Source organism: Paenibacillus cellulositrophicus, from assembly GCF_009363095.1.
Lineage (GTDB): Bacteria > Bacillota > Bacilli > Paenibacillales > Paenibacillaceae > Paenibacillus_AQ > Paenibacillus_AQ favisporus.
The window spans coordinates 57,672-173,014 of record NZ_CP045295.1; the positions used below are offsets into that span (position 1 = coordinate 57,672).

Consider the following 115,343-nt stretch of genomic DNA (forward strand, 5'->3'; position numbering starts at 1 on the left):
CAAATCCAGTGAAGGATGACCAGAGAGCAGTGGAAACGAACCTGTATTATTTAGCGTCATGAAATTTCCTCCAACTGACATTCTTTTTAACTAACCTAATAATAATTAATTGACAGGTTAATGGAAAGTACCTATCACACTAACCATAACAACTGCACTTTTGTGGTTAGTTCATATCGTGAGGTGGAGTCCATGTCTAATATCATTAAACCCCCGTTTAACAATGAGTCGGCGCTTGCCAAGGTAAAAGCTGCCGAGAACGCCTGGAATACAAGAAATCCGGATCTGGTGGCGATGGCTTATTCTCCCGACTCGGAGTGGAGGAATCGCACCGAGTTTTTTAAGGGAAGGGAGGCCATCCGGGATTTTTTGAAACGAAAGTGGGCGAAAGAACTGGATTACAAGCTGATGAAAGAGCTGTGGTGTTACACAGACAATCGCATTTCGGTGCGTTTCGAGTATGAATGGCGGGACGCTGACACGGGACAGTGGATGAGAACGCATGGGAATGAGCATTGGGAGTTTGATGAAGAAGGGCTGATGCGAAGACGGGATATGAGCGGCAACGATTATCCGATCCAGGAATCGGACCGCAGGTACAGATAATTCTCGTTACAAGCAGCAAGGGCGCCAACCGAGTGGATGGACGCCCTTGCATAAGTATTCATGTCATTTATAAGTTAACGATTCAGCTCAGTAATATGAAGTGAAATCGAGTTTTCGTCAGAGCTTTCCAGTGCTTTTCTGTTCAGCAGCAGGTCTTGCAGGTAGGAAGATATTTTGGAGTCCAGTTCTGTGATAATGAGCGATTTCATGGTTTCAATGTCCTCATGTGCACAAAAGGTGTGGTTCGAAATCAGCCCGTTCGCGTATGCCTTGGTATCGTCTTGGATCACACCGAGCTTTTCTTTATACACTCTCTTGACGTTGGCATCTTCTGATTTAATTTCGTAATAACGCCCGGTTTCCTTCAGGAGCTTCCATTCCTTGACGCAAACGACAAGTTGATCCTTATGCACAATGCCGGACACCTTAAATAAACGGATCGAGTTATTCATGTAGTTAATTACTTCCTTCTTCCTGTATGATCATGATTTCATGCAGCCTCAGAATGGCCGCTATACATATTATCACTCCTTGATATTGGAAGCAAATGCTAATTATTGGCTTGCCATGTCAGGGAATGATTCGAAAAAAGCCGCCAGGCCTTTAGTGGAGGACCTTGCGGCAGGTTGGTATGCAGATGAAAAATATTTTAGACGGATCATGGAATCAACGATCCCTGGTGTAACGTCGGCGAGCTTAACAGCTCCATCCATTTTTTGATGGCTGTGATCAAGATAATGACGCCCAAGATCAGCATAATGATCGAAAGCACACCATTGAGAACGTTATATCCCGAGGCTTGCGGATTCAAGTACACATTGCGTACCATCCAATATCCTGCGTAGTTCACCGTGACGTATAGATACGCAAGCGGAATGATGCACGTCAGAGCGTAGATCGGCTTATCGGCGATTTTTAAAATAACGGTTGCTCCGATAATCAAGCCAATGGAAGCCATGAGCTGATTGGAGACGCCGAACAAGGCCCATACCGAGCTGATATCACCGGAAAAGAGCAAGTATCCCCACATGAAGCAGGCGAGTGCACTCGCAAAAATATTGCCGGGCAGCCAATCGGTCCGCTTCAGCGGCTTATAGAGCTCGCCGAAAAAGTCCTGGATCAGATAACGGGAAACGCGGGTCCCAGAATCGATCGCCGTCAGTATGAACACCGCCTCAAACATGATGACGAACTGGAAGAAAAACGGTGCCAGATGGCTGAACCACGGAATTTTTGTGAAAATATACGACATGCCGACCGCAAGCGTGACCGCTCCGCCGGTACGGCCTTCCAGATCCATTCCGATTTCCTTGCTGAGCTGCGGAAGGTTTTCCACATGCATCCCAAGCGTCTGGAACACGGCCGGGGCGGAATTGATGGCGAAATAGTCAGCTGGGTGCAGCGCTGTAGCGGCGATCAGCGCCATGATGCCGACCACGCATTCGACGAGCATCGCTCCGAAGCCGATAACCTTGATGTCGGTCCATTGATTGATCATTTTCGGCGTCGTTCCGGAGCCGACGAACGCATGAAAACCGGAAATGGCTCCGCAGGCGATCGTAATCGAAATAAAAGGCCAGACAGGACCAGCGATGACTGGCCCTCCGCCGCCGGCGAATTCGGTAAAAGCCGGAAAGCGGATCACCGGGTTAATGATAAACACACCGGCAATAAGGGCGACGAACACGCCGATTTTCATAAAGCTGCTCAGATAGTCCCGGGGAGCGAGCAAAAGCCATACCGGCAGCGCCGCTGCAAAGAAAGCGTAAATCGGCAAAATCACGGCCAGCGTCTTGGCATCCAACGTCAGCCATTGGGCGAAGGCCGTTTCCTGAATATAAGGACCGGCAAATACGCCGATCATAAGCAGAATAAATCCTGCGGTGGTCGCGGTCTTCAGCTTGCCGGTTTTTTTGTAGTACAGGCCGACGCCCATGGCAATAGGAATCGTAATGCCGACGGCAAAGGTACCCCAAGGATTGTTTTCGAGCGCATGGAGCACGACCATGGACAAGCCCGCCATCGTAATAATGATGATGAACAGCATGGCCAGACCCGTGCAAAAGCCGGCGATCGGTCCAAGCTCTTCCTTGGCAACTTCGGACAGCGACTTGCCTTGCTTGCGCATGGACGCGTACAGCACTACCGCGTCATGAACCGCACCGCCGATGACGGCTCCGATCAGCAGCCACAAGAGGCCGGGCAAGTAACCGAACTGGGCGGCCAGGATCGGCCCGACCAGCGGCCCCGCGGCGGCAATCGCGGCGAAGTGATGACCGAAGGTGACCCATTTGTTCGTCGGTACGTAGTCCTTGCCGTCTTCAAGGGTATGGGCCGGCGTAGGCGTGCTGTTGCTGAGCTTCAGCACCTTGGCGGCCATGAACGTCCCGTACAGGCGGTAGGCGATCATGAGAATACAGATGGATGCTATGACGATTGTAACCGCATTCATTTTTGGAGTTCCTCCTTTATTCACACCCAACTTGTAACGGGTGAAGAGATTTTATCCGTACTATACCTGATGAAAACCGATTCAAGGTGTTTTCAGGCCGAAATGTCGGGAGGAAAGGATGAACGGCCAAAAGAAGGCGGTGAATGGCAGACAGATGTATTCCGGGTGAGCCCTCACAAGGATAAGTCAGACATGAAAGGGACTGCCGGCCATCTGCCGCCGGTAAAGGAATGACCTCAGAAAGACGGTAGATTGTTGACCCAAAACTACAATCCGAGCAGCTGCTTCAGTTCCTTGGTGAAGGATCGGCTGACGGGAACCTTGGATTCGTCTTTCATGACGAGAATACAGGCGGAGTTGAACCACGGCTGAATTTCGGTGACCGCGTTCAAGTTCGCCAGGTACGACCGGTGCACCCGGACGACGGAAGTTCCGGCCAGCCGGCGCTCTAGATTGACCAGCGGCTCATTCAGCTTGTACCGGTCGCCTGTTGTGACCAGCTCGCTCTTGCCGTCCTCTGATCCCAGGTAGACGATGTTGTCGATATCAATAAGCAGTATCCGCTCTTCCGCGCTGACCGCCAGCTTGCCTGTACGATCGGGTCCCAGCGGGGGAGAAGGGGCTGCCCTTTTCTCGCGGGCGGAGCGGAGCTTCATGACTTTGTCGACTGTTTTCCGCACCCGCTTTTCCTCGAACGGCTTCAAAATATAGTCCAAGGCGTTGACTTCAAACGCCTGCAGTGCATACTCATCGTAAGCCGTGGCAAAGACGATATCGGGGACTTGCTCCAGAACCGAGAGCTGCTTGGCAAGCTCCAGGCCGTTATCCTCAGCCAGCTGGATGTCAAGAAACACGACGTCCGGCGCCATCTCCGCAATCGATTGCAGCGCCGTCTCCAGCGAATCGGCCTCTCCGACAATATGAACCTGTCTGGTACGCCCGAGCAGATAAGCCAGTTCGTCCCGGGCGAGCGGCTCATCGTCGACAATGTATCCTTTAAGCATGCATTTCCCTCCTGCGTGCAAGATGCAAAGGCAGCGTAATCACGACTCGGGTTCCAGGGGTACGGGCATCGCTTTCGATATGGAACGAGCCCTCGCTGCCGTAGATCTCCGTGATCCGCTTACGGATATTATGCAGCGCCGTGCCTGTACCGTCTTCCGAATGAACGGCCTGCTCACCAAGCCGGTCCAACAGCTCCGGCGAGATTCCTTTGCCGTTATCTGCCGTGACAATCATGACTTCATGGCCTTTCTGGCTCGCGGCAATACATACGCTCCCTTTATGGTGGGGACCGAGTCCATGGAAGGCATGGCGCACGGCATTTTCGACCAAGGGCTGCAGCGTAAACGGCGGTATCTCCAAATTCGCAAGTTCCGGTTCGATATCGAATGTCATCTCAAATTTATCAGGGAAGCGCGCCTTCTCCAACGTCAAGTAGGCTTCCACATGCCTCAGCTCCTGGCTGAGCGGGATCAGGATCTGCCGTGCGCCATGAAGGTTGCTGCGGAAAAAGACTCCGAGCTGAATGAGCAGCTCCCGTGCTTTGTCCGGATCGGTCCGGCACAGCGCTGAAATTGTATTGATCGCGTTAAACAGAAAATGGGGATGCACCTGCGCCTGAAGTGCTTTGACTTCGGCATCCCTCAGCAGCCTGCTCTGCATCTCCGCCTCGGCCAGCTCAAGCTGCGTGGAGAACAAGCGGCCGAGGCCTTCCGCCATTTCCCGCTGAACACGGTCCAGCCGGTCCGGGTTCGTATAATAAAGCTTCAGCGTCCCGACAGTGGCGCTCCGAACCTGCAGCGGAAGCACGATCGCAGCCTGCAGGCTGCAGCCATCATGGAAGCATTGTATGTCTTCCTTCGATGTCGCAACAGACATTCGTCCCTGTTCCAGTACAGACCGGGTAAGCTGTGTCGCCAGGCTGTGGAGCGGGACATGATGGTCCGAGCCGGCACCTACATGCGTAAGCACCTGCTCCCGATCCGTGATCGAGATCGCATCCGCATCAGTGGCCTCCAGAATGACGCTTGCCGCTTCCCGGCACGATGCCGGGTTCAGGCCCTGACGGAAAAAGGGCAGCGTCCGGTCGGCAATATGAAGCACCTGGTTGGTCTGCAGAGCGCGAGTCCGCTCCTCCTCCTGCAGGATAGACTGAATGATCAGCATAAACATCAGGGTGCCAAATCCGTTCATGACGATCATCGGCAGGGCGATGACCGAAACCAACTGAACTGCGGCGTCGAAAGGGCGGGCTACTAGCAAAATAATCCCCATCTGTATGCATTCCATCAGGATTCCGATGGCAACCGCACGCCATGGCGCGCCGGGATCGGACCTCCGGAACCGCCTGCCGATCCAGCCGGTGACCAAACCTGCGAGTATGGTAGATATAGAGCAGGCGGCAGCCGTATATCCGCCAAGCGTCAGCCGATGGAGACCGGCGATCAGCCCGGCCCCAAGTCCGACCAGCGGTCCGCCAAGCAAACCGCCGATGGCCACGCCCATAATCCGCGTATTGGCCAGTGCACTGTCAACCTGCACGCCGGCCTGCCAGATTTCGGAGCCGATGGCACCTCCATGAATTTCTACACCGGTATAGTTACTGATCATGCCGAACACGCCAAAAATGACGATCAGCAGCAGCTTCGCGGGAAGCCGATCCTCATGATGCAGCGTCTGGCGGAACGACGTCATCCTGGACAGCAGAAAGGCGACGATAATCAGGATGCCGACTCTTTCCAGCATAAGAGGCAATAAATAGAACATGTCAGCATCATCCTCCGCAATCGTTCGTTGTTCGTTGATTTACCCGCGGAGCTAGTATAATCGGAAATTGCAGCGTTTTCAATCAGTGCTGTTTCGACAGATTGCCTCAATCATTTAACGGCATGAACGACATAGAGGGACATCAGCGGATGTCGAACCTATGAACATTTTGCGATTACCCAAGAAATAATTTGATCGTTCGGAGCGCGGATTACCCGTTTGGGTAGAGCTTCATTGGGTAGGGCTTCATCATCTCATTTGCCACCGTTTATGCGAAGAAGAACATGAAGCCTAGGCGGCATATGGAGTAGTCAGGGCAACCAGTAAGCGCAACATCTCACCGAACTTAACCGTCTGACCTTAATGGGCTAGCTTAAGTAGAAGCTTACCGGAATATTTCCTAAAGTCGTCCAAGACATTTGTACACCAGAGGCGTTATGTTATTGTGTGTGAACCAGCGACGTCATGAATCCAGCCTGCTTCAGCTGCAGAGAGAACGAATCCCAATACAATAGCGCTAGAACTTCAAGTGATCTTTGGTATACAAGATGATGTTTGTATGCATCATTCCGGAAGCACCATTGGCTGTGTAGATCACCAAGATGCTCAACGTCCACAGCAGCAGGCCCACGGCCTAGCTCGGCCCAGCGTTCGAAGGTCATCAGCAGAAACCCGGTTGTATCGATGATCCACGGTCGGTAAATGACCGGTTTCCAGGGAAATGAACGGTATGGGAGAGAACATCATTCCGCGTACATAGACATGACGAGCGAAGATTATGTAAGATCATACATAGAAGGGCAGCGCCAGTTCATACATTTCCTCCGGAGCCGGGATGGCGATGGATGCAAGAAAGCATCATGAGGAGTGTGTTATTTCCTCCGGAGCCAGGATGGCGACGGATACAAGAAAGCATCAAGTAAGAAGTGTTCCATAAGAATAGTAGGCGCCCGGACCTTGCCGGGGCTCTGCCGAAAACATGTTTCAATACCTCCTCTTTACGTTTCATACAAGTCAAATTATAATTTTGAAAAAGGCGAAGGGAAAGGCGAAAGCTACAAGCTTATTTTTCACCTTTTCATGGCAAAGGAGGGGAATTCATATGGACGTTGTCCATTACTACAATAAACTGAATCAACACTTTGCTTCCGAGCCCCGAGGCTCCTCGATCCAGGTGACGATGCAGGAGCTGGAGGACATATGGGAATGCACCCGGCGAAATGCACAGCTGCTCGTTCAGAAAATGAAGGAACTGGGGCTTATTGATTGGCAGAGCGGTTTGGGTCGGGGCAATACGTCGCGGCTCGTTCTGGTTGCCGATGCACAGGAGCTGCTACTGGACAAAGCCAAAGAACTGGCTTTAAAAGGACATGTCGGCGAGGCGTTCGGGCTGCTGCATGCGCATACGGACCCCCTGGCCGAATCCCAATTTTCCGATTGGCTGGCCGGGCAGTTTGGTGCACAGAAGGCTTCCGACCATAAGGACATTCTCCGTTTCCCGTTTTACCGACCGGTGCTCGATCTCGAGCCGCTGTTCGTCATTCGCCGCACGGAGACCCACCTGATTCGACAGATTTTGAACACGCTGGTGGAGTTCGACACGACCGGTCATGTGATCAAGCCGGGGCTCGCCCATTACTGGGAATCGGATCGCGAGTACTCCGAATGGACCTTTTATTTGCGGAAAGGCGTGCTGTTTCATCACGGGAAGGTGATGACGGCTGAAGACGTTCAATTTACGTTTCAGCGCTTTGGGCAGCTGAATCCGCCGGACTGGTTCATGGCGAATGTGGCAAGGGTTGAGGTCCTCAGCGATATCAGCGTACGTTTTCACCTAAGCGAACCTAACGCCCTTTTTCTGCATCTACTGGCTTCGGAACGCTTCTCCATCGTACCTAAGGACCTGGACCGCATTGCGGCGACCCGGGATATACGGCGGATGCCGGTAGGTACAGGCCCATTTGTCATGAAGGAGAACAGCGACAACGGCATGATCCTCGAAGCGAACGAGCGGTATTTCCAGGGCCGGCCGATGATGGATCGCATCGAGATTTGGGTTTGGCCGAACTATTTGGAGCATCTGAAGCCCGACAGACTTCAGGAACGTGACACGCAGGTGCTCTATTTTGAACCGATAGGTAAGAAGAAAACGGGCACTTTGCTGACCCGGCTCGAAGAGGGCAGTACTTATCTGACTTTTAATCTGTCGAGGGACGGAATACTTCATGACATGAAGCTTCGGGAGGCAATCCATTTAGCTATTAACCGCGAACAGATGGTCAAGGAGCTGGGAGGAAAGAGAGAACAGCCCTCCTCGGGCTTTAATCCGTATGACCATGACGAGGCGTACGGGCGGGGCGGGGAATTGATGCTCGCAAGAGCCTGCCTGGCCGAATCCGCCTACCGTGGAGAAATGCTGACCCTGTACACTTACGAAATGACCAGTAACGAGCTGGATACCGAATGGATCCGTCGGGCCTGCGAAGACATCGGGGTGAAGATGGAAGTCCATGTGATGCCGATCCGTGAGCTCACGAATCCATCCGTCTTTAAACAAGCCGATATGATTTATGCCGGAGAGGTACTCGGTAACGAGCCTTCCGTGTCTTTGATCGAAATGTACCGTTCCCATTACGGATATATCCGCAACCACTTGGACGATGCCGCGAGGGATGGGGTAGACCGGGCGCTGTCCGAGGTTCTGGCAGAACCGGATTACACCGTAAGAAGGATTTTGCTGAGGCGGATTGAAGATCAGTTAAAGAGAGACCATCATCTGTTATTTATGTACCACAGCATCCACATCATCGGACATGATCAATCCTTAGGCGGCATCACCTTGGATACCTGGGGTAAAATCAACTACAAAGATGTGTGGGTCAAGCGCTGAGATTGCAGGTGCATGCAAGGCGTGACAGGCGTCAATGCATGTAGAGAACCCTTTTTTAAAGCTGGCAGGGGCCATTCGTCCCCATACTTCCGTCTGACATACAGTTTTTAGGGTATGTGTTATCGTAAGGCTACCGTTTTCAACCAATTTCATTCGAAAAGGATAGGGATCTCTGATGGATATCGGATTTATGGACTGCATCGCGAACTTTCATACAAATCCGAGCGACAAGGATAACAAGGAAGGAATATTTCAATCCCATTCCCACCTATCCGCCGAGATCACCCTCCTGGTGAGGGGCGAAGGCTTTTATGCTGCAGGGGAACAGAACGTTGAAGTACTTCCCGGGGATCTTCTGTTAATTCCGGCGGATCTGAAGCACAGCTACGTCTGTATCAAAGCTTGGGAAGGTTATTCGTTGCACATCTATGATCAGAACCTTCCCCCTTACTGCCAGTACTTGTTGTCGCATGCGTTTTCGCAGCGTCCGGGTCCGATCCTGAAAGCCTCTTTGACCCCTGGCGCCGCAGAGCGTGCGTTAGCCGCCATGCACCAGATCGAGGAAGAATGCAGGCGGGAAGAGAATAGCGAATATTCCTATGATCTGCTTCGCAATGCTTTGGAGACACTGCTGCTGGCTTATCATACGGGAACTTGCGACCAAGCGACTGAAGCACCCTCGGAGCATCCTGAAGAGCAAATGATTCAGGACGCGCTGAAGGAAATTCACCAGAATTACCATACATCGCTGAAGGTGTCGGATCTGGCGGCGAACCACTATTTGTCGGAAAGCATTTTCCGCAAAAAGTTTACCGACCGCATCGGCATGTCACCTAAACAGTACATTATTTCCCTGCGGATTGACGAAGCCAAGCGGCTGCTGCACACCTCGCGCAAGCCCGTTGAATTTATCGCCTCCGAAGTCGGCTTCAGCTCGTCCAGCCGTTTTCATGACTTATTCGTCAAGCATGTGGGCATGACGCCGATGGAATGGAGGCGCAGCGGGGAAAGTTAATGCTGTGAATAACTCGGAAGGTCCTTGTCCAAAGGGCCTTTTTGCGTTAACAGGGGCTGTGCCAGCCGTTTGCTGGCATCTGGTAAAGAATGAATATAAAAGTTTTCGACCGTCGAAAACGAAACGATTCTATACATTTTCGGGAGAGTATGTAAGCGTTTTTATGAACTTGATTCTGAAATCGTTCGCTATAATAGGGAATACTCCAGGAGCCAATCTTCTGGAGAAGATAACCTAGACGGGAGGAACTGCATGAACCTCTTGAGCGGACGCAAAAGATTATCAGGCCTTTGTTTAAGCATTGTGCTCGGAGCCGTAATGATCGTCTCAGGCTGCGGCACCTCAGCTCCCGGCCTGGTGGACCGGCTCAGCGCCGGCGAAGTGAAAGATATGCAGCAGCCGATTCCGGATGCGCAGATCAAGTACAACAAGGACAAGATTTTCCACGTCTTGGGCGGATGGCCCAAGCCCCCGCTGTACCAAGGCAACCCGTTCGGCTCCGGAGGAACCGGGGATACGAACAACCGCTACATGTTTGAGGGCCTCTTCTTCTTTATCCGGTCAATGAACAATGTGTACAACCGGCTGGCGGAATCCTCCGAGGATACCGAGCAAACGACGACCGTACATCTGCATCAGAACGTAAAGTGGCATGACGGAGCCCCTTTTACCAGTAAAGATGTATGGGCGTACTACCGGCTGAACAACGGGGCCGAAGTGACGAAGTATTTGACTTCGATCGAAACCCCTGATGACTACACCATTGTTTTTCACTGGATGAACCCTGCGCCGTATCCCGAACTCAGAAAGCTGCTCCTCGCCCAGGATCTCCAGGGCCAAATCCCTTACCACATCTACAAGAAATACGTGGATAAGGCCGACGCTTTGCTGAAAGAAGCGAAACCGCTTACAGACAAATCCAAGGACGGACCGTTCAACTTGGATATTACGGATGAGCTCAGCAAAAAAATTGCCCTGAACTGGAATGAATTCACCCGTGCGGGCCCGAAAATTCCGGTCGGCACCGGACCGTATAAGTTTGAAAAAGTGACGACGACCGATATGCTGTTGGATAAGTTTGAAGATTACTGGAGACCCGATGCGGTCCATTTTGACAAGATCTGGATCAAAAACGTACCGGAGCTCTCGGCCCAATACGCTCTCGTCAAAGCAGGCAAGCTCGACTGGTACGACGGCACCCCGCCGAAGGACATCCTCGAATCGCTGCTGAAGCAGAACAAAGATCTGGTTCACTACCGGATGTATGATCCGGCGAGCGTGGGGCTGATGTACAACATCCGCAACAAGCCGTTCGACAACCTCAAATTCCGGCAGGCGCTGACCTATGTGCTGGATAAGAAAAAGCTGCGTGAAATCGGCAACTTTTACGGCCAGGAATACCCGAAAATTTCGATGACGGGCATCATGCCTTCGTCACTCGAAAAAGAAGTCGACAAATCCGTCCTTGATCAGATGACCGATTATACGACGAACCTGGATAAGGCGGCCGAGCTGCTGAAGGAGATCGGCTGGACCAAAGGATCCGATGGTTTATGGCGCGATCCTGACGGTAAGGTGCCTTCCTTCATCATCGGAGCGCCGAACAACTGGGCACCAGGCGTGAACTCGGCGCAAATCGCCGCGGAGCAGTTCACCAAATTCGGTATACCTACGAAGCTGAAGGCGGTGGACAGCACTATCTATTTCTCGAACGCCGACAAGGGACAATACGATATGTCCATGGACTGGGTTGACGTGTCCTGGGGCTTCCAGAATCCGTGGAGCTCGATGCGGGTGCTGTTCTGGCAGGGAACGAAAACGAAGGTCGGCTTCCCGAACGTCAAGAAGAAAGACGCGGACGGCAACGAAGTCGATACCGGCAAACTCGATCTGAAGCTGAAGGGCATTGACGGGAAAGTATACGATATCGACAAGGAGATGAAGCGGTTCCCTTATGTTCAGGACGAACAGGAGCGCCGCAAAATCATCGACAACTTGGCCTGGATCGCCAACGAAAACTGCTGGGGCGTGAACTTCTTCCAGAACGCCACAGGCGCCTGGCTGAATACCAAAACGATGTCCGGGAACTTCCCGATGATGGACCAAATCGTTCAATACAACCGGGATATGCCGCTCGCTACCGATCCGGATGAGCAGCTGGCCATCACCCACCTGAACCACGGCTTCAACTCAACGTACATGCCGGAAGAGTATTGGCCGAGATAATGGCCGCACAAGCCGGATAAACACTTGGAGGTGACAGGAATGAGCCTGAAAGGGGTCTTAAAAAGAATCGGTGTTTCCCTGATCACGGTCTTCCTCGCGATGCTGCTTACGTTTTTCCTGCTGCGGATGACGCCCGGCAGTGCGATCGATACGTGGGCGAGGGACTTTGCCACCCAGCGCGGGATGAGTCTCGAGGAAGCGTACCGTCAGATTACGGCCATGATCAATTATAATCCGAAGGAGCCGATCTTCACCCAGCTGGGACGGTACCTGGGAGGACTGCTGCACGGCAATCTGGGCATGTCCATGATCTATCAGAACGTTTCGGTAAACGAAATTATCGCCAACGCGCTGCCTTGGACGCTGTTTGTGCTCAGCGTGTCGCTCGTTATCAGCTTCTTGATCGGCATTAACCTGGGCGCCATGATGGCGTTCAAGCGCAAGACAGTCCTGGATCCGATCATTTCGATCTATGCGATCCTGACGTCCTCGGTGCCTAATTTTATTGTCGGCATCCTGCTGCTGGTTATTTTCGCCTTTCAATTTGGCTGGTTCCCGGTCAACGGGGCTTATGACCCGATCGTGGAGCCCGGCTTCAACCTTCCGTTTATCCTAAACGTGCTGTATCACGGCGCGCTGCCGATTCTGACTTACGTCATTACGACGATCGGCACATGGGCATTGACGATGAAGGGGAGCGCGGTCAACGTGCTGGGTGAGGATTATATCGTCGCCGCCAGCATCCGCGGGGTCTCCGAACGGACGCTGATGAGCCGTTACGTCAAGCGCAACGCCATGCTGCCGCTGATTACGACGCTGGCCGTCAATTTCGGCTTTATGCTCGGCGGATCGCCGCTGATCGAAAATGTGTTCAGTTATCCCGGTATGGGCTATTACATCGGGCAGGCAACACAGCAGCGCGACTATACTTTGATGCAGGGCTTGCTGCTCGTGACCAGCATCGCGGTCATTCTGGCCAACCTGGCCTCGGACCTCATTTATGCCAAGCTGGATCCGCGCGTCAAGCTGGAGGAGGGCTGACGGATGAGTCAAGGATTTATCGATTTCTGGCAGACGATGTACCGCAACAAGAAAGCGTTCTCAGGTATGATCATCCTGGCGATCTTCATCTTTATGGCCATCTTCGGGCCCATGATGGCCTCGCTGGACATGACCGTCAACTTCGACGGCCGGTATAAGAGCCCGTCCTTCGCCCATTGGCTTGGCACCGACTACGGCGGCAGGGATACATTCCTGCAGCTGGTATACGGTTCCCGGGATGTGCTGTCGATCGGGCTGTTCGCCGCCCTGTTTACGCTGGTGCTCGGATTCGTGATTGGGGCGGTATCCGGCTTTGTCGGAGGCAAAACCGACACGGTGCTGATGTTCATCACCAACCTGTTTCTAACCGTTCCGAGCTTTCCCGTGCTGATGATCGTCGCCGCGCTCGTGCAGATCAAGAATCCGGTCATGTTCTCCTTTATATTGGCGGCATGGTCATGGGCGCCGCTCGCAAGGGCGATCCGGTCCCAGCTGCTGTCGTTGAAAAACCGCGAATTTATTATCGCCTGCCGGATTATGGGCCTGAAAACGCCCTATATCTTATTCAGGGAGATTCTTCCAAACCTGACGCCGTATCTGGCGATCAACTTTATTATGGCGGCCCAAGGGGCCATCGTTGCCAGCGTCGGACTGATGATGCTCGGTCTTGCCCCATATTCCCCGACCAACTGGGGGATGATGATCCAGCTGGCCGTACAGAACACCGGCGGCATTTTCAACCCCAAAGGCTATATCTACCTGATCTCGCCGATCATGTGCCTTGGGCTGTTCCAAATGGCCTGCATCTTTTTCAGCAACGGGCTGGAAGAGGCGCTGAATCCGAGACTGAGATCGTAAAGGCCGGCGATGAAGGAGGAGTAATTGATGGAACCATTGGTGGAAGTGAGGGGGCTGACGATCGAATTCCCGATGCGCGCAGGTCTGCTGCGGGCTGTCAATGAAGCCGATTTTGTCATCCCCAAGGGACAGATCACTGCCCTGGTCGGGGAGAGCGGAAGCGGCAAATCCACGATGGCATCCGCCATCATGCGGGCGATTTCGGTTCCCGGACGCGTTGCCGGCGGATCGATCACGTTTGATGGCCGCGATGTAATGAGCCTGAGTAAAAAAGAACTGCAGACTTATAAATGGGAGCAAGTGTCGATGGTGTTTCAGGCGGCGCAGAACGCGCTTAATCCCGTCGCCCGAATCAAGGATCAGATCATCGAGACGTTTCGGGCCCATTCCAAATCGTATACGGAAAAGCAGATGGTGGATAAAGCGCGGAATCTGCTCGATTATGTCCGGCTTGATCCGGACCGGGTACTGAATTCGTTCCCCCATGAGCTCTCGGGCGGGATGAAGCAGCGGGTCATGATCGCCTTCAGCCTGCTGCTCGATCCGCAGCTCGTCATCCTCGATGAACCGACGACTGCGCTGGACGTAATCACTCAAGCTTATATATTCGATATTTTGAAAAAGATCCACAAAGACATGAATATTACCATGCTGCTCCTAACCCACGATATCGGCGTCGTCGCCAAAGCCGCCGACCGGGTCGGCGTGATGTATGCAGGCAACGTCGTCGAAGCCGGCGACGTCTACGATATGTTCAAGCGGCCGAAGCATCCTTACACCGCGAAGCTCATGAAAGCTGTTCCGAGCTTGTATGAAGACGTGTCGGAACGGAAGGGGATCCCCGGATCTCCGCCGGATTTGCTCAACATGCCGCCGGGATGTCCGTTTCACCCACGCTGCGAATATGCGCACGCGAAATGCAAGGAACAGAATCCGATCAAAGTGTATACGCCCGCCGGGCATGAAGTCGCTTGTCATTTATATCCGAATCCCGAGTCGGTTGCGGAGGTGCGTACGTCATGAATGCCAGAAATATCGAATTTGAGGTAGAGCCCAGACAGCGGCTGCGGGAAGCGGCCAGAACGGAGAGTTCCGAGGTGCTGATGCGGCTCGATAGCGTAAGCATGTACTTTGAGCGGAGCCAGGGCATGTTTGGTCCCCCCCAAAAAGTGGGGGCAGTCGTCGATGTCAGCCTGGATATTCATCCCGGCGAAATCATCGCACTGGTTGGCGAGAGCGGATGCGGAAAAACGACGCTTGGGAGCATCATCACGGGCCTGCAGAAGCCGACTTCAGGCAAGGTGCTGTACAAGGGGCAGGAGGTAACCAAGCTGAGCGGCGAGAAGGCGAACCAATTCCGCGGCGACGTTCAGTTGGTGCAGCAGGATTCCTACGCCGCGCTGAACCCGATGCGGACCATTTACCAGTCGCTGTCAGCCCCCATCCTGCAGCGTAAAATCGTCCGCGGCCGCAAGGCGGCCCGAGCGCGGGTCATCGAGCTGCTGCAGACCGTCGGCCTGACGCCGCCGGAACGCTTCCTCGATAAATACCCGCATCAGCTGTCAGGCGGCCAGCGCCAGCGGATTCTGATGGCCCGCGCCATCTCGCTGAATCCAAAGATCATCGTGGCCGACGAGCCCGTCTCCATGATCGACGTGTCGCTGCGCATCTCGATCCTGAACCTGATGTCAGAGCTGAACCGCAAGCTGGACATCGCCATCATCTATATTACGCACGACCTGGCAACGGCCCGCTACATCGCCGGAAGGGGCCGCATGGCCGTCATGTATCTCGGACGTGTGATGGAGCTTGGCGGGGTCAACGATGTCCTCAGCCATCCGAAGCACCCTTATTTGCAGGCGCTGCTGTCCGCCGTTCCGACGCCCGATCCCGAAATCGCCAAAGCGATGGCGGAGCTGCCACTGCGCAGTCTGGAGATGCCGAACGCGGCCAAACCGCCGACTGGCTGCCGCTTCCATCCGCGGTGCCCGATGGCCACGGACCGCTGTTCCTCGGAAGAGCCCCAGCTCCGCTTAGTAGGCTCGGAACAGACGGCTTGTCATTACGCGGAGGAGGCGCATGAGCTGTGGCAGCGCAAGATGGCTGACATCGGCGCCATCAAAAGCGTGTGATGGGCGACTTCGGAGCACTGTCCAGAATCGTTCTTTCGATGTCACTAGTCCTGCTGCTGCTCTGTTTCGTCTCCCTGACGGCGGTAAAGCCAGGCACCGGGCCGTATGTAGTAGTTGTTCTGTCGGTCTGGATCAATATCATTCTCTCCGGCTGCATCATTCTCGTTTCCGTCTGGCGGAAAATGCGGGATGCCAAGCGGCGCAGGTTGGAAGAGGTGCAGGAGCCTGATGGGAAATGAATTTCGGACTAAAGGACGGACATCCAATGATTAATGGCATGAATTAATTACCGAATCACCCTTAAAAAGCACGATTCCCGCTGTGGGGAGCGTGCTTTTCGGTTTCATAGACACGATGTTAAAGGAAAAAGAGGGTGTTACAATTTTTATTTAATTACATTAACTATATATCTCATTAATAAATATCGATTCCCGCCATGACCCGGCAGAGTATTGCCCCGCATATACAGGTTAATATCAAGTTGAAATCATATGTAACTGATCCTCCAGAAGTACCCGCGCCCAACTTAATTAAATTTATAATTCGTATCGGGTTAACCCCCGTAACTCTTGCCCGTATACTCACGTCGTTAATATAAACACACGTATATTCAAGCCGTAGCGGGAAGGAGCAGACAGTTGGAAAAGGAAAGCAGACAGCTTCTTTTTATACTAATCAGTGCAATGTCTGTTACAACCTTGATCGTACTGTTTATTTTGTGTGCAGGCCATTTTTTGGACCGAAACCTGCGCCCAAGTACGATGCAGGAGGCGAGGGTGCTTCTTCGAAGCGAACTTCGTTTTCCGGATGAAGATCAGATTGGCTCTGTCCAGGTGTATGACGATATATTTATGGAACCGGAGATTCGAATCCGTTACCTGAATGGATTACGCTTGTCCGTTACCCGGCTGCGTGGTCCGTCCCCTTATCCGGTTCTGTCTCACCAGAAAGCCGTTCCATCCACGAAGGAGCTTCGTGATGACCAAACGGAGAAAGCGGTGTATCGTTTCGTGAAGGATGATTTTCTGTATACGCTGCACGGAGACGTCCCGGAGCAGGTTATCTCAGATACGGTCCTGCAGATCTTCAAAAACGAGTGAACAGGGCGGATTGATTATAGGAGCTATGCACCACTCGTGCCGGTTAACAGCGGCCTTTCGGCTGACCTTAGTCCCGTTGGAGGGGGAAAATGGTCCAGTTTTGGTTTACATCCCCATATTCATTGCCCTACCCAAGACGAATATAAGGTATATTGGGGAGGAAGCCGATCTTATAACTTCACAGCTCTTGTCAGGACAGCCCCTCAGAAGCAGGGTGATGCCATGAAGGAGGAGATTGACACGGATACGATCTGGAACATCCGAAACGGAATCAGGGATATCGCCGAAGGGGTGTATCGGTGGGTGCAGGAAACGCTCCGGCGCCTCCCCTGGCTCAAAACCTTATATACGATATGGTGCTGGATATCCCTTTTGTTTTTTATCCTGGGCCTGCTCCTGTACCGGGATTCACGCACGATGCTCGTCCAGTATTTATGGTCTTTTTATGTCATGCTGCAGTTTTGGTTTCTTTGCCGGAGCAAAACATTTACCTGGAAGCAGGCGGCCATGTTTATGCTGCTGGGCATCTTTCTCGTCATCCCGGTTACGGCGCTGACGCTGCTCGCGGCTCACGGCCTGTTTGGCGGGGATACGCGGGACACCTGGTCCCAGGCTGTCCTGACTCCGATCTTCGAGGAAGTGTGGAAGCTGCTGCCGCTCGGGCTGTTTCTGCTCTTTTCACGGCGCGCCTCTTCCATGAGCCTTGCCGATTATACGCTGGCCGGAGCCGGGGCGGGCGTGGGCTTTCAATTGATGGAAGAGCTGACGCGCCGCTGGCTGAACTCCGGCATCATCGGGCGGACGTACGGCTATAGTGTGACGATGCTTGGAGGGGAAACCATCCATTGGGATTTTTGGACGCTGTTCCCCGGCCGGTTTGAAGAAAGCATCTTTCCGACCATCATGTCGGTCAGTCATCCTGTGCACACCGGCATGATAACCTTAGGGCTCGGTTTGGCCGTGCGTTTGCGCAAGCGGCTGAGCGATGCTATCTTCGCCCTGCCCGCACTGCTGCTCGTCTGGTCGATCATCGATCATGCCGCCTATAACGGGCAGGGCTCCTTGCCGGACTGGTTTATGAAAATCAGCGACCTGACGGGGAGCGGATACCGCACGAAAGGCGTGTTCCTCCTGATGCTGGCGATTGGGCTCGTGCTGGATTACGTCTCGTTGAATCGGGTGAAAAGCCGGCTGCCGAGAATGGAAGGCGAAGGATGGATCAACCCGGTGTCAGAGCTGTGGTATATGCTGGAGTCTCTCTTGACCCGCAGGGAACGGCTCGGGAGTGTCATGTCCTGGACCCGGGAACGCAGGGAGCTGGGCTTCTCGCTCCTATACGGCAATCAGGAAGCCGCCGCGCTGCAGGGTGACCTGCAGACGAGGATGCTAAAGCACTTCCGTGCCGCCGCCGGTGTGACCGCGGCCCTTCTGGTGGTCGCCGGGCTGGCGGGCTTCGCCGCTTATTTCCAGGCGCACGTCCATCCCGCCTATCCGGCTTGCTTCTCATGCATGTTCGATTCGCTGCAGAACTGGTGGGACCGCCTCGGTTTTTGGGAAAAAAGCGCCATCGTGCTCGGAGCGTTCGCTTTGTCCTTGATGTTCGTCAGCTTCTGGCCGGCACTCGGTATTGCTTTAACAGCAGCGAGCATACCGGCGAGCGGCCACGAAATCGCCAAGGATATCCGCGATCCGAAAAGACTGCTCACCCCCGAAAATGTGATCTCTACGCTGCTTGCGCTGGCGCTGAGCCGTGTTCCGTTCGGCAGGCTGGCCGAACGCTTCGGTAAGAAGGGCGGCAGCAGGCTGAAGGATTGGCTGGAGAAGCTGCTTAAACGGCGAAAGGAGTCGAAGCCGGAACCCGACCTGCCCAAGAAGCCGCATAAGCCTGATGTGGAGGATCCACCGCCAAAGAAGGAGAAAGATCCTGAGGAGCAGCCGCCGAAGAACGATGGGGACGATTATGTGCATTGGAGCAAAGCGAAGTACCGCGGGGTAGAGCTCCACGATGCCAAGAACGGAGCGCTTGGGGAGTTTGACGGCGTCGATTTGGAGAAGGGCATCTTCTATGAAGCCAAGTCGGCGCAAGGGCTCGACCGCATCCATCCAAAAACGGGCAAGCCGCAGCAGACGCCGCAGCAATTTACAGATAAGCAGTTGTACCAGAAAACGAAGGTGCGGATCAACAACCTGATGCAGAAGGCGGTTGGGACGCGAACAACGCCTGATGGAACGACGGAGATCCCGACGCTGGAGCAAATCAAAGGAATCAGGCATTTCGAGTTTCAGCTGGACGGGGACTCGCCGGCGTTACGGGCAGCCGCGGAGAACAGCTTGAACAAGCTGCGTCAAGAATTCCCGGATTATACATTCAACATTCGATTTGGGGTGAAATAACATGTCAATCAGCGCAATTATTGTGGACCCGGAAGACGAATTTGAACGGTCCTTTATGCTTCCTTTGGCGACGGAATCCTTTTTCCAGAAATATTGGGTGCCGGCGGTGGAAGAGTTGAACTTGCAGTGGGCCGCACTTTTCCAGGACGGTACGGACGTGGAGTCCGAGGACATCCCGGCTGTCTTGGGCGAAGTGTCCCAGCTTAAAGAATGGGCGCGAATCCACATGCATGGGGACGACCTCGACCACATGTTACGCAGACTCGAGCTGCTCGAGACGGAACTGCCGAAAGCGTACAGGCGCGCCGGAGCGGTTGTCTACATCGGTTAACATTGCCGGTTAACATCGGTGAATGAATGAAAGATTGTTTTAATCTCATAAGATTTGAATGCGATCAAGTCCGGGTTACACAGACGCCGGGCTTGATTGCTTTTAACCGCGCTACGTGATGAAAAGGGAAAGGGGAGAGCGTAGTGAGGCAGTCTTATCGAATGGACGAAGGGGCTTTTGTGCATCACTTGAACGAAGCTTACGGACTCGCTGCCCGGAGGCTTATTTTTATCCCTTATGGAGATTCGGCCTATTCTTACCGGGTGGAGGGAGAAAACGGGACGCGATACTATCTGAAACTGTTTGACCATGGCAATGACAGCCACCGCCAAGGCATCCTTCGGTGCAGTCGTTATGTGCCGTTTATGTGGGAAATGCATCAGACCGGTCGATTTGTGGAGTTGTCTTGTCCGTACCGAACCTCAAGCGGCGCTTTTCTGCTACCCCTCTCCGGCTGTACTGCGGTTCTGTTTCAATTTATCGAAGGGGAGACCTGGGCTGAGGCTTACCCGTTTTCCAAGCACAAATTGGAGCGTATTGGACGGCTGGCTGCGCGGATTCGGCAGTTGACTCCCTTTACTGCCACATCCGGCCTTACGAGTGAAACGTATGATGTCTCCTTCTCCGAACATTTGATCCAATGCTTGCAGCAGCTTGAGCATCTTCAGACCGGTGCAAGTCCCGCTAGCCAGCTGCTGCGTGAGCTTGTTATCCCTCAGCAAACGCGCATAACCGAGCTGCTGCACCAGATGACAGAGGTTCGTGAACGTCTCGTGCTTGACCCGGCCCCCTATGTGCTCTGCCACGGTGATCTGTGGGGAGGGAATCTGATGGAGACCGCAGACGGACGGCTTGTCGTCCTGGACTGGGAAGCGGCCATGCTTGCGCCAGCAGAGCTGGATATCGTAGGGTATATCGGGGACGGACTGGATCATTTTCTCACAGGGTATGAGCAGGAACTAAGACAACAGATAGAGCTAAACCCCGATTTGCTGCGTTATTATGCATACCGCCATCATTTGAGGAACCTGACCCATTGGTGCATGAATATTTTGCAGCGCGACCTGGAGCCAGACCAGCTGGATAACGACCTCGAAATGGTCCGGCATCACTGTTTGAACCGACTGGATACCGTAGAGGCTTCGCTGAGGAATGCGGCGGATCGAAATATTTAGAAGCCCGATATGAATTTAATAGCGTAAACAAGCGATATGCACAGCTACAGCCAGAAATTAATAGATTGCCTCCATTGTAAGCGTTGACATGAAGTTCTTTTGAATTTTTTCATACGTATCTCAAACCGTTTGCTTCTTTACAGCAGGCATCCGGAAGGAGTAAGATTCAATTCGTAATCGTGAACTTGTGAACCTGAAACGTAATACTCCTTGATCGCTGAATTCTGAAATCAGGAGCGGGGGAACCAAAGGGAGGAAGTTAAGCCTTCGTCCCAGGGGTGAATCACTTGATGTTCATTTATTGAGTGTAGGGATACTTTCGGTCCCGAATCCGTCAGCTAACCTCGTAAGCGTTATGAAAGAGGGATTTGTCGTGCGCGTAAAGCCACGGGAAGGTCCAGCTTTCCTGCGGCTTTTTTTGTTGTGCCCAAAAAGGGTTGAGCACGTGTCTAACGGGTACATCATGAGCATTTCAACTCTAACAGTGGCGGTGACAAACATTTTATGGCAGCATTGAAAAGACTTCTGATCGGACGGCCGCTGAAGTCTACCGAATTGGGAGAACAAAAACTGAATAAGAAAAAAGCTTTGGCCATTCTATCCTCCGATGCGCTGTCGTCCGTAGCGTATGGGCCGGAGCAAATTTTGCTGGTTCTGGTCACGGTCAGCACGGCGGCGTTCTGGTATTCGATACCGATCGGAATCGGCGTACTGATTTTGCTGGCTGCACTCATTTTATCCTACCGGCAGATCATCTTCGCTTATCCGCATGGCGGCGGCGCTTACGTCGTCTCCAAACAGAATCTGGGAATCTATCCCGGGCTGGTGGCCGGCGGATCGCTGCTGGTAGATTACATTTTGACTGTTGCGGTCAGCGTTTCGGCTGGCACGGACGCGCTGACTTCGGCGTTTCCGGCGCTGCATGAGCATACGGTGGGGATTGCCGTCACCTTCGTTATCCTCATTACGCTGCTGAATTTGCGGGGCGTCACCGAGTCGGCCTCCATCCTTGCTTATCCAGTGTATCTGTTCGCCTTCGCTCTGTTCATTTTGATCGGCGTTGGAATGTACAACATCGTGACCGGTCACGTTTCGCCGCATTTGCATACGCCGCTCGGGACGCCGGTGGCGGGGATCAGCCTGTTCCTGCTCTTAAAAGCTTTTGCCTCGGGCAGCTCCGCCCTGACCGGGGTCGAAGCGATCTCAAACGCCATCCCGAATTTCAAGGATCCGGCCCCAAACAATGCGGCCAAAACCTTGATGGCAATGGGGATTCTGCTGGCTGTACTCTTCTCGGGTATCGTATTTCTTGCTTATTATTTGGGCATATCCCCAAATCCCCAGGAGACGGTCGTATCCCAGATTGCCAATCAGACGTTCGGACGAAATTTTATGTACTTTTTCATCCAGGGCACGACGGCACTGATCTTGATCCTGGCGGCCAATACCGGATATTCGGCGTTTCCGCTGCTGGCGGTCAATTTAGCCAAAGACCGGTTTATTCCCCGGATGTTTACTGTCCGCGGCGACCGATTGGGATATTCGAACGGAATCATCATCCTTGGGCTACTGTCCATCGTGCTGATCGTCGCCTTCCACGGACAGACGGAACATTTGATCCCACTGTACGCGGTAGGGGTATTTATCCCTTTCACGCTCTCGCAAACGGGGATGATCGTCAAGTGGATCCGGGAAAAACCGCAGGGTTGGGTAACGAAGCTCGTCATCAATACGATCGGCGCGTTGATCAGCTTCACGGTGTCGGTGATGTTCTTCGCAACCAAGTTTGCGCAGATCTGGCCGGTACTGATCTTTTTGCCGCTGATCGTGTATCTGTTCCACCGGATCAAGAAGCATTATGAGGCGGTTGGCGAGCAGCTGCGGCTATCGACGTGCGAGCCGGCGGTACCGATTGAAGGCAATGTGATCATTCTCCCTGTCTCGGGCATTACGCATGTCGTGGAACATTCCCTGAATTATGCGCAGTCGCTGGCGGCGGATCAGATCATTGCGGTATATATTCCGTTTGAACGGGAAGAAGAGAACCGGTTTGAGGAAAAATGGCAAAAATGGCGGCCCGACGTGCGCCTTGTGACGCTGCATTCTCCGTACCGGAGCATTATTCATCCGCTAAGCAAATTTATCGATACGGTGCACCGGAAAGCCAGCGAATCCAACTACCAGGTCACGGTGATCATTCCGCAGTTTATTCCAAAGCGGAGCTGGCACAATCTGCTGCACAACCAGACGAGCTTGATGATCCGGACTTATCTTTTATTCCGCAAAGATGTTGTTGTGACGACGGTACCGTATCATTTAAAAAAATAGCGATTCAGATGGTTCAAACCATTCGTAATCAGGCCCCGGCATCTGTGCCGGCGGTCTTTTTTTGCGTAAAAGCAGCGGATATATAGGAAGGGAAAGAGTAATCCCGTGGGAATAATGGCATGAGCGTAATGGCTAAGAGTAAGGGCTTATTTCCTGTAGAGTAGGGGATCTGTATATTTCACGATGTGCAGGGTGTCATAGTATTAACGCAACAAAAATTCATCCATTGCGTCTAATCAACGTATATAGAAAAGCATCAGGGGTGGAAAAGATGAATGGGAAACTAATAACGATATTCGGTGCCGTGCTCGGTTCTGTGCTCATATGGGCAGGAAGCGCAGCTGCGGAAGAACGGTTTACCGATTTGCAGCACTCGAAGTGGGCGGAAGACGGCATCACCTATATGGCCGAACGGGGAACCGTCGCTGGATACGGTAACGGGAAGTTTATACCCGAAAGGCAAGTCACAAGAGCGCAAGCCGTCACTTTCATGGTGCGGGAACTCTATCCGCAGGAGCTGCAGCAAGAAACGGGCGGCGGCATGACCTATACGGATGTGCCTAAGAACCATCCGTTTTATCTTGAAATTGCCATTGCCGCAAAACATGGGCTGACCAGCGGATTTCCTGACAGCACCTTCCATCCGGATGCACCGATGAGCCGTGCCGAAACGGCGGCGTTTCTTACACGGGCCTATTCACTCGTAAAAGGCCAGCAACCCGTAACATTAACGGATACAGCAAAGCATTGGGCGGCAGCGCCTATTCTCATCATGAGCTCCAACGGATTGATCGGCGGATATTCAGATAGCACCTTTCGTCCGGACCGATCTGTGACGCGAGCGGAGTTTGCCGTATTTATGTCACGGGTCATTCGCTTCGAACGTCAAGGAGCCATTCAGACACGGGATTGGGATAAGCTGATGTCCTATATGACGGTCAGCGAGCAGGTCGGCCAAATGCTCATGCCTGACATCAGGCAATGGAACGGGCAAGTGACGACTACGGTCAATGAAGGAGTCAAACGCAGCATCCATGATCAGGATTTGGGCGGACTTATTCTTTTTGATAAAAATATCGTAGACGCTCGGCAGGTCACCACTCTGACGCATGATCTGCAGATGGAGGCAGGCGATATTCCGCTGTTCCTTGGCATCGACCAGGAAGGCGGGGTCGTTAAACGAATCCCCGGAGGTACGAATCTGCCTGGCCAAATGGCGCTCGGCGCAACCGGAGATACAACGCTCGCCGAAGCGGCCGGACGGCTGACCGGGGAGGAGCTAAAGGCGCTCGGGCTTCGTGTCAATTTTGCGCCGGTGCTCGACATTAACAGTAATCCGGATAATCCGATTATCGGAATGCGTTCGTTTAGCTCGGATCCGGATTTGGTGACACGACTGGGTCTCGCAGAGATCCAAGGACTGCGGCAATCGGGAGTCATCGCGGCGGTCAAGCATTTTCCAGGCCATGGCGATACGGTAGTAGACTCCCACTTAGGAATGCCGGTGCTTTCGCATGATCGGGAGCGGCTCGATACCGTCGAGCTCAAACCGTTTCGGGCAGCCATCGATAACGGAGTAGAGATGATCATGACCGCACATATTGCGTTTCCAGCAGTAGACAACGAACACAACACATCACTTAAGGACGGAAGCAGCGTGCCGATTCCTGCCACGTTATCCAAGAAGGTACTGACCGGGCTGCTCCGGGGGGAGCTTGGATATAAAGGCGTCATCATTTCCGATGCCTTCACGATGAATGCAATCGCGGAGCATTTTGGCGAAAATCAAGCGGTGGTGCGTGCCGTTTCCGCAGGTGTGGATATCATTCTCATGCCGCAAGATCCGGCAGCCGCGCACCAAACGCTGGTGAACGCGGTGAAGAGCGGGGCGATACCGATCGAAACCATCCATTCGTCAGTGAAACGGATTTTGGAGCTGAAAGCGAAATACGGTTTGTTTGACCGCAGTGGAAGCCTTACGCAGCAATTGGCCGCGCTTAATGGTGTCATTGGTTCCGAAAAGCATCGGACTGTGGAGCGGGAAATCGCAGAGCGAGCGGTCACCTTGTTAGCCAGTCGTGATGGTGCGCAGCCGGATTCCATTCGTCAAGGCGATCGGGTTGCGATTGTCGCAGCCGATGAGGAGCAAGCGAAGCAGCTCGAGAGACAGCTGAAGCAAGCCGCAAATAACCTATCGCTGAAAACAGTAACAGCCCTAGTCGGTCAAGGAAAAACGAATGAGGCGCTTCAGGCGGTGGATCAGGCGGATTACGTCATCCTGGCTTCATATCAGTTCCGTAACGTGGCCAGTCAATTTGGCTGGGCCGATGATCAAACGTTGATCGATGAGATGAACAAACGTAACAAGCGTTATACGCTGTTATCGCTGGGCAATCCGTATGAGACGATCTACATTCAGAACGTGCGTTCGGGGATCGCAGTTTACGGTAAGCAGGAGCCAAATACAGCCGCCGGGATCAAAGTGCTGCTAGGCCAACTGAAGGCCGGCGGGGTGCTGCCGGTGACAATGAAGTAATTATTATCAAGTTGGTGGTTATTTGGCTTAACCGGGTTTAAGTGGTTGGTTAAGTAAGAGCAACTTAGCAATAATAGCCGCGCATAAGCGCGGTTTTATTGTGCTTTTTTTTAAATAGACGGAAATAAATGATCAGGCTCATTATTACAAGTACGATTTAGATGAAATTACTGTCCATAAGCAGTGCAAATCTATAACTGGGCGATTGTTCGATGACGTAATATATAAATTAATAAGCTAAGCCAACTGACACTAACACTAATGCACAATGAAGATGATAATAAGTATCGCGGAACTTTTTGGAGCTTGGGTATAGAGGATGTGATGGGATAAGCGCCGCATACTGAATAGTGACTGACTAAGATGAATAGATGAATCTTATAAGGCCATCTTTATATTTTATAATTACGTAAAATAATAATTTGACGAATAAATGAATATAAGTTATTCTGTACATAAGGAGGTTTAGCAATAAATGGATAAAAATACGAAGCTGCATTACATGAAACGCGTTGATGATAAATGTGCGGAGCTTCCTTGGTACGTGACCGAATACATCGATAGCCGCAAACGCAAGCTGTCGCACACGACGCTGCTGAATTACTGCCACGATTACCTCATCTTTTTTGATTGGCTTGTGGCTGAGAAACTGGCTGCAGATGATCGTAAAGACATTGAATTGAATGTTCTGGAATCACTGACTGTGCGCGAAGTCGAAAATTTTCTGTCATTTCTGGAGTATCAGCTGGGCAACAACAAATACACGATCAACCGGAAATTGTCGGCGTTAAAGTCGTTGTTTGATTACCTGCAAAACAAGGCTGAAACGTCAGACCTCAATCCGTATATTCAAAGAAATGTGATGGCCAAGATCGACTTTAATTCCATTAAGGAAAGCCAAGAAACTGTGGCGAACCGCATTGAGGGCAAAATTTTACGTGAAGACGATTTTGAGAAGTTCCGGCAGTTTGTGGCACATGATTTCGGTGAACTGAACAAAAGCAACAAACGTATGGTCCGGTTCCACGAATTTAATCGTGAGCGGGATACGGCCATCGTATCGCTGATCCTCGGGTCAGGACTGCGTTTATCCGAGGTAGCGGGAATCAATATTGAGGATTTGGATATGAACAAAGGCCAAGTGCGCGTGCTGCGTAAAGGCAACAAAGAACAATATGTATATTTTAGCCAGCAAGCCTTATTAGACCTGGAAAGCTACTTGAAAATCCGGGAAACACGATATGTACCGGGAAAATCGGAAAATTACTTATTTATAGCAGCACCAATCGGCCGCAAAGGAAAAAGCCGGCGGTTAACACCGAGATCGATTGAAAAGCTTATCGAAAAATACGCTGCTGCGTTTGGTAAACCGGCACTGACGGTGCATTCTTTGAGACATTCCTTCGCAACCCGCTACCACCTGGAGAACAACGACGTACCGAGGCTGAAGAACCAGCTGGGGCATTCATCGATCCAGACGACGATGATCTATACGCATTTAACGGATGAAGAGATGAGAAAAGCCGTTAACAATATGGATAAGTGATGAAGTAGTGTAAACTTTGGCACATTTTCACAAAACTCGTATTTTGTACATATGTATGCTATTTAATCATCCGTGCGGCGCTTCTCACCTTCAAACGGCGTTTCCGGATCTACTTGTCCTCTTCGTCGCATTTGAAAACTTTGAATTAAGCTCAATATAAGATAATCGAAATATTCTGTAAATAATTCTCCATCTTAAATAAGGAGTAGAAATTAAGACCGTCACTTTCAAGATTGTTTCTTCCTTGTTGTTCCCTTTCAATTACACAAAGGACGCTCACAACATTGGCTCCAGCGTTACGCAAATCAGTCGCACTTAAGAGGATCTGTCCTCCAGTTGTAACGACATCCTCGATGATACAAACAGTTTTTCCTTCTACCTCAATGCCTTCTGCAAGCTTGCATGTTCCATATTCTTTTGCTTTTTTTCGAACAAATGCCGCTGGTATACCTGTCTTTAAAGATAGTGCAGTTGCGACTGGAATACCGCCCATTTCAAGCCCTGCCAAAACCTCGGTGCCTGGAGGGATTAACTTAGACAGATGCTCAGCTATTTCGTTGAGTAAGACAGGGTTAGACTCAAACAGGTATTTATCAAAATAGTCGTTTGATTCCTTTCCAGATCTTAATTTAAAGCTTCCTGTTAAGTGTGCTGTTTCGTAAACCTGCTTGGCTAACAATTCTCTTTCCACAACTTCACCAGCCTTAAAAATTTTCTTTATTTTACCACAATTTGATTTTGCATGATTGATTTAAAACTATCTTGCTCGTTAGCGTAATGAAGTTGCCGATCAGCATTGGCAGCTCTTCCTGTTTGTTTATTCAACTATCGTTTTCCGTTAGAGGACTTACCTGAAATAGAACAGGTTTTTTACGAGTATTTAAGTGTAAATATTAACTTTTTGTTGATTCTCTATGTTGAACTGTTAGTTCAATGAAAACAGGGAGCAGATACCACAGTAATCTGCTCCCTGGCTATTTAATCATCCGTGCGCTTCTCACCTTCAATCGGAACGACTCTTCCTTCGACTTCTTCAGATCGAAGCTTGCCAAGCTCCTGACTATTCCCTTGTGCATCGGTCTTGCCGAAAGTATATAAACCGCTCACCCACTGATTTAAGAAATAGACCGAGCTTTTAAACTTCGGTTTCACACCCTATTCACGCTTAGCTACATCATCATACTGCCATTTCTTGATCGCTAATCCTTCTTCATTGACCTCGTAGTACCCATAGTCGTAACCTGCATTATCGATAATAAATCGCAAGGCTTCTCCTTCGGGGAATGTGAAACCATAATGATGATACCCTTCACCACCTTTCAACATTGGCGCATCCCCCGAGATCTCCGGCAGTTTTAACGCGATCTCGCGTGCTTCCGTCAAATCGCCGTGCATCAGCGTCTCGTATTCTTGCTGAGCTGTAGGAGTTCGCACGATGACACGGTTGTCTTTCGCGTTATACTTTACATAGGCGCCTAGCGTCTCGCTGATGAACCGAAGCGGCACATAAGTCAGTCCGTTCTTGTTCACGACTCCGGCGTCAATCGACACGGATTTACCGTTCACGTTCGCTTTCTTCTCCCCTTCCTTCAATTTCACCATAATCTTGTTATCTTTTGTATGAAACATCACAACACGCGTCTTCGGATCATATGCAAACACAATCCACGCCTGATCCGTCAGATAGCCCGCAATTTGATCATGGCATTTCCCTTGACCATCATCGCGTCGTATTGAAGCTCCCCGTTCACGAAGACAGAAGGAGCTGCTGCATAAGCTGATGAACCGTTGAAGAGGACACTGGCAAGCAGAGCGGAGCCAACTATGTATTTGAGCCTTTTATTCCATTGCATTATTTCTCATCCCCTAGATAAAAATAGCATTTCATACTTATGTTGACGGGATTGATAGTGATAAGTTGCAGATATAACGAATTCGTCTTACTCGTTTTACCCGATTCATATTTCCCCACTATCCAGCCCGTTAGCTTAATGAAGCTGCATATCAGCACTGGCAGTTCCTTCCTAGTCGGTTATTCAACTATCGTTTCCCGTTAGCTTAGCCCACTTCTGGTTGACGACGGATTTGTGTTGCCTGCTCAAAACTATAGGCGATGCTGATTAGTGTGGGCTCACTTAAAGCCCTCCCGGAAAAGACAACACCAAATGGCCCCTGCGTCGAATCGCCATCAGCATCAATTGTTCCTTTTGCTGAATAACCGGCGGGCACCGTAATAAGGGGATACCCTAACCGGGCAGCAATGTACATGCCATCAACGTCACCAGGTAACATTAAAGCATCTAAGCCGTGTTGATCGAGTACATAGTCAATCCCTTGCGTTACAGCCGGATGGTTATATTCTTGTCGTTTAAGTTGATATGTTGTCTCGTTTAGCGCATTTTGTTCCGAACGAATCAGATTATCTTGGCCAAACTTCAATGCGGATGCAGCGTGTTTCTGATTATAAGCTATCAGATCTTGAAGAGAATGTACGGGCAGATCCGAGTTCAACTTTGATAAATAGCGATTCAGGCCTGTTTTGAATTCGTAGCAGATAACATCATTGTTCCATGGATGCTGTTCCAAATGGAGGTCCACAGGATCGATAACTGTAGCACCTTGCTCACGCAGAACATTAATGGCGGATTCCATGATGGAAAGTCTTTCTTCATCCAACGACCGATAGTAATGTCTAGGAATCCCAATTCGAGTTTTACACAGAAAGTCTCGGTCTAGATAAGTTGTGTAGTCATGAAAAGTACGATGTGTGCTAGTCCAAGTTGCCTTATCGTTTTCGTCAATCCCGACGATTGCCCCAAGTAGAATCGCTGCATCAGTGACTGTCTTTGAAATCGGTCCTGGCGTATCCTGACTTATAGAGATTGGGATAATTCCGCTGCGACTCGCAAGCCCTACAGTAGGTTTTATTCCGACGAGAAAGTGTTGGCTGGCCGGCCCAATAATCGAACCTGCGGTTTCTGTTCCGATCGCTGCTGCTGTCAGGTTCGCCGCTACGGCTGCAGCCGATCCTGAACTTGATCCGCTGACGAAGATCTTGCCAGGTCCATATGGATTCAACACATATCCTCCTCTGGAACTGTATCCAGCTGGCATACGATTGGACATAAAGTTCGACCACTCGGTCATATTGGCCTTACCTAGAAGAACAGCGCCAGCAGCCCGGAGCTTTGCGGCTACGAACGCATCTTCAGGAGCAAACGACTCAGCCAATGCGATTGAACCAGCGCTCGTATGCATCCGGTCGTACGTATCGATGTTATCCTTTAGCAGGATTGGAATTCCGTGCAGCGGCCCCCTACTACCTGTTGTATTTCGCTCAAGGTCAAGATTCCTTGCTATTTCAAGAGCATCTGGATTGATCTCTAATACGGCATTGATCAGAGGATTATACCTATGAATGTGTTCGATATATGCAAGGACGAGGGCTTCGGATGTACATTCACCCGAAGACATTGCCTTTTGCATGCTCACCAAATCGGCTTCCTGAATCCAATCTTGTAAGTTAATGCTCATATATTAAAATACCCCCGGTACTGGTAAATTTTCGGACAACAGTAATATGGTAACATGCTGCCTTGCCAAGGGTATAGGTAAAGTTTTGATTAGATAAGAATGTATCGGTTGGGCATCGCAGTAGAGCTTGTATTTTCCCGAAGGTTAATGTTGTATCTAAAGTAATCTGCCCGTTAGCTTAATGAATTTGTGTAGTGAAATGTAGTTTGAAGCTTATCTAATCGGTAATCGGATTATGTTCTTGTCCTTTACGGCAATCGGTACAAGTTCTTGTCTTTGGTTCGGGACAAGAACTTGTACCGATAAAACAAAAAAGCCGCTAAAATAGCGACTTTCAATGGGACTATGTTCTTGTCCTTCGACAGCGGCATATTGGCGACCGACACCAGGGTATACCCAACCACCGTCACGAGTTTTTACTAAAAGTATATTTCCTTGCCCATCTTCTACAAATCCACCTGTGGCAACGATATGCGTTGGAAATGGCATATTACGACCTCCTTATGCAGTAATGTTTGTATATTTATTTCCACAGCCTTCTCGCACTACCCTGCCCGTTAGCTTAATGAAATTGCATGGAAACATAGTTAGATACTTATCTAATCGGTAATCGGCTCATGTTCTTGTCCATTACGGCAAGCGGTCCAAGTTCTTGTCCTTGGCTCGGGACAAGAACTTGGACCGATAAAACAAAAAAGCCGCAAAGGGGTAGTCCAAGAGGACTATCGGACAACCCCTGATTAAATAAAAGCAAATAAATAGCTTAAAACGCTCACGCCACTAACGTTCGCTATACAGTCTACAGGTCTTTCTTAATAGTAGAAGTACAATTAGTATCGTTAAGATCTGGATTTTGGGTGATCTTACGATAGTGATCAATTTTATATTCAATGATTTTTTGGACTTCAAACAATCTAGAGATTTCATTTTGAATCTTATGATGGTGATTTTCCAATATAGAGAGTCTTAAAGGTACCGTATCTTTATCAAGACTTGAAAGTTCTCGATAACTTTTCATTTCTTCTAACGTCATCCCTGTTGCCTTCAATCGGGTTAAAAATATGATACTTTGGATCTGTTCTCTACTATAAACCCGATGCCCGTTTCGTTTTCGGTCTGCATAAGGCAGCAGTCCAATTTTCTCATAATATCGAATTGTATCTTCCGTTAAACCTGTTAATTCTGCAGCTTGCTTTATGGAGGTTACAATCTCCGGAATTTCTTGCATAGGATCGTCTCCTTAATTATAGTTACCAAGGAACTTCGCCATTTTCATCAAAGAAACCACCTGTTGGCCCATCTTCCGGAAATGTTGCAAGGCGAACTACAATCCCGGCGGCTTGCTCGACCGAACGATAGCCCGAATGTCGATTTAAATCCGTGGCCGTATAACCAGGATCAGCAGAATTGATTTTTAGTGACGTATTTTTAAATTCTTTGGCAAGCATTACGGTTAAAGCGTTAACAGCCGTTTTGGAGCTACTGTAAGCTAGCAAATTGAAACGTGCGAATTCGGATTCGGGATCACTATTTAATATTAATGAACCGAGGCCGCTTGATAGGTTGACAATTCTACCGCATGGAGACTTTTTTAGTAAGGGAAGCATTGCTCTCGTCACTGCAAACATGCCGAAAAAGTTAGTCTCAAAGGTTTCTTTTAAAACAGACAACTCCAGTTGACTGGGGGAAATGCCTCTTTCCAATGATACTCCAGCGTTATTTATCAAAACGTCCAGCGACCCAAATTCTTCTTCAATATTCTTGAATGCAGCTTCAATTGTATGTTGGTTTGTAACGTCTAACAAAATATGGTGAGCATTTACCCCTTCATTTACTAACCCAGCTGCTGCTTCCTTTCCTTTCTCCTCGTTTCGCGTTCCAAGCAGGATTGTAAACCCCATAGCTCCCAATTGTCTTGCCGTTTCGTATCCAATACCTTTGTTAGCTCCGGTAATCAGAACGGTCTTTACATGATGCATGGTTTAACCTCTTTTCACTATAGAATTGGTTTGACTTTGCTGACATACCTGAGTTTACGACTTGGAGTATACTCCAAGTCAAGAGAAATTATACAGGCCAAATTCATTTTCCGCCTACAATGCGGAACAAACGTTTGATATGCTAATATCAAACGTTTGTTCAGGGGGGCGATTCTTATGGCTAAGAAAGAACCTACATCGCTACTAGAAAAAAGTAAAAGTAAAATCAGTGATTCTAAATTTGGGGAAGCGAATCCCGTTATCTAAAATTACGACGAAGGATGTTCACTGCGAACATCCGAAACGGTTCCCTTCGGCCGCTCTATTTTTTCAATCCCTTAACAATAAGTTGTATTCCAAACTCAAAAGCCATTTCTGCCTCGTTCTCAATCGTATTCATTACATCAGAAGTTAATGTATCCATATCTGCATTGGGTTGAGACTCTTTAACCTTCTCCATTTGGGATGGTGTTAATATTCTCCTTTTTTTTCGTGTTTGTTCTTCCATTACAGATCCCAAAACAAATTGCCCCATGGTAAGCATAGCCATTTGAGCTTCTTTCTGAGAAAAACCTGCTCGTACTAAATATTCAACTTTAAGCTCTAGTTGAGCAAGGTCATTAAAAGTGGGAATTGAGCCGGCATGGAGCATCGCTCCATCCGGATAAGCTAATAAAGCATTTCTAAAGCTGTAAGCATGATCTATGAACCATTTCTCCCAATCTTTCGGATCATGCGGCGTCTGAATGGTATGATATCTGGCGATTATTCTAGAAGCCATCTCACCAAGCAGCGTTGCTTTATCTTTTACATGCCAATAAAGTGATGCTGATTCAACTCCCAATCTCTGAGCCAAACGCCTTGTTGTAATCGCCTCTAATCCACCCTCCTTAAGAAGTTCAAGCGCCTTCTCTATAACATCTTCACGTTTTATCTTTGCCATATTTAGAAGTTCTCCTTTATTCGTACTAAAACCTATCAATGATCAGTATATCATATTGACAAATCTATCAATGATAGATTATCATCAAAACATCCTAAAATCTATCAATGGTAGATTTTTTGTTATTTATATCGAGAGGAGCTCGCATAATGAATTTAAAAACTGCAGAGTACATGCAAATCAATTGGGGTGAGCCCGATGAAATCAAGCTCGAAGCCTCTGGTACCAGGTCAAATTTTCAAGGTCGATATGGAATTAAGAACAAAGCTCCATCTTTCAGCTGATTGCAGTAAAGGAGATGGTTCCACGCATAATGATCCTGTAGACTGACCTACATAAATTTTTACTACATCGTTATCACATTCACTGCAATATACATGAATTCTCAGCTTCTTGACCCGTTGTTATTTTACACATTGATCATTTGGGAGGAAATTTGTAATGAATAGCTCTGACAAACAATCCGCTAAACTTGCCGCTATACCCTTTATATTATGGGGACAAGCCATAATTATTGTTCTTGGTGCATTTACATCTATGTTGTCTTCTACAATGCTTAACACAGCCCTACCCTCAATCGCAGCAAGTCTGAATACTTCAAGTTCCATTGCACAATGGATAGCTACAGGATACTTTTTATCTTTAGCTGCAGGTGTCCCCCTCAGTGCCTGGTTATCCCGTAAACTCGGACCAACCAAACTCTGGCTAATTAGCCTTGTTTTGTTCATGGTTTTTTCAATATTGTGTGCAGTATCAACAGGGATTTATATGCTTATCATCTGTAGAGTTCTGCAGGGTTTATCAGGTGGTTTACTTGTACCTGCTGGGCAAATTGTCACAAGCATAGCAGCAGGTCCGAAGCGTCTTGGTAGAGTGGTGAGCATCGTCGGCATAACCGTTGTAGTTGCTCCAACGTTAGGTACCACCTTAAGCAGTGCAATTCTTAGTAGTTTAAGCTGGCCTTGGCTATTCTGGATCAACATCCCTCTTGGTGTGATAGCGTTCTTTGCTGGTTTGAAGTGGCTTCCAAAAATCGAGGTTTCTGAGGCTGGAAAATTTGATTGGATTGGCTTTTTATTCGTTTTAAGCGGCGTACCCCTGCTCATTTATGGTGTAACCTCCATTGGAAACACCGCAAACGCAGTTCCGATTGGCACTTCTATCATGATAGGAGCCGTTCTTATCACTGGCTTTGTTGTAAGGTCATTAAAACTTGAAAAACCCATATTACAACTAAGACTTTTTGGTAATGGAGTATTTTCAGTAGCTGCTGTCGTTATGTTTTTGGGTGGTGCAATAAACTTCGGAGCACAGCTGCTTCTCCCCCTTTACTTAACTGATGTCCGCCACTTGAGTCTGCTTACTGCAAGTCAACTAATCTTGCCTCAAGTTATAGGCACAGCTGTTGGTTTTCCGCTTGCAGGTCGTTTTACAGACCGATATGGAGCTGGAAGACTTATATTTACAGGCGGTATCATAATGATGATATCCATGCTTTCGCTAATTTTTATTGAAGTAAATGCAGGCACTACATGGGTTGCCCTCATTTTCTTCATCTGGGGGCTAGGTACAGCATTAGCAACTGTTCCAGCTATGACCGCCGGTTTAACCACGGTTGCTCCCGATCAAATACCCGATTCTTCGCCTATCCTAAACATGCTGCAACGAATTGGAGCATCTATAGGCACAGCTGTAATCACCTTGCTATATACTAAGAATTTAACTAGTGGCCTGGACCAAGCCCATACTTTAGTTGTTTTTAAAAATGTCGTTTGGGTGTTATTGGGAAGTATACTAATACTCCTGGTATCATCCTTAATATTGGTACTAAGAGAAAATACCAACTCACGTTAATACTTATAAGATATTACATGTCGTTCAAACTGGTCTTGCTATTTAAATAGAAAGCTTTGAGTGATACAAACCTTGTTAATAGATGAAAACCGTTAATCATAATTACGTAAAGATTAACGGTTATAACCTTTTTTAATGCATCTTATATTCATCACTTTTGTTACTTATTGTGATATGTATGACATAACTAACTCCTCTTTAAAAGCCCGTAATTTGCATATTTCTTAGACCGTCTTAATGGGCCCGCCAATGAATAAAAGTAGCCGATCACGTTATCAGCTGCTTTCATTAGTTTTATATAACTTTATACTTTTAATAATCCGGTACCCTGCCAGGTACCGGATTATTTATTTTTTTTACAAAGCTCTTTTTTAAGTCTCATTAATTTTGTGATTTTTTCGTCCAACCTTTGAGAAATTCCCACAACCTGGTCACTGGCCAGCTTTAAGCCGCTACCCAGTCGGTTAAGTTCCTCGCGCAGCTCTTCAACTTCTTTTTGCAGGACATCCAACTTTCCAATTGAATCAACAACCTGGTTACCATCACTCATGACTCCTCCTCCCTCCTCATAAATGGTTGAAGCCCCATATGCTGGCTTCTTCTAGCTCTTTTGGCGGCCACATGGGAGCGGGCTCCGAAGGGGCCGCAAAGCTTGGGAACAAATGAAGATGGAACGTTCATGGACGGCATGCAACATCTCCTTGGTCAACATCCGATATATCCCGGTAACCCCCGGGCCAAATAATATCTTTCCTGCAGATACCGTCCCAAAAGCAAATGACGGCCCTTGCATTTTGCAACTCGCTGAAATCAAGTAATCTTAGCTCCATTTCGGAATTAGCAAAATACTAGTAAATTCCTAGTGGAAACAAAAGGAACGGTTGAAGTTAAGATCAGCTTCAATCGTTCCTTTTTAACACTAGCAACAAGGCCTGTTAGTTCCTAACATATGCACAGCTCCTAGGTGGCTCTAAGAAAACACTAATCAGCCAGTACTGGATATTCGGCGATCCGAAGTCTAGCGCATCCATATGGAATGAGTTCCAACTGCTCATCCGGCTCCTTGCTTCGCACGGGTCCAACCGGAACGGTCCCCGCAGAGTTCATTTCCATGGTCCACTCAGGGATGCGTCTTCCGTACACTTTCAGACGCACAGGGGCATGTTTTGCCATAAACGGCTGCCGGGTAACCTCGCCCAAATTAACCTGTACCGAGTTGCCGGGATCACGGAGAATCAGGTGCAGGCCATAATTCCAAGGGGTTTCAGGGTAGATTTCCCAGTCATGATAGGGTTCATAAATGCGGTGCCTCTGCCAGCGTTCTTTCACGGGGATCACATACATCAACGGTCCCCTTTGAAGACCAACCGTGCCGTTTGCACGGGTCACCGTGCTAACACTCATCGGTAGTTCAAGCGAAATGGAATCGCCATCATTCCAGCTTCGGTGAATGGCTGCAAAGCCTTGGACCACACTGAATTCTACCGTCTGGCCATTAATCTTGACCACAGGTGACAAGCACCATCCGGGTATTCTTAATTTCACAGGAAATTCTAATGCCTGATCCAAAGAAAGGGCCATCTTAATACTCTCTTTAAAAGGATACTCCGTCGTCACCAGAATCGAAACCTGCTGGCCGTCTGCCACCAAAGCCGTTACCGTGCAGGGCGCATAAGATACCGCTGCCAGGCCGTTATCCTCAGTCGCCATCCATAATCTCGCAGCAAATTTCGGCCATCCTTGATGCATATTAGCCGTGCAGCAGCCAAAATGAGGTTCAATACCAAACAGATTGGCTTCATTATTATTTTCCGTCCAGTTGCGCTTAGCATGCGTACACATAATCTGGTTCGCTTGCTGATCATATTGGTGAACTTTCCAATCTGGACTGATCGCGGCAGGCAGCGCATTAAAAGCGACCTTCTCTAGCACATCGCCAAAGCTCCCGTCACCGGTAATCCGGATCAGATGCTCAAGTGTATACATGTATTCAACGACGGCACAGAGTTCTGTGCCTTGGCTTGGATGGGTTCCCGCAAGCCATTCATCGCCGGAGAACATCCCACTCAATTGACCATGATACGTCATCACGCTTTGAATTCCCTGATAGACGGATTTTAACTCTTCAGGATCTTTCGTCAACAGATAGGCAAGAGCCGGTTCCTTAAACGACATGGCGACATTCACCACATGCACCCTGTGGTCGAAAGCAGTCTGACGGTTCCAGTAAGGGTAATTTCTAAACAAGCCTGACCAATCCATCGTCTGGTTCCGGATTAGCTCCATCAATTCCAGCAAAAAGTTTTCGCCCGTCCGGTTGTACAGCCATTGAATACTGATCAGGTTCTCCCCTCCCCTGGCTTTCGCCCATTCGGAAAGAGGCCGTTTTGGAAGTTCCTGCAGTTGGTACCGGAAATAAGCAGTCATCAAGGTTTCCACTCGCGGATCCCCTGTATATTCCGCATGCTGTATCAGAACTTTAAGCATAATCATGCGGCTCCACCAATCATCAATGGTTTCCGGCCCGAATTGTCCATCTGCTCGAGAGCTGGAAAGAGTCCATTCGATCCAAGGCTGAACTTTCTCAATCAGCTCCTCGTCGCCGAGAAGATAAGCCAGCGGCAGGAGTCCGTCTAGATAATACGGTCCTCTTTCCCAGCTGTCTCCACGACCTCCCAGCCAACCGTTATCCGGACCTACATAGCTCCAGAATTCGTCAAGATGTCCTGTTAGACCGTTCCTTTGAATCTCGAGCTGGTCTTTCAGCCAGCCTGCAGGTTGGATCGAACCAAGCGGTAGCTCCATATAGGGAGTCGTTGCCAGCGGTTCACGGTTTATCACTGTACGCGTCACTGTCCATAGTCACCTCGATTATAAAATGACATTAGGGACAGTCCAAAGTGAATCCTGCCCCTAATGTTTGTCCAAATTCACTTTTGCTTCAATAAATTATCCAGTTCGGGAGCCAAATCATCTGCAGCTTTGGATGCGTCCAATTGCTTCAGGCCGACCAGATCCATCTTCTTCATGATCGTATCTACAACTTCCTGCCAATTGTTTGTAAACGGGATGGCCCGGGAAAATTCAACAGACTGGAACCATACTTCTTTCTCTTCAGGGGACAGTGGATTGAACATATCTTCCTTCCGGGATTCCGCGACGGACTTTAATACAGGCATTCCGCCGACATTCTTGTCCACCAATATATTTTCGGCTTCCTTGGAAATAAAGAATTTAATGGCTTCCGCCGCTTCCTTCACATGCTTTGAGCCTTTATAAACCACATACGTATCCACAAAGTTCGGTGTAAACGCCTTTCCGCTTGCGCCCATGGGAATCGGTGCTACGCCCCATTTGAACTTGTCGATCTTGCTGAATCCTGGCATCATCCACTGCCCTTCAATCAGGATGCCTAGCTTCCCTGACAGAAACAGCTGATCTGGTGGCATTGTTTGGGTCTCGGCAGGTGTCGGGGAGTATCCATCTTTGATCAATCCTTGAAGATAGGAAAGCGCACCCTTGGATTCCGGGCTATTGATCATCGATTTGGACTTGTCCTCATTAAACAGGTCCCCTCCGTTTGTCCATAGATACTGGGTTGCCCGCTCTGGATTAAGATTGACGTAGACGCCGTACTGCTTGCTGGCTCCCTTGCCACTAGAGAGCTTCGATGCAGCGTTCTTCAGATCGTCAAAGGTCCATGCTTTATTCCAATCGGTTGGAGGCTCCGGAATGCCTTCCTTCTCGAACATATCTTTATTGTAGTACATCGCCATAGTGTAAATTCCAGCAGGCACACCGTACATTTTACCGTCCTGTTTATACTGATCAAATGCGGAGCTGTAATAATCCTCCATCTTCAAATCCCCTGTATAAGGTGCCAGGTCTTCAAGCTGCCCCTTGGAGGAGAACATCGGCATATACGCCGCCCCTACCCGGCCGATATCCGGCGGGTTGCCCGCGGCAATTTGGGCAGTCATCTTCTGAATATATTCGTTCCATCCGCCGGGAAGACGTTCAAGTTTAATTTCCGTTTTGGGATGAGATTGGTTAAAGGCATCCACAATGCTTTGCCAAGCCGACATTTCGTCCGTTCCGGCAACGATCGACATCCGGAGAGTGACCTTCTCCTCTTTCCCTGGAGTTCCCTCTTCGCTTGAGGTTGATGATCCGCCAGATGAACAACCAGAGATAAAAAGTGCAACGATGCAGCTGATAAACGTAAGCCTGAATACCATTTTTTTCATAGAAACACTCTCTCCTTTTCTACATAATTTGTGTTACCCTTTCATACCGCTGAGTGTAATTCCTTCAATAAAGTACCGCTGTGCAAAGATATACACGATTAGCACAGGAATCAGGGAAATACACGAAGCTGCCATCAAGAGGGGCCAATCCGTCGAGTAAAGCCCTTGAAAAGAAGCGATGATGAGCGGCAGCGTAAATTTCTTCTGATCATCCAAATAAATCAGCGGCGTAAGGAAGTTGTTCCAGTTACCCATAAGGGTGAAGATCCCGAGTGCAGCCAATGCCGGTTTGCAGTTGGGGAGCACGATTTTCCAATAAATTTGCCATGGATTCAGTCCATCCACCCTCCCGGCATCCTCCAACTCTTTCGGGATAGAGCTCATATACTGGCGCAGTAAAAATACACCAAACGCGTTGCTAAGTACCGGGGGAATGATAAGAGGCCAGTGCGTATTCACCCAGTTAATTTTGCTGAACCACATAAACATCGGAATCAGGGTCACCTGACCTGGAATCATCATGGTTGCCAACATCAGCATAAACAGAAATTTCTGTCCTACAAACTGCATCTTGGCAAATGCGTACCCTGCCATCGAACAGGTCAGCAGCGAACCTGCCGTTACAATAACGGCAATTTTCAAGCTGTTCAGATAAGCGATCCCGATCGGAAGTGTTGTCCAAGCTTGTTTGTAATTATCATAGTGAAGAGGGTTGGGAATGACTTTAGGCGGATATTCGAATACCGCTCCCTCCCCTTTGAGAGATGTCGAGACCATCCATACAAAAGGAGTGACCATAAGGACCGCTCCGAAGATCAGGACCAGATACAGCAGCGGCCTGGCGAGAAACTTATTTTTTCCACTGTTCCATACCGAAACCTCCGCACGTTTTGCCGGCTGTATGTCAGACATCGTAATTCACCCACTTTGAGAATTTGAATTGGATCAGCGTCACGATCAGAATAATAACGAACAGAATGAAGGAAATCGCTGATGCTTCGCCCATCCGGAAAAACTGAAATGCTGTATTGTAAATGTGAAGTACCAATACATTTGTGGCATCCGCAGGACCTCCGCGGGTCATCATATAAGGCTCTGAGAATACCTGCATAGAACCGATCAGAAGCATAATGACAACAAAGAACGTTGTTGGAGAAATCATGGGAATGGTGATTCTCCAGAATCGCTGCCAGCTTCCAGCCCCGTCTATCTTCGCAGCTTCATGAAGCTGTGAGGGCACCCCTTGCAGACCGGCCAAGAAAAGAATCATGTTATAGCCCACACCCTGCCATACCGTCATAATGACAATGGAAGGCAGCGCCCATTTCATATCGGATAACCAGCCTGGTCCTTCAATTCCAAGTGACATCAATACCGAGTTGATGAGCCCGTAGCTCGGATTGTAAAGCCAAGTCCATACGAGAGCAACCGCAACGGAAGAGGTCACGACAGGTATAAAGTAAGCAGCCCGCAGCAGTGTTTTCCCTTTCAAATTTTGGTTTAGCATTAGAGCAAGGACCAACGCACCAATAACTGTCAAAGGAATATTCAGCAATGCAAACACTGAAGTGTTTTTTAATACTTTCCAGAATATCGGATCAGAGACCTGCTTGCTGTAATTGGTGAGGCCAACCCACTCAGGCGTAGATCCAATGTCCCATTTCATAAAACTGATGACAAAAGCGAAGATGACCGGACCAATGACAAACACGAGTAATCCAAGAATCTGCGGGGCGATAAACAGGTACGCCCATGCGTTGTCTCTGACCCATCGCCGTGTCCATGTACTCAAATTTCAACCCCCTTTGTTATTCAAACACTTTGATGTGTCTAGACTCCCATAAATCCATGGTGACGTGGATCCCGGTTTGGAAGCACTTACAGGAGCTATTGTATCAACGAATAACAAAGCGAAAAATAAGGCGATTCTTTGATTATGTTTGGTGATATTACAATATAAGACCGCTGCTTGAAGCAGCGGTCTTACGATTTACTCATTTATCAGCTCGTCGTGTTCAGTAAATATCCCATTGCGATTCCGATACTCTAAAGGTGTCAATCCTTGGCTTCTTCGGAACAGCTGGCTGAAATGTCTCCCATCGGTGTAACCAACTCTCTGCGCCACTTCGTAAATCTTAAGGTTGGCTTCTTTAAGAAATAACTTAGCTCTTTCGATCCGGTAACGACTTAAATAATCGCTAAAAGACACCCCTGTTTCCTGTTTGAATAGCGTGCTTAGATAGCTTGGGTTCACCCCCAACACCTCTGCAATTTCGCCAAGCTTGAGATTTGTGGCATATTTCTCATGAATTATCCTAATGACCCGCTGAATCACATGGTTCATTTGAATATTCAGATAGCTTCGTGTCCGTTCTGCATAATCCTTAACTACCTGTCTAAGTCTCATAATAATTGTTGATATGTTTTCGCTATCTCCATCTACAACATAATTAAGAAGCATGTTCCCGTCATCTAGCCGCTCATTTCCATTCTGAAGTTGTATCAGAAAATGGACTGCATGCTTTTCTAGCTCCCGAATTGTCATTTTACTATAGTGATCTGCAACCTTATCGAAAATACGCAAAGCTTCATCTGGATTCCCCTCTCTAACATGCTGGATAATCGCATATTCCAGATCGATGGGGATAAGCAGCAACGTTGCATCCATGTCCGTTAATTTTTCATAGAAAACAATTTTTTTATCCTTGCTGGCAAAATATGCAGCAAATTTACTCTGTTCGTATGACTTACTGGCCTGTGCAAATTGTATTTTTTGTCCGATCCCTATTCTCCAATTGACAATCCCTGCCGCACAGAGCTCTAGGCCAATTTTGTCGAATAACTGATTTAGCTCAAGAGATGGTGTTCTAATACTTCTCCCACCCAGTAAAATCGTCCACTCCGAAAGACCATCCTGCAATACTAAGAATGGTGAAGCATACTCCATTTGCAATTCATTCCTTAAGATATTTTCGCAAGGTCCACGAAGTGAATTATTATTAGAGTCTAATAGAATACTGGCTACTGTTAACCGGTCACAATCCGAAAACATGGACAAATTAGATATGGATAACTCATCCAGTGTTCCGCCGTAGATCACCTCACGCATATTTCTTTCAAGCAGCTCCCGTTCATAATCTTTGGCCATTCGGAGTGACTCCTCATATTCCTGTTTTACATGACTCGCCTCATCGAGATGAATTTCCGCCTTATTAATAATTTCAATGATATCCGGTGCTCGCATCGGCTTCAGTAAATAATCAAACGCCCCATAACGTATCGCCTTTTGCGCATACTCAAAATCTGGATGGCCTGTAAGGAACACTACCAAAGTATCTAATCCCATTTCTCTAATTTTTCCGAGGAGTGACAACCCATCCATCTCCGGCATGCGGATATCCAATAAAATCAAGTCAGGTTTATGAAGTTTGATTTTCTCCAATGCAGTAACCCCATTCGTAGCCTCTCCAGCCCAAACCCACTCTTTCAGGGTGTTGACCATCATTCTTAGTCCATCCCTCGCCATTCTCTCATCGTCAACAATTAAAATTTTGTATGGCATTGTTAATCTCCTTAGATGTTATTATCATTTAACGGCAATTTGTAAAGCACCTTTGTGCCTTTCCCTTCTACACTCGTAATTGTCAAGCCGTAGGCCTCCCCAAAGGTTAGTCTCAACCGCTCATCCACATTTTGAATTCCGTGTCCATCACGAACATGTCCTGGCTCCATTAACTGGGCCAGTCTCTCTGCAGAAATTCCAACCCCGTTATCCGAAATTTCAATCCGACATTCTCTTTCATAACGATAAATACGAGTACAAATAATCCCTTGCCGAACACTGGGCTCAAGACCGTGAGTAATAGCATTTTCGATCGTAGGTTGCAGCATTAATTTAAGAACCCGGGTATCCTCGAGTGAGTGGTCTATATCATACTCAAATGTTATTCGATCCTGATAGCGGGTTGATTGAATATGAATATAGTTGGACAGGTTGTCAAGCTCATCTTTCAGCGTAACAACTGGGCCGTTCTTTCCGATGCTGTACCTTAGCATATTGGACATGGCAACAACAACATCGCCAATTTTCTCTTGCCCACGCATATATAGCATCCAATAGATGGTATCTAATGTGTTATATAAAAAATGTGGATTGATTTGAGCTTGAAGAGCACGAAGTTGAGCACTTTTTTCTTTAAGTTCCTCTTCATAAACACGGCTGATCAGTTCTTTGAGCCTTGAGGTCATTTTATTAAAATTGCTGCTTAATATTAAGGCCTCCTCATTACCGGTTAAATGAGTCTGCACGCTAAAATCCCCACTTTCTACACTGCGCATTGCCCGTATTAATTGCTTAATTGGTGTGACAACAGTTCTTGTAATAAGGAGAGAAAGCAAAATACTAATTAAAATCCATCCTCCAAGATAGAGAATGTTACTTTTGTACACACCTTGAAGTCCTGGAGTCATCTCGGCGATCGGTACTAACCCCATCGTTTTCCAGCCCGTCGTTTCTGAGGTGTGGAATGCCATAAAATAGGTCTGACCATCAATCTTATCAATGAACGCCCCCTCGGAATTGGCGTACAATTTGTTTAAAATATTACCGTCTAGACGGCGACCCACCCAGTTTCGGTTTTGCCCAGAGAGAACAGTACCCGTAGTATCTACAATAATTGCTTGTCCTGTTTGTCCAAGCTGAAGTTCCTTAATCGAATCATAAATAATATTTTCAGGCATTTTGAACGTTAAATATCCAATTGGAATGATTTCAGGGCCTAACATGTTTTTGATTAATCGAACCCCTTGAATATGAGCTTCGTGAAACGTGTCATAGCCGGCAAAGTTCCAATAAATCTGTCCATCAAGTTTCGTCACTTTACTTATAAGCTCTCCACTCAGAGGTGTGTAATTATCTGATAAACCAATGAGGAATATCCCTTTAGTTGAATAGACGCTGATGTCTGACATTTTTGGTGAAACGACGTTATATTGGGCCAATTCCTTTGATAGCGCTTTCCTCTCCTGGTATGAAATATCTCTATGAAATTGTTTATTAAGGAGTTGTTGCACAACGGGATTAATCAAAAATGAGGCATCACTGTTAAACTGTTGTAGGTTTAGGTCAATCTCTCCGTTGGTTTGTTTCAGCATCTGGATAATATACTGTGAAGTATTACTATTTATAATATCCTTACTTTTGAAATACGTTCCGATAGAGGTGGATACGACAGGGACTGTTGAGATGAAGATAAAGCTGAGAATTAGAATATACGTCAAACTTAAGTTTTTTCCGAAGAAACGTGGTTTTCTCAATCAGAATCACACCTTGATGAATAAATTGTAATAAGTTATCTTCTTGCACCTGATTATGCATGGAATCACAAAATCCGTCCAGCTAAAATCATTTTTAAAATCATCACCATCAAATATAAATCTTGGAAGCTCTGTTGAGATTTCGGATCGGCGCATTCTCTTGGGCCACGTTCTCCACGTTATATTCCATTTCCAATTTATTATTGAACGTACGCAGGTAGCGTGTAGTTCTTAATCAAGGTGCTTATCTTAATCTAAGCATTAAGAAATTACTTTAATTGTCTCTGAATTCCTGTAGGGTAAGAGTCGAATGCTTGAAGGTATATGAACGTTGATAAGAGCTAGATGAAAACAGAACCTTTAGTGGCGTCAGTTGCGCGGTTTTTTAACTAATATGGTGATGTGTTCGAACACCGAAACACCGGAAAGGGAGAGAGGCCTATTACAATCATCTCCAAAGTGTTCGTAGTTTAATGATGAAACAGCGGCAGTTTAGGACCTTAATCTCGGTCCAAAGCTGCCGCCGCTTAGTTCTGCATATCCGATTAGATGCTCTCCATGATGAATGAATACACTGACGGGCTCCTTAAGATCTTGTGTTTATTTCCACTGAGCAATATCGTGAACTGGGAATCGAACGGGAGGGCGGCTCTCGGCAGCCGCTTTACCAATCGAAATAATAATGATTGGGATGTAACGCTCAGCATCAAGTTCAAACGCTTCTGCAATCTTTTCTTTGTTAAACCCGGCCATCGGATTGGTGGCATAGCCATGTGCGTAAGCTGTTAGTAATAATTGCATAGATACCAGTCCGCCATCAACCATAATGGATTCTCGTTTTTCTTGAACGGAGAAACGATCAAATAGCGGTACGACAGTCGAAAGGATTTTTTCTTTCATCTCCTGTGGCATGTGGCCTAGTTCTACTGCCTTACTATAAATTTCATCGGCACGGTCCGCAAACTGGAGATCGCCAAATACGGCAATGACAGCAGATGAGGTATAGATTTGCGTTGAATTAAATGGTGCAAGCTCAATCAACTTCTCCTTGGCTTCCTGACTTTCTATAACAACAAACCGCCAAGGTTGCAGATTGAACGATGAAGGCGCAAGAGTTGCTTCCTTCAAGATTTGGCTCATTTCCTCACGGCTGATTTTCACCTCCGGATCGTATTTTTTTATGGTACGTCGATTGTGAATAACCTCGTTAAAATCCAGATTAGATGTAGATATCATTTTTTTCTACCTCCTTTAAATTATAGAACATCGGGAGAAGCGGGAGGGTTGCCGACAAGCAAACGGTCGATAATGTCGGTCAGCGCTTGTCTTTTCGCTTCATATTCTTGTTCGTTCCAGTCAAAAATACCTTTGTCAAACCAGAATGAAGCGCCAACTAATAAAAATTCCACAACCAATTCTGGCTGCCGAACATGGAATATCCCCTCTTCTACACCTAGTTGAACGATCTGTCGAGCATAGGGGAGTAAACCCATAATCTCGGCGACTATCCATTTCTGATGCAATGTACTGTTGATTTCTTGATGAAGGTAACCAAATACATCCACGTCTTCTTCGTTCGGGGAAGCATCCGTAAACAGACGTGTAAGTTTCTCAAGTGCATTCCATTGTGAACTTTCAACCAAGTTCTTTACACTTTCGAGTCGCGAGGCCAAGGTACGCTCGCAAGCGGCATTGACGACTTCTTCTTTGGACTGGAAATAGTAGTAGAACGTTCCTTGGGCAACTCCGATTTTCTTGACGATATCGCTGACCGAAGTCTGTTCATAGCCCTTCGAGGCAAATAACTCCATTGCGGCATTCAAAATCTCATCTTTTCGTTCCTGAGGGTCCTTTGAAACTCTTGGCACTTGAAGACCTCCTTTTTATCACTCCTGTCATATTTTTAATATATCCAATTGACTGAATGTCAGTCAACGATATAAACTATTTTACATACTGACTGACAATCAGTCAATAAATGAATAGGAGGACTTTTATGAACAAACAAAAGATTTTATTTGTGCTTGGACTCTCTGCAGCGATAGTTTCACTAGCGCAAAGCTTGTATGTCCCGCTGCTCCCCGACATGCAGCGTGACCTTCACACTTCCTTGTCTATGGCCAACCTCACCGTTACATTATTTACGATCGCAATGGCCGTAATGCAGGTAGTACTCGGACCGGTTGTAGACCGAAACGGTCGCAAAAAAATACTGATACCCGGCATGATTGTATATGTATTGGCTACGATTGGTTGTATGTTTTCTTTTTCGATTGAAATGCTTCTGATCTTCCGCGTCATTCAAGGAATTGGTGCGGCTGCTGTACCTCTCGTTGCCGCAACCATGATTGGAGATATCTTTGAAGGAAAGAAGCGGGCCGAAAGTATGGCTACATACCAAATGATCTTAGGAATCTCGCCTGCAATTGGCCCTTTGATTGGGGGCTTCATTGGATCCGTGTTCGGATATTCTGGTACCTTTGGTTTTGCGGCGGCAAGTGCCGTGATCATGATGTTTATCGCTCTGTTCCTGCTTCCGGAAACCAAACCGACAACTACAACCTTAACTGAAAAACAGTTTGGACTAAAGGCATTCGGACGAATTTTTAAAAGTAAGACCGGCCGTGTCGTGTTGTTGAGTGGTTTTGTTCTCTATGATGTCTTTTACACATTTATCGTATTTCTGCCAATGATATTGGAGTCCCAATATCACTTGGGTGCTGCGAACATCGGCGTTTTTTCGCTTGCGTTAATGGCCCTTAATCTTGTGGGTAGCAAACTCAGTGGAAAACTTCAAACCAAAATCGGTTCAATAATATCGTTATTATGGGTCAGTTTCTCCATTGTAATATGTCTTGTGATTTTTATTTTTGCCGCTAAATTTTCGCTTATAACACTGCTTCTAGCATTAATGCTCACTGGCTTCGTGAGCGGATTGGCTATGCCTACGATGCCTACCTTGTTATCTGCAGAATTCGTTCAAGAGAGAGCAACTGCGATGGGAATCTACAACTTTGTTCGCTACTTGGGCATGGCTTCAGCGCCGATGATCGGGAGTGTTTTATATCCTCTTGGGGGTACAGCCTTGTTAATCGGCGTAACGGCTGCTTTGGTTGGAGTGATTGTCATTGCCACTCGTCAATTATTGCCATTGAAGAATAAACAGAGAGCATAACTTTCAAGACTAGTTCTTAAGGTGAAAAGTGAAATTCAACAAAACAAAACGCTTCTTTATACCTAACATATATGCACCCCGATCCGGATCGCATAAGAATTCGGATCGTTCAGCTGGACTTCATGAACATTCACATGCCCGATATTGATGGTACAACCAGCGGCCTTTAAATTCTTTCTTCCACTCCTTCCCCTCTATCTATATATCATCGCAATTACGGGGGATGTAGATAAACGCAAAAGGTGTATAGAACTTGGAATGGTACACTTTATTGAACAACCCGTTGGAATTCAGCGAATTAGAAACTCTATAGATTCTCTTTTCTTAAGTCCTGAAACGGCCGGATCGTGAGTCTTGACTAATATGTAGTCAAACCATGACTTTACACAAAAAAGCCAACTCATTCATCTGAGTTGGCTTTTTCCATAGTTCGAATCAAATAACTGACATAACCTTAAGTGATTCCGAGCATTCCTGTCTATTCATTTGAGTAGCATTAGGATAAATGGTGACCTCAGTCAATCGTTCCTGAGTATCAACTTGTTTTTCCCTTGTCTTCTCTTGGCCAAATGAGGTGCAGTTTCTCTTATATTCCGTAAACAAGACGTATAGATCAATCGGCCCTTGAAATAGTTTAATGCTTCGATGGATTCGCAAGATAAGCGTCTTTCCTTGTCGGCTGTACTTAAATATAAGATAACGAGCGAAATCGCCGCCATATTTTGCACCCTTTTGTCTGTTAGGAAAGAAAGAATCGGCTTCTTACCACATAGTCAGAACAGCTTCGGCGATAGAGCATCCCTGCTCCCGCCCGGCTTCCGCTGTTACTCTGCTGCGAGCCGGGTCGTACGGATTCGGGCCGATGGCCACAACGCTGCGTTCATCGGGTGTTATGAGATAAACGTCCGAGCTTGTACGCATGCTTGCCGCATCCTCCGCCGCTCCCGGGATGGAGCCATAACCATTTGGCATCGGGGAGAGAATCACGATCCGTTCATAACCTTCAGCCAGCCTTGAATTGGTCGTGGACACCATTCCTCCGTCGGTCCAGAAGCGGTCACCGATCGATACAAGCGGCCAAACTCCCGGAACGGCTCCGCTGGCCGACACGGCATCGAGCAAAGAAATTCCCGATTGATGATCGAAAGTATGAAGTTGCCCGGTATCGGCATCGATAGCGGTCACCTTAAGATTCGCCGGCCATTTTCTAGTCACAAGGCGACTCTCGACCACGGTGCGCCGCTGTTCAGGCGATACAGGAGAGGGATTATTTTTGGCGATAAGGCCGAATTCTGCCCCGACTTTTCGCGGGTCGCTTCCTCCCGTGTCAAATGCCTTATACCACGCTTGCATTAATTCTTTGGACGCGGCGACCGGTATCTCGGCCGAGTTCGTCTCCAACTGGGCGGCAAACAGTTTATTCATGTCGTACCCACTGGCCAGGGCTGCTCCGACAAAGGCACCGGCGGACGTTCCGATGATCACGTCAGCTTGATGGAGGTCTACTCCGGATTCGAGCAGTCCCGCTAAGACGCCAACCTCCCATGCGATGCCCGTCACGCCACCGCCCCCCAAAACTACAGCTCTGGTCGGTGAATTCCTTTTCTGAGCGTTCATTCACAGTTCCTCCTTCTGATCGACAATGGTGTCAATTGGTTTGACATGGTTCCATTAGACCTCTAAAGTATAAACTATAAAGTATACTTGAAGGTCAAGCATTTCGCGGGAGGAAGAAAAATGAAAATCCATGTGCTGGCACAGAAGACCGGTTTAAATCCACCGACCATTCGTTATTACGAGAAGGAAGGATTGCTGGATAGACGCCACGTTGAGCGCAGGGACAATAACTATCGTGAGTATACCGAGGAAGCGGTCGAACACCTTTTATTGATCAAAAGAGTTCAGGCTGCGGGTTTTACGATAAGGGAAATCAAAGTTATTTTGAAGGAAGAAGATGGGAACAAACTTGAGCTCTCCCGGGCCATTGAATTTTTGCGGAAGAAGATGAAGGAAATGGACCGTAGAAAAAGAGAATTGGAAGAATCGCAGTCTCTTCTCGCTCGGATGCTAAACAACAAATTGGCGCTACTGGCGAAGAAGGGAACATCAGAAAATAAGCCGTTGCCGTAATGAAGGATAGACTTCTGTAACCGTAACTCGTTTTGGCGCTAAAAACCACATATGTATTGAGGATCTTATCAATCACGGTTAACCATATGTGTTCTTGTCTTTTTCGGCAAACGATATATGTTCTTGTCGTCTTGCAATTGGTTACTTTTCTAATGCATCCTTACATTCAACTGAGAGCAATCAAAACGTGATATGCCTTCAAATTAATCCTTGTAGCTGCCTCCGGCAAATGCTCCCTTAATTTCCATATCGTTCACATACTGGAGGTAATAACTAAGCACTCATTTCCCCATCGTATTTCCAACATACGTTCCCCAAAGTTTTCCCATCTCCGCTGCGGTTAATTGTGATTGCTCTGTTTTCACAAAGCTCATTCCTTTTATGGTCTATTGGGAACCCATGCCTAGGATATCCAGGGAAAAGATTCGAAATACACTAAAAATATACCTTAAAATGCCATTTCCTCGGACGCAGAGAATGGGGAGGTTGCCGACCAACAGTGAATAACAAAATTCAGTTAGATATTTAACTAATCGGTAATCGGAACATGTTCTTGTCCTTTACGGCAATCGGTACAAGTCCTTGTCCTCGACTCGGGACAAGAACTTGTACCGATAAAACAAAAAAGCCGCTAAAATAGCGACTTCATATGGGACCATGTTCTTGTCCCCCGACATCGTTTTAAACAAAAAATAAAAAAACCGTTGGGATTAATCATCAACGGTTTTTTAAAATTCAACTTTTTAATAAATAGATCAACCGATTTTTGGAGTTGTCGGATGTTCTCATCATCATCAGGTTCGCTCATGACTTTCCCGCGCAAGATCGAAGCTTGCTCAAAATATTACTTCTGCACCGCTTCTTTCAGAATTTCGACCTTCTGATCCTTGGACATATCCCATGTGGTTGAAATGCTGTATTCGAAGCCACCTTCATGCCAAAAAACGTATTTTGGATAGATATGTGCCGGTAATTCATCCTCAAAGAAACCTTTTTTCTTGCTTCCTTCTGAGTCCAACGTATATTTCGAAATGGCCAGCGTATCTTTCCCGTTCGTATATTCAAGACGGATGGTTGCCGCCTCTTTCCAGTCTATCTTTTTCGCATAGACGGGTTTACCGCTCTTCTTGCCTTCGGCCCTTACTTCATCAAGGAATTTTCCTTCGGTTGGACCTTCAATTCTTGCTTTGGAAAACTTATATCCCTCCGGCAAGTTGGCGGGCTGCTTCAGAATGGAGCCCTCGAGCGTAGCGCCTAGCTTGCAAAGGATTGACGATAATGAAACTTGTACTTTCTGGCGCTATAAAAAAGCACTCCAACGACGACCTTATAGGCTATTATTGGAGTGTTTCCCTATTTGGTTATTCGGTTGTCCCTATAATAAATCTAAGCGCTGTTACTCAACCAACACAAAAAGATACAGCATTTGTTTGCCCTCAAGGTCACCTCAATAGTTTCGTTTCGAATTCCCGGCAGCTCCGATTTAACTCGTGCAAGTCCCAATACCCAATCCTCAGTTGCCTGGCACATCTCGATCGTTTGGTCGATATAATTCTGTTGCATCTCAAGCAAGATAGGCTGTGCTGAGTATAACCAACGTCCAAGACTGTGATGCAGCATGAGCACTTCCTTTTCCTTGTCATAATTGTACCCATTCCTTTCGCTTTTCTCGAGACACAAGACGGAATGAAATACTTGAGCATTGAGCGATTGTTATACTCTTGAGTACATGGATGTCAGTACACTACAAATCTCGCAGAGGGGAATGGGCGACCCCCTTACGAGGTGACCGCAAGTCCGGAACTCAGTCTTTAGTATTATATTGTGAGTAAACTTCCTGAGCCTCTTTCATCACTTTATCTCCACCCATACTCATCCATTCAGAAACAAATTTGTCGAAGTTCTTTAAGTCACGGCGACCGGTAATGAAATCAATAAACGTCTTCAACGTATACTGATCAAGACGATCAAAGTACTCGTTGTAAATGGGCTTATGAATTGGGAACAATATATCATATTTCCCTACCCCCACTTTTTCCGCATTCTTCCGCAATTCAGCATATTTAGGAGCAGTCATAAATGGTGCCTGTATATCGTAATTGTTAAACATTCCATCGTAGTGATACACGCTGCGATCAATCCCAAACTTCAATTGCTCGTCTTTTTTGTCATAGGGCGGAATCCATTCATAAGAATCACCATTCTTATTGTAAGTAACCCCTTCCTTTCCAAAGTAAGAAACTTCTAAATAGTCTTCGTCAAAGTTAAACGCTTCAATCATTTCAATATACTTAATCATCTTCTCAGGCTCTTTCTCCATATGCTTCATAAATTGAAGACCTGTATTGCTCATCGGTTGAATTTGTCCGATTCCAAATGCACCATTCGGGCCCTTAGGACCGCTCGAAAGCAACCATTTTGCATTTGGGATTTTCTCAACGTATTTCCCATCAAAGAAAGCAGCTGCCGGGAGAAAACTCCACCAGCCCCCTTGTATCATTCCCACCTTAGAGTCAAAGACTTTCTGATCCAAATTGTCCGATTTATTAATCACAAACTCAGGATCAATCAATTGCTCGTCGTACCAACGCTTCAAGACAGCGAGTGCTTCCTTAGTCTCTGGTTCAATTTCACCGCGAGTAATCTTTCCATCCTTCTCATAGAATATTCCTAGATAGCTGTCGAACGCTCCGAATACAGAACTGAACAGCCCTCCTAGATCGCTAGGAGATCCCAAGGAAGTGGTTAGCCCGTAGGTATCCTTCTTCCCATTATGATCAGGATCATCATTTCGAAACTTGATCAACATATCTTCAAATTCAGCTAGCGTTTCAGGTTTTTTATTAATTCCGAGCTTATCAAGCCAGTCTTGACGTATACCGAGAACGTTCATGGACGGTCCGAGTGTCCATATATTAGGCATGGTATAATTCTTCCCATTACGATTAAAATATTTGAACAGATCTTCATCCGTATTCTCTTTAAGCCAAGCCATGTACTTAGGTGCATGTTTTTCCAACAACTCAACAGGGATTTCTGCAAATTGCCCTTGCTCTACATATTTATCATATTCTGAGAGAGTAATATTTTTAATGTAGTCAGGAGCCTCGCCTGATACGATCATAAGATTCATCTTTTCCTTATAGTTCTCGCCCCCGACCAGATGCTCTATATCAACATTAAAACGGTTTTCTGCATATTCTTTTGTAAAAGCATGGTCCACTGGTAGAGCTGAAGTCCAAAACTCCATATGCATCTTTTTTGAGCCGTTTCCACCTTTTTGGGATTCTTGCGAATTTTGATTTTCTTTCTCTGCACATCCAGCCACAACAGTAGCCGCCAGAATAATGAATAATCCCATTTTAAACCATACGATCCTCTTCTTCATATTGGCCGCAACCCCTTAATATTAGTCAATGCCACCTATCCTTTCACTGCACCAACCATTATGCCTTTAACAAAATATTTTTGTACAAATGGGTATACGATCAGCATCGGAATAACAGAGAGACATATAACTGTTGCTTGGAGTTGTTTGGTGCTGAACAAATCTTTCAATGGAACTCCCTGAGTCATTCGTTCCATATCATTCAGGTTGTTTTCAATAATAATCTTGCGCAAGATCACCTGAAGAACTTGTTTATGTGGATCCTGAATGTAGATCATAGAATCGAACCAAGCATTCCAGTGTGCGACAGCGATCCATAGTGAGACGGTAGCTAAAACTGGAGAAGAGATCGGCAGGATAATTTTAGTGAAAATAGAGAAATAACCTGCGCCATCAATTTGAGCCGATTCTTCCAAGCTATCTGGTAAGGAACGAAAAAAGTTTCGCATGATGAAAACATTAAATGCCCCAGTAAGCCCAGGAAGAATCAGCGCCCAAAATGTGTTAATTAATCCAAGGGACTTAATTAGCAAATAGTTTGGGATAAGTCCTCCGCTAAATAACATAGTAAACAATACCAAAGCCGTGAAAAATCGATTGAAGGGAAGTTGTGCTTTTGCCAGAGGGTAGGCAAGTAACGCAGTTACTGTAGTGCCAAGGAGAACACCGCAAACTGTACGCAATATCGTGTTTCGGTAACCGCTCCAAAGCCCCGGATAGTCAAGGGAGAGAAGAAAACTACCAAACGAAAGTCCCTTAGGCAGCAGCGTGATAGCTTCCTCCTGCTTGCTGGACAGAGCGGTAACCACTTGATTCCAGAACGGATAGATTGTGATAAGAAATATGCAACCCAACAAGAAATAAATCAGAGAATCGCATAGCACATCGGCAGGTGTTCGATTTTTTACCATAACGCGTACTCCCTCCCTCCGACAGTCCTAACAATACGGTTTACAACCAGCACCAAGATTAATGCAATGACAGATTTGAACAGCCCAACGGCGCTGGAGTAGCTGTATTGCATTTCAACCAATCCTTTGCGATAAACATAGGTGTCGATAATGTCAGAAACGTTTAATACACTTGGATTATACATGTTAAAGATTTGATCGAAGCCCGCATCTAAAATATTGGACATGCTTAAAATAAGCATAATTGCCATGACTGGAACGAGCATTGGCAAAGTGATCATAGTCGTTCTTTTCCACCGTCCAGCTCCATCTATTACGGCTGCCTCGTACAATTGAGGATCAATTCCCGAAATGGCGGCAAAGTATATGATCGAGCCCCAGCCAAAACCTTTAAAAATGTCGGTTATGACTAGCAACGAACGAAAGTAACGCTCATCAGCCATGAACAAAACCGGATTTCCGCCAAACAGTTTAATCAACTCATTGATGGGACCGTCAAACGAAAAGATCATAATGAAAATGCCACCCATAACTACCCACGATATAAAATGAGGCAAGTAAGAAGCGGTCTGAACTGCTTTTCTAAAGCGGAGCGATGATACCTCGTTTACGAGAATAGCGAAAATGATAGGAACTGGAAAACCAAAAATCAGCTTATAAATACTGATTAGAAGCGTGTTTTTGAGGATTTGATAAAAAGAAGGATCTGTGAAAGCCTTTTCAAAATGCTTCGAACCGACCCAAGGGCTTCCTAATATACCCTCCTTAATAATAAAGTCTTTAAACGCCAAGGTGACTCCATACATGGGGATGTAGTGAAAAATAATGAAATAAACGATTCCCGGAAGTAACATGAAATATAAAACTCTGTATTGAATTAGTCTTTTCCGCAGTCCACTTCCACCCGCAAATCTTGATACAATACCATGATGTCCTGCCACATACTTCCTCCTCCACTGTAAAGTAATGCTTCCTCCTTCTAATAAAATATTATCCTAATTCAACCGAGGCAGTATATGATGGTGTTTTTTGAAACATACAAATATCTTTAGTTCTTTGGTCAAGACACCGAATTGTAAACATTGAGAATAAATGCACCCCCAGAATTCATCGGATAACCTAGGGGGTTCCAATGTCTATTCTAAGGGGTGCGCGTTACTTTTATTTTGCCGGTACGCAGGGATGACAATAGTCATTTTCGTCCCAACCATGGGCTCGCTTTCAATTCGAACACCATAATTTGGCCCAAAAAATAATTGGATTCGTTCTCTAATATTGAATATTCCATAGCCGTTTCCTTTCCGGAGTTGAAGGCGTTCTATCGCCTCTATATCCATGCCGGGTCCATTATCCTCCACAGAAATCTCAATCCGTTCATCAACAACGACCCCTGTTAAACGCAGCTTACCGCCCTCTTTCCTGCGGTGATAAATCCCATGCTCAATTGCATTCTCCACAATCGGTTGAAGGAGAAGATTAAGAGTTTCGTAGGAATAGATGTCTTCATCTATTTCAAACTCTACCTCAAAGCTGTTGTCATGCATGATTAACTGAATATCGATATAGGCTTTTACAATCTCTAATTCATCCCGTACTGAAATTATATTGTCCCCTTGATTCAATGCCTTTCTATAAAATCGTGCCAACGTTATAACAATTCGGCTTATTTCTTCGGAACCCAGATAAAGGGCCTTCCAATTAATAGTGGATAACGTGTTATATAAAAAATGAGGATTAATTTGAGCTTGAAGTGCTGTTAACTGTGCTTTTCGTTTTTGATTTTGTACTTCATACACCTCGTTAATGAGCTTATTGATTTTTACAAGCATTTCAGCAAACTGATTCGTAAGTAGCCCCATTTCATCTTTCGCAGTACTATGAATCTGTACAGTAAGATCACCATTTTTGACCAAATTCATTTTACTATGCAAATATAATATGGGTCTCACCAATGTTTTGGTGAAAATCCATCCGAGAATAATCAACATTACAATACAAATACCAATAATAAGGAACATGGTATACAAAATACTTTCCGTTTCGTTTAAAACAACATTAGGAGACACACCATATTTAATCGTCCAACCGGACGTTGACATTTTACGTTCCATCATAAGTTGATACTTATCCACATTTGTATTGTTCCGTGCAACGGAATTAGCATACAAAACCTGCCCGTCCTCATCGATTATCTCCAGACACCCTTGATTATTTGCCATCTGCTCAAGTCCCCCGAAAAATTTCTTAATACTTAGTCCTATATAGAGAATTCCTAAATCGGACGTAGACGCAGTTTCAGGGATAACACGAATAGCAATAACTCTATTTTGCTTTTTGTCTATGTACCATTTAACTTCATTAGGCCGCAAATGCGAAGCAAGATCCCACAGCTCAGTTTTTTCAGGTGGCGCATATATAAGGTAATCACCGTAGTTGGAAATTTTCTTGCGAGAATAAATCGTCATTTGCTCCATTTCCTTGTTGCTTAACAAAATGATGTTGAAAAGGGGATCCATAGTTCCTCTTAGGTCTTGTGATAAATTAATATAATCTATATAATTATTCGTTAATATTTTTTGTGTTGTGGAGTTAAAAATAATAATATCCTCTATGGATTGATAATGATCCAGTTTGTAAGATAGATGGCTTTCGAATGTTTTAAGCTGCGTTTCTATTCCTTGATAGGCCCGTTTCTCAAGCAGAATACGACTTTGAATAAAAGCAAAGCTCCCTAGCACGACAAGAGGTATAAAAATCATAACAGAGTAGGTCATAATTAATTTTCTCTGCAGTGACATGTCTCTAAAAAAAGCGGGCAAAGCATTCATGATTTTAAATCCTCTCTGTATTTCTGAGGTGTTTTCCCATAATATGTCCTGAACAACGAACAAAAGTATGATTGATTAATGTATCCTACTTGTTGTGAGATATTAATAATCTTCATACTCGTTTCTCGTATCAGTTTTTCAGCCTGTTCCATTCGAAAAGATGTAATGAACTTTTGAAGGCTAATGCCTGTCTCTTTTCTAAACAGGAAACTTAAATAACTCGGCGTCAAATAAACCTTATTCGCTAACCACTCTAACGAAATACGGTCCATATAGTGTTTATTAATCAGCTTTTTGACTTGCTGTATTTGTGAGTTGTAATTCGGACTCGACATCAGTCCATGCTCCCATCGATCGACTAGACTATCTATTAATGACCGAGCACCACTCATATGCCTGGTATTCTCTATAAGTTCCGCAATTTGTTGTTCATCTTCCTTCAAATCTGTCAATTTGGTCTTAACTAACTTTAGAATTTCAAACAGCATTACTTTAATATAGAACCGAGAGTAATTGGTCTTTTCTTGTAATTGAATGAACAAAATGTTGAGGTGATATTTTACCTTACTGACGTCTTCCGCCCCAAAAGCCTTTCTGATATCGTCCATACTTGTCTTTATCAATTCGCTGTCTTGCACTGACTGTTCATTTTGTATCAGAATTCGACTATTTTCCGCAAAAATTTGGTAGGCCAATAACTGCTCTAACTTCTCAAATTCCGTCTTATATTGCGAGTAATCGGTTATTGAAATACTTCCAGTAATAAATACTAGCTGGTGAAAAACGTTCTGAAACATTTGCTGAATCGCTATTGCAAAATCGGAAAAATGATATTCCTTATATTCCTCTATAATGATAAGACATTGCGTTTCATTTAACACAAGTTCATAGCTTCTTTCAGGTAGTAATTGATGCAATTCACCGACCCAATCTTGTTTATCTCTATCAAAAAATGAGTTTTTGCAAGAGATAAGAATCATTCGTTTTGCTGAAAGAACCGTTTCCCCTGATGTGGAGGAATATAATCCATTGATGAGCTCAAACGTCTTGCGTTCCTTTTCATACTTGAGATTTTCCATCGATACTTTCTCCAAATGAATGGCTTGTTTTCTTAAGTCCTCCTCTTCCTTGCATGCAGCTAATAGATTGTTCATCAAAGCAGAAAATTCTTCGGGGACAATTGGTTTTAACAAATAACCATAGACCCCCAGCTCTATCGCCTGTTTAGCAAAAGAAAATTCTGCATGGGCAGTAAGAAAAACAATTTTGACCAGCGGATTAATCGACTTTATTACCGCACATAACTCCAATCCATTCATGTGGGGCATCATAATGTCACAAAGAACAATATCAAAGGACTCACGGTTAAACCGTTCTAGCGCTTCCTCGCCATTTGTCGCTTCTCGGCAAGAAAGCGGGAATTCAAACATTTTAGTAAGGAATGATATCCCTTTCCGCTCGATCTCCTCATCATCCACAACTAAAACATTGTATGGCATGACAACAAGTCTCCTTTTCATGAATTTGTATATATTGGCACATACGATCATAGCCAAGGATATCCTGATGCGTAGGAAGCCCGTTGAAATATTGTTTTAATTCATTTAGATTCAGTATCAATTTTGTATTCGGAAAATGCGGGATCAGAAGCGTTTATGAAGGGCTATATAAAATGTATCCATAGGTCTTGCCGGACAAATAGTTACTGTGTATTCCATTGCCTACGCAGTCGGTACGCCGATTCTAATCGCAATCACATCAAATGTAGATCGAAAAAAGCTATATTATAGGCAGCACTATGTATCTTCGTTTTCGGCAATATCATCTTTGTTCAAAGCCCAGATCATGCAATGCTTATGATTTCCCGGGCTGTGTTGGGAGTAAGCGCAGGTGTTTTCGCCGTAGTTGCCACTTTAGGAACTTTGATCGGGGAGTATACGGGAGGGTGCTGAAGTACACTAAACCGTCTTGTCTGTCTTAAATGCCAAAAAATAATGATTTTCAATTATCTCCTTACACTAAAGAGCGGATGTTGTGCGGAGTCGTGTTGCCGCATAGCGTTCCGCACAACAATTAATACGTTATTCCATTGTGTATAAGACTTCTTAATTGCAATGTACCATGCTGTCATACAAAAATGTATTCCACTATGTTCTCCCAAATAATGTTTGCGTGTTCAGTTCGTGTTTTTCACCTTTCTATCTTTAATACGGTTCGTCCACCATGCGATTGGTCAATTTACCCAACTTCTCGATTTCTATGGTAACAACATCTCCATGCTTCAAGTAGACGCGTCGATCTTCGGGATAACCAAGCACAACGCCTTCCGGGGTTCCTGTCAAAATAATGTCCCCCGGGTCGAGCGTCATATGCTGCGAGATGTAGCTTACGATTTCTTCACAGGAAAAAATCATATCGGATGTGTTGGACTGCTGGCGAATTTCCCCGTTTACGGTGGACTGTATAGCCAGCTGATTCGGGTTGCCGACTTCATCGGAGGTGACCAGATAGGGTCCCAACGGGCTGAAGTGGTCGCAGGACTTCCCAATCAGCCATTGGGGGGTTCTCATTTGCAAGTCGCGGGCCGACAGATCGTTCACGTTCGTATACCCGAACACATAGTCCAACGCTCCTTCCTTCCGTACATATTTTGCCTTCTTCCCGATGACAATCACGAGTTCAGCCTCATAATCTACCTCTTGAGTAACCCGGTTGGGCAGGGCTATGTCATGCCCGTGTCCGGTTAACGTATTATTGAATTTATTGAAAATAATCGGGTATTCCGGAATCGGCGCATGGGTCTCTTCCGCATGTCGACGGTAGTTCAGTCCGATACAGATGATTTTGCCGGGACGGGTTACGCTCGCGCCATAGACTTGATCATTTCCATCCAGAACATAGCCTGTATCCGAAGAACCTTCGCTTGGAAGCGCGGCCAGGTACGCCCTTAATCGTTCAAGTCCCTGTTCGCCGCCTGCAATAACTTCCATAACGTCGGTTGGAATTCCCTCCGCCGGGTAAGCTTCCAACGCTTTACCGATATCGATAATATGGCTGTCCTGTTCAATTACTAGGCGATACTCGCCTTGTTGTTCAATTGTTGCCAATCTCATCTTTTTTTTCACTCCCTTTGATTATGCGTTCTTGCCGAACGTGACTCCCCCATCGATGTAAAGAGGCGATCCCATCATGAATTTGGATTCATCGGAAGCGAGGAACAGTGCCGCATTCGCTACGTCTTCCGGGCTGCCAAGGTCATTGCTGAGCTGTCTGGATTTCAACGAACGCTTAGCTTCCTCAGGGTCGGCATAGGAGGTTTTAAGATAGTTTTCTACGAAGGGGGTTAGAATCGTTCCCGGCAGCAAGGCGTTGACTCGAATATTATAGGGCGCATAATCCACCTGCATGGACTTTGTTAATGAAAGCACCGCCCCTTTGGTCGCTGCGTAAGAAGCTCTCCTCGCCAATCCGATCTCGGCAATGCAAGAGGACATATGAATAATGCTGCCCGATCTGCGCTCCATCATATGAGGTACCACGTACTTGGTAGGCAAGAACACGCCGCGGATATTCACGCTGATGACCTTGTCCCATTGCTCGGGCTCAATCTCGTGAATCATGCCGACTCCGCTAATGCCTGCGTTGTTGAACAGCACGTCAATGTGGCCGACAAGATTCAAAGCTGTGTCCACCATCGCTTGAACCGCCTGCACGTCGGTAACGTCGGCCTGGATGGAGTGGGCAATGCCCCCGGCATCCCGGATTTCCTTAACCGTCTGCTCGCCGGCAGACTCTTGAAGATCGTTAACGATCACGGTAGCCCCTTCGCGGGCGAACAATAGCGCCGAGCTTTTGCCGATTCCGGAGCCAGCCCCAGTGATGAACACCGTTTTGTTGCGTAATATCATTTCGGTTCCCCCCGATTTGTACGGATGTTATGTTCAACAGAGCGACAACTACGGCATAGTTGCTCTGCTATTCGTGGCCTATTTAACGATGTGCCTGATTACCTGACCCGATATTCGTTAAAATAGCGAGGGATAATCGACGTCGAAGCACCCGGCTGTTGCGGGAGCGTGTAGAAGCCATTGACTACATTAATCGGTTCTTCGAAAATGTGCTTGATCCATGGGATGTATTCCAGCATGATCGCGTTCGGCGTAGCGGCCACAAGATGCTGATGAATTTGTCCCATATCTCCGACATGAGGACACACAGGAAGATCGTGAGCAGCAGCAAGGCCTGCAACTTGCAGCCATTCGGTGATCCCGGCTACCCGAGTAACGTCCACCTGCACATACTCGACGGCTCCTTGCGTGATATAGTCCCGGAAAGCATACTTATTGTACACATGCTCTCCAAGCGCGATAGGAACGTTCAATTCATCCGCAAGCTTGCGGTGTCCCGAAATGTCGTCCGGATTGAGCGGTTCTTCCAGCCAGATCAAATCGAACTGCTCCAGTCTCTTGCCCCAGGTCATGGCGGTCGTAATGTTCCATTGCTGGTTGACGTCGATCATCAGACCAATCTCATCGCCGATTGCACGCCGGACGGCCTGCACCCGATCGAAGTCCTCCCGCGGATCTGGCTTACCTACTTTCATCTTGACTGCCGTGAAGCCTTGCTCCAGAATCCCTGTGATGTCTTTAATCAATTGGTCCTTGCTCCAGTTCAGCCAGCCGCCATTTGTATTGTAGGCCTTAATCTTACCCATCTTATGGCCCCCCAAATATTGCCACAGCGGTTTTCCGGCCGCCTTAGACATAATGTCCCACAGCGCGATGTCGACGGCTGCTAATGCCATATGCGTAATGCCGGAGCGTCCGATCCAGTGCATCGGACCAAAGCGGAGCTCGTCCCATATTTGTTTAACGTTAAAAGGGTCTTTACCGATAAGCGCGGGTGCATAATACCGGTCGATCGTGTCGGCAATCATTTCATCGCCTTTAGCCGTCGTACCGGTATAGCCGTAGCCGACAATCCCTTCATCCGTTTCGATGTGAACGCCGGTGACTCCCCAATGCGTGGCCACGTTGATGGCATCGGTAATCGGCGGAGTGATCGGGACATGCAAAATGAAGCTTTCTGCTTTTGTAATTTTCATAGAGTCATCATCCTTCGGGTGTAATGCTGAAATTAGTATCCAAGAGACGCTCCGCCGTCAACCGGCAGCGCCACACCTGTAACGAACCGCGAACCGCGCGAAGCCAGAAATAACGCAGCATCGGCAATTTCCTCGGAATCGGCCGGACGGCCGAGAGGATGCATATTATTAAGAAGGCGAGTCGTCTCCTCCGGATCGTCTTGCTCAAGCCTCCACTTCTCCAAGAGCGGTGTCATGACTCCAGCAGGGCACAGACAATTTACCCTGACGCCGTCCGGCGCATAATCGAGTGCTAACGCTTTCGTTAACGCCACGATTGCACCCTTCGTCGAAGCGTATACCGCATTTTGCTTCTGACCGATGAGACCGTTCAGCGAAGCCATATTGACGATGTTCCCTTGCGACTTGCGAAGCGCAGGGATGCACGTCTTGATCATCAGAAATACGCTTTTGAGGTTGATATTAATAACCCGGGTCCATTCGTCTACCGTTACTTCTTCCAACGCCTTGGGCAAGATGGTCGCTGCATTATTGAACAGGATGTCGATACGACCTAATCGATCTTCGACTTCAGCGACAGCTCTTTGTACATCCTGCTCCGATGACACATCCGCCTTGATCGCATAGGCCCGCCGTCTCCCCGGCTTGGACGAGATGCTTTCCGCTACCCGCCGACCACTCGCTTCCTCGATATCCACGATGATGACGCTGGCGCCTTCCTCCGCGAATCGCTCCGCTGCGACTTCGCCGATACCTGAACCTCCGCCCGTTATGATGCATACCTGATCTTCCAGCATCATAGATTCGCCGACCTCCTTATCCAAAATCGTTTACCTGTACGCTCCAACTACCTTGCCGATTTCGAAGGCCGCCTTATCCAGCGCCTCCTGCGGCTCGAGACGACCGACGATTGCTCTTTGAAAAGTCTGCCAAAGAATGTCTTCCGTTAGCGGATATTCCGGGAACTTCGGAGGAATGACCACGCTCGTAAGAATCGTTTCCTCCAATAGAGACAACCTGCGTGCTTCCAATGCATCCTCGGCCGCCGCTTTTTTCAGCTTGTCCATTACCGACGTTCTGACCGGCACATGACCGTGGTGCGCATCGAAGAGCTGGCTCTCGTGAGAGGTCAGATGACGCAGCAACTGCACAGCTTGTTCCGGATGCCGCGTTCCAGCAAGAACTGCGAACGAATGGCTGCCGCAGTAGACGGCGCGTCTGCCTTGCGAGCCCGCCGGCGTTAATGCCAAGTCGAAGCGCCCGGCCAACGGAGACGCATGATCGGTCAACAGGCTGAAATAGCCCGGCCAATCCGTGACGAACGTGCTGTCCCCGTTGCGGAAGTTGGCCGATACTTCGTCGTACTCCATCTCCGGCAGACCTTCAGGAGTCAATCCTTCTTTATACCACTCCCGCAGCCGCTGTAACGCCGCAAGGCCAGCCGCGCTGTTGAACGCCGGTTGGAGCCGCTCGTCGAACAGCTTGCCGTCCTCGCTGGACAGCAGTTCGAAGAAAGTGCCGAACAGTCCTGACCCCTTGCCCGGGTAAACCAATCCGGTATAGCCCGCCGCTTTAGCCCTGCGTGACGCTTCACTCAACTCTTCCCAGGTTTCAGGTACGCCGATGTTCAGTTCGGCAAGGCGATCCGAACGATACACCAGCAATCTGGCATCAAAGTTTCGAGGAATGCTCTTCAGATTCCCTCCAACCCGGCAAAGTTCAACCAGGGTCGGAGAGAAATCAGCCAGAGCGCTCTGGTCGAAATAGGGATCCAACGACAGCAGGTGCTCCGCTTGGGAAGGCGCATATTTCGAATGCGTGGACACGAGATCGAAAGGACTCTCTTTCGTTTCGAAAGCTTCCTTCAGCAATGCGTTCAACTGCGGATGCGTGCCTTTGAATGCGACGTTAACGGCAATTCCTGATCTTTGTTCGAATACCTCAAGGCTCCGATAGAGTGGCCCATACATGGGGCCGTCTATTAAGGCCACTTTCAAGGAGGTAATTGGCAATGGTTCTCCCCCCATATTCATTATAAAGCGGTTACAATATCATGTACGATTTTAATATATCATACATGATTTTAGGTGTAAATAAACTTGGGCCGGCTTTTCGATCTGATTCACTTAACCCTAATTATTTCTCGAAATTGATACGAAGTCTTTCGTGAGCGTTCCTTAAATGGTTACGCATTGCCTCTGCAGCCTGTTCGGTATCGCGCGTAAGAAGCGCACGGACAATGATTTCGTGCTCGATCTTTTCGGCTTCCATATCAATGTTGCAACGCGTATCATTCAGATATCGATGGATGCGCTGAATCAGGCTTGTCACCATGTCCTTCAAATTTTCGTTCTTCGCGTAATGTAGAATTGTGCCGTGCAAGTCGCCATTCATCTTAAAGATTGTGGTTTCCCGGTCTACTTCCCCTCGCCCCGGTTCGTGGGATAGAAGGTCCTCAAGAACAGCCTCAAGCCTATGGGGCGGAATATGCGCTATCGATTTGCGTATCGACAAATCTTCGAGTTGACTTCGAATCTCAAAAATTTCGTCGATGTCCTTCAAACTCATTTCGGCAACGTACATCCCCTTAAACGGAATTAGCGTTACGAACCCTTCCGAAGCCAGACGGGACAAGGATTCTCTAATCGGAATATTGCTTACGCCAAGTTCCCGAGACAAGCTATCGATATTTATTTTATCTCCGGCCGCCATCCTGTGGGACAAAATTTGTTGCTTCAATATGTCATACAGCTCTTCTGTAAGAACGTACCGGTTCAATTTCTTATCTTTCTTTTCCGTCATATCTTTTAACTCTCCATTGTCTTTTTTTAAATTATACTACATCATGCTTGATATACCGAAATTATATTCGTAATACAACAGGGGCCTACTGGGCTTGCATAAAAATCAGGTAGGAAACTACCCATAAATTGAGTAACCGACTCCGGGTAGAAATGGCCACCTAAATGGTGGCCCGAACCCCCACAGAACCCGGCGTACGCATTTCCCGCACCGGGCTCTTTAGAAATAGATTGCATATCATGACCTTTTATAAGGCGTCGTACATAATCTTAAACTATCCAGTCCATTAGTTTAGAAATAGGCAGCCGGTCTTATTGATCGGCTGCCTTCAAATATCTTTATTGAGCTATCGTTTCCCGTAAGCTGAATACCAAATTAACAATCTTTAATGATGATAAGATAGCCCTCTGAATCGGTTACGTGAAAACTTTCAATCACGCCGTTTGGTAAACGCGGACCGATAGCTCAAAAGCCATTAATATGTAAATCGGGATAGTTCGCTACATTTATAACATTGCCTGAAGGGTCTGTAACGTTGAATTCAGGGAATCGATCAATTCCCCAAGTATACGTTATTTCCGTTACTTCTTCACCTGCATCGAGGAATCTTTGGTAACATTCAAAAACATCAGATGTTTTTATACAAAGTACCGCATAGGGTTTTCCGTCCGATACAATATGGACTGGAATGGGTTGTTCTACTCGTTTTAAAAACAAATAGGGTCCTGGTTCAAGCTTCAGGTCCGATTCTTCTTCAGTTTTCCAGCAATGTGTAAAGCCGAAATTCAGTTCATACCATGCAACGGATTCATCGATATTTCTAACTGGCAGTCTAACCTGAACTACAGTATTAACAAGTGTTTTACTCTTTGATGTGGTGTTCATTTGAATCCCTCCCTCAAGAGAAATCATTCAATACCTTCCATATCTTCTCCACTGCAATAAATAATCCTCTGTACCACCGCATCCGTTCGTTAACCTTGTGTAACATCCCTACAGAGATTGGCTTAAACAATCCGATTGATTTTTGAAGATAAAACTATCGTGTCCCGTTAGTGTAATCCTCGCTCGTTTAGTAACGAGGAATTGCCTACCTAATCTCCTCTCTTATATACGCTTCACGATACTCTTTCGGCGGCATCCCTGTTAACTGCTTGAATAATTTAGAGAAATAATGAACCGACGAGAAGCCGTATTTCTCAGAGATCTCCGTGATGCTTATTTTAGAGAACCGTAGATCATCTTTGGCGCGGTTTATTCGGAATTGATTCATATATTGTATCGGCGATAACCCGGTTGCCTGATGAAATAGTTCAAAAAAATAGCCGCGGCTGATGCGAAGTTCTCGAAAATAAAACTCAAGCGGCTTAACGTTGCCGGTCATCAAATCATGATCCAGTCGTTCCAAGATCTTGAGCACTCGTGGATCAGGGATATTTTTCTTCTTGAGGGCGAAAGTGAGAAAGTACTCCATGAACTGCTGAAAATTGGACTGAATCTTCAACCCCCTGTAATACGTGCGCTTGTTCGTGTATTCATTGTTTATAAAAAAAGTCTCAAACCAATCTATCCAAATCTGTAGCTTGCCCACCGTCATATATTCGGGAATCGGCACAGGAAACGAAGGCCCAATTAACGATGACTGCAATTGAGAAGTGTCGAAACAGATCATGTTCGGCGTCAAAAAGGCTTCTCGACGATCAATATGCTTCCAATCGAAGTAACAGCAATAATGAATCATCGGCTGTTCCTGATTGGCATACCAGTCGTGAAGCAGACCAGGCGGCATATATACAAGCGAACCGGGGCCTACCGGGTGATCTTCTCCTCGAAAGTGAACCATGCCTTTCCCCTCGCTGATCAGATAGAGCGATGAAGCGTAGCAAACACGCGATATGCTATTCTGGCCTTTGGAAAATAGATATCGGCTGGCGTTGTATACGTAAGGATGAAGATTTGCAAAATCTATCACGACCCTCTCCTTCTTTTTGAAAATATGTATGACGATTGTATAAAAGATATACGTTTCTGTAAATACGAAGACAACCGTACTTGATACACTTCTTAAGAGATTCAATCATCATGAACAAAGATGAAGGTTGACGAATGCATAAAATCAAAGGAGCGTGACAGGAATGGCGAAAATCAAAGAAATATTATGTTTGCACCATAGTCACCTGGATATTGGTTACACACATCCCCAGCCGTTATTGCTGGAGCTGCAGAAAGACTATATTGACGAAGCGATCAAGCTTTGCCTCCAATCGGAGAATGAGCCAGAGGATGCGAAATTCCGTTGGACCTGCGAGGCGACTTATCCGGTGATGCAATGGCTGGAGACAGCTACCGAGGAGCAAGTTGCAGATTTCCGCCGATTGGTGAACAATGGACAGCTTAGTATTGCAGCACTTCCTATGCACACTACCCCGCTAGTATCAGCGGATCAGCTTGCGCGGATGCTGCATCCTGTTCGTGAGCTGCGGGAGAAGTATGGCATTTCCGTAAAAAGCGCAATTAATCATGATGTTAACGGGCAGCCATGGCCGCTTAGCCAAATATTACTCGATGCAGGTATCGAGTTTTATATCACGGGGATTAATGTACACTTTGGGGGAATTCCGTTGCCGCGCCCTTCCGCATTTAACTGGAAAACCCCTGACAATCGAGAGCTTTTGACTTTCTTGGGTGAGCATTACTCTCTTTTCAGTCAGTTCTTCTTCACAAATCAAGATGATACGAAGCTGATGGCTCAAGGGATCCAGGAATACCTTGATTGGTTGGAGAGAAATGACTATCCGTACGATTTTGTGTATTTAACGGCAACGAATCCTCCGCAATATGATAATAACTGCCCGGACCCGAATTTGTTGTCACTGATCAGCAGATACAATGCTGAGGGGCATGGCCACAAGGTTATTTTTGCAACACCGGAAATGCTTCTCGATCGGGTTAAGCAGATTCCGCAAGAGCAAATCCCGGTTCATTCAGGGGATTGGACGGACTACTGGAATTTCGGTGCGGGAAGCTCGGCGAAAGAAACCAAGATCAGTCGTCAAACGAAGCAAAGCTTGAAGAAGGCTGAATTCCTGGAAGCGATCCAAGGGGCGCCAAACCTGCAATATAAGAAAGTGAAAAAAGAGGCATTCGAGCAGTCTTTGCTCTATGATGAGCACACTTGGGGTTCTTGGGCCTCAGTTTACATCCCTGATCTTCCGGTATCACAAGCGGAGCAGCTGCATAAGAAAGAGATGGCATACAAGGCAGCAGACCTGTCTACATACGTTTTCTCCAAGCAATTGGAAGCGGCAGCAGGAAATCCGAAGCAATCCGGCAAGCCTGATGGCGTTATGCTGGTCAACACATCAAGTGAAACACAGCATGTTGAGGTCAAGGTGCCTGAGCATTACTTCGGCAATCATCGTCATATTGCCGCTTTGCGTATAATGGACTTCTTGCCCTATGCGCAGGAAGACCAAAACTTTAGATCGTATGGAACCGTTGAGATCGCGCCATTCTCGTGGAAAAAGATTCCGATGGGCCAGCTTGAAGCTCGGCTGAACACATCATCGGACAGCATATCGGTGACTGAAGGGACGATCGAAACACCATTTTACCGGATGACATATAGCCCTGTTACTGGACGAATTGTTGAGTTGTTCGATAAGAGTCGTAGTTGGCAGATGCTTGATGAAAAGAGCCCTTGGACGTTTTTTGAATTTGTGCAGGAAACAGTGGATGGGCGTCACAACAAGGAGCACCGGGACACCTTCTTCCCGCGTGATGTCGATAAAGGAAACCACAGCATTTCCGTCTGGAACCATGAATGGAAATCGAAACGTGTCGGCGCCAATCGGCTGAAAGCTTATTCGGTCGAACAAACCATGGATTCAGTTACGTACGTCGTACAGCTTGAAGCACCGGGAGTTTCCCGACTGGAGCAGCGGATAACTTTTTCCGCAATCCATCCTAGAATTAGTCTTACTGCTTCAATGAATAAATCGGATATCAGAACGCCCGAATCCATCTATTTTGCCTTCCCTTTACGGATGGATAAAGACTGGCGTGCCCATTATGATACGGCCGGTTTGCCCGTCGAGCTTGATCGGGAACAGCTTGGCACCGCGTGTCGGGATTGGGTGACCGTCGACCAAACGGTTTCCATCTATGATAAACAGAAGGGGATCACACTAGCATGTCCAGACGCACCGCTCGTTCAAGTAGGTGATTTTCATTTCGGCAAGGAGAATGAGCAGATCAAACGTCAAGAAAATCCGCTATTGCTGGCATGGGCCATGAACAATTATTGGGATACGAATTTCTGGGCTAGCCAACCTGGGGATGTCCTTTTTCGCTATGAGCTAAGTCCATTTGAACAATTTGATCCTGTTGAGGCATATCGTGCGGGCATTGCTGCAGCGGACCCTATAGCCATTAACGCGGCGGTGATGTGTGAAAGGGAGGAAGAAGGGCAGTGGTTTGGACAGTCAAGCGGCACGGTCGTCTTGCAATACATGAAACCGGCTATAGATGGAAATGGATTCATTCTGACCCTGCGAAATGTCGGATCCGATCCGTCCGAGTATACTTTTACCGTAATAGATAAGGAAGTCGAGGATGCCTACCTGGTAAACCCGTTGGAAGAAGTCGTTCACTCGATTCCTTGCAGCGGTAATGAAGTAAGTATTGTGCTGCAGACTGGGGAATTATCATATTTGCGGGTTAATCTTAAGTAAGGCATTTTGCGGAACGTGTTAACTTATACACCACTAGGAACGGATTAGCAAAATCATCTCTAAGTTTTCGACCAATATGAAATTCAAAATAATCGTGAATGTATAATAACCATAGATTTTAGGAATCGCAGTCCCTCCGTGCTTATCTCAAGATGGTGTTTCCTTTGACAAGACTTTCGCCCTTCAAAAACAGCAACCAATTACTTGCCGGCTGCTGTTTTTGTTGTTTTGAACTACTGTTCTCAATTTGCTTAACCATGAGTTACTATCTCAGGATCATATTAAACTCAATAGCTCATCACGGAGTTTGGAATAAGAATCATTCCATTCCATCTTTGCATAACTGCGGCAACATCATACGTGAACTGTCAAAAATCTATTATCGGTCAGCTTCTTGCTCATGGTTTAACCTCCTAATTAATACATAGTCCAGTAATCGGCCCCGCGGCTAACGTTAGGGCTTTTTGATAGGGGCCGCCCCTCTCTCCCACGCCTCCAAAATCACAACGTGTTCCACTGATGATTTATTTTCCCAGCGGATGTATCCCTGCTTTTCGAGCTCCTTCAGTGACGAAATGATTTTATCCTTACGTTTGCCGGCCATAGTCTCAAGCTGCTCCATGTTCGGCATTTTATTGTGCCGGGTCAGATAACTACTGAGGATCTACAACATATATAACCTCGGTTTTTAAAAGGCGTATTACAAAAAAATTAGTGAGGGAATGTAATGGTTGAGGAGTTAAGAACTGCCGCTGCATATGCGCATAGTCACGGTAAAGCTTAAAACGATGATTTGATCGTGGGTAAAGCTCAGTTATCCGGGGATCCCGATCCAGCGAAGATTAGGACTGCGGACGGTCCGGTGAGGGTGCCATATTCTGAGATTGAGTATGTGAGAGCGATTAACGCAACTTCAATAAACAAACGGCCACGTCAGCTATCATGCCAACGTGGCCGTTTGGCTTACTGTTTCTCAATTTGCTACATGCGATCTTCCAGGTCCTTAATATCCTGTGTGTTGCCTGCTATCAGGGCGAGATGGTTTCGACGCAGCCGGTTCAGCGAAATCGAATATTCCTCCCTGGTTAGCGTCGCTATTAATGGTCAAACAAAAAGGCCGCCCAAAAAGGGCGGCCGGGAAGTGGAAAAGCAAGGTGCTTACCTCCCCATTTTGGGCATTCTTAATAGGTTATATACTCACATCGTGGGGCTCAAATTCCTCACGGCGATTAAACTCCAGAAACTCGCTCATATCTTCTCCTCTCTCCACTCCCACCTTTATTACTTACTTATTGTTTTCTTAGAAAAAGAAAGATTGAGTTATGATAACCAGAAGAATGAATAGAACCAAGATAGCTGCCATATTATTGCGGAAACCACCATAGCCTACTTCGTCACTCATCCCACACTACCTCCTAAAATTAAAATACATGGTATCTTATGTTTTAGTCAGGATTTGGTAAAGGCAAAATTCTCAAGGGCAAACATTGATTTTAATTTTCATACTATACTCAAAAATGCTGCTAGACAAAAAGACCCTGCCAGTACTTAAGCCAGCAGGGTCTTTGCTATACCAATGCTTTCAAATTGTATAACGGCGCGTCCCAAAATGTTGTCTTTATTTTACAAAATATCACTTTGTGTATACAGGCAAATCTTTTCCCTCTTTGCATAACTTGTAGTAAAGCGCGTTAGCCTGAACGGGTAACTGCTTCGTTACTATCACAAACGTCAATCACATTCATTGTTGAGTGTATAACTGCCGTGACCTTTTGTCCAACGCGTTCATATGATGCTTTGTCAAAGAAAGGGGTGATGAGATGGGAGCCTATCATGACTGCATGCGATGCTTGAACCAGAGAGTCCGCATTTGGACAAGAGACGGATGTATACACGAAGGAAGAATCCTAAGAGTGGATCGTGATAACGTGTTTTTGGAGACAGATCGAAGAGACGGATCACGCAACTCCATTTTAACATTAAGCCTGTTCACGCTGCTCGCGCTTACCTTAATCTGATCTCTTGAATCTCCTCGCAAAGAGGAGATTTTTTTGAAATCAAAACTGGTGAGGAATTTTTGTAATGAGCCATTTCCAGTGAATACGGCCGGACATCAGGATGTAGGCATTTTTGTGTCATTATCCTACAATGTAGGCACATTTGTGCTTTTTTTATGACACAATTTCTCCTAAATAAATAACAGAAAGCCTGATCCATCAGGCTTTCTGCTGGATAAAATAAAATACATAAAGTAAAATAGTAAAGACCCTGCCAACACACAGCCAGCAGGGTCTTATTATTACAAGATAATTAGAATATCCCACCCTACAGACGGGATGGATATTTCGGAAGGATAAAGAGTGATACATCTGTAGAATGGAGAAGAGCAAGTAATTGCGGCAGCATTTCATTATATGCAGAGGTTATTCAAATGCTCCAAAAACAATTTAACCCTGTCAGCACAAAGCTGGCAGGGTTAAAAAAATGTTGTTTACTTAGAAAAAGAAAGATCTAGTTATGATAACCAGCAAGATGAACAGGACTAATATAGCTGCAGTGCTGGTACCAAGACCACCATAACCATAGCCTGTTCCGCCTACAACTTCACTCATGAGTACGCCCTCCTTTAGTTTAGAGTACATCATATCTTATGGATTGCTGAACTTTTTGGTAAGGGCGAAGATATCAAGGGCAAACACTCATTTTTAATTTCGGACTATAATTAGAATGAATCAAAAAAACAACCCTGCAAGCTAATAGCCAACAGGGTTTTCGTCATTCCTCGTTCCTTATTCTTTATTACCAACAAAATGTCGACAAGATAATTACCAGCAGAATAAAGAGCACAAGGATAGCACCAACATTGTTGTGCAAGCCGTATCCGTAACCTACGCCACCAACAACACCATCGCTCATACATGTACCTCCTTTGCCAGAAGTTAATATTACAATATGTATGTTCCATTATTTAGGAATGGGTTAATACGCTTGATATTTGATTTTATTCTTCTTGGAGTTTCATTTATAACTTTAAGAGTGCCCCTTGTTTTCAAACAGAGCAAAATGAAAAACTAAACCTTTGTGTAAAAGATAAATGCCATGCCGATAGTAACCAGCAGGGTCTTTGTGTTACGAACAAAATGCTTTCAAAATAATTACCAATGGAATAAAGAGCACCAAGATAACACCTATATTATTAGGGTAGCACCAAATCCAACACCTCTGACGTCGCTCATGAAAGTACCTCCCTCTTATCAAAAATATTGATATCATATGGGTAAAGTCATATCTCTGCTTAGGCGCTTGTATATTTTTATATTCAGTATAATCATTATCTCCACTCACAGCTTTCACTAAAATAACTTTGGTGTCATTGGTAATCCATATACTAAATGATACGTAAGCTGCAACAAATATGACCACTAACGTTAAAACCAGCCATTTAACCATAATGTCTGCCCAAAAAAAGAACCCCTAATTGGGATTCATTTTGGATTTAAATTTGTATGCTTTGCTCGATGTGATCAACCATATCCGAAGAATCTAAGAAGCCCACACCAAGATCTAATGAACGATGAATCGTCCGTATGGATTCTTGTTCATCCCGGTGGCTATCGTAAGAATCGGACATGGTCATGCAGCCTAACCCTAAAGCTGATACTTCCAGTCCGCTTGCGCCAAGCGCTCTTTTCTTCATAAATAAATCTCTCCGAATGCCTATCGGTAAAGTGGGCAGGTTATCGTCAAGGCCTTTTTTTTGCTATATCTATCAATAATCCTTCGCACGCTCAGGCCGCTCTGCAAGCCAGTCCTCGAGCCTCGCCACCCGTTCAGGATAGAGACCGCTTCTTGCTAAGAAGCCAATGCCGTGATCAAGCATCGGATCTTGATCTGTCGGCTGGTACCGCAAATCGACGCTCCAACGCACCTCATGAGAATTATTTGGTGTCGACATATGCAGACAGCGATCATTAAACAAGATCGCACTGCCCGCAGCTACAGGTAGTGGCACGGTATTTGTCTTACCCAACTGGTCCTCTCTCAGTGCAGTATAGCCGGTTCCACTCTCCTGCTCCTGATACCATTTCAGTACCCGCTTGCGGTGTGTTTTGGGCTTAATATGCAGGCAGCCATTGACCTCATTGGCATCAACAATGGCGATCCACACCGTTATGACAGGGTTCGCGTTGGCACCCGGCCAATACGATTTATCCTGATGCCAAGGGACGGCCCCTGCAGCGACCTTCGGTATTTTCGGCCTGGTATTGTAGACTGGATTAGCGAACAACTCATCTCCGATGAGCGACGTCACGGCATCCAAAATTTTCAGATTTGTCATGAGGTCAAAATAGCCGGGTAAACGGTCTCGCCAGCTCCTGCCGTACTTTAGAAAATCTTCCGCCGTCAAATCTACGAACAACTCAGCAAGCCGTAGAGGAAATGGCCTGTCTTCCAGTTTATCAGAGACTAGACCCGCTTGGAAAAGCTCATCTGCAATCATGGAAACCTTTGTCATCATTGCTTCCTTGACAGGAATCATTTCCTTCTCTGTTAGTAGATTTGGCAGGACAATATATCCTTCTTCATTATAGAAATCAATTTGTTCCTTCGTAAGGCTCCCCAAATTTTGTTGGCTCATACCCGCTTTTCCTCTCTCATGAAATGTAGTTCCAATAAGCATAATTTAACAAACACAAGTAAGTTCGGTATTTAGGGTTCTTTCCGAGATATTGTTCATTTTTTTCGGTTTTCTTCTTTGAAGCAAAGAGAATCGGCTATTGTTTACGCGCTTCATCTGGTGAAGATGGAAAATGAACCATTACAGTCGGAGAAAAAAAATCCAATAAAGAAAGGGGATCTCGTCTTCCTCCCGCCTACTATCCTTCACTCCTTCTTCTCATCACCAGAGCAACCACTCATAGCGTGTAACATTTATTGTGAGCTGTGGACAAGTAACCCGCAGTCAACACCGTACAGGAATGGCTCCTATTCAGAGGTGGATTTCGGGTTTAAAATGCGATCACTGTCGTTTCTCCAGAACTCCTATACCCCTCCGCAGAGTTACTCATTCTGGCAACCACTTATTTTTAGATTGTGCCCATAAACAATATAGGAGCAGAGAAGCGGCTAATCTCAGTCCACTTCTCTATTTCTATTAAACTAGCAATTACTGTTCACCTAACAGCAGCTCCATGACATACATTTCAATGGCCTCGTAATCTCTGGCAGCGCGGTAGCGGTCAACAAGCTCCGTGTTGAATTTCCGAACCTTAGCCTCCATCAGCCTTACCATCTTCAAGCTATTTTCCAGATGTGCATAGGAAGATTCAATGGATTGTGTACGCATGGCTTTCACATCAAGCCCGACATATTCGCCATTTTTGCCATAGCCGTTATCCATTAATACTTTTACCTGATTAAACGCAGAACGGAGATTTTCCACTCCGAAGGACTTGTCCTGGTCATAACGCAAGCCGTTCTGATCGTTTAAGTGAACTCCCCACAGCTTGCCTTGCGAAAGACAGAACCCGAGCTCAAGGGACGGCTCCAAGCCTGCAAGAACAGCGTGAGCGGACTCTAGCAATGCACCTACTCTGTTAGGATCATTCGTACCTGCAGCAAATCCCAGCACATGGCCTACCGTAGGAACAAAGCTGCGGTCAATCGGCTCATTCGGCTTCGGTTCAATCAAAATGCGAATGGTTGGGTCATACGCCAGAATCTCGTTAGCCGCTTCACGCAGTCGCTGTAGACCAAGCACAGGGTCCTTGCTCTCCGCACAGAGCGTTCCTTCTCTGGCTAACCAGAGTACCAGTCGATCTGTTCCCAGTTCTTTTGCAATATCGATGGAACGCTTAGCGCGCCATATGGCGAACTCGCGATCCTCTGCGGAGTTAGATGTAAATCCCCCATCGATTGTCCGATCATCGAGCCATAGACGCGGAGCGACGAATTCAGCTTCCAGCCCCAGCCCATCCAGTTCTTGCTTAAGCTCTCTTGCACGAACTTTAATCGCATCCTCGGACAAGTCATTGATATCTGGAACCGCATCGTCATCATGGAATTGAACACCTGTAAAGCCGATTTCCTTGAACTTGCGAAGCTTGGCATCGACCGGAATCGAGCTTCTAACCTCCGGGCCGAAGGCATCTGCGCCTTCGTGTACATTCCATGGTCCTACCGAATATTTGAAGTTTGTTGTTGTCATGTTAGTGAAACCTCCAATTTTTTTGTATGATTTCAGTTGTTTATAGAATTTTATGTTATTTAAATTCAATCAGACAGTATTATGGATGATGTAACGATTGTGCGGCAGCAAATTTACTCGGAGTAATGCCTACTGCGACTTTGAAGGAACGGCTGAACAGATGAATACTAGAAAATCCAACAGCCTCCGCAATTTCGGTCAACGTATACTTTCCTTCGATAATTTTTCTTTTGGCTGTCTCAATCCGAATATGCATCACATATTTTTGAACGGTGATGCCTAGCTGCTTCTTGAACAGATGAGACAGATGATTTGTTGATATACCGGCATGCTCACTAATGACTGCATTGCTGAGCAGTGGATCCGCAAAACTGTCATTAATAAAGTCAATCGCCCGCTCAATAAACGGCCAGCCTTTTGTCAGCTTTCCCTCATCTGCCTGCAAATTCGTCTGCCCCTTTAAGAACAAGTACAACAGCTCTATACAAATGGACTTGATCATGAGCTCATTGCCTGGCTTAGCATCCAGAATCTCCTTGTATAACAAAAGAAACTTTTTTTTAATATCGATTCGCTCCGCGAGCTGCATACGAGAGATCGGACAGATCGAGGCGAGTTTCATCTCCCGTTCTGACACCATATCCCTGTCCTGCTTGGTTGCTTGGGTATCCTGCAGCTTGCTTCGCTGCTCATCGTAATACAAATCAAAATGAAAAATATATTGAATGAGCGGTAGGTCTGAGGTATAGTGAATGATATGTGGCATAAATGGATGCATCAGCAGAATGTCGCCCTCTTGAGCCAAATACTTGACACCGCCCAAAAAAAACTCAGCTTCTCCCTGTTCGATATAAGTAAATACATGATCGTGATTCAGCCACTCCCCCGTAAGTGCGAAGCTTTTCATAATTCTTGCATGTCTTACAAAGGGTGAGATATCATTCATCCAAGTTTCAAACACACCGCTGCCTCCTAACTTTATTAACGGTAATCCCTACACTGACTCATAAGTGGTCTCAATGCGTGACCCAGTTAGTGCCGACTGTCCGATTGCATCAAGTACCACCTGATTCCGGTATCCATCCTCGAAAGTTGGTGAAGGATTCGAACCACTGGCAATCCCTTGCATCAGTTCATAAACCAGATGGATAAAGGTATGCTCGTAGCCAATCGGATGTCCGGCTGCCCAGTAAGCACCCGCATAGGGATGAACACCTTCTGTACAGTTTATTGATCGATAGCCCTGCATACCCTCGGGATCATCCTTCAGATAGAGCTCAAGGGTATTCATATGCTCGATCTCCCAGCGTATAGAGCCTTTGGAGCCGTTAATTTCGATTCGGTTACTGTTCCGGTTGCCTTGGGCAAAGCGAGTCGCCTCCAGCACACCCATCGCTCCGTTCTCGAATTTTAACATTGCTGCTACGGCATCGTCTACATCAACATCAGCCATGACTACCTCATCGCTTAATACCGCATGTAAGCCTCCAGCCATCTCACCAATCGGCCTTCTTTTAATAAAGGTCTCGGCCATACCCGTTACTTCCTTAATCTCGCCGACTAAAAAACGGGCTAGGTCGATAGAGTGCGCCATCAAATCTCCAAGCGTCCCAGAGCCGGTCATTTCTTTGCGCATTCGCCACACAAGAGGGAAATTTGGGTCCATAATCCAATCCTGCAAATACTGTGCCCGGAAGTGATAAATCTCGCCCAGGGCTCCCTCATCGATCAGGCGCTTTGCATGCTGCAGGGCCGGAACAAATCGGTAGTTATGACAGATCATATGCGTGATGCCTGCTTTATCTGCTTCCCGCCACATCGCCAATGCCTCCTGAGCATTCATGGCCAGCGGCTTCTCGCAGATGACATGCTTGCCGGCCTGAGCTGCAGCAATTGCAATTTCGCCATGCGAGCTATTGGGCGTTCCAATATCAATCACATCAATATCATCACGATCCAGTAATCTGCGCCAATCTGTCTCATAGGACAGCCAGCCGAGCTTCTCTGCAGCTGTCTTGACAGCTTCAGCGTCTCGTCCCACAAGGGTTTGAAGAACCGGCTCGACATCTAGATCGAAGAAAAATGGCAAGTCTCTATAGGCATGACTATGTGCCTTGCCCATAAATTTATAGCCGATCATACCGACCCGAATCTTCCTTTTAAGTGTCATGACTGTAGCATACCCCCTTGATTGGAATATTCAGTTCACGTTCCACGAAATTCCGACAAATTTCCAGACTTTGAATGGGTGTACTGGTGGACTGATCAATCTCAACCGTCATCCAGCCGGTGTATCCGATGTCTGATAGAGCCTCGATAACGGGCTGGAAGTTGATTGTGCCGAGCCCTAGCTCACAAAATACAGGCAGCGATTCATTCCCCAGCAGCATAGGGAAATCTTCCTTGGTAGCTTCCTTGCTGGTCAGGTCCTTCAGATGAACATAAGCGACGCGGTCACGATATTTGCGTATAACGGCTACCGGGTCCATACCGCCGCCGGTCAAGTGTGCTGTATCCGGGGCAAAGAACACGACCTCTGGATCAGTCAAATTCATCAGTGTGTCCAGCTCATTCTCATCCTGAACTTCCGTCCACAGATGGGGATGCAGACAAGCCTTCACACCAAGGTCATAGGTCCGTTTCGCTGCTTCATTGATCGTTTCAGCTGCTACCTTCAGCTCATCCATCGTGGTTGGTTTCTGGCGTGGACCTCCGGGACCGAATACTAAATTCTGAGCACCACACTCCGCAATAATTCGGGCAAGCCTCACGTTATAATCGATAATCACTTTACGACTGGCAGGATCTATGAATCTGCGGTTCATCTCGCCAGAGGCTCCGCCGTAAAGCGCAGTCATCACCAGACCTTTACTGGACAACAATTCTTTGAACTCATTAATGCGGTTTTCGTAAGAAAGGGCAAATGAAGACCAAGGCTCAATCGCGGTATACCCAAGCGCTGAAGCTTCCTCCAATGCTTTGAAATGATCTTGCCCCCAAGTAATTGCATGTACACTGATCTTGCCTTTGAAGTTAGACATGGTAAATCCCCACCTTAATCATAAGTAATAGCTAATTTCATAATACGCGATAATAACGACAACTCATTCCTCATGCCCTTAACCCTTGACCGCTCCGGCCGTCATACCGGACATGATTTTATTGCTGAAGAATAGATACATGACAATAATTGGCAGTGAGGTAATAACGAGCCCGGCAATTTTGCCTGTATAGTCGGTTGTATGCTGCCCGCTGAAGAAGGTAAGCCAGATCGGAAGTGTAAATAGATCAGAAGATTTGTTCAGCACCAGAGCAAAGGAAAACTCATTCCAGGTTCCCAGGATACTCAGAATGGCAACCGTAGACATGATGGGCAGGCAAATCGGAAAAATGACTCTAAACATCGTATTGTCGAAAGAACTGCCATCGATATAAGCGGCCTCTTCAATTTCTCGGGATATACCTTTAATGAAGCTATCGAAGAGGAAGATCGCAACAGGTAGATGAAACGCAATATAAGGCAGAATCAAGGTAAAGCGATTATCCAGCATGCCAAACCACTTAAACTGAACAAAGAGCGGGACAAGCAATGCATGGATTGGAATCATCATCCCAGCTAGGAAGAGTACCATCAACAGCTTCTTGCCTCTGAACTCAATTCTTGAGAAGAAGTAGCCGATAATGAAAGAAAACAAAATAATGATCGGAACCGGAATCACTGTATTCAGTAGGCTGCTAAATATAGCAGAGCCGATGTTGCCAATCTCAAATGCATTGGCATAGTTCTCTAGAGTCGGGCTGGTTGGAAGCGAAATCGTGTTCAAGCTGAAGTCCGGATTCGACTTTACGGATGTGTAAACCATCCATACAATGGGAAACAAGGCTGACAAGGTGAACAAAAGAACAACGATATTCACAACTACTTGCAAGAGCATGCCTATTGGCGTGGTGCTTTTCTTCATCCCCTCTCCTCACCACCAATCCACTTGAACATGACCAGAACGATAATGGCACATAGGATGAGCATCCCGATCGAAATCGCACTACCATATCCGAGTCTGCTCATTGTAAAAGCATTATTGTAGGCATATTGAGCCATAACCATAGAGCTTCTACCTGGTCCTCCGCCTGTCATGACATAAATATGATCAAATACCTTTAAAGTACCTGTGATGCAGAGCGTCAGCGCTACAGTCATCACATTTCTCAATAGCGGAAATATCACGAATACCGTTTTCTTGTACCAGTTTGCGCCATCGATTTCGCAGGCCTCCAGGACATCCTTCGAGATATTTTGCATGCCTGCCAAAAAAATAATGAAATACAAGCCGATATACTGCCATACAAGCGGAACGGATACCGTATAAAGAACATAATCCGGGTTATCCAGCCAGAGCACAGGCTCCATGTTGAATAGATTTAGAAACCAATTCAGAATGCCCAGCCGATAGTTGTAAATCATAGACCATAGGTAACCTGTAACAACAGGAGCCAATACGACTGGCAAAAAAATCGCGATCCGGTGCAGACTGGCCATCCGAAGCATGTTCGTCATAAAGAATGAGGAGATTACAAACGCGATGCCGATTTGCCCGATCACACAAATGACAGCTATAATAATATTGTTCTTGAACGAAAACCAGAAGTCACTGTCCTTCACTAGCGCCATATAGTTTTGAAGCCCGACAAATTGGGTAACGCTCTCATTCTGCAAGCTGTAATAGAACGAGAGCACTAACGGAACAAGCACCGTAAATGAGTAAATGAGCAGAATCGGAACGAGATATCGCAGCAACGGTCCAGCTTGAAGTTTGAAAAGACGACTGTTGTTCATATACTCAACCCTTTTCTAGACAAAATTATTGTTGGGAATCCTGTATCGTTTGTATCTTTTTAGCTAGGTCAGCGGGTTGAATGCCCCCAATTAACAGATCTTGAATACCTTTATAAATGACTTCCACCAGCGCTGGATTGAGCTGAATATCATAGATTGGCGTAAACTTCTTGCCTTCCATGAATTGAAAATATTCAACCGATAGCGGAGCCAGCTTGGACTTATCATAATCAGTCACTTTCACAGGCGGCTGCCCATTACGCTCAATTTTCTTCCGACCATATTCTTCGTTTGATACTTTCTTGAGCAGCTTGATGGCCGCTTCTTTCTCCGCACCTGTTAGCTTGGCATTGTAAGCAACCGACCAGCCGGAGCCACCAGCGACAGCAAGAGGGTCACCCTTCCCTCCAGGAACGGGCGGTAAACTTGCAAGTCCTGTAGACTTCTCTATATCCTCTGGACCATCACGTGTAATGTCAGTGACCGCCCATGCACCGTCGATGATCATTGCAGCCTGCTTATTGAAATAAAGTGTTCGCGCCTGGCTCGGATCAATACTGTTAATATCCGGGTTAAATGCGCCCATCTTAGCCAAATCCTGCAGTTGAGTCAAAGCGCTTACAAATTCAGCATCTGTGAACTTTGCCTTGCCAGCCTTCATTTCATGGAACCATTCCGTGCCAGTGAATCGATCAGCCAGCGTACTGAAAATGGTGGAACCAACAGGAACATTGGATTTGTTGCCCATTGCAATAGGTGTTACCCCGATTGCTTTTAGCTTCTCAATGGCATCTGTGAACCCATCCCACGTCTTCGGAAATTCGGAAATGCCCGCTTGTTGGAAGAGCTTCTTATTGTAATAAATCATGTGGACCGTAAACATCGCGGTAGGCACACCGTATATGTTGCCATCTACCGTAAATTCATCAAAGCTGTTCGGCAGGAAGCCATCCCTCCACGCCGGATCAGCATCCAGCGCTTCATTCAAGGTTCCTACATAGCCCTTGGGGATATAGTCGATCAGCATGGAACCATTAGCAACGAACAAGTCCGGCAATTCTCCGGAAGCGCCAAGTGTCGTCATTTTCACCCTGTAGGCATCATGGGGAACGGCTTCCTCAACGAGGTTTATATTTTTATTCTCGTCGCGGAACTCTTGCAGCGCTTCTCTGAATATTTCGCCATTTTTATCCACATCGTAATGCCCAATAGTCAGTGTGATTTTGTCAGTAGAAGATTCCGCAGCCGATGCATTCTCGTTCACAGCTTTTTTCTCACTACAGCCGAACAGGGTTAGCGATACAGCAAGACATGTGCTTAGCATGATGATCGTTTTTCTTTTTCTACTTTTCATAAGAAACTCCCCCCTTGACTATATACCTGCAAATGCTTTGTTAAATCCAGCCTGGGACCGTGCCAGCAACTGAGTAGACTCCTGCTCGGCTGCTAATGGAGACAACACCTCTTGGGCAACGACATCCTTATAGCCAATCTTCCCAAGACTGCTCAGAAATCCAGTTAGATCAATGGCCCCTTCCCCGGGATAGAGCCTGTCACCGTCCATGAGCTCACTAATGGCCCAGTTCTTCGCATCATTCAGATGCACATGGACGATCTGTTCTGGTTTAAGCTTCAGAATGGCCTCTGTCCCCAATCCATTGGTATGCCAATGATAGGAATCAAACAGTAATCCGACATTACGGGCTTGAATGGTATCAATCCATGCTAGCGTATCGTCGAGCGTCCAGATAAACGGATTTGCCCACTCTTCTCGCAAATGCCAGCTGCCTACGAATTCCAACCCAAAACGAATACCATACGCAGCGAGAATATCTGCACATAGACGCAATCTGCGAGTCGCAGCAATCATAAACGGAGCTACATCTTGATCCGTAGATGGCAAAATATACGTACAGCATTTATTCCCTCCCAGCAGCTTCGCTGCCTTTGCCTGTTCAACGAGCGCTGGCAGTCCCTCTAAGAATGCCTCCTCCGTTGAACGCCAATCCACTGGCATATCGAAGGAGCCAAGGACGATATTGTTGCTTTCTAGCAGGTGTAATGCCTTCTCCATCCCAACCTCACGGATCAAATCCGCAGGGTTGAGGTCAACTGACTGGAATCCGAATTGTACCGCATAGACAATAAACTGTTCATTTGAAGCAATATGTCCTATACCGGCTCTCGTTAAGCCTCTGATCATTTGTCTGCCTCCTAACACCAATCGAATAATACGCCATGATACTGGTCCTTATGATTACGCAAGCCTTCGTAAGCTTCTTTCGCTTGCTCTGGCTTAATCACATGACTCAGCAGCGGCTCCAGTTGCAATCGTTTCTGCTTAATCAGTTTGAATACAATCTTGGAGTTGCGAACCAGCGAATGCTTGACGAACGTATCAGGCTCGCTCGGATAACGCCACTCATGCGCACCCTTGAAGGTAATGGAACCGCGTGAGAAAAGGTGACAGTAGTTGAGCACATCCGTGACGTCGGTGTTGTACACGCCACGCGGGCTGCCTAGGAAAATGATCTCGCCCAATCTAGCGATCCACGAAAGGCTATCTACGCCTACTTGAGGGACACCTGTTGCTTCAATATGCGTCGAGACGCCTTTTCCATCCGTCAGCGCTGTGATTTGTTCTTTTACCTGCTCTTCCCCGCCATTGATTGTCAGTTCTATACCACATCGTTGTGCGGTTTGCAGCCGTTCTGGCGACAAGTCAATACCAATGACATTGGCCCCTTGCAATCTTGCAAGCTGTGCTGCCAAGTTCCCAACAAGCCCAAGTCCTGTCACGCTGACATAGTCGCCAAGTTCGATATCAGAGACACGTGTGGAGGTGAAGGCAACCGTCGCCATTCTAGTGAACGGTACCCATTTGAGATCCAGATCCTCTGGTACCTTTATGAATACGTCGGAGGCACGGACAACTTGATATTCCGAATGGCAGCCGTAGTGAAACACCACATCGCCTGGCTTGAAATTCGTTACACCAGAACCAACCTCGATGATGGTACTTACGCTTGAATAGCCAGGACAGACAGGAAGCTGTGCCCATTCCTCTTTACCAGTAAGCATCGCCAGTTCCGTTCCAGGGCTAATAAGGGAGTAAATCAATTTAACAAGCACTTCATTGCCCGCTAACTCCTGGGGAACGAACTCTTCCTCCACCGTCTCCACTTGCTGCGGACTTACAAACATGACCTTACGATTTTTCATAGTTTTCACTCCTGTTTTTCATCTGCGTTTGGACCCTATTAGAGAAGCAACACTTATAATGTAAGGCTTTTCATTTCGAAAGTCTTTGATCGTAAAACCAATTTTTTATCTAAAACACCGATATAGCAATTTGAATCTGTGTGACACAACCTATTAGCGTACAAGGTCACTAAAAACTGAAAAATGTTAAACATAGCCGCGATTAAAAAAATCCATATACTGTAAATCCTGTGAATGATATCAACTTCACCTTTTGCAAAGGAGAGCGCAAATATTCCGCTCTTTGCGACCTCTTATATTTTTGCATGGAATACTTATCTAATCGGTAATCGGACTATGTTCTTGTCCATTACGGCAATCGGTACAAGTTCTTGTCCTGGGCTCGGGACAAGAACTTGTACCGATAAAACAAAAAAGCCGCTAAAATAGCGACTTTCAATGGGACTATGTTCTTGTCCCTCGACACCAAACTCAAACAAAAAATAAAAAAACCGTTGGGATTAATCATCAACGGTTTTTTAAAATTCAACTTTTTAATAAATAGATCAACCGATTTTTGGAGTTGTCGGATGTTCTCATCATCATCAGGTTCGCTCATGACTTTCCCGCGCAAGATCGAAGCTTGCTCAAAATATTACTTCTGCACCGCTTCTTTCAGAATTTCGACCTTCTGATCCTTGGACATATCCCATGTGGTTGAAATGCTGTATTCGAAGCCACCTTCATGCCAAAAAACGTATTTTGGATAGATATGTGCCGGTAATTCATCCTCAAAGAAACCTTTTTTCTTGCTTCCTTCTGAGTCCAACGTATATTTCGAAATGGCCAGCGTATCTTTCCCGTTCGTATATTCAAGACGGATGGTTGCCGCCTCTTTCCAGTCTATCTTTTTCGCATAGACGGGTTTACCGCTCTTCTTGCCTTCGGCCCTTACTTCATCAAGGAATTTTCCTTCGGTTGGACCTTCAATTCTTGCTTTGGAAAACTTATATCCCTCCGGCAAGTTGGCGGGCTGCTTCAGAATGGAGCCCTCGAGCGTAGCAGCACTTTTCAAGTAGTCCTCGTAAGCGGTGAATGTTTCTATCCCTCCCCAATAACTTAGGTCGAATCCACTGTTAGGATCCTTATATTTATGATACAGAACGTACATATCGCCTGTCTCTTCACTAAGTTTCTTCACTCTATTGGTCTCATCTTCGATATACTTTTTTTCCTCTGGAGTTAGAGCCTTGGCTGCAGCTACTGCTTTTTTCCGCGCCTTTTCCAGTTCTGTCTTGTAAAGCTCGCGGTCTATATTTCCCTCGGGATAGATCATATCCGAAACATGATTCACAACAGCTTTTGAATCCTGTTCCGATTGCACGGGAGCCTTCGGTGTTACGCTCCCTGAATCGCTTTCCTTAGCATTAACCAATGTCACGCTGCCAAGCGCAATAATCATCCCCATAGCCAGAATGGACAGGCGGTATGATTTTTTGTGAAATTGTTTAATCATCGTAAGTCTCCTTTTCATTTGTTTATGTGTGGCGGACAAGCCGGCAAGCCCCGGTTGGCGTTGCTTTCCTGAATAATGCTCCAACACATGGATGATCGTTTGTCCGTATGCATTGTTTTGCTGCGGGCTCATCCGATTCAAGGCGCATGCATCGCAGGCCATCTCCTGATCCTGTCTTGCTTTACGTACGGCTAGCCATAATAACGGATTAAACCAATGGATGATCAGGATGATATGCATCAACCAGTTCACGGCGACGTCCCGCCGCTGAATATGCGCGAACTCATGCGCCAGAATATATTGAAGTTGATCTTTTTTCAGCGTAATGAGCAGACTGGGCGAAATAACGATCGCCGGATTGCGAAAACCGACCACGGCAGGTCCGGGAATTCGCTCGCTGGCCACAAACTGCACGTTACGCTTTACGCCTATTTGCTGTTTCGTCTCGTGAAACACGGCCGATAGAAGAGGCATATCTATTTTTCGACCCGTGCGCAGAGCTTGTTTCAATCGAAGCTGGTCGCATACCGTTTTCGCCGAAAAAAGCAGCACGCCTGCAAGCCAGACCGACATCAGCGTATTGGCGAAGCCTATTTGCTTGAACCCATTCCACCAAAATCCGCTCTCCTGCACAGGTCCCGATTCAAATGCAGGTACTTCCGAAGTTCCGCTTGCTTCCGGGTTTGTAGAGCGCTCAACATGAACAGTTGCCTCGCTTATTCTCCCCGCTTCCTTCCAACCCGATGAAGCTTGAGTTTGTTGATGAATACCGGGCGCTATGGCCTCCAGGGACAAAACATTGTATAGGCTAAGCGAGGATTCCGGGGCCCAAGGGAGCAGCAGGCGAATGGCCACGGGAAGCCAAAGCCAATATTTCCATCTGGCTTCAATCTTGTTTCTTAATAGAAACTGCAGGATCAGGACAAGTACAATCAGGATGAAGGCCATGAACGATCCGCGAATCACCCAGCCGAAAAAAGACGATACATTCTCAAGCAATGTAAGACTCATCAGGGCTCTCTCTTTTCTGTTTCCCCGTCGCTGCGGTTTTCGTCAAACAAAGCCTTTAAATCCTCGATTTCTTGTGCATTTAGTTTCTTATCCTGCAGAAAGTTAGCCAGCATCGGCTTTAAAGCTCCCCCATAGAGTTTTTTCATGAAGGATTTGGTTTCGGATTGCAGATACTCCTGCTCGCTGATGATCGGAAAAAATAGTTGGGTGCGCTTTGAACCCTTTTCCAGTTTCGCACCCGCTGCTTCCTTCTGCACCAGACGAGTTAGGAGCGTCCGGGTCGTATTGGGGCTCCACCCCATTCGATCCGTCATTTGCTTTACGACCTCGCTGGAAGGGCAGTCGCGATTGGCCCATAATACACGCATAACTTCCAGTTCTGCATCCGTAATCGGTGGTATTTGATTCATGCATGAAACCTCCAAAGTCAATGTACTCAAACTACATATGTAGTTACAATACACATGCTACAATTGTAGTTTAGTAATGTCAACTTGTATGTGAGAGCGTAATATTCACGTTTTTGTTACACACAAAAACGTTTCGCACGTCTGCGGTCATGACGATCTCCAAAAGAACCCATGTAATCGTATTTTGGAGCACCTGTTCGAGAAAACCTATAGCTGAATTAATATGTTATTTTTTCACGGCTGCTTTTAAAATTTCAATCTTCTGTTTCCTGGGCATATCCACAGATGAGGTTGAAATGCTGTATTCGAATTTGCCGCCATCATTCCAAAAGACGTATTTTGGAAAGACGTGTGCCGGCAGCGTATCGTTATAAAAGCCTTTCTTCATGTTTCCCTTTGAATCTACCGCATACTTGGAAAAGCCCAGCGTGTCTTTTCCGTTCGTATATTTAAGTCCGATTGTTGCCGCCTCTTTCCAGTCGATCTTTTTCACATAGATGGGCTTTCCGCTCTTCTTACCTTCGGCCCTTACTTCATCAACGAACTTTCCTTCGATCGGAGCTTCAATGACTGCTGTTAAGAACTTGTATCCTTTTGGCAGGTTCGCAGGCTGCTTCAAGATCGATCCCTTCAGGGTAGAGGCTTTTTTCAAGTAGTCCTCGTATGTTGTGAATTCATGTATCCCTCCCCAATAACTAATATCAAATCCGCTATTTAATTGGGGGTATTTATAATACAAGACATACATATCGCCAGACTCTTGGCTCAACTTCTTCACTCTTTGGATCTCATTTTCGATAAACTTTTTCTCCTCTGCAGATATAGTCTTAGCTGCTTCGGCCGTTTTTTTAACAGCGGCTTCTTGGACTTTCTCGGAGGATTGCGTCTTCGCCGCGAGGCTGACGGAAGAACCCATTAATAAAATGCTGCTTAGTGTCGCGATTGCTACTTTCGTTGCTGCTTTCACTTGGTAATGCTCCTCTCCTATAATTAAATTTTTTTATTTTTACAAACTACAGTTGTAGTTGCAAATTAATACTACAACTGTAGTTAATTAATGTCAATACGGTTTGTGCAGAAATTTATTTAGTTTTCGTTAAATACAAAAAAAGCCGCTAGTCTAAGCGACTTATAAGGGGACCAACCGTGTTTAGTTTATTTATTGAGCTATCGTCTCCCGTTAGTTTAATGGAATTTTTTGATTGGAGAACAGTGCCACTTTAACGACAATAACAAATTAATCTTGCACTTCGATAACAAATACGTAGCTTGAACTACCTTCAGAAATTCTCTTTTCCTTATCTTTTAGCCAAGTTGCTGAAAGAGAATAGTAATAAGCACCTTTTTCTTCAGGAGCATGGAAGGAGTTCTCATTTATTGTTTCTTGAGAATGTGCGCCATTATGATATTTGGAAAGGCTTATCTCAGTTGGCTGTTTTCCTTCAAATCTAAACTTTTTAGTTTTTCCTAGACTTCCATACCCCACTGTCAATCTCTCTTTGACATAAGCTATTAACTGCTCAAAGTATCATCTATTGTATAAACCCCACCTTGCCCCTCTTCTACTAAATAAACATCAAAATCATTTGATCCCCACATGACAAATCTAAATTCCTTGCCCCGAGGAGCTCTCAAATGCACGGTTTTAAAAGGGCTGGCTTTATCGCTTAATTTGCCAAGTAAGGAAACTGTACGGTCTGCACCTGCTAATAGTATACCTTTATCCAAACTTTCGGGATCGTTATAGAAATAAAGGATATGATGCGTATCAGCAGTATTGTCCGAAACGGCTCTGACGGATACACCACCATCCACCGTGTTAGCAATGGTAAATCTTTTGCCATCCTTCAGTTCCAAGTAATGTTCATGCTCGGAAACATACCTTTCTACACGACCGCTTTCGAGGTTGTAAAATAAATCCGCTGATAGTGTATTGGGCCACATCCCATTAACCTCGGAACCATCCGCTAATGTCGCCTTCATGAAATATAGAATCGTGGTTTCGCTGGGCATTCTCCTTGTAGGTACCAGCTTAGCGGTAACATCGCTAATCCAGTTTTTTAATACGCTGTCGTTTAGTTTCAAGTCCTCTGATACCCACCCTAAACGAAGCAAAGCGATCTGAGCTTGAGATAAAGCATAGTACATTCCTAGCTGAGGAATGATACGTTCAAATACCGTTATCGTTTTGGCAATGGCTGTAACCGTCTCGGATGCCCCTACTGCCGTGTTTCCGTACATAGAACCGACTTCTGCTTTAAAATGAGAATCAAGGAACATAAGTGAACCTTCATTCTTGTTCAATGTAACTTTCAGTGTCGAGTATGCAGTTCCTTCATTAACAATTTCTAAAGCCCTGTTAAAGGCATAAGACTCTCTATACTTGCCTGTATCGGAAATTATACCGAATCGTCTCGTCAATAAATCATTTAATTTCTTAAGCAAAAGATCTTTATTAGCTTCGTTGCTTATTGAAGCGGCGTCAAGACCCAATAACCTGACAATCCCCTCAGGCTGGTAAGGGTCAACAGGATAGTTGATCGTTTTACCAAAGTGCTCTTTAAGTCGTTCAGATAATAATATCAGTTCTGACTTCAGCAGCAAATTGCAAAGAGATAACACATCCTCGTTCAGATACATATATACGAAACTTTCATTTGCGATAATCGTTTCCAGAATATCTGCAAGAAACATATCGCTTACCAGAAAATCAGACCCTACTCGCAAAGCAAGACGACCATCATCTGAAAATCCGGCTCTAACAGGCGGAAGAGAAAGTTCAACATGATGATCTAACTTCAAAGCGATTCCAGGTTGCTTGGATGTATCATTATGTTCATCAATCGCTGATTTTAGTCTCATACTCATCTAAACTCCTTTATACATGACTCCTCTGTAGGGAAGGCTATTTCAAATGATTGTTTGCTTGCTCTCTCGAGCAATCTCTTTTCGAACGATCGGTGCGACGCGGGTGCCAAACAACTCGATGGCGCGCAAGACTTCGCGATGCGGCAATGTGCCGATATTGAGATGTAAGAAGAAACGGTTCGTACCTAGATTCTTTCGAACGAGAAGAATCTTCTCCGCGACATATTCAGGATCGCCAACATAAAGGGCTCCATTAATACCACGCGCAGCATCGTAAGATGTACGGCTGTATGGCGGCCATCCTAACACTTTGCCGAGTTCATTCATTTGAACCGACGTGTAAGGAAAGTGTAACTCGGCAGCCTGATTCGTTGTTTCTCCAACGAAGCCGTGTGAGTGTGTCGCAATTCTAAGTTTACTCACATCGTGACCGGCCTCGGCGGCAGCTTGTTTATACAATTCGACTAACGGAGCAAATCTTTCCGGCATTCCGCCAATAATGGCAAAGACGATGGGCAGCCCCAGGGCTCCTGCTCGAATGGCCGATTCAGGGCGCCCCCCGGTTCCGACCCACACCGGAAGCGGGTCTTGGACGGATCGCGGATAGACGCCAAGATTTTGGATCGCGGGGCGATGACCACCTCGCCATGTGACTTTTTCCGAAGCTCTAATCTTTAGAAGCAACTCAAGGTGTTCTTCAAACAATTCGCTGTAGTCATTCAAGCTGTAGCCAAACAATGGGAACGAATCAATAAAGGATCCCCGGCCTACCATAATTTCTGCCCTGCCGTTACTGATGCTATCCAACGTGGAAAAAGACTGGTATACGCGAACCGGATCATCCGAGGAAAGAACGGTAACGGCACTCGTGAGCCGAATTCGCTTGGTTAAAGCTGCAGCCGCTGCAAGCACCACGGCTGGCGATTCAGAGGCATAATCAAATCGTTGATGCTCTCCGATTCCAAACACATCAAGGCCGACTTGATCGGCAATAACGATCTCTTCGATCCCGTTCCGAATCCGCTCGGGGTGGCTCATCCTCTTGCCCGTTATGGGATCCGGTGAGTTCTCTAGAAAAGTATTGATGCCTATTTCAAAGTTGTCTGTGAATTCAGCCATCGTTGATCCTCCTTCATTTCCTGCTGTAAATACCTTAAATGGATTAATTTCTACTTGATAGTAAAACTGCTGTTGATTGCAGGCAAAAATATATTATCGATGACCCGCAGCAACGTTTTTTGGCGCTACTTCATGGATACGTTTAAGATCCGATTCCGTAAGCTCAACCTGCAAGGCGCCTATATTCTCTTCTAAATATTTTCTTCTTTTCGTTCCCGGAATAGGCACGATATCGCTGCCTTGCATCAATATCCATTTCAACGCCAGTTGAGGGGCAGTGCATTCCTTTTCAGCAGCCATTTCTTGAATACGGGCGACGAATTGGAGGTTTTTCTGTAAGTTTTGTCCTTGAAATCTGGGAAAATTACGTCTAATATCGTCGTACCCCAAATCCTCGTATCGTTGAATCGTACCGGTTAGGAACCCACGTCCAAGCGGGCTGTAGGCTACAAAACCGATGCCTAGCTCTCTGAGGGTAGGAAGAACTTCGTCTTCAATGTCTCGGGACCATAAGGAATATTCCGTTTGCACTGCCGATAATGGGTGTACTGCATGTGCTCTGCGTATCATATCTGGCGAGGCTTCTGAAAGGCCGATATATCGAACCTTCCCTTCCTTTACCAGATCAGCCATCGCCCCCACAGTCTCCTCGATTGGTGTATATGGATCGATACGATGCAGATAATACAGGTCGATGTGGTCAACGCCTAATCTGCGCAAGCTTGCTTCGGCGGCAGCCTTAACATATTCCGCTCTTCCGTTATATTCCCACATCGGCCCTTTGTCACGTACTACACCGAACTTGGTAGCCAAAGTGACCTCATGACGTCGATCTTTGATCGCTTTTCCCACCAGTTTTTCATTTTCGCCGACACCGTACATATCCGATGTATCTAAGAAACCTACACCAAGTTCTAAAGAACGATGAATCGTCCGTATGGATTCTTGTTCATCCCGGTCACTGCCGTAAAAATCGGACATGGTCATGCAGCCTAATCCCAGAGCAGAAACTTCCAGCCCGCTTGATCCAAGCGCTCTTTTCTCCATAAAAAATCACTCCTCATGTTCAATGCTGAAATAACAATATGGTATGTTCTGCCCATTTTCTCATACGCTTTTTAGTTGTTCGGCTACATTCTGTTTATTTTTCAAAGCAATCGAAATTACTGCAAACACGGTTGCAAGTAATACGATTAGTCCTCCGACCCATCCAACCGATGATAGAGAAAGTTGTTCGACAATCACACCACCTAGAACTGCTCCCAAGGCGACACCAAGATGGAATGCAGAGGAATTCAAACTCAAAATAATATCGGTTGATTGAGGTGCCATAGTAACCAGATTAAACTGCTGTGCTGGGGCCGTTGTCCAAGCTCCAAGCATCCAAAGAGCTAGTATGAACAAGGCGCCTGCAAAGGTAACGGCAGCAACCGGGAGAAAGAACAGGGCAATCACATGAAGGAGCAGACTTGCAATCAGTGTTCGAGCAATTCCCCATTTATCGGCTCCGTATCCTCCTATACGTGCTCCTACTACAGCCATAAGTCCCATACCTAGCAAGACTAGGCTGATTGTATTGGAGTTAAGACCTGCGTTTTCGCGCAGCAATGGCGCTAGATACGTAGAAACAACAGAATAACCTGTAATAAAGAATAAAGAGGTTAACAAGCCACTTATTACTTTGAATTCTTTAAGTACGGCCAGTTGTTTAGATAGCGAAATCGCTTCTTGACCGGATAACTTAGGAACCGCTTTTGCGATGGGAACAGTCGTTGTTATGGTAATTACGCCAAGGATAGCGAAGATCCATCGCCATCCCATATACTCCCCGATCAAAGTGCCTAAAGGAAGACCGATGACAAGTGAAAGACTTGTTCCCATTAAGACAGTACCGATCGCACTTCCTCTTCTCTCTGGCGGAGCTATTTGTGCGGCTACCCCCAAGGCAACAACGGCGAAAATACCTGCGCTCACTCCCAAGACAGCCCGGGAAGTCATAAGGAATGCATAATTAGGACTTAGAACAGCAATGATATTGCCAATAACAAAAGTACATAGTGCTGCCAGTAATAGCACTTTTCGATCTATTTTTGATGTAATAGCGATCAGAATCGGCGTACCCACTGCGTAGGCAATGGAATACACAGTAACTAATTGTCCGGCAAGACCTATGGATACGTTTATATCTGAGGCAAGCATGTCAAGAATTCCAGTAATAATCGATTCGGCCGTACCGACCACGGTCGCACCTAATGCAAGAAAATAAATAATCAATTTGTAGCTCTTCATGTTGTAGTCCTTCATAAATGCTTCATTTCCCCCGTTTTCCTAATATAAAATGGATATGGAATCTAAATGAATAAAACAATTCATCAAGAAGCTTTTCTACACATTAGGATGCCATTGTCCCTTGTTTGAAAGCATACGGCGTCCACCCCCTTTCAATCGAACGATCGATCAACTTTATTCAAAAAAATTATCGAACGATCGATCAACTTACTGCAAAAAAATTATCGATCGTTCGATCAATTTATTTCAAAAAAATGGGCTGCTCATGCTTTAATAGCATCCCAGCTCATTTGAATCATTTTATCGATATTAGCAGAACTGAATTCATATTCACCATTTATATACTCTTTCCCCATTTGGACAAATGGCAGACAGGAGTAGGTAACCAAAAGATTGGTCTCCAAATCCTTGAATAGTCCTTCTTTGATCCCCCTCTCGAATAGAGCATACATCGGCTTGAACACACCACCGTTTTGGTCTTTACAGCTTTTGCGTATAAACGGAGAGTCAAGAAACTGTTCCATTAACAGAAAGTTAGCTTTATTATTCACAATATAATTGGAATAATTACGCAAGATCTTCTCAAAACCATCCTTGACTGACATATCCGCTGTTACACCTCTAAACATCATCTGATGCATTTGATCCTTGAGGTTAAAATATAGTTTAATCAGCAAGTCTTCTTTACTTTCAAAATAAAAGTAAATGGATGATGAAGAGATGCTTGCCCTCTTCGCAATTTTGGACATGGATATATCGGATAGTCCTATTTCATTGAGAAGTGCAATTGTTGTCTGATAGATAAGTTCCATTTTGTTTTCAGATTTGTTTTTCATGAACTGATTATAATCGATCGTTCGTTCAAAATCAAACTGTATTTTCACTGATTAACCCCAACGACTTGCAATATCTCCCCATGTAAAGTGGTCTGCCTCTATTATGCCCACATGTACAGTCGGATGGAACGCTCGTATCTCGACTTTTCATTCGGACGGACTCTGCACTGTCCACAGACTTCTACGAAATTTCTTAAGTGATTCGCTATTATCCTAACTTCATTTTCGCGGATTGAAATCGACCTTAATCTCCGGGCCGCTTAGTTCACGTCCTTCGTCTCCAGGCGAAGCATCGACAGCCAGGCAATCCACAAGCCGGCGGCTCCAAGCAACAGTTGGATCTCCAAGTTGGAGTTAATGGATACCAGTGGTCCGTTAAAGCCGGAACATACGATGAGCACCAGCAGGATGGAGGAGACCATCGTGGCCGCAACCGAATGCTTGCGCATGCCGAATAACAAAGGCATCAGCGCTATCGCGGCAGTCGACAGCTAACTGACGGTGTACTCGATCAGCAGCACTCTTATCTGTTCCATCGTCAGCGAATCCGCAATGAATGGATAGAAGCGATCCACGGCGACCAATATGGAACCCATCAGCACGTCGGTGAACAGGATCATTCCGAATGTAAAAACGAAGATGATGACCAATTTGGCAACGATCAGCTTGTGGCGTTTGATTGGATACGTAAAGAGCACAGTCAACGCTTTGTTTCTGTATTCCAAGACAATCATGGATGAGAGCAGCGACCCGGCGAATATCATGAAGGTTGCCCTGACGAAGGTGTCGATCAGCATAAACGACCCCGGGTACGTGGAATAAGCATAATCCTCAGCTCCATAATCGGTAATGCCTATCAGGGTCAGAAACAGAAGGATCGCTAGGTCGGCCAAGGCGCCATAGCCGATATAACGGGCGAGCCGGTACTTCCGGAATTCCAGCGAGATCAGTTTAAGCATCGTCACGATCCCCCTTCATCAGGTTCATGAAATATTCCTCCAGAGAGTGCGCCCGTTTGAAGATCGATTCGATAGCAACGTCGTGGCGAACGAGGCCCGCATTCAGGTGCTAATCATATCCGGGTGCACTGATGTATTGGGCTGTGTCCTTGAGCGCCCGTAAGTTACTGTCATTGGCGTTCATGTGCTTCGATTTGACGGAGAATTTCGTCAACGACGTGCGCGATCGGTGCGGTGGCGTCGATTATAATCCCGTTTTTAGGAACGCCTTCATTCGTTTGATGCAAGCGCGCACTAATTTCCCGTTCCTCTGGTCTGCCACCCCAGTCAGTTGGGTCCAGCGCCACTCGCTCATCAATCCGCCGGAGAGAGGTTTCCAGGTCGACTTCAAGGACAAACACGCCGTCGAAGAGGTCGATGAATTTGGGGTAATTCCGCGAACCACCGCAGAAAAATGTTACCGCCTCATCCTGATTGTCCACCAATGCTTTTACTTTATCAACATGCCAAATGTGGTGTTCGGGTTTAAAGCCATCCGTCGGGGTACCCGTTTCCGGATCGCCTTGATAAGCCAATTCACGGTCACCATGAATAGCATGGTAGCCGCGCTGCTGCAATTCGTTGCAGACCGTAGTTTTGCCAGCGCCGGAAACGCCACCAATCAGATAATTCCTAATGCCCATAGCAGACCCTCCATTCAACTGAATAAGCACAATATATTAGATGTTTCTATCTGCACTAAACTGCCCGTTAGCTTAATAAACGATTTATGCCAAAAAACGCTATAAAGCACAAATTGCGAGGTCAAAGATTAATTGATGGGGAGGGCCTTCCAGTACTTCCACGCTTTTAGATAGCTCTCTAAATCATGCGGATGGAATTGAATACAGATACCAATACGGCAATAAAGTTGAAAGATAACTTCTTCAATAAACCTTGATCTCTCCAAAGGTTCATGATTCAGCAAATTGAATGCAGGCAATATGGTTTCTAGGTTTAAATCTTCTGGAGAGGAACAAAAAGCATACGTAAAATCGTATAACAGAGGGCCAATCATTGGCGAAGGGTCTATAACACCAACTAATGAGTGTTCAAGAAATACAAAATTATGGACACCAGTATCTCCATGGAGCAAAAATCTTGCTTCATTCTCTGCACTTTTGGATATTCTTTCAACAATGGATTCCAATCTATAATAATCCTCAATTGGTAAAAGGCTTCCCCAATTATTTCTCGTATCTTCTAAACTCCGAATGTTCCATTCACGCCAGGATTGAACCGGTGATCCTAGTCTTCCCCACTTGTCTGTATGTAGATGTTTTTCGTAATGATTGAAGAGCTCTCTCACCAATGTTGTCAACCAATTGATTTTTAAACCATTGGCAGTATGAGTTGTACCTGCAATGTATGAATATACGATATACTCTTTTGCTGGATCAGTATAGAGAATTTTAGGCAAAAGATTAATGTGCCGATGTGTATTAAGAAATTGTTCCGCCAAAATAATTTGGTTCGAGTGATCTATTTTTAAAACGTATTTCGATTCGCTGTGCTCTGAAAGAATATAAACCCGCCCATCTGTAGAACCAGTCCTATTTTTGGTTGCAATAACAGTGTTATCAATTAAGCCTTTTTCATGAAGATCTTTGAGGATACTGTTTATATCTACTTGTTCAAACATACAATTTCCCCTTAACTATCGATTAGGCGAATATGTGACTAATATAACTCTTGATAAAATTCCTTTTTTTATACCTTCATCTATAAAGATCGTATAGTTGACCAGGAGGAAGTTCAAGGTAAAGTTTTGTTTAAATCAACTATCCTGCCCGTTAGCTTAATGAATTAGTATAGTGAAATGTAGTTTGATGCTTATCTAATCGGTAATCGGATTATGTTCTTGTCCTTTACGGCAATCGGTACAAGTTCTTGTCTTTTCTTCGGGACAAGAACTTGTACCGATAAACAAAAAAACCGCTAAAATAGCGGCTTTCATTGGGACTATGTTTTTGTCCCTCGACACTTTCAATGGGACTATGTTCTTGTCCTTCGACAACAATACAGGATTTCATAGTTAGTCACCGCCTATGTATTTTACATTGGCACCTATCTTACAGCTGGACGATGCCCCGTTCGACCGCTATAGCGACTGCTTGGGATCTTGAATTCACCCCCAATTTATTGTAGATGTTCGTTAGATGTGCTTTTACCGTACGTTCGGAGATTCCCATATCGCCGGCTATTTCTTTGCTTCGATAACCACGTGCAATAGCCTGAAGAACAATCCGTTCTTTCTCAGAGAGCAATGTGTTCTCTGTGGACGTATCCTGCTCGCTATAGCGTTTACGCCTTGATGAAAATACTCTTTCCACAATTTCTGGCTGCAGCAGCGTTTCTCCACGTACTGCGGATTCAATCGTGCGGAATAAATGATCTCTGCCCGTATCCTTCAAGAGATATCCTTTGGCACCCAGTTCAAGCCCGCTTATCATCAGTTCATCTTCATTATAAGTCGTTAATATAACGACGGGGATATCGATGTTCCTTTCTTTTAGCTCCATCATGGTCTCCAATCCACTCATTTTAGGCATATTCAAGTCCATCAGAATGACATCAGGTGTAAGAGATTCCAATAACTTCAAGGTCTCTACTCCATTCTCCGCTTCACCTATGACTTGAAAATTCTCATTCGTCTCGATCATAAACTTGAGCCCTTCTCTTACTACTAAATGATCATCAACAATAAGTATGTTGTAAGTCATGTGGTCTCTCCCTTCTTATCTGTTGTATCTATCTTGATTACAGTTCCGCAAGGTATGTTATTGGTGATTATAAGCGATCCCCCTAAAATCCGAACTCGCTCTTTCATTCCAATTAGTCCGTAATGTCCAGACATGGAATTCTTTTGATTTGAAGCTATGCCTATTCCATCATCTTTGATTTCAAGCTTCATGTTCTCGTCTTCTATATGAATACATACCCACACATGACTGGCTTTAGCATGCCGGGCCACGTTGGTTAAACATTCTCCTATTATATAAAGCCCATGTTCCATCATCAACTTGGATACGCCCCCCTTCATGCTCATATCAAGAAATACTTGAATGCCGGTGGCATTCTTGAACCGTTCTACTTCCTCGTGAACCGCATCCGAGAAGTCGACGGTAACAAACGTTTTTGAGCGAAGATTATCGATGGCCAACCTGGCTTCGGATAGTGTTTTCTTGGCATGGATCATGGAATGCTGGACGATTTCTTGAGCCCTTTGGTTGTTGCCTTTCGTCAAATGTGCGTCGACCGCATCCAATTGCATAATGATACCCGCCAGACCTTGGGCAAGCGTATCATGCAGATCCCGAGCCATTCGTTGACGTTCGTTCGAAAGAGTTAGTTCCTCAACTTTGCGATGTGCTCGCCCCAGATCTTCAAGAAAGGCTTGGGTACGGATCCTAGCATGAACCTGCTTTAGAAATAAATCGGCAAAAGAAACGAGAATGACAGTTATCATTACATACAAGATCGATAATAAAATCAACATTTCTAATTGTCCCATAATGAAGAGAGTTGATATGAGTAAAACATAGTAAAAAACGGACAGCATGACCATTTTAATTTTGTGATAGTAAACTCCAACACTCTGACATGTCAATACGGGATACAACCCAAGTATTAATAGAGGAGTAGCTTGATCCATAATAAGCGCACATCCCATAATAATCAGGCCTTGAATCAGAAAATAAACCCAAGGATATTTATCCGTCAGGGATGAGAAGTGCCAGATTAATGAGGCGTGAAGAATCATCAATCCTGAAAAGAAAGATAAAGCAATCAACGATGGCTCGTGCAGAAGCTGTACAAACATGGATAGAAAATAAATAAAAAGAACCCAAGTCATGCTCGGAACTCTGGCATTAACTAAGGTGTCGGGTAAGTTGTCGTTATATCGATTTTGTTGCGTTCGTTGCTTTAACCCGTTTTCCGTTTTCATGTGTCCTCCATATCGTTCTATCTATGATAACAACATTCAAGTTCTTCCATTTATATTTTCTATTATACCCTTATTTTCGACACAAAAAATCGTACATAAGGGCATTTCTCCTCATGTACGATTGGGCAATGATCATGCAGTAAAGATTACTTCAATTCGATTTTATAAAACAGTTTCTTTCTTTGCTGCTTGTGCTTTTTCAATGGATTCGCCTTCAACATCGATATTCGGCAATATACGTCCTAGCCATTTCGGGAGATACCAAGCCGAGCGGCCCATTAGGGTCATGACCGCAGGCACGAGGGTCAGCCGTACAATAAATGCATCAAACAATATGCCGAACGCTAATGCCAAACCCATCGATTTAATCATGACATCTTCGACGAAGATGAAGCTTGCGAACACGGCAATCATGATAAGTCCGGCTGCAGTTACGACGCTGCCGCTATTCTTAAGACCGGACAATACGGCATTTTTCGCATTTCCCGAATGATTGAATTCTTCGCGCATGCGACTGACCAGGAATACCTCATAATCCATGGCTAATCCGAATAGAATGCCTGCAGTCAATATAGGCAAGAAGTTTAATACTGGACCAGCTACAGGGATGTTAAAAAGGTTGGCCAGGTAGCCATCCTGCACGACAAATACGACGAATCCAAGTGTTGCCGTAAGCGTAAGGAGATAACCTAACACGGCTTTGATCGGAACTAAGATGGAACGAAATACCATCATGAGAAGAATCAAAGCTAATCCCACAATCAGAGCTGCAAATTTAGGCAAAGCCTCATTTAATTTCTCAGAAATATCGATATTCACTGCCGTTGTACCAGTAACCATCACCTCAACTTGATCCTGTTGCTTAATTTCAGCTGCCTTATCGCGGATCAAATGAACCAGATCGCTAGTTTTCTCACTTTTTGGATCGGTTCCAGGGATGATTGTTACCATGGCTATTTTGCCGGTTGCGTTCGTGACAGGCGGAATTGCCATTGCCACATTCGTCAGCTCGCTTAGTTCCTTCCCTACCTTCGCGAATGTCGCTTGCGCATCGTCTGCTGACTCCGCTTTAAGAATCACGGCGAGCGGTCCATTCATGCCGGGACCAAACCCTTCCGCTATCAAATCATATCCACGGCGTTCCGTTGTTTCGACCGATTTAGAGCCTTTATCCGGAAGACCCGTTTGTAAGTGCAGTGCAGGCAGGCTTATTGCTCCTAACAGTAAAATGCCTGCAAGAGCGATCGGTAATGGATACTTCGTAATTATTCGTCCCCAACGACTCGACTGTTCGCTGACTTTAGGGGGAACCTGAGTGGAAGCAGCCTTTGCCTTCGGACGAATCCGTTCGCCTGCAAATCCAAGAAGCGCGGGAATGAACACGACGGAAATCATTACGGCAACAAGTACCGTGAATGCTCCCGCTACGCCCATTACTGTAATGAATGGAATTCCTGTTACAGATAACCCGGCGAGTGCTATAATAACTGTCAATCCAGCGAATATAACAGCGCTACCGGCGGTAGCATTTGCATGCCCAATGGACTCTTCTACACCTTTGCCTTCCATGAGATTCTGTCTGTATCTCGAAATAATGAATAGGCCATAGTCAATTCCGACTGCTAATCCGAGCATGATTGCTAGAATTAAAGAAAATGATGCCATTTCGATAAAATTAGAAGCAATAATGACGGACATGACGCCTATCCCGAGCCCGATTATGGCTGTTAGTATAGGTAATCCGGCAGCGAGCAAGGATGTAAACGTAATTGCCAGGATCATAAATGCGGCAATGATGCCAATGACCTCTGATATACCGCCAATTTCAAGTTCAGAGAATTCGACGGTTCCGCCGAGTTCAGCCTGTATACCCTCGCTGCGCGCTTGCTCCACACTTTCCAATACGAGCTTTTTAGATGCATCCGTGACTTGTAAAGCCTCTGCTTTGAATGTGATTAGCGCGTATCCAATCTCTCTGTTATAACTGATTGTACCTCCCTCGTATGGGCTGACGATCGATGCGATCTCAGTGTCCTTAGATATGGACTCTAGCGTCTTAGCGATAATGTTTTCCGTTTCTTCTGATTCCAACGTTTGACCTTCAGGAGCTTTGAATATTACCTGAATCGTACCGCCTTCAGGCTCTGTACCTTGCGAGAACTCTTCTTTCAATACATTCATCGCTTCCTCGGATTTGGTGCCAGGAATGGTTATTTCACCGTTTAAATGAATACCCATTCCCAGCCCAAGGGAAACGGTGATGAAGAGTACCATCAAACTTCCAAACAAGACTTTCTTTTTGTTTCTAGCAGCCGACATTCCAAGCCTATATAAAAACGCTGCCATTCTAATCACCTTCCTCTACTTGGATGAATATTTGTCATTATAGCGTTTTGGCAGCGTTATGATATCGTACATGTGGGCATTCATAGTAAGTACTTTTGGGCATTCCCATAAGGGAAGAGGTTGAAATTGGCTGGAACTTACTTCACCCCAATGTAGCCACTTTTATGTTATTAGACATGGTATCTTCACTATTGTCCCTTGAAGTTAGACTGCCATTGCGGTTTCAGTCTGTTATTCAAACTGCCCGTTTGCTTAATTCATTCGAATAATATGATTCTCCCAGAATGTAGCCACATTTGTGTCAAAATCCTACAATGGGGTCACATTTGTGCATTTTTTAATGACACAAATCTAGCCACATAAAATAAAAAAAGCCCAGAGAATGATCATACCCCTGTCAAGTAGACAGATGAAAAAGACTAAGCAGTCCAGCACGTGCCTGAACCCAATCGGCGCGCGCTGTTTGAGTTTTGCCTGAAACCGCTGGTAGTTGTAAAAGTAGATGTAATCTTCAACGGCTTGATGTAACTCTTCTTCTGATTTACACTGAAGGAGGTACAACTTCTCCGTTTTGAAATGCGAAAAAAAGGAATCGATGCATGTATGAGGCTTTTTTCGAGTGTCTACTTTGATAGGATAATACCAAGAATCAGGCTTTAGTACTTCTTGTAATGGGGTCACATTTGTGTCATTAGACAGATATACTGTTCCATTCGAATCAGTAATCAGCTTCATCAATCGGCGATTCCATTTATGACCACCAGTTGCAATTCGTTGTATAAAAAAACGAGCTCTCACTTTCCCTACAAGGGGCTCGCCTTTCGTAAATCGCAGCTGAGCAAACTTACGTTCCCTGTTATCTTAACGATGAATACCGAGAGTCCATACCTTCATGAAGTACTTCACGATGCCTTCAATCCTCTAATATTTACACATTCTTAGCTGTCCTTCGCTGGGAATCCGCTATGCTCGGAAATTCGAATAGGTCGAATGTAACTTTTTGACCCTCTTTAAGAAACCGAAAACCGTTTGGTAACCTAATTGGGTCTAGTAGTATTTCGCTAAAGTGAACAAATACATGGTTGCCGTCCTGACCGCCTAACATTATCCGCCCATAACCTTTATCTTTTTTGAACCATTTTACAATACCCCATCGTATTTCCCCCATATCAGCACCTCCTCTATCGCTTTATTAATTATCACTGGGATTCGGCTCGGTAATCGGACTATGTTCTCGTCCATTACGGTAATAGGTACAAGCTCCTGTCCTCGACTCAGTACAAGAACTTGTTCCGATAAAACAAAAAAGCCGCTATAATAGCGACTCTCAATGGGACTATGTTCTTGTCCCTCGACAGCTCCTAACATCCTATTTTGTTGCTGAGGGTGTTCCAAGGTTTACTTTTGGGACACCCTCTTCTTCTCAAGATGGTAATTCATTATGGCTTCAAAAGCTCGTGTTGGTGCCCACTCAGCTTGATTTTGTACTGTCCAAATGTTTTTTTCCTTTCATCTGAACTTAGATTTCCAGCGCGTTGATAACCGAATGTAGAGATCCCATCTTTATCAATGGGCCAATCATAAACCTTACCTAAGGTATCAAACCCATAATAAAATCCTGGCTTACCTAAATAATCTGAAGACCATTGTCCATTATTGTGTGTTGCATATTTCAAATTGGTTGTTTGATCGGCATCTAGCAAGCCACGTTGATACTGAGTTAGATAATAGACATTGCCTAAATATGTTTTTACCGACTTTATAGGCACATTTTCAGCAGCTACTCTTGAAATCGATTCTCCATTTACCTGATATAAAATAAATTTTTGCGTTGTATTGTAGTCATAAATCAGATAGAAGTCACTCTTCTCAGTTTTGAACCAAATATCTCCAAGATGAACTGTGTTCTTGTCGTCATTTGTTACATGATAACTAAAGTCGTTGAACGTATAGAAATCTTGGCTTACCCGTAATTTATTGTTCTCTTTTGTTATAACCAAATATTTATCACTATAAATAACATTCTTACCTTCGTAGGTCAGCCCATAGACGCGAATTAGTTTGGACTCTTCAATCGGTGAAGTATTGACATCCCTTATAATAATAAATCTATATGGCTGAGTTTCAGTGCTTTTTTGATATACTACTTTTTTGTTCAGAGCCTCCCCAATGTATCTTAGAGGAATATAGGTTGAGCCATTGTAGATGTTTGCAGGTACATCCATAACAACGGTTTTACCGTCTATAGTGATGTTTTTATTTTTTATTTTCATTAAAATTGTTTTATTTGAATACTGAATGCGAATGGACTGACTTTTTGTATTGAAATCTACTACTGCACCAAATCCTTCAGATATCAAACGAAGTGGCACTAATGTTCTGCCATCTTTAACAATCGGTTTTACAGCCGATTCCTTTTGACCATTGATTAATGCCACGGAACTGTCCAGGGAAAGAACCATCGTGTTTTTAAAATCAGTACTCGTATCATTTTTAGTTTGAATACTCTCTGCTTCAATCGTACCCATTAAGGAAAAAAATAATGTGGAAGAAATGATAGTTAATAAAAGAAAAAGCTTTGACTTCATAAATACACCTCTCTTTTTGTATATTAGCTTTAAGTTAACAATATATGTATAAGCTGTATTATACACGTAAATTTACTGAATTACCCGAAAGTTACCGGCTTTCCAACTTCGACTCCCCGGAAGTCCTGGGTCCGAGCCACGTGCTTAGACTTAGCGATATCCCCCCCGACTATGAGAGTCGTTGATGTGACTTGAGTTATTCGCTCGTTTTGAGTAGAATTCATGTTGTATTCTCCTTGGTTTTGTTTTGGAATCCGTTCGCTGGCTGCTACCGGGATCCCAAAACAATTTTACCAGGGAGTCTTTTTCTTTCTCATACCTGATATTTCTGCGTTATAGGAATGCTTCCTGTTAGCTTAATGAGCTTATCGGTAATCGGCTCATGTTCTTGTCCATTACGGCAATCGGTACAAGTTCTTGTCATGGGCTCGGGACAAGAATTTGTACCGATAAAACAAAAAAACCGCTAACATAGCGACTTACAATGGGACTATGTTCTTGTCCTTCGACAGCTACTAACTGTTGGTTGTCCCCCGATAGTTTCTTAAGGATTAATCTGTTTGTTTTTGCTCTCCATCCGTTTAGTTGTACAGGGCGGACGACCGGTCTCCGTATATTTTATCGAGATGCTTTTCACCCCATAAGCAGAGGCTTTCCAGGATCTCTTTCAGGCTCAAGCCGTATTCACTAAGCTCGTACTCCACCTTGGGCGGAATTTCATGATAGACGATGCGGTTGACGATGCCGTCCCTCTCGAGCTCGCGAAGTTGCTGTGTCAGCACTTTTTGCGTGATATCTGGAATTAATCGTTTCAGCTCGCCCATGCGTTTCTTGCCGGTCGTCAATTCGTATAGGATGACGCTTTTCCATTTGCCTCCGGCCACGTCGAGTGCGGCCTCCATGCCGTTGCGGTATTTTTTCATGCTTAAATCACCTTTGCTTTCTCCGATTAGATGGTATAAAAAGAATACTATAGTACCTGATAGTACCTATCGTACTTTGAGGTACGTACTTCACAGAATAGAGTATATCATCCATAATGACTTTTTGTAACCGGCCGTCGGTGATCGATTCAACGGATTCTGCTGATGCCGCCGGAAATCTAACGCAGAGGAAGGTCAATATATATGAGAGCTCTTGTTACGGTCACGCACCCTCGCCAAAATTCGCTTACGCACGCGGTGATGAATCGTTTCGTGGAAGGTCTGCAGCAAAACGGCCATGAGGTCGACCTGTTGGACTTGCATCGCGACGGGTTCAACCCTGTCTATACGCTCGAGGACGATCGAGACTGGATAAATCCGGACAAGGTCCACGGCCCCGAGATTCGTAAAGAAATGGATCGGATTCTTGCTGCGGACACGCTCGTTTTCGTTTTCCCTCTATGGGGGTACAGTGTCCCGGCAATGCTTAAGGGCTACTTGGACAAAGTATGGAATATGGGCATGTTCGAGAAAATGAACGCGAAGAAGGTACTGTGGATTTGCCTAGCCGGCGGAGAACAGGCGCATATGGACAAATACAAGCGCGAGGAGACGTTGGCGCATTATCTCAATATCCTGATTTCCGGCTATGCGCGAGTGAAGGAATCCAGAGTCGAGTTGCTAAAAGGTACCCTCCACCAGTCAGAGGAGCATGTCATCGGGCTGCTCGAGCGCGCGTACCGACTGGGATGCGAATACGAGTGACCAACGGCCGCCGGGAAAGGAACACGTTTCCGGTGGCCGTTAGCTTAATGAAGCTGCATTGGAAACATATTTAAATGGTTATCTAATCGGTAATCGGCTCATGTTCCTGTCCTTTACGGCAATCGGTACAAGTTTTTGTCCTCGACTCGGGATAAGAACTTGTACCGATAAAACAAAAAAGCCGCTATAATAGCGACTTTCAATGGGACTTTGTTCTTGTCCCCCGACAGATTATTTGTTCACCTCTACGTTCTAAGAGCGGCAAATATGGATCGCCTCAGGCGCCCCCTGATCCTCTTCGGGCCATCCGTATCGCTAGAATGAACGAAAGCTGCTGCGCCACCATAAGCAGCATCCCTCCGAAAGCGGACTTGCTGACGATTCCGTATTGAATCGCCCCGACGGGTTGGGATATACATAAAATGTGTTGTGGATGGCTATATGCCATTACACTTGAACCGGCCATGACCATACATATGGGAAACAGCAGTATGCTTCCTAAAACGAGCAACTTCTTTCGATTGTTCCACAGCCGTCCGGAACGCTCTGCCCGAAAGAAGTGTTCCCACATGAGCCAGGCACTTGCTAGCAAACCAATATGAACCATAAAACGTAGAATAACTATTTTTAATAGCACGTTGAATACAATGGGCAGCAACAATACCGACAAAAGCAAAAAGAAAACCAGTTCAGCAAACAGTCCATACCTGTCGTTTTGCAGCACCCGACATCCTCCCGGCAGCCGGGAAAGCAATGCATTCCGAATCCAGACCGGCAGGCCTGCAAGGAACAAGGGAATCATGCATAGATATCGAATGCAGAGCTGTAACACGTAAAAATCGATCGATTCCTTGACTAGCACGGACAAAAAACTGCCGTAACCGAAATAAAAACATACTAAACCGGCATAAAATAAAGCTTGTCTATTCCAAGGAATCGCGACGAAAACGCCTGCACGACTAGGCTGAATATTGCCTGCTTTGGCATATAACAAAGCAATACCTGCAGCGACGACCAACAGCTCCGGCGTCAAAACAGCATGCCAACCATACAGTTCTACCAACAAAAACACAAGCATCTTCCTTTCACACGTTCACTACCTTCCGCCCATCCATCCCTGCTCATATGCATATCGCGCCAGTTGAACCCTGTTTTCGAGGTGGAGTTTTTGAAGGATGTTTTTCAAATGGTTTTTTACGGTATGCTCCGAAATTTCCAGTTGGCTCGAAATCTCTTTATTGCTTAAGCCCTTGGCAACAAGCCCCAATATCTCGCGTTCCCGCGCGGTCAGCGGACTCATCTCATCGTCCTCGGTGCCCATGGGAGAGAGCTCCTTCAATATGCGAAAAGCTAGCTCGCGCGTCATCGGCGCTTCATCAACGGCGATCGCTCTCAAATACTCATGCCATGCCTCCGGTTTCAAATTTTTCAGTAAATAGCCTTGGGCGCCTTTCTTGAGCGCGTCGAAGAGATGGGCGATATCGTCCGAGACGGTCACCATCACCACCTTGACATAAGGATATTTTTCCTTCAGACGTTTGGTCGCTTCCAGTCCTCCCATTCCCGGCATTTGGATGTCCATCAAAATCAGATCAGGCATCCATATCTCACTGAGTTTTAGTGCTTCCTCCCCACTGCTTCCTTCTGCCACCACGTCGAAGGCCGGGTCGTCTTCCAAAATCATTCGGATGCCTTCCCGGGCTATTTCGCTGTCATCGATGATCATTACGCGGAATGTTGACATGTTACTTGTCCTCCTTTGCGATTGTAATCCACGTTTCCTTCTCTATTCGTTCAATGAGCAGCAGCCAGGACATATGATCGGCCCGATCCCGCATCATTTTCATGCCATAACGGTTTCTACCGGTGGCCGTCTGTGGATCGAAGCCTTTTCCGTTATCTGTAATTCGGCATAACCATCCCATGTTCATTGCCATCGCCTGAACGCGCACCCGCGTCGCATCGGCGTGCTTATGGATGTTGAGCAGCGCCTCGCGCATAATCGCCAGCAATTCCACTTTTTCCTTGGGACTAAGCAGTTGTTCGGGTAGATCCCACTGCAATTCGAATTCCAAGTCGGTTTCCCGGCGCAGCTCGTCCATGAGGCTTTCTATCCCTTGCAGCCACGGGTTCCGGTCCACGTCCGCCGCAAGCCGCAAATTCGCAATGGCTTGTCTTACATAATCGTTTGTGCGGTGCACACTCTCTTTCAATTTATCTAATGGCAGCCCTTCCGCCTGTTTCATCTGTTCCATCCGTGAAACTTGCGCGTTTAAAAAAAACAGCGACTGCGCGATCCCGTCATGCAATTCCCTAGCAATCTTTTCTCTTTCCTCCAATACCGCCTTCTCGGCTTTCGCATGATTTAGTTCTTCCTGATTTTGTTCAATGATCGTAAACAGCTGTGTCAAGAATAGAATCGTAACCAACAGCACTAGCAGAGGCGCAAGCCAATTACCAAACTCCATCGATATATAGGGAAGCAGAAACTCATGCCGAACGTACTCCCAAATTCCAATGGTTAACGTGGGAATCGTCAGGATCAGCCATTTGATTTGCTTATATGTCAACCTTAAAGTCTCCTTCCAAGTACAGTCCGTACCCTTTATTTTATCCCGAAGCAATTCGAACAGATATGACTCCAAATGGCTATAAGCAGTGGATTTACGATCGAATTTTTGTCAAATACATGAAATTTACGGTGTTTCTCACCGTTACGTCGACTCATAGCGCTATAGTAGAATAAGCTAGAACGTGACAGACCGTTTAAGCATGATAAGTTACTATATTTGCCAACATAAAAACACCTCCAAGTTTATATCCATCCCGTACGACATGGTTGGTTTTTCTTGAAGGTGTTTTGATTTGTACAACCTTATAATTATCTGATATAACAAATTACTTGATAGGGATCATCATCCACGGTGCAATTTCGTTAATGATGGATTACAGTCATGAACGTTCCAAGGCTTTGATATCTTTTTTGATTTTGTCGTAAGGAGGCTCTTGGCCATCGTAGAAGGAAACTACGGTTCCCGTTTGATCAACTAGAAAGAAAGAAGTGCCATGGATCACTTGATCCGAAGTCGTATCCTTCTGTATCGCCATCTTGAAATTATTACGGGCAAAGGTTTCGATGTCATCGAATGAATACCCCGTAAGTCCCTGCCAGTTGGTAAGGTCATCACTGAACTTACTGATATAGGTTTTGATTGCATCGGGATGATCATTCTCGGGGTCAACTGAAAACGAAACCAGCTCAGCCTTAATTCCGGCGTTTTTCAGTTCTTTCTGAAGATCCGACATATTGGCGGTTAACATGGGGCAGACGGTAGTACAGTGCGTGAATATAAAATCAGCCACCCAAACCTTGCCCTTTAAATCCGAAATGTCTTTGCGATTTCCTTCCTGATCGATATATTGAAACGATTCAAGTTTAATATTGAGCTTGTGCGGTTTACCATCTCCACAAGCGGTGACGAGCAGGACGAAAACAAGAAGCACTGCCAGAAAATAAACGTTTCTGGTCTTAACCATGGTCATCTCCTCCTTTATTTACTTCTTGTCTGCCAACCAGGATCCGAGTGCCTCAATCTCCTGCTCAGATAACCGGCTCTTAAATGAAGGCATTCCGCCGCGTCCTAGGGTGATTCTCTCCATGATCTCTTCCTTGGAGAGCTTGGACTCGATTTCTTTCAAGCTCGGGCCGACCTTGCCGCTTAGATCAGCAGCATGGCAAGACAAACAATTTTTTTTATATAGCATATCTGCCTCTGAATCTGTCTCGACTGCAGCCGTGTTCGTTTGATTCTGCTGGCTGGAATTACCTCCGCATGCGGCCAACATCAAAACGGTGATGATAGAAACAGCAAATAACGACAATCTCATTTTCATCGTTCTTCCTCCTTTTCCCTAGAATGATCGGCTGGCTGATAAACATCAGTGTTGATGTGTGCTCTGATTCGGATCAGCATTCGCCTGTGCTATCTCTTTCTCTGAAACGTTACCTATAACCAGCTGCCTGCGCGGCATGTTATGCATACCGCGGGCAGACACGTGTGCGATAACATAATAAATGCCTTCTGACGGGAACTCTTTTTCAATGCTGTATACACCTTCACCCTGATGCTTACCTTTAAGCGTCTCGTGATTTTTATCGCCCCACTTCCATACCTCGAACTCTACCTCTTTGGCATCGTTGACTGCGTCCCCTCCCTGTGAGACGCTTGCGCTTATCGTAACAGGCTGATTCAGTACGATCTTATCTGGGCTAGTTTTGATGTCTACGTTAATAATGTCCTGGAAAATGCCTTGCCCGGATTCCTTGTCATACGCCGAATCTGAACATGCAGACAATATGAACAGGCCGGTAGTTACAATCGCTACAGATACTGCTTTATGCATCTTACTGTTCACCAATCCCATACCCCCTTCTTTGCTCCGATCTTTTCCAAGAGTATCTGAAATAACGTCTGCTTCATGCCGGCAAGCGACTCTTCAGTACACGTCGAGTCCGGCTTGTATTGCAGCTTTTCAGCACGCGAGAGCTTTGATTCCGTTAAATTGTTCGTCACTTTTGCCGAATTAAAGCAAGGCGGTGTAACGACCCATTGCAACGAATGATCCAAAATCACCCTTGTATTCCCGGGGGTTGAACGGTCACCCGGATGAAAAGCAAGATAAAAACTGTCAGCACGAAAAAAATACTGATTGCTGAAATGACTTTTACTTGAGCTGACATGAATCACCTTCCCCCTAAAACAAGAAATCACTTACTTGAAATCTTAAATGGAGTCTACCTTTTAGACCGAAGTAAATAGAGAAAAAATGGAGCCCCAATAGCCCCCATAATAATGCCAACAGGAAGTTCCACCGGTGAAAAAAGCATTCGCGATATCAGATCGGAGGTTTCAAGCACAACGATCCCCAGTAAGGCGCTGCATGGCAATAACCAACGATAATCATTTCCGATCATTAACCTTGCAAGATGAGGGATGATCAGACCTACGAAACCTAGAAGTCCAGCGACGCTGACTGCTGCGGCTGCCAGCAATGAGGCCAACGTAAGCAGAAAGACTCTTACCCATTCCAGCCTAAGTCCAAGGGAAACGGCGGTGGCTTCTCCGAGGAGCATGATATTGATCCAGCGTCCGCACAGGCAAGCCGCTATAGCTCCAGGAAGAATATACGGCCATAAAACTTCGACGTGGGGCCAGCTTTTGGCGGACAGACTCCCAACCATAAATGACAACACCCCTTCTACTCGATCACTATAAAATGTTAACAATGCCGAGATACCCGAATTCAAAAATGCGGACACGGCAACGCCGGACAAGATTAACCGCACTGGAACCATACCATTCTTCCAGCCCAGCATATATATGATCAGGGCAGCTATGACAGCCCCCGCAAAAGCAGCGGGTACCAGCAGGTGGCCGTATTCGGGTAATGCCAGTAGGATACCAATGCCGGCAACCCCTGACCCTGAAGATATGCCAATCACATGCGGGTCCGCCATCGGATTCTGCAGCACACCTTGAAGAATCGTCCCCGATAAGGCAAGTCCCATTCCAACCAGAGCTGCAATCAATACCCGTGGCAGGCGGATATTCCATATAATCGAGTAAGCATCCACATCTTTATGCCCCGTAAGTATGGATATCATATCCACCGGATTGACTTTCACCACCCCAATGCTAAGACTAGCTGTTAAAGTCAGTAGAGCCATCATAAGCAGGGTCAGAAGCCATGCGCTTCGCTTCGTCAATAGCTGGTTCGTATTCCGCATTAATTCCCTGCTACTGAGTTAGGGTATACAAGTTTTTTCATGTATTTGAGAGAATCAGCAATTTGGATTCCAGGACTGGTAACAAACATGGAGGGTGGAAGAATGTGAAGGTCACCGGATTTCACCGCCTTCAGAGACGACCATGCCGGGTTACTCTCAAGCTGCTGTTGTATCATCCGTTGCCCATCCTCGTTCGAGCCATGAACAACAATGAATAGATAGTCGGGATCCAGTTCAGCCAGCTTTTCCATGCTAAAGGGTACTGAACTAGGCATCTTTCCTGACGGAAGCGATTCAGCAACATTTTTCATTTTCAACAAACGTGCAATGTCCAGGGCAATGCTCGATTGTTTTTGCAGTGAGATATTGTTCGCCATCAGCGTAATGATTGCGTATTTAGGCCCATCTGAAGGCAGGGATTGGGTTAATGATTGAAGCTGTGCATCCATGTTACCGACAGCGAGATTGGCATCCTGCTCCTTATCCAAAATTTTCCCCCATAGCTGTGCGTTTTCCCGAATGTCGGCTATTGAATTGATGGTCAAAATAGCAAAAGGGATTCCGGCGTCGGTAAAAGTGTCAATCAGGTTTTGATGGAATAGCGGTTGTCCAATCACCAAATCTGGTTTCAGTTTCATAATTTGCTCCATGTTCACACTGTTTATGGCTCCGACTTGCTGGACATCTGCCGCTTTCTCCGGGATATCGACGCCTGGAGAAGTTGCAATGCCCACGGCTTCTCCGCCTAGTTGATAGAAAAGTTCTGTAATTTCATTGTTAAGGATGACGATACGCTCCGGCTTGTTTTCTAATGTAATGCTCCTACCGCTGTTATCTTCAAAAGTAAGAAAGTGCTTATTCGTTTTATTGCTATCGTGTAAATCAGTCGTTTCAGTGCCGCTACTTGCTTGCCGCGATGGGATGGCTGGCGAATTTCCGCACCCCGCCATAATCAGCAGCCCTAGAATCAAGGTCCATGTCAACCCATTTTTCCATGCCATTCAAACCTACCTCTTCTCTTGCATGTTTTATTCCACGCTCTCATGACAGCTTGTTCATTGTTCTCGCTCCTTTCTTCAATGGTTACTATATGACAGTCGGAAGAGGATCGAACAGACTCGAACGAGCTATAAAATCAAAAAAAAATGAACAACCTGCATCAGAATCACCTTCCAAAGGGAACATAGTTAAGGAAGAAAAGTATACTTTTACCTTCTTTCATACCTGTTTTATCTGAATAACCCCATAGCGTCCTTTAAGTTTGTCTCCCTTGTAAAACTTGATAGCTTTAATTGCAAAATACAAGAAAAGTTCACAACATTATGAAAGTAATAGCCCTTATGAGTTATTGGCGTATTGTTCGACCTAGGTATAATTAATATCGTTAAAAATCCAGATCCGACTGGACAAGTAAAGAAATATCCGAAAAGGAATAGCTTACAGCCAAAATTGGCCAAAAGTGGCATAACGCATCATTTAAAAACGGAGGCTTGCTTACGAATGAATAAAAATAAGTATAATCGGTTTTGGCGGTGGCATTTTTATGCCGCGTTATTTATTACTCCCTTGCTTATTACATTAACTTTAAGTGGAATCGGGTATTTGTTTTATCCAAATATTGAGAATAAAATATATGACCATTTATTTTTCGGGGACGGTGCTCAGACGGAACAGCTCACGATTGACGAAGGAATTGAAAAAGCATCGCGGCAATATAAGGATTACTCTGTCTCAAAGGTGATTATTTTAGATGATCCCTACAATGCACGATTGACGATGACAAATGAACAAGGCCACCAAAAGTATGTTTTTTTAGATAATCATAATCAAATCGTTGGTAATCAAAATGCAGCTCATACTTTTTCGAATGTCATGAGGAATCTTCATAGTTCGCTCTTTGTAGGCGGAACCGTCGTTAATTATTTGGTTGAGCTGGCAGCTTGTTGGGCCATTTTCCTATTGTTTTCCGGAATTTATATGACATTCAAGGGAAATGCATTGAAGAAAAAGAATAAATCAACAGACCGGCAAAAAAGCTTGAAATGGCATGCATTAACAGGAACCATCATTACGATTCCAATGGTTATCATTATTTTTACCGGCTTACCTTGGTCCGCATTTATGGGTAACTTTATTTACTCTGCAGCTCAAAAATATCCGGCGATCGGAACTCCCACATTGGCAAAACAAGCACCCACATCGGATATGAATGAAATTCCGTGGGCGACCCGTAAAAATGAGGCCCCCACTTCAACCGAGTCTCATGCCGGTCATGCAGGACATGGAAACATGGCGAATATGAATATGGATGACATGTCAATGAACAGCAACAAGATCACCCTCCAGCAATTGATGAATGAGGTTGATAAAAATCATATCTCCAAACCGTACTCGATCATTTACCCAACGAGCCAGGATGGAGTGTATACCGTATCTAAAGGAAGTAATACGGGAGTAACCGGCTTAGATGTTAGCCCATACAAGGAAATAACATCCTATTTTGACCAATATACCGGCCAGTTCATATCCAAGGTTGGTTTTGAGGATTATGGCATTTTAGCAAAATGGTTTACATGGGGGATCCCGCTGCATGAAGGCCATTTGTTTGGCTGGCCCAATAAACTGTTGAATTTGGTGGTTTGCCTTGCTTTCCTGTTTGTTATTTTTTGGGGATATAAAACGTGGCTTGCACGTAAAAAAAAGAACTGTATTTCTGCTCCTCCATCAGGCAAAATATCGGCCGGGTTTATTGCATTCATGGTGATATTAGGTTTATTGATGCCTCTTTTCGGAATCTCATTCATTATTGTCGCGATAATTGAAGTCATCATTAACCTTACTCATAAGACAAAGGAGAGCATTTCAAGCTGATTCTTTAACTCTGACCGGAGCCTGGCGCGGGATATGGAAGGTTCAAGACCTCTTCATCCGTTTGCTTGGGCTCCTTTATGAACATCTCGGTCTTTTAAGTCTTACCACGCTTATCAAGCAATCACTTGATCGCGGGTTCGTATGATATACAATATAGTTTCAGGGATAAGGATAACGATTAAGCTGCCTATTACATAAAACTGCGATCCGTAGTTATGGCTCTTTTACTTCAGTTTCTGCTTCTTGTACTTTCTGACTCTCCTGCTCTTCGACTTCTCTGATCCGTCGATAAAAGTCACTCGACAAATAACCAGCTCCCATCGGTAAGTGTGATATTTCATCTAATCCAATTTTTTCCATATTTTGAAGTGGACATTTTAGATTAAGGGCACTTAGATACGCTTTTTGACCATAACTGTATTTGGACTCCGTTACATCTGCTACCCATTTCTCGTTCGGTTTAGTCGCAGTGAAATGTCC

At 46.0% G+C, this 115,343-nt stretch carries 103 protein-coding genes, 2 pseudogenes and 1 riboswitch (2 of these 106 cut by a window edge); of the genes and pseudogenes, 22 read left to right on the forward strand and 83 right to left on the reverse strand.

What is annotated here, in order from left to right:
• Positions 1-60, reverse strand: partial view of a CGNR zinc finger domain-containing protein gene (locus GCU45_RS00095; RefSeq protein ID WP_152397568.1) — the 5' end (the start) only. The gene continues 531 nt to the left of window position 1, outside the view; the window shows 60 of its 591 coding nt (coding positions 1-60); it begins with the start codon at positions 58-60; its stop codon lies off the left edge, out of view.
• A 132-nt stretch (positions 61-192) separates the two neighbouring features.
• Here GCU45_RS00095 and GCU45_RS00100 point away from each other — a divergent pair, with 132 nt between their 5' ends.
• Positions 193-606, forward strand: coding sequence for a nuclear transport factor 2 family protein (locus GCU45_RS00100; RefSeq protein WP_152397569.1), 414 nt, complete (start codon positions 193-195; stop codon positions 604-606).
• A gap of 74 nt (positions 607-680) precedes the next feature.
• On the opposite strand, the gene GCU45_RS00105 is transcribed toward GCU45_RS00100, so the two are convergent.
• From GCU45_RS00105 to GCU45_RS00120, 4 genes are all read right to left on the reverse strand, one after another.
• Positions 681-1,058, reverse strand: coding sequence for a hypothetical protein (locus GCU45_RS00105; protein WP_116230386.1), 378 nt, complete (start codon positions 1,056-1,058; stop codon positions 681-683).
• Positions 1,059-1,264: 206 nt separating this feature from the next.
• Positions 1,265-3,058 (reverse strand): carbon starvation protein CstA, encoded by a 1,794-nt coding sequence (gene cstA / locus GCU45_RS00110; protein WP_152397570.1) that lies wholly within the window; start codon positions 3,056-3,058, stop codon positions 1,265-1,267.
• A gap of 266 nt (positions 3,059-3,324) precedes the next feature.
• Positions 3,325-4,062 (reverse strand): LytR/AlgR family response regulator transcription factor, encoded by a 738-nt coding sequence (locus GCU45_RS00115; RefSeq protein WP_152397571.1) that lies wholly within the window; start codon positions 4,060-4,062, stop codon positions 3,325-3,327.
• The gene (locus GCU45_RS00120) at positions 4,055-5,827 is read right to left on the reverse strand and encodes a sensor histidine kinase (RefSeq protein ID WP_152397572.1); all 1,773 of its coding nucleotides are present in this window, start codon (positions 5,825-5,827) and stop codon (positions 4,055-4,057) included. The genes GCU45_RS00115 and GCU45_RS00120 overlap by 8 nt, the downstream gene beginning before the upstream one ends.
• A gap of 1,102 nt (positions 5,828-6,929) precedes the next feature.
• On the opposite strand from GCU45_RS00120, the gene GCU45_RS00125 reads away from it, so the two are divergent.
• From GCU45_RS00125 to xerS, 15 genes are all read left to right on the forward strand, one after another.
• Complete coding sequence (locus tag GCU45_RS00125; RefSeq protein ID WP_167527034.1) at positions 6,930-8,717, forward strand: ABC transporter substrate-binding protein; 1,788 nt, start codon at positions 6,930-6,932, stop codon at positions 8,715-8,717.
• Between the two features lie 175 nt (positions 8,718-8,892).
• Entirely contained in the window at positions 8,893-9,732 is an 840-nt protein-coding gene (locus tag GCU45_RS00130; RefSeq protein WP_152397574.1) for an AraC family transcriptional regulator, read from the forward strand.
• A gap of 252 nt (positions 9,733-9,984) precedes the next feature.
• Entirely contained in the window at positions 9,985-11,958 is a 1,974-nt protein-coding gene (locus tag GCU45_RS00135) for an ABC transporter substrate-binding protein (RefSeq protein ID WP_152397575.1), read from the forward strand.
• A gap of 39 nt (positions 11,959-11,997) precedes the next feature.
• Positions 11,998-12,999, forward strand: a complete 1,002-nt coding sequence (locus GCU45_RS00140) for an ABC transporter permease (RefSeq protein WP_076165307.1) — start codon at positions 11,998-12,000, stop codon at positions 12,997-12,999.
• A gap of 3 nt (positions 13,000-13,002) precedes the next feature.
• On the forward strand, positions 13,003-13,857 hold the full coding sequence (locus tag GCU45_RS00145; RefSeq protein WP_076165305.1) for an ABC transporter permease: 855 nt from the start codon (positions 13,003-13,005) through the stop codon (positions 13,855-13,857).
• Between the two features lie 27 nt (positions 13,858-13,884).
• The gene (locus GCU45_RS00150; protein ID WP_208837084.1) at positions 13,885-14,880 is read left to right on the forward strand and encodes an ABC transporter ATP-binding protein; all 996 of its coding nucleotides are present in this window, start codon (positions 13,885-13,887) and stop codon (positions 14,878-14,880) included.
• Positions 14,877-15,989, forward strand: a complete 1,113-nt coding sequence (locus GCU45_RS00155; RefSeq protein WP_208837085.1) for an oligopeptide/dipeptide ABC transporter ATP-binding protein — start codon at positions 14,877-14,879, stop codon at positions 15,987-15,989. The genes GCU45_RS00150 and GCU45_RS00155 overlap by 4 nt, the downstream gene beginning before the upstream one ends.
• Positions 15,989-16,228, forward strand: coding sequence for a hypothetical protein (locus tag GCU45_RS00160; protein ID WP_167527035.1), 240 nt, complete (start codon positions 15,989-15,991; stop codon positions 16,226-16,228). Before GCU45_RS00155 ends, GCU45_RS00160 begins: the two co-directional genes overlap by 1 nt.
• 537 nt (positions 16,229-16,765) lie before the next feature.
• Complete coding sequence (locus GCU45_RS00165; protein ID WP_152397578.1) at positions 16,766-17,089, forward strand: hypothetical protein; 324 nt, start codon at positions 16,766-16,768, stop codon at positions 17,087-17,089.
• Positions 17,090-17,311: 222 nt separating this feature from the next.
• Positions 17,312-19,483 (forward strand): PrsW family glutamic-type intramembrane protease, encoded by a 2,172-nt coding sequence (locus tag GCU45_RS00170; RefSeq protein ID WP_152397579.1) that lies wholly within the window; start codon positions 17,312-17,314, stop codon positions 19,481-19,483.
• A gap of 1 nt (position 19,484) precedes the next feature.
• The gene (locus tag GCU45_RS00175) at positions 19,485-19,814 is read left to right on the forward strand and encodes a hypothetical protein (RefSeq protein ID WP_152397580.1); all 330 of its coding nucleotides are present in this window, start codon (positions 19,485-19,487) and stop codon (positions 19,812-19,814) included.
• Positions 19,815-19,957: 143 nt separating this feature from the next.
• A complete protein-coding gene (locus tag GCU45_RS00180; RefSeq protein WP_152397581.1) occupies positions 19,958-20,989 on the forward strand; it encodes a phosphotransferase enzyme family protein in 1,032 nt (343 codons plus the stop codon).
• 205 nt (positions 20,990-21,194) lie between these two features.
• Positions 21,195-21,358, forward strand: a riboswitch (cyclic di-AMP (ydaO/yuaA leader).
• Positions 21,359-21,493: 135 nt separating this feature from the next.
• A complete protein-coding gene (locus tag GCU45_RS00185) occupies positions 21,494-23,317 on the forward strand; it encodes an APC family permease (RefSeq protein WP_152397582.1) in 1,824 nt (607 codons plus the stop codon).
• 271 nt (positions 23,318-23,588) lie between these two features.
• Complete coding sequence (locus GCU45_RS00190) at positions 23,589-25,853, forward strand: glycoside hydrolase family 3 N-terminal domain-containing protein (RefSeq protein WP_152397583.1); 2,265 nt, start codon at positions 23,589-23,591, stop codon at positions 25,851-25,853.
• Between the two features lie 475 nt (positions 25,854-26,328).
• The gene (xerS, locus tag GCU45_RS00195) at positions 26,329-27,399 is read left to right on the forward strand and encodes a tyrosine recombinase XerS (RefSeq protein WP_152397584.1); all 1,071 of its coding nucleotides are present in this window, start codon (positions 26,329-26,331) and stop codon (positions 27,397-27,399) included.
• Between the two features lie 151 nt (positions 27,400-27,550).
• On the opposite strand, the gene pyrE is transcribed toward xerS, so the two are convergent.
• The 9 genes from pyrE to GCU45_RS00230 all read right to left on the reverse strand — a co-directional run bounded on the left by pyrE (position 27,551) and on the right by GCU45_RS00230 (position 33,855).
• Positions 27,551-28,090, reverse strand: coding sequence for an orotate phosphoribosyltransferase (pyrE, locus tag GCU45_RS00200; protein ID WP_208837086.1), 540 nt, complete (start codon positions 28,088-28,090; stop codon positions 27,551-27,553).
• 287 nt (positions 28,091-28,377) lie between these two features.
• Positions 28,378-28,551, reverse strand: a complete 174-nt coding sequence (locus tag GCU45_RS34070; protein WP_244364343.1) for a hypothetical protein — start codon at positions 28,549-28,551, stop codon at positions 28,378-28,380.
• 3 nt (positions 28,552-28,554) lie between these two features.
• Positions 28,555-29,028: a copper amine oxidase N-terminal domain-containing protein gene (locus GCU45_RS34075; protein WP_244364345.1), complete on the reverse strand. Its 474-nt coding sequence runs from the start codon at positions 29,026-29,028 to the stop codon at positions 28,555-28,557.
• Between the two features lie 50 nt (positions 29,029-29,078).
• Complete coding sequence (locus tag GCU45_RS34080; protein ID WP_244364347.1) at positions 29,079-29,252, reverse strand: hypothetical protein; 174 nt, start codon at positions 29,250-29,252, stop codon at positions 29,079-29,081.
• A gap of 205 nt (positions 29,253-29,457) precedes the next feature.
• Complete coding sequence (locus GCU45_RS00210) at positions 29,458-30,933, reverse strand: amidase family protein (RefSeq protein ID WP_152397586.1); 1,476 nt, start codon at positions 30,931-30,933, stop codon at positions 29,458-29,460.
• Between the two features lie 213 nt (positions 30,934-31,146).
• Positions 31,147-31,422: a hypothetical protein gene (locus GCU45_RS34085; RefSeq protein WP_244364349.1), complete on the reverse strand. Its 276-nt coding sequence runs from the start codon at positions 31,420-31,422 to the stop codon at positions 31,147-31,149.
• Positions 31,423-31,732: 310 nt separating this feature from the next.
• Positions 31,733-32,161 carry a MerR family transcriptional regulator gene (locus GCU45_RS00220; protein ID WP_152397587.1) on the reverse strand — a complete coding sequence of 143 codons (429 nt, stop codon included), beginning with the start codon at positions 32,159-32,161 and terminating at the stop codon, positions 31,733-31,735.
• Between the two features lie 22 nt (positions 32,162-32,183).
• Positions 32,184-32,912, reverse strand: a complete 729-nt coding sequence (locus GCU45_RS00225) for an SDR family oxidoreductase (RefSeq protein ID WP_152397588.1) — start codon at positions 32,910-32,912, stop codon at positions 32,184-32,186.
• A 322-nt stretch (positions 32,913-33,234) separates the two neighbouring features.
• On the reverse strand, positions 33,235-33,855 hold the full coding sequence (locus tag GCU45_RS00230) for a TetR/AcrR family transcriptional regulator C-terminal domain-containing protein (protein ID WP_152397589.1): 621 nt from the start codon (positions 33,853-33,855) through the stop codon (positions 33,235-33,237).
• A gap of 441 nt (positions 33,856-34,296) precedes the next feature.
• On the opposite strand from GCU45_RS00230, the gene GCU45_RS00235 reads away from it, so the two are divergent.
• Positions 34,297-35,709 carry a DHA2 family efflux MFS transporter permease subunit gene (locus GCU45_RS00235; protein WP_152397590.1) on the forward strand — a complete coding sequence of 471 codons (1,413 nt, stop codon included), beginning with the start codon at positions 34,297-34,299 and terminating at the stop codon, positions 35,707-35,709.
• Between the two features lie 343 nt (positions 35,710-36,052).
• On the opposite strand, the gene GCU45_RS00240 is transcribed toward GCU45_RS00235, so the two are convergent.
• The 9 genes from GCU45_RS00240 to GCU45_RS00280 form a co-directional block, all read right to left on the reverse strand.
• Positions 36,053-36,259 (reverse strand): aspartyl-phosphate phosphatase Spo0E family protein, encoded by a 207-nt coding sequence (locus GCU45_RS00240; RefSeq protein ID WP_152397591.1) that lies wholly within the window; start codon positions 36,257-36,259, stop codon positions 36,053-36,055.
• A gap of 431 nt (positions 36,260-36,690) precedes the next feature.
• Positions 36,691-38,562, reverse strand: coding sequence for a beta-L-arabinofuranosidase domain-containing protein (locus GCU45_RS00245; protein WP_244364351.1), 1,872 nt, complete (start codon positions 38,560-38,562; stop codon positions 36,691-36,693).
• A 77-nt stretch (positions 38,563-38,639) separates the two neighbouring features.
• Entirely contained in the window at positions 38,640-39,956 is a 1,317-nt protein-coding gene (locus GCU45_RS00250; protein WP_152397592.1) for an ABC transporter substrate-binding protein, read from the reverse strand.
• A gap of 33 nt (positions 39,957-39,989) precedes the next feature.
• Positions 39,990-40,868: a carbohydrate ABC transporter permease gene (locus GCU45_RS00255; RefSeq protein WP_152397593.1), complete on the reverse strand. Its 879-nt coding sequence runs from the start codon at positions 40,866-40,868 to the stop codon at positions 39,990-39,992.
• Positions 40,861-41,748: a carbohydrate ABC transporter permease gene (locus GCU45_RS00260; protein WP_244364353.1), complete on the reverse strand. Its 888-nt coding sequence runs from the start codon at positions 41,746-41,748 to the stop codon at positions 40,861-40,863. Before GCU45_RS00260 ends, GCU45_RS00255 begins: the two co-directional genes overlap by 8 nt.
• Positions 41,749-41,946: 198 nt before the next feature.
• A complete protein-coding gene (locus GCU45_RS00265; protein WP_152397594.1) occupies positions 41,947-43,518 on the reverse strand; it encodes a response regulator in 1,572 nt (523 codons plus the stop codon).
• Between the two features lie 11 nt (positions 43,519-43,529).
• On the reverse strand, positions 43,530-45,272 hold the full coding sequence (locus GCU45_RS00270) for a cache domain-containing sensor histidine kinase (RefSeq protein WP_152397595.1): 1,743 nt from the start codon (positions 45,270-45,272) through the stop codon (positions 43,530-43,532).
• Positions 45,273-45,872: 600 nt separating this feature from the next.
• Positions 45,873-46,508 (reverse strand): nitroreductase family protein, encoded by a 636-nt coding sequence (locus tag GCU45_RS00275; protein ID WP_152397596.1) that lies wholly within the window; start codon positions 46,506-46,508, stop codon positions 45,873-45,875.
• Positions 46,509-46,528: 20 nt separating this feature from the next.
• Positions 46,529-47,140, reverse strand: a complete 612-nt coding sequence (locus GCU45_RS00280; protein ID WP_152397597.1) for a TetR/AcrR family transcriptional regulator — start codon at positions 47,138-47,140, stop codon at positions 46,529-46,531.
• A gap of 128 nt (positions 47,141-47,268) precedes the next feature.
• Between GCU45_RS00280 and GCU45_RS00285 the strand changes: the two genes are divergently transcribed.
• Entirely contained in the window at positions 47,269-48,447 is a 1,179-nt protein-coding gene (locus tag GCU45_RS00285) for an MFS transporter (protein WP_152397598.1), read from the forward strand.
• A gap of 762 nt (positions 48,448-49,209) precedes the next feature.
• Here GCU45_RS00285 and GCU45_RS00290 read toward each other — a convergent pair.
• Positions 49,210-50,064, reverse strand: a complete 855-nt coding sequence (locus GCU45_RS00290) for a patatin-like phospholipase family protein (RefSeq protein WP_152397599.1) — start codon at positions 50,062-50,064, stop codon at positions 49,210-49,212.
• Positions 50,065-50,184: 120 nt separating this feature from the next.
• Between GCU45_RS00290 and GCU45_RS00295 the strand changes: the two genes are divergently transcribed.
• Positions 50,185-50,577 carry a MerR family transcriptional regulator gene (locus tag GCU45_RS00295; RefSeq protein ID WP_152397600.1) on the forward strand — a complete coding sequence of 131 codons (393 nt, stop codon included), beginning with the start codon at positions 50,185-50,187 and terminating at the stop codon, positions 50,575-50,577.
• Positions 50,578-51,421: 844 nt separating this feature from the next.
• On the opposite strand, the gene GCU45_RS00300 is transcribed toward GCU45_RS00295, so the two are convergent.
• From GCU45_RS00300 to GCU45_RS00365, 14 genes are all read right to left on the reverse strand, one after another.
• Complete coding sequence (locus GCU45_RS00300) at positions 51,422-51,790, reverse strand: HTTM domain-containing protein (RefSeq protein WP_244364355.1); 369 nt, start codon at positions 51,788-51,790, stop codon at positions 51,422-51,424.
• A 591-nt stretch (positions 51,791-52,381) separates the two neighbouring features.
• Positions 52,382-53,965, reverse strand: coding sequence for a type 2 periplasmic-binding domain-containing protein (locus GCU45_RS00305; protein WP_152397601.1), 1,584 nt, complete (start codon positions 53,963-53,965; stop codon positions 52,382-52,384).
• Between the two features lie 35 nt (positions 53,966-54,000).
• Positions 54,001-54,876: a carbohydrate ABC transporter permease gene (locus GCU45_RS00310; protein WP_152397602.1), complete on the reverse strand. Its 876-nt coding sequence runs from the start codon at positions 54,874-54,876 to the stop codon at positions 54,001-54,003.
• The gene (locus tag GCU45_RS00315) at positions 54,870-55,817 is read right to left on the reverse strand and encodes an ABC transporter permease (RefSeq protein WP_244364357.1); all 948 of its coding nucleotides are present in this window, start codon (positions 55,815-55,817) and stop codon (positions 54,870-54,872) included. The genes GCU45_RS00310 and GCU45_RS00315 overlap by 7 nt, the downstream gene beginning before the upstream one ends.
• Positions 55,818-56,012: 195 nt before the next feature.
• Complete coding sequence (locus GCU45_RS00320; RefSeq protein WP_152397603.1) at positions 56,013-57,704, reverse strand: sensor histidine kinase; 1,692 nt, start codon at positions 57,702-57,704, stop codon at positions 56,013-56,015.
• On the reverse strand, positions 57,701-59,203 hold the full coding sequence (locus GCU45_RS00325; RefSeq protein ID WP_167527036.1) for a response regulator transcription factor: 1,503 nt from the start codon (positions 59,201-59,203) through the stop codon (positions 57,701-57,703). Before GCU45_RS00325 ends, GCU45_RS00320 begins: the two co-directional genes overlap by 4 nt.
• A gap of 705 nt (positions 59,204-59,908) precedes the next feature.
• The gene (locus GCU45_RS00330; protein WP_152397605.1) at positions 59,909-60,817 is read right to left on the reverse strand and encodes a fumarylacetoacetate hydrolase family protein; all 909 of its coding nucleotides are present in this window, start codon (positions 60,815-60,817) and stop codon (positions 59,909-59,911) included.
• Between the two features lie 21 nt (positions 60,818-60,838).
• A complete protein-coding gene (locus GCU45_RS00335) occupies positions 60,839-61,612 on the reverse strand; it encodes an SDR family NAD(P)-dependent oxidoreductase (RefSeq protein ID WP_152397606.1) in 774 nt (257 codons plus the stop codon).
• Between the two features lie 98 nt (positions 61,613-61,710).
• Positions 61,711-62,808, reverse strand: coding sequence for a mandelate racemase/muconate lactonizing enzyme family protein (locus GCU45_RS00340; RefSeq protein WP_152397607.1), 1,098 nt, complete (start codon positions 62,806-62,808; stop codon positions 61,711-61,713).
• A 32-nt stretch (positions 62,809-62,840) separates the two neighbouring features.
• Positions 62,841-63,608, reverse strand: a complete 768-nt coding sequence (locus GCU45_RS00345; protein ID WP_152397608.1) for an SDR family NAD(P)-dependent oxidoreductase — start codon at positions 63,606-63,608, stop codon at positions 62,841-62,843.
• Positions 63,609-63,638: 30 nt separating this feature from the next.
• Positions 63,639-64,820 carry an extracellular solute-binding protein gene (locus GCU45_RS00350; protein ID WP_167527037.1) on the reverse strand — a complete coding sequence of 394 codons (1,182 nt, stop codon included), beginning with the start codon at positions 64,818-64,820 and terminating at the stop codon, positions 63,639-63,641.
• A gap of 124 nt (positions 64,821-64,944) precedes the next feature.
• On the reverse strand, positions 64,945-65,610 hold the full coding sequence (locus GCU45_RS00355) for a GntR family transcriptional regulator (RefSeq protein WP_152397609.1): 666 nt from the start codon (positions 65,608-65,610) through the stop codon (positions 64,945-64,947).
• Positions 65,611-66,075: 465 nt separating this feature from the next.
• Positions 66,076-66,495: a VOC family protein gene (locus GCU45_RS00360; RefSeq protein ID WP_143812960.1), complete on the reverse strand. Its 420-nt coding sequence runs from the start codon at positions 66,493-66,495 to the stop codon at positions 66,076-66,078.
• 205 nt (positions 66,496-66,700) lie between these two features.
• Complete coding sequence (locus GCU45_RS00365; protein ID WP_244364359.1) at positions 66,701-67,582, reverse strand: helix-turn-helix transcriptional regulator; 882 nt, start codon at positions 67,580-67,582, stop codon at positions 66,701-66,703.
• Between the two features lie 163 nt (positions 67,583-67,745).
• On the opposite strand from GCU45_RS00365, the gene GCU45_RS00370 reads away from it, so the two are divergent.
• Positions 67,746-70,343: a glycoside hydrolase family 38 N-terminal domain-containing protein gene (locus GCU45_RS00370; RefSeq protein ID WP_152397610.1), complete on the forward strand. Its 2,598-nt coding sequence runs from the start codon at positions 67,746-67,748 to the stop codon at positions 70,341-70,343.
• Between the two features lie 1,300 nt (positions 70,344-71,643).
• Here GCU45_RS00370 and GCU45_RS33970 read toward each other — a convergent pair.
• The 35 genes and pseudogenes from GCU45_RS33970 to GCU45_RS00545 form a co-directional block, all read right to left on the reverse strand.
• The gene (locus GCU45_RS33970; RefSeq protein WP_208837087.1) at positions 71,644-71,745 is read right to left on the reverse strand and encodes a YjcZ family sporulation protein; all 102 of its coding nucleotides are present in this window, start codon (positions 71,743-71,745) and stop codon (positions 71,644-71,646) included.
• Positions 71,746-72,838: 1,093 nt separating this feature from the next.
• Positions 72,839-72,955, reverse strand: coding sequence for a sporulation protein YjcZ (gene yjcZ / locus GCU45_RS00380; protein ID WP_143812959.1), 117 nt, complete (start codon positions 72,953-72,955; stop codon positions 72,839-72,841).
• A 187-nt stretch (positions 72,956-73,142) separates the two neighbouring features.
• On the reverse strand, positions 73,143-73,259 hold the full coding sequence (locus tag GCU45_RS33975; RefSeq protein WP_208837088.1) for a YjcZ family sporulation protein: 117 nt from the start codon (positions 73,257-73,259) through the stop codon (positions 73,143-73,145).
• Positions 73,260-73,872: 613 nt separating this feature from the next.
• A pseudogene (locus GCU45_RS00385) lies at positions 73,873-74,040 on the reverse strand (aldo/keto reductase); the annotation flags it as partial.
• 72 nt (positions 74,041-74,112) lie between these two features.
• A complete protein-coding gene (locus GCU45_RS00390) occupies positions 74,113-74,982 on the reverse strand; it encodes a phytanoyl-CoA dioxygenase family protein (RefSeq protein WP_167527038.1) in 870 nt (289 codons plus the stop codon).
• Positions 74,983-75,510: 528 nt separating this feature from the next.
• Entirely contained in the window at positions 75,511-76,551 is a 1,041-nt protein-coding gene (locus GCU45_RS00395; protein WP_152397613.1) for a TIM barrel protein, read from the reverse strand.
• A 79-nt stretch (positions 76,552-76,630) separates the two neighbouring features.
• Positions 76,631-77,512, reverse strand: a complete 882-nt coding sequence (locus GCU45_RS00400; RefSeq protein ID WP_152397614.1) for an AraC family transcriptional regulator — start codon at positions 77,510-77,512, stop codon at positions 76,631-76,633.
• Between the two features lie 33 nt (positions 77,513-77,545).
• Positions 77,546-78,721 carry a Gfo/Idh/MocA family protein gene (locus GCU45_RS00405; RefSeq protein WP_208837090.1) on the reverse strand — a complete coding sequence of 392 codons (1,176 nt, stop codon included), beginning with the start codon at positions 78,719-78,721 and terminating at the stop codon, positions 77,546-77,548.
• A complete protein-coding gene (locus tag GCU45_RS00410; RefSeq protein WP_152397615.1) occupies positions 78,711-79,592 on the reverse strand; it encodes a sugar phosphate isomerase/epimerase family protein in 882 nt (293 codons plus the stop codon). The genes GCU45_RS00405 and GCU45_RS00410 overlap by 11 nt, the downstream gene beginning before the upstream one ends.
• Before the next feature lie 78 nt (positions 79,593-79,670).
• Positions 79,671-80,513, reverse strand: coding sequence for a carbohydrate ABC transporter permease (locus GCU45_RS00415; protein WP_152397616.1), 843 nt, complete (start codon positions 80,511-80,513; stop codon positions 79,671-79,673).
• On the reverse strand, positions 80,510-81,385 hold the full coding sequence (locus GCU45_RS00420) for a carbohydrate ABC transporter permease (protein WP_152397617.1): 876 nt from the start codon (positions 81,383-81,385) through the stop codon (positions 80,510-80,512). The genes GCU45_RS00415 and GCU45_RS00420 overlap by 4 nt, the downstream gene beginning before the upstream one ends.
• Positions 81,386-81,410: 25 nt before the next feature.
• Positions 81,411-82,739 (reverse strand): extracellular solute-binding protein, encoded by a 1,329-nt coding sequence (locus GCU45_RS00425; protein ID WP_152397618.1) that lies wholly within the window; start codon positions 82,737-82,739, stop codon positions 81,411-81,413.
• A gap of 18 nt (positions 82,740-82,757) precedes the next feature.
• On the reverse strand, positions 82,758-83,588 hold the full coding sequence (locus tag GCU45_RS00430) for a sugar phosphate isomerase/epimerase family protein (protein ID WP_152397619.1): 831 nt from the start codon (positions 83,586-83,588) through the stop codon (positions 82,758-82,760).
• Positions 83,589-83,599: 11 nt separating this feature from the next.
• On the reverse strand, positions 83,600-84,607 hold the full coding sequence (locus tag GCU45_RS00435; protein ID WP_152397620.1) for a zinc-dependent alcohol dehydrogenase: 1,008 nt from the start codon (positions 84,605-84,607) through the stop codon (positions 83,600-83,602).
• 634 nt (positions 84,608-85,241) lie between these two features.
• Positions 85,242-87,113, reverse strand: coding sequence for a M56 family metallopeptidase (locus GCU45_RS00440; protein WP_152397621.1), 1,872 nt, complete (start codon positions 87,111-87,113; stop codon positions 85,242-85,244).
• Positions 87,113-87,523: a BlaI/MecI/CopY family transcriptional regulator gene (locus GCU45_RS00445; RefSeq protein ID WP_089547399.1), complete on the reverse strand. Its 411-nt coding sequence runs from the start codon at positions 87,521-87,523 to the stop codon at positions 87,113-87,115. The genes GCU45_RS00440 and GCU45_RS00445 overlap by 1 nt, the downstream gene beginning before the upstream one ends.
• A 226-nt stretch (positions 87,524-87,749) precedes the next feature.
• Positions 87,750-88,490 (reverse strand): hypothetical protein, encoded by a 741-nt coding sequence (locus GCU45_RS00450; RefSeq protein ID WP_152397622.1) that lies wholly within the window; start codon positions 88,488-88,490, stop codon positions 87,750-87,752.
• A 270-nt stretch (positions 88,491-88,760) separates the two neighbouring features.
• Positions 88,761-89,009, reverse strand: coding sequence for a hypothetical protein (locus GCU45_RS00455; RefSeq protein WP_152397623.1), 249 nt, complete (start codon positions 89,007-89,009; stop codon positions 88,761-88,763).
• A 26-nt stretch (positions 89,010-89,035) separates the two neighbouring features.
• The gene (locus GCU45_RS00460; RefSeq protein WP_152397624.1) at positions 89,036-90,385 is read right to left on the reverse strand and encodes a hypothetical protein; all 1,350 of its coding nucleotides are present in this window, start codon (positions 90,383-90,385) and stop codon (positions 89,036-89,038) included.
• A gap of 48 nt (positions 90,386-90,433) precedes the next feature.
• Positions 90,434-91,510: an LLM class flavin-dependent oxidoreductase gene (locus GCU45_RS00465; RefSeq protein WP_152397625.1), complete on the reverse strand. Its 1,077-nt coding sequence runs from the start codon at positions 91,508-91,510 to the stop codon at positions 90,434-90,436.
• Between the two features lie 93 nt (positions 91,511-91,603).
• Positions 91,604-92,557 carry an aldo/keto reductase gene (locus GCU45_RS00470; protein ID WP_152397626.1) on the reverse strand — a complete coding sequence of 318 codons (954 nt, stop codon included), beginning with the start codon at positions 92,555-92,557 and terminating at the stop codon, positions 91,604-91,606.
• A 60-nt stretch (positions 92,558-92,617) separates the two neighbouring features.
• Entirely contained in the window at positions 92,618-93,799 is a 1,182-nt protein-coding gene (locus tag GCU45_RS00475) for an MFS transporter (protein ID WP_167527039.1), read from the reverse strand.
• A 263-nt stretch (positions 93,800-94,062) separates the two neighbouring features.
• Positions 94,063-94,683, reverse strand: coding sequence for a TetR family transcriptional regulator (locus GCU45_RS00480; protein WP_244364361.1), 621 nt, complete (start codon positions 94,681-94,683; stop codon positions 94,063-94,065).
• Positions 94,684-94,895: 212 nt separating this feature from the next.
• Positions 94,896-95,102, reverse strand: a complete 207-nt coding sequence (locus GCU45_RS00485) for a hypothetical protein (RefSeq protein ID WP_152397628.1) — start codon at positions 95,100-95,102, stop codon at positions 94,896-94,898.
• A 24-nt stretch (positions 95,103-95,126) separates the two neighbouring features.
• A complete protein-coding gene (locus GCU45_RS00490; protein WP_152397629.1) occupies positions 95,127-95,594 on the reverse strand; it encodes an ABC transporter permease in 468 nt (155 codons plus the stop codon).
• Between the two features lie 170 nt (positions 95,595-95,764).
• Positions 95,765-96,277 (reverse strand): AAA family ATPase, encoded by a 513-nt coding sequence (locus GCU45_RS00500; RefSeq protein ID WP_152397630.1) that lies wholly within the window; start codon positions 96,275-96,277, stop codon positions 95,765-95,767.
• 128 nt (positions 96,278-96,405) lie between these two features.
• Positions 96,406-97,275, reverse strand: a complete 870-nt coding sequence (locus GCU45_RS00505; RefSeq protein WP_152397631.1) for a phosphotransferase — start codon at positions 97,273-97,275, stop codon at positions 96,406-96,408.
• A gap of 430 nt (positions 97,276-97,705) precedes the next feature.
• Positions 97,706-98,356 (reverse strand): response regulator, encoded by a 651-nt coding sequence (locus GCU45_RS00510; RefSeq protein ID WP_152397632.1) that lies wholly within the window; start codon positions 98,354-98,356, stop codon positions 97,706-97,708.
• Complete coding sequence (locus GCU45_RS00515) at positions 98,353-99,582, reverse strand: sensor histidine kinase (protein WP_152397633.1); 1,230 nt, start codon at positions 99,580-99,582, stop codon at positions 98,353-98,355. Before GCU45_RS00515 ends, GCU45_RS00510 begins: the two co-directional genes overlap by 4 nt.
• Before the next feature lie 162 nt (positions 99,583-99,744).
• Positions 99,745-101,928 (reverse strand): MMPL family transporter, encoded by a 2,184-nt coding sequence (locus tag GCU45_RS00520; protein ID WP_152397634.1) that lies wholly within the window; start codon positions 101,926-101,928, stop codon positions 99,745-99,747.
• Positions 101,929-102,279: 351 nt separating this feature from the next.
• Positions 102,280-102,663, reverse strand: coding sequence for an IS3 family transposase (locus GCU45_RS34500; protein ID WP_152397635.1), 384 nt, complete (start codon positions 102,661-102,663; stop codon positions 102,280-102,282).
• Between the two features lie 193 nt (positions 102,664-102,856).
• Positions 102,857-103,096 carry a cold shock domain-containing protein gene (locus GCU45_RS00530; protein ID WP_152397636.1) on the reverse strand — a complete coding sequence of 80 codons (240 nt, stop codon included), beginning with the start codon at positions 103,094-103,096 and terminating at the stop codon, positions 102,857-102,859.
• A gap of 271 nt (positions 103,097-103,367) precedes the next feature.
• A complete protein-coding gene (locus GCU45_RS00535; RefSeq protein WP_152397637.1) occupies positions 103,368-104,516 on the reverse strand; it encodes a copper amine oxidase N-terminal domain-containing protein in 1,149 nt (382 codons plus the stop codon).
• 86 nt (positions 104,517-104,602) lie between these two features.
• Positions 104,603-104,740, reverse strand: a pseudogene (locus GCU45_RS34095) (IS110 family transposase); the annotation flags it as partial.
• 357 nt (positions 104,741-105,097) lie between these two features.
• On the reverse strand, positions 105,098-105,439 hold the full coding sequence (locus GCU45_RS00545; RefSeq protein WP_152397638.1) for a winged helix-turn-helix transcriptional regulator: 342 nt from the start codon (positions 105,437-105,439) through the stop codon (positions 105,098-105,100).
• Between the two features lie 204 nt (positions 105,440-105,643).
• Between GCU45_RS00545 and GCU45_RS00550 the strand changes: the two genes are divergently transcribed.
• On the forward strand, positions 105,644-106,204 hold the full coding sequence (locus GCU45_RS00550; protein WP_152397639.1) for an NAD(P)H oxidoreductase: 561 nt from the start codon (positions 105,644-105,646) through the stop codon (positions 106,202-106,204).
• 277 nt (positions 106,205-106,481) lie between these two features.
• On the opposite strand, the gene GCU45_RS00555 is transcribed toward GCU45_RS00550, so the two are convergent.
• The 9 genes from GCU45_RS00555 to GCU45_RS00595 all read right to left on the reverse strand — a co-directional run bounded on the left by GCU45_RS00555 (position 106,482) and on the right by GCU45_RS00595 (position 112,993).
• On the reverse strand, positions 106,482-107,276 hold the full coding sequence (locus GCU45_RS00555; RefSeq protein WP_167527040.1) for a cytochrome c oxidase assembly protein: 795 nt from the start codon (positions 107,274-107,276) through the stop codon (positions 106,482-106,484).
• 24 nt (positions 107,277-107,300) lie between these two features.
• Complete coding sequence (locus GCU45_RS00560) at positions 107,301-107,948, reverse strand: response regulator (protein WP_152397641.1); 648 nt, start codon at positions 107,946-107,948, stop codon at positions 107,301-107,303.
• Position 107,949: 1 nt separating this feature from the next.
• A complete protein-coding gene (locus GCU45_RS00565) occupies positions 107,950-108,774 on the reverse strand; it encodes a sensor histidine kinase (protein WP_152397642.1) in 825 nt (274 codons plus the stop codon).
• A gap of 382 nt (positions 108,775-109,156) precedes the next feature.
• Positions 109,157-109,741: an SCO family protein gene (locus GCU45_RS00570; protein ID WP_152397643.1), complete on the reverse strand. Its 585-nt coding sequence runs from the start codon at positions 109,739-109,741 to the stop codon at positions 109,157-109,159.
• 18 nt (positions 109,742-109,759) lie between these two features.
• Positions 109,760-110,098 (reverse strand): c-type cytochrome, encoded by a 339-nt coding sequence (locus GCU45_RS00575; protein WP_152397644.1) that lies wholly within the window; start codon positions 110,096-110,098, stop codon positions 109,760-109,762.
• Positions 110,099-110,143: 45 nt separating this feature from the next.
• Positions 110,144-110,620, reverse strand: coding sequence for a FixH family protein (locus tag GCU45_RS00580; RefSeq protein WP_167527041.1), 477 nt, complete (start codon positions 110,618-110,620; stop codon positions 110,144-110,146).
• Positions 110,617-110,952: a hypothetical protein gene (locus GCU45_RS00585; RefSeq protein WP_152397646.1), complete on the reverse strand. Its 336-nt coding sequence runs from the start codon at positions 110,950-110,952 to the stop codon at positions 110,617-110,619. The genes GCU45_RS00580 and GCU45_RS00585 overlap by 4 nt, the downstream gene beginning before the upstream one ends.
• A gap of 47 nt (positions 110,953-110,999) precedes the next feature.
• The gene (locus GCU45_RS00590; RefSeq protein WP_152397647.1) at positions 111,000-111,992 is read right to left on the reverse strand and encodes a FecCD family ABC transporter permease; all 993 of its coding nucleotides are present in this window, start codon (positions 111,990-111,992) and stop codon (positions 111,000-111,002) included.
• A complete protein-coding gene (locus GCU45_RS00595; protein ID WP_152397648.1) occupies positions 111,992-112,993 on the reverse strand; it encodes an ABC transporter substrate-binding protein in 1,002 nt (333 codons plus the stop codon). Before GCU45_RS00595 ends, GCU45_RS00590 begins: the two co-directional genes overlap by 1 nt.
• Before the next feature lie 499 nt (positions 112,994-113,492).
• Between GCU45_RS00595 and GCU45_RS00600 the strand changes: the two genes are divergently transcribed.
• Positions 113,493-114,863 (forward strand): PepSY-associated TM helix domain-containing protein, encoded by a 1,371-nt coding sequence (locus GCU45_RS00600; RefSeq protein ID WP_152397649.1) that lies wholly within the window; start codon positions 113,493-113,495, stop codon positions 114,861-114,863.
• A gap of 213 nt (positions 114,864-115,076) precedes the next feature.
• Here the strand turns inward: GCU45_RS00600 and GCU45_RS00605 are convergent, their stop codons facing one another.
• Positions 115,077-115,343, reverse strand: the 3' portion of a protein-coding gene (locus tag GCU45_RS00605; RefSeq protein WP_152397650.1) for a hypothetical protein. 69 nt of this gene lie beyond the right edge of the window; the window shows 267 of its 336 coding nt (coding positions 70-336); its start codon lies off the right edge, out of view — the gene reads right to left on this strand; the stop codon is at positions 115,077-115,079.

Bases quoted from the DNA above. Each gene is read 5' to 3' on its own strand.
- GCU45_RS00100 (WP_152397569.1), top strand. From the start codon at position 193: ATGTCTAATATCATTAAACCCCCGTTTAACAATGAGTCGGCGCTTGCC.
- GCU45_RS00105 (WP_116230386.1), bottom strand. From the start codon at position 1,058: ATGAATAACTCGATCCGTTTATTTAAGGTGTCCGGCATTGTGCATAAG.
- cstA (WP_152397570.1), bottom strand. From the start codon at position 3,058: ATGAATGCGGTTACAATCGTCATAGCATCCATCTGTATTCTCATGATC.
- GCU45_RS00115 (WP_152397571.1), bottom strand. From the start codon at position 4,062: ATGCTTAAAGGATACATTGTCGACGATGAGCCGCTCGCCCGGGACGAA.
- GCU45_RS00120 (WP_152397572.1), bottom strand. From the start codon at position 5,827: ATGTTCTATTTATTGCCTCTTATGCTGGAAAGAGTCGGCATCCTGATT.
- GCU45_RS00125 (WP_167527034.1), top strand. From the start codon at position 6,930: ATGGACGTTGTCCATTACTACAATAAACTGAATCAACACTTTGCTTCC.
- GCU45_RS00130 (WP_152397574.1), top strand. From the start codon at position 8,893: ATGGATATCGGATTTATGGACTGCATCGCGAACTTTCATACAAATCCG.
- GCU45_RS00135 (WP_152397575.1), top strand. From the start codon at position 9,985: ATGAACCTCTTGAGCGGACGCAAAAGATTATCAGGCCTTTGTTTAAGC.
- GCU45_RS00140 (WP_076165307.1), top strand. From the start codon at position 11,998: ATGAGCCTGAAAGGGGTCTTAAAAAGAATCGGTGTTTCCCTGATCACG.
- GCU45_RS00145 (WP_076165305.1), top strand. From the start codon at position 13,003: ATGAGTCAAGGATTTATCGATTTCTGGCAGACGATGTACCGCAACAAG.
- GCU45_RS00150 (WP_208837084.1), top strand. From the start codon at position 13,885: ATGGAACCATTGGTGGAAGTGAGGGGGCTGACGATCGAATTCCCGATG.
- GCU45_RS00155 (WP_208837085.1), top strand. From the start codon at position 14,877: ATGAATGCCAGAAATATCGAATTTGAGGTAGAGCCCAGACAGCGGCTG.
- GCU45_RS00160 (WP_167527035.1), top strand. From the start codon at position 15,989: ATGGGCGACTTCGGAGCACTGTCCAGAATCGTTCTTTCGATGTCACTA.
- GCU45_RS00170 (WP_152397579.1), top strand. From the start codon at position 17,312: ATGAAGGAGGAGATTGACACGGATACGATCTGGAACATCCGAAACGGA.
- GCU45_RS00175 (WP_152397580.1), top strand. From the start codon at position 19,485: ATGTCAATCAGCGCAATTATTGTGGACCCGGAAGACGAATTTGAACGG.
- GCU45_RS00185 (WP_152397582.1), top strand. From the start codon at position 21,494: ATGGCAGCATTGAAAAGACTTCTGATCGGACGGCCGCTGAAGTCTACC.
- GCU45_RS00190 (WP_152397583.1), top strand. From the start codon at position 23,589: ATGAATGGGAAACTAATAACGATATTCGGTGCCGTGCTCGGTTCTGTG.
- xerS (WP_152397584.1), top strand. From the start codon at position 26,329: ATGGATAAAAATACGAAGCTGCATTACATGAAACGCGTTGATGATAAA.
- GCU45_RS34075 (WP_244364345.1), bottom strand. From the start codon at position 29,028: ATGTTTCATACAAAAGATAACAAGATTATGGTGAAATTGAAGGAAGGG.
- GCU45_RS34080 (WP_244364347.1), bottom strand. From the start codon at position 29,252: ATGCAATGGAATAAAAGGCTCAAATACATAGTTGGCTCCGCTCTGCTT.
- GCU45_RS00210 (WP_152397586.1), bottom strand. From the start codon at position 30,933: ATGAGCATTAACTTACAAGATTGGATTCAGGAAGCCGATTTGGTGAGC.
- GCU45_RS34085 (WP_244364349.1), bottom strand. From the start codon at position 31,422: ATGCCATTTCCAACGCATATCGTTGCCACAGGTGGATTTGTAGAAGAT.
- GCU45_RS00220 (WP_152397587.1), bottom strand. From the start codon at position 32,161: ATGCAAGAAATTCCGGAGATTGTAACCTCCATAAAGCAAGCTGCAGAA.
- GCU45_RS00225 (WP_152397588.1), bottom strand. From the start codon at position 32,912: ATGCATCATGTAAAGACCGTTCTGATTACCGGAGCTAACAAAGGTATT.
- GCU45_RS00230 (WP_152397589.1), bottom strand. From the start codon at position 33,855: ATGGCAAAGATAAAACGTGAAGATGTTATAGAGAAGGCGCTTGAACTT.
- GCU45_RS00235 (WP_152397590.1), top strand. From the start codon at position 34,297: ATGAATAGCTCTGACAAACAATCCGCTAAACTTGCCGCTATACCCTTT.
- GCU45_RS00240 (WP_152397591.1), bottom strand. From the start codon at position 36,259: ATGAGTGATGGTAACCAGGTTGTTGATTCAATTGGAAAGTTGGATGTC.
- GCU45_RS00250 (WP_152397592.1), bottom strand. From the start codon at position 39,956: ATGAAAAAAATGGTATTCAGGCTTACGTTTATCAGCTGCATCGTTGCA.
- GCU45_RS00255 (WP_152397593.1), bottom strand. From the start codon at position 40,868: ATGTCTGACATACAGCCGGCAAAACGTGCGGAGGTTTCGGTATGGAAC.
- GCU45_RS00265 (WP_152397594.1), bottom strand. From the start codon at position 43,518: ATGCCATACAAAATTTTAATTGTTGACGATGAGAGAATGGCGAGGGAT.
- GCU45_RS00275 (WP_152397596.1), bottom strand. From the start codon at position 46,508: ATGATATCTACATCTAATCTGGATTTTAACGAGGTTATTCACAATCGA.
- GCU45_RS00285 (WP_152397598.1), top strand. From the start codon at position 47,269: ATGAACAAACAAAAGATTTTATTTGTGCTTGGACTCTCTGCAGCGATA.
- GCU45_RS00290 (WP_152397599.1), bottom strand. From the start codon at position 50,064: ATGAACGCTCAGAAAAGGAATTCACCGACCAGAGCTGTAGTTTTGGGG.
- GCU45_RS00295 (WP_152397600.1), top strand. From the start codon at position 50,185: ATGAAAATCCATGTGCTGGCACAGAAGACCGGTTTAAATCCACCGACC.
- GCU45_RS00305 (WP_152397601.1), bottom strand. From the start codon at position 53,965: ATGAAGAAGAGGATCGTATGGTTTAAAATGGGATTATTCATTATTCTG.
- GCU45_RS00310 (WP_152397602.1), bottom strand. From the start codon at position 54,876: ATGGTAAAAAATCGAACACCTGCCGATGTGCTATGCGATTCTCTGATT.
- GCU45_RS00320 (WP_152397603.1), bottom strand. From the start codon at position 57,704: ATGAATGCTTTGCCCGCTTTTTTTAGAGACATGTCACTGCAGAGAAAA.
- GCU45_RS00325 (WP_167527036.1), bottom strand. From the start codon at position 59,203: ATGCCATACAATGTTTTAGTTGTGGATGATGAGGAGATCGAGCGGAAA.
- GCU45_RS00330 (WP_152397605.1), bottom strand. From the start codon at position 60,817: ATGAGATTGGCAACAATTGAACAACAAGGCGAGTATCGCCTAGTAATT.
- GCU45_RS00335 (WP_152397606.1), bottom strand. From the start codon at position 61,612: ATGATATTACGCAACAAAACGGTGTTCATCACTGGGGCTGGCTCCGGA.
- GCU45_RS00340 (WP_152397607.1), bottom strand. From the start codon at position 62,808: ATGAAAATTACAAAAGCAGAAAGCTTCATTTTGCATGTCCCGATCACT.
- GCU45_RS00345 (WP_152397608.1), bottom strand. From the start codon at position 63,608: ATGATGCTGGAAGATCAGGTATGCATCATAACGGGCGGAGGTTCAGGT.
- GCU45_RS00355 (WP_152397609.1), bottom strand. From the start codon at position 65,610: ATGACGGAAAAGAAAGATAAGAAATTGAACCGGTACGTTCTTACAGAA.
- GCU45_RS00360 (WP_143812960.1), bottom strand. From the start codon at position 66,495: ATGAACACCACATCAAAGAGTAAAACACTTGTTAATACTGTAGTTCAG.
- GCU45_RS00370 (WP_152397610.1), top strand. From the start codon at position 67,746: ATGGCGAAAATCAAAGAAATATTATGTTTGCACCATAGTCACCTGGAT.
- GCU45_RS33970 (WP_208837087.1), bottom strand. From the start codon at position 71,745: ATGAGTGACGAAGTAGGCTATGGTGGTTTCCGCAATAATATGGCAGCT.
- yjcZ (WP_143812959.1), bottom strand. From the start codon at position 72,955: ATGAGTGAAGTTGTAGGCGGAACAGGCTATGGTTATGGTGGTCTTGGT.
- GCU45_RS33975 (WP_208837088.1), bottom strand. From the start codon at position 73,259: ATGAGCGATGGTGTTGTTGGTGGCGTAGGTTACGGATACGGCTTGCAC.
- GCU45_RS00390 (WP_167527038.1), bottom strand. From the start codon at position 74,982: ATGAGCCAACAAAATTTGGGGAGCCTTACGAAGGAACAAATTGATTTC.
- GCU45_RS00395 (WP_152397613.1), bottom strand. From the start codon at position 76,551: ATGACAACAACAAACTTCAAATATTCGGTAGGACCATGGAATGTACAC.
- GCU45_RS00405 (WP_208837090.1), bottom strand. From the start codon at position 78,721: ATGACACTTAAAAGGAAGATTCGGGTCGGTATGATCGGCTATAAATTT.
- GCU45_RS00410 (WP_152397615.1), bottom strand. From the start codon at position 79,592: ATGTCTAACTTCAAAGGCAAGATCAGTGTACATGCAATTACTTGGGGG.
- GCU45_RS00415 (WP_152397616.1), bottom strand. From the start codon at position 80,513: ATGAAGAAAAGCACCACGCCAATAGGCATGCTCTTGCAAGTAGTTGTG.
- GCU45_RS00420 (WP_152397617.1), bottom strand. From the start codon at position 81,385: ATGAACAACAGTCGTCTTTTCAAACTTCAAGCTGGACCGTTGCTGCGA.
- GCU45_RS00425 (WP_152397618.1), bottom strand. From the start codon at position 82,739: ATGAAAAGTAGAAAAAGAAAAACGATCATCATGCTAAGCACATGTCTT.
- GCU45_RS00430 (WP_152397619.1), bottom strand. From the start codon at position 83,588: ATGATCAGAGGCTTAACGAGAGCCGGTATAGGACATATTGCTTCAAAT.
- GCU45_RS00435 (WP_152397620.1), bottom strand. From the start codon at position 84,607: ATGAAAAATCGTAAGGTCATGTTTGTAAGTCCGCAGCAAGTGGAGACG.
- GCU45_RS00440 (WP_152397621.1), bottom strand. From the start codon at position 87,113: ATGAGTCTTACATTGCTTGAGAATGTATCGTCTTTTTTCGGCTGGGTG.
- GCU45_RS00445 (WP_089547399.1), bottom strand. From the start codon at position 87,523: ATGAATCAAATACCACCGATTACGGATGCAGAACTGGAAGTTATGCGT.
- GCU45_RS00460 (WP_152397624.1), bottom strand. From the start codon at position 90,385: ATGAGACTAAAATCAGCGATTGATGAACATAATGATACATCCAAGCAA.
- GCU45_RS00465 (WP_152397625.1), bottom strand. From the start codon at position 91,510: ATGGCTGAATTCACAGACAACTTTGAAATAGGCATCAATACTTTTCTA.
- GCU45_RS00470 (WP_152397626.1), bottom strand. From the start codon at position 92,557: ATGGAGAAAAGAGCGCTTGGATCAAGCGGGCTGGAAGTTTCTGCTCTG.
- GCU45_RS00475 (WP_167527039.1), bottom strand. From the start codon at position 93,799: ATGAAGAGCTACAAATTGATTATTTATTTTCTTGCATTAGGTGCGACC.
- GCU45_RS00485 (WP_152397628.1), bottom strand. From the start codon at position 95,102: ATGCCTTTGTTATTCGGCATGCGCAAGCATTCGGTTGCGGCCACGATG.
- GCU45_RS00490 (WP_152397629.1), bottom strand. From the start codon at position 95,594: ATGCTTAAACTGATCTCGCTGGAATTCCGGAAGTACCGGCTCGCCCGT.
- GCU45_RS00500 (WP_152397630.1), bottom strand. From the start codon at position 96,277: ATGGGCATTAGGAATTATCTGATTGGTGGCGTTTCCGGCGCTGGCAAA.
- GCU45_RS00505 (WP_152397631.1), bottom strand. From the start codon at position 97,275: ATGTTTGAACAAGTAGATATAAACAGTATCCTCAAAGATCTTCATGAA.
- GCU45_RS00510 (WP_152397632.1), bottom strand. From the start codon at position 98,356: ATGACTTACAACATACTTATTGTTGATGATCATTTAGTAGTAAGAGAA.
- GCU45_RS00515 (WP_152397633.1), bottom strand. From the start codon at position 99,582: ATGAAAACGGAAAACGGGTTAAAGCAACGAACGCAACAAAATCGATAT.
- GCU45_RS00520 (WP_152397634.1), bottom strand. From the start codon at position 101,928: ATGGCAGCGTTTTTATATAGGCTTGGAATGTCGGCTGCTAGAAACAAA.
- GCU45_RS34500 (WP_152397635.1), bottom strand. From the start codon at position 102,663: ATGAAGCTGATTACTGATTCGAATGGAACAGTATATCTGTCTAATGAC.
- GCU45_RS00530 (WP_152397636.1), bottom strand. From the start codon at position 103,096: ATGGGGGAAATACGATGGGGTATTGTAAAATGGTTCAAAAAAGATAAA.
- GCU45_RS00535 (WP_152397637.1), bottom strand. From the start codon at position 104,516: ATGAAGTCAAAGCTTTTTCTTTTATTAACTATCATTTCTTCCACATTA.
- GCU45_RS00545 (WP_152397638.1), bottom strand. From the start codon at position 105,439: ATGAAAAAATACCGCAACGGCATGGAGGCCGCACTCGACGTGGCCGGA.
- GCU45_RS00550 (WP_152397639.1), top strand. From the start codon at position 105,644: ATGAGAGCTCTTGTTACGGTCACGCACCCTCGCCAAAATTCGCTTACG.
- GCU45_RS00560 (WP_152397641.1), bottom strand. From the start codon at position 107,948: ATGTCAACATTCCGCGTAATGATCATCGATGACAGCGAAATAGCCCGG.
- GCU45_RS00570 (WP_152397643.1), bottom strand. From the start codon at position 109,741: ATGGTTAAGACCAGAAACGTTTATTTTCTGGCAGTGCTTCTTGTTTTC.
- GCU45_RS00575 (WP_152397644.1), bottom strand. From the start codon at position 110,098: ATGAAAATGAGATTGTCGTTATTTGCTGTTTCTATCATCACCGTTTTG.
- GCU45_RS00590 (WP_152397647.1), bottom strand. From the start codon at position 111,992: ATGCGGAATACGAACCAGCTATTGACGAAGCGAAGCGCATGGCTTCTG.
- GCU45_RS00595 (WP_152397648.1), bottom strand. From the start codon at position 112,993: ATGGCATGGAAAAATGGGTTGACATGGACCTTGATTCTAGGGCTGCTG.
- GCU45_RS00600 (WP_152397649.1), top strand. From the start codon at position 113,493: ATGAATAAAAATAAGTATAATCGGTTTTGGCGGTGGCATTTTTATGCC.